The 84076-nt window shown below is 63.2% G+C and carries 80 protein-coding genes and 1 pseudogene (1 of these 81 only partly in view); 31 read left to right on the top strand and 50 right to left on the bottom strand.

From position 1 onward, the window contains the following. Positions 1 to 267: 267 nt before the first annotated feature. Entirely contained in the window at positions 268 to 1188 is a 921-nt protein-coding gene (locus tag AC4FS3_RS10550) for a LysR family transcriptional regulator (RefSeq protein ID WP_491020536.1), read from the top strand. A 573-nt stretch (positions 1189 to 1761) separates the two neighbouring features. Beyond that, positions 1762 to 1878: pseudogene (locus tag AC4FS3_RS10545) on the top strand (TrbC/VirB2 family protein); the annotation flags it as partial. 105 nt (positions 1879 to 1983) lie between these two features. On the opposite strand, the gene AC4FS3_RS10540 reads toward AC4FS3_RS10545, so the two are convergent. After that, complete coding sequence (locus tag AC4FS3_RS10540; protein WP_283179732.1) at positions 1984 to 2844, bottom strand: GlxA family transcriptional regulator; 861 nt, start codon at positions 2842 to 2844, stop codon at positions 1984 to 1986. Positions 2845 to 3132: 288 nt separating this feature from the next. Between AC4FS3_RS10540 and AC4FS3_RS10535 the strand changes: the two genes are divergently transcribed. Genes AC4FS3_RS10535 through AC4FS3_RS10515 form a run of 5 tightly spaced genes read left to right on the top strand, consistent with a single transcriptional unit; the run spans position 3133 to position 7825 of the window. Then, positions 3133 to 3936 (top strand): transporter substrate-binding domain-containing protein, encoded by an 804-nt coding sequence (locus tag AC4FS3_RS10535; RefSeq protein WP_491020535.1) that lies wholly within the window; start codon positions 3133 to 3135, stop codon positions 3934 to 3936. Positions 3937 to 3995: 59 nt separating this feature from the next. Next, positions 3996 to 4739, top strand: coding sequence for an amino acid ABC transporter permease (locus tag AC4FS3_RS10530; protein ID WP_491020534.1), 744 nt, complete (start codon positions 3996 to 3998; stop codon positions 4737 to 4739). Between the two features lies 1 nt (position 4740). Further along, positions 4741 to 5622 (top strand): amino acid ABC transporter permease, encoded by an 882-nt coding sequence (locus tag AC4FS3_RS10525; RefSeq protein WP_283179729.1) that lies wholly within the window; start codon positions 4741 to 4743, stop codon positions 5620 to 5622. A gap of 8 nt (positions 5623 to 5630) precedes the next feature. Beyond that, positions 5631 to 6392 carry an amino acid ABC transporter ATP-binding protein gene (locus tag AC4FS3_RS10520; protein ID WP_491020533.1) on the top strand — a complete coding sequence of 254 codons (762 nt, stop codon included), beginning with the start codon at positions 5631 to 5633 and terminating at the stop codon, positions 6390 to 6392. A 47-nt stretch (positions 6393 to 6439) separates the two neighbouring features. After that, entirely contained in the window at positions 6440 to 7825 is a 1386-nt protein-coding gene (locus AC4FS3_RS10515; protein ID WP_491020532.1) for an aspartate ammonia-lyase, read from the top strand. Between the two features lie 401 nt (positions 7826 to 8226). On the opposite strand, the gene AC4FS3_RS10510 is transcribed toward AC4FS3_RS10515, so the two are convergent. From AC4FS3_RS10510 to AC4FS3_RS10480, 7 genes are all read right to left on the bottom strand, one after another. Further along, positions 8227 to 9165, bottom strand: coding sequence for a diguanylate cyclase (locus AC4FS3_RS10510; RefSeq protein WP_491020531.1), 939 nt, complete (start codon positions 9163 to 9165; stop codon positions 8227 to 8229). 16 nt (positions 9166 to 9181) lie between these two features. Continuing rightward, on the bottom strand, positions 9182 to 12046 hold the full coding sequence (locus AC4FS3_RS10505) for a response regulator (protein ID WP_491020530.1): 2865 nt from the start codon (positions 12044 to 12046) through the stop codon (positions 9182 to 9184). Further along, on the bottom strand, positions 12036 to 12425 hold the full coding sequence (locus AC4FS3_RS10500; RefSeq protein WP_491020529.1) for a hypothetical protein: 390 nt from the start codon (positions 12423 to 12425) through the stop codon (positions 12036 to 12038). Before AC4FS3_RS10500 ends, AC4FS3_RS10505 begins: the two co-directional genes overlap by 11 nt. 768 nt (positions 12426 to 13193) lie before the next feature. Next, entirely contained in the window at positions 13194 to 14231 is a 1038-nt protein-coding gene (locus AC4FS3_RS10495) for an IS110 family RNA-guided transposase (protein ID WP_491020528.1), read from the bottom strand. Positions 14232 to 14319: 88 nt separating this feature from the next. Further along, positions 14320 to 16869, bottom strand: a complete 2550-nt coding sequence (locus AC4FS3_RS10490; protein WP_491020527.1) for a DUF3131 domain-containing protein — start codon at positions 16867 to 16869, stop codon at positions 14320 to 14322. Further along, positions 16866 to 20288 carry a glycosyltransferase gene (locus AC4FS3_RS10485; RefSeq protein WP_491020526.1) on the bottom strand — a complete coding sequence of 1141 codons (3423 nt, stop codon included), beginning with the start codon at positions 20286 to 20288 and terminating at the stop codon, positions 16866 to 16868. The genes AC4FS3_RS10490 and AC4FS3_RS10485 overlap by 4 nt, the downstream gene beginning before the upstream one ends. Before the next feature lie 51 nt (positions 20289 to 20339). Continuing rightward, positions 20340 to 20969, bottom strand: coding sequence for a cadmium resistance transporter (locus AC4FS3_RS10480; RefSeq protein WP_491020525.1), 630 nt, complete (start codon positions 20967 to 20969; stop codon positions 20340 to 20342). Between the two features lie 205 nt (positions 20970 to 21174). On the opposite strand from AC4FS3_RS10480, the gene AC4FS3_RS10475 reads away from it, so the two are divergent. Further along, on the top strand, positions 21175 to 21873 hold the full coding sequence (locus AC4FS3_RS10475) for a response regulator transcription factor (RefSeq protein ID WP_491020524.1): 699 nt from the start codon (positions 21175 to 21177) through the stop codon (positions 21871 to 21873). Next, entirely contained in the window at positions 21857 to 23152 is a 1296-nt protein-coding gene (locus AC4FS3_RS10470; protein WP_491020523.1) for a sensor histidine kinase, read from the top strand. The genes AC4FS3_RS10475 and AC4FS3_RS10470 overlap by 17 nt, the downstream gene beginning before the upstream one ends. A 19-nt stretch (positions 23153 to 23171) precedes the next feature. On the opposite strand, the gene uppP is transcribed toward AC4FS3_RS10470, so the two are convergent. Next, positions 23172 to 23996, bottom strand: coding sequence for an undecaprenyl-diphosphatase UppP (gene uppP, locus AC4FS3_RS10465; RefSeq protein ID WP_491020522.1), 825 nt, complete (start codon positions 23994 to 23996; stop codon positions 23172 to 23174). Positions 23997 to 24149: 153 nt separating this feature from the next. Here uppP and AC4FS3_RS10460 point away from each other — a divergent pair, with 153 nt between their 5' ends. Then, positions 24150 to 24788, top strand: a complete 639-nt coding sequence (locus AC4FS3_RS10460; RefSeq protein WP_491020521.1) for a DedA family protein — start codon at positions 24150 to 24152, stop codon at positions 24786 to 24788. A 263-nt stretch (positions 24789 to 25051) separates the two neighbouring features. Here AC4FS3_RS10460 and AC4FS3_RS10455 read toward each other — a convergent pair whose 3' ends face one another. Continuing rightward, on the bottom strand, positions 25052 to 25858 hold the full coding sequence (locus AC4FS3_RS10455) for a metallophosphoesterase family protein (protein WP_491020520.1): 807 nt from the start codon (positions 25856 to 25858) through the stop codon (positions 25052 to 25054). After that, complete coding sequence (locus AC4FS3_RS10450) at positions 25855 to 26829, bottom strand: diacylglycerol/lipid kinase family protein (RefSeq protein WP_491020519.1); 975 nt, start codon at positions 26827 to 26829, stop codon at positions 25855 to 25857. Before AC4FS3_RS10450 ends, AC4FS3_RS10455 begins: the two co-directional genes overlap by 4 nt. Before the next feature lie 614 nt (positions 26830 to 27443). On the opposite strand from AC4FS3_RS10450, the gene AC4FS3_RS10445 reads away from it, so the two are divergent. Together AC4FS3_RS10445 and AC4FS3_RS10440 are read left to right on the top strand one after the other, a co-directional pair. After that, positions 27444 to 28343 (top strand): PRC-barrel domain-containing protein, encoded by a 900-nt coding sequence (locus tag AC4FS3_RS10445; RefSeq protein WP_491020518.1) that lies wholly within the window; start codon positions 27444 to 27446, stop codon positions 28341 to 28343. 54 nt (positions 28344 to 28397) lie between these two features. Next, positions 28398 to 28772 (top strand): PRC-barrel domain-containing protein, encoded by a 375-nt coding sequence (locus AC4FS3_RS10440; protein WP_491020517.1) that lies wholly within the window; start codon positions 28398 to 28400, stop codon positions 28770 to 28772. A gap of 259 nt (positions 28773 to 29031) precedes the next feature. Here the strand turns inward: AC4FS3_RS10440 and AC4FS3_RS10435 are convergent, their stop codons facing one another. Next, positions 29032 to 29988 carry an RNA polymerase sigma factor gene (locus AC4FS3_RS10435; RefSeq protein ID WP_491020516.1) on the bottom strand — a complete coding sequence of 319 codons (957 nt, stop codon included), beginning with the start codon at positions 29986 to 29988 and terminating at the stop codon, positions 29032 to 29034. Between the two features lie 365 nt (positions 29989 to 30353). Here AC4FS3_RS10435 and AC4FS3_RS10430 point away from each other — a divergent pair, with 365 nt between their 5' ends. The 4 genes from AC4FS3_RS10430 to AC4FS3_RS10415 all read left to right on the top strand — a co-directional run bounded on the left by AC4FS3_RS10430 (position 30354) and on the right by AC4FS3_RS10415 (position 33544). Then, the gene (locus tag AC4FS3_RS10430; RefSeq protein WP_491020515.1) at positions 30354 to 30764 is read left to right on the top strand and encodes a hypothetical protein; all 411 of its coding nucleotides are present in this window, start codon (positions 30354 to 30356) and stop codon (positions 30762 to 30764) included. A gap of 13 nt (positions 30765 to 30777) precedes the next feature. Further along, entirely contained in the window at positions 30778 to 32358 is a 1581-nt protein-coding gene (locus AC4FS3_RS10425) for a hypothetical protein (protein WP_491020514.1), read from the top strand. A gap of 246 nt (positions 32359 to 32604) precedes the next feature. Continuing rightward, on the top strand, positions 32605 to 33315 hold the full coding sequence (locus AC4FS3_RS10420; RefSeq protein ID WP_491020513.1) for a hypothetical protein: 711 nt from the start codon (positions 32605 to 32607) through the stop codon (positions 33313 to 33315). A gap of 13 nt (positions 33316 to 33328) precedes the next feature. Next, a complete protein-coding gene (locus AC4FS3_RS10415; RefSeq protein ID WP_491020512.1) occupies positions 33329 to 33544 on the top strand; it encodes a hypothetical protein in 216 nt (71 codons plus the stop codon). Positions 33545 to 34085: 541 nt separating this feature from the next. Here the strand turns inward: AC4FS3_RS10415 and AC4FS3_RS10410 are convergent. Then, positions 34086 to 35888 carry an NAD(P)/FAD-dependent oxidoreductase gene (locus AC4FS3_RS10410; protein WP_491020511.1) on the bottom strand — a complete coding sequence of 601 codons (1803 nt, stop codon included), beginning with the start codon at positions 35886 to 35888 and terminating at the stop codon, positions 34086 to 34088. A gap of 436 nt (positions 35889 to 36324) precedes the next feature. On the opposite strand from AC4FS3_RS10410, the gene AC4FS3_RS10405 reads away from it, so the two are divergent. The 6 genes from AC4FS3_RS10405 (at position 36325) to pqqE (ending at position 41472) form a co-directional block, all read left to right on the top strand. After that, positions 36325 to 38205: a sigma-54-dependent Fis family transcriptional regulator gene (locus AC4FS3_RS10405; protein ID WP_491020510.1), complete on the top strand. Its 1881-nt coding sequence runs from the start codon at positions 36325 to 36327 to the stop codon at positions 38203 to 38205. 107 nt (positions 38206 to 38312) lie between these two features. Continuing rightward, positions 38313 to 38414: a pyrroloquinoline quinone precursor peptide PqqA gene (gene pqqA / locus AC4FS3_RS10400; protein ID WP_092903718.1), complete on the top strand. Its 102-nt coding sequence runs from the start codon at positions 38313 to 38315 to the stop codon at positions 38412 to 38414. Between the two features lie 10 nt (positions 38415 to 38424). Then, entirely contained in the window at positions 38425 to 39309 is an 885-nt protein-coding gene (gene pqqB / locus AC4FS3_RS10395) for a pyrroloquinoline quinone biosynthesis protein PqqB (RefSeq protein ID WP_491020509.1), read from the top strand. Beyond that, entirely contained in the window at positions 39306 to 40070 is a 765-nt protein-coding gene (gene pqqC, locus AC4FS3_RS10390; RefSeq protein WP_283179705.1) for a pyrroloquinoline-quinone synthase PqqC, read from the top strand. The genes pqqB and pqqC overlap by 4 nt, the downstream gene beginning before the upstream one ends. Continuing rightward, on the top strand, positions 40067 to 40354 hold the full coding sequence (pqqD, locus tag AC4FS3_RS10385) for a pyrroloquinoline quinone biosynthesis peptide chaperone PqqD (RefSeq protein ID WP_283179704.1): 288 nt from the start codon (positions 40067 to 40069) through the stop codon (positions 40352 to 40354). Before pqqC ends, pqqD begins: the two co-directional genes overlap by 4 nt. 44 nt (positions 40355 to 40398) lie before the next feature. Next, positions 40399 to 41472 (top strand): pyrroloquinoline quinone biosynthesis protein PqqE, encoded by a 1074-nt coding sequence (gene pqqE / locus AC4FS3_RS10380; RefSeq protein WP_491020508.1) that lies wholly within the window; start codon positions 40399 to 40401, stop codon positions 41470 to 41472. Positions 41473 to 41501: 29 nt separating this feature from the next. Here the strand turns inward: pqqE and AC4FS3_RS10375 are convergent, their stop codons facing one another. The 14 genes from AC4FS3_RS10375 to AC4FS3_RS10310 all read right to left on the bottom strand — a co-directional run bounded on the left by AC4FS3_RS10375 (position 41502) and on the right by AC4FS3_RS10310 (position 53066). Then, positions 41502 to 41849 (bottom strand): hypothetical protein, encoded by a 348-nt coding sequence (locus AC4FS3_RS10375; protein ID WP_491020507.1) that lies wholly within the window; start codon positions 41847 to 41849, stop codon positions 41502 to 41504. Next, positions 41849 to 42451 (bottom strand): hypothetical protein, encoded by a 603-nt coding sequence (locus AC4FS3_RS10370; protein WP_491020506.1) that lies wholly within the window; start codon positions 42449 to 42451, stop codon positions 41849 to 41851. Before AC4FS3_RS10370 ends, AC4FS3_RS10375 begins: the two co-directional genes overlap by 1 nt. Further along, the gene (locus AC4FS3_RS10365; protein ID WP_491020505.1) at positions 42448 to 43134 is read right to left on the bottom strand and encodes a response regulator transcription factor; all 687 of its coding nucleotides are present in this window, start codon (positions 43132 to 43134) and stop codon (positions 42448 to 42450) included. The genes AC4FS3_RS10370 and AC4FS3_RS10365 overlap by 4 nt, the downstream gene beginning before the upstream one ends. Continuing rightward, on the bottom strand, positions 43134 to 44672 hold the full coding sequence (locus tag AC4FS3_RS10360) for a sensor histidine kinase (RefSeq protein WP_491020504.1): 1539 nt from the start codon (positions 44670 to 44672) through the stop codon (positions 43134 to 43136). The genes AC4FS3_RS10365 and AC4FS3_RS10360 overlap by 1 nt, the downstream gene beginning before the upstream one ends. A 14-nt stretch (positions 44673 to 44686) precedes the next feature. Continuing rightward, positions 44687 to 46030, bottom strand: coding sequence for an ATP-binding response regulator (locus tag AC4FS3_RS10355; protein WP_491020503.1), 1344 nt, complete (start codon positions 46028 to 46030; stop codon positions 44687 to 44689). Further along, positions 46020 to 47186, bottom strand: coding sequence for an FIST N-terminal domain-containing protein (locus AC4FS3_RS10350; RefSeq protein ID WP_491020502.1), 1167 nt, complete (start codon positions 47184 to 47186; stop codon positions 46020 to 46022). The genes AC4FS3_RS10355 and AC4FS3_RS10350 overlap by 11 nt, the downstream gene beginning before the upstream one ends. 2 nt (positions 47187 to 47188) lie before the next feature. Beyond that, the gene (locus AC4FS3_RS10345) at positions 47189 to 47881 is read right to left on the bottom strand and encodes a LuxR C-terminal-related transcriptional regulator (protein ID WP_491020501.1); all 693 of its coding nucleotides are present in this window, start codon (positions 47879 to 47881) and stop codon (positions 47189 to 47191) included. 119 nt (positions 47882 to 48000) lie between these two features. Further along, on the bottom strand, positions 48001 to 48597 hold the full coding sequence (locus AC4FS3_RS10340; RefSeq protein WP_491020500.1) for a hypothetical protein: 597 nt from the start codon (positions 48595 to 48597) through the stop codon (positions 48001 to 48003). Continuing rightward, the gene (locus AC4FS3_RS10335) at positions 48594 to 49397 is read right to left on the bottom strand and encodes an ABC transporter permease (protein WP_491020499.1); all 804 of its coding nucleotides are present in this window, start codon (positions 49395 to 49397) and stop codon (positions 48594 to 48596) included. Before AC4FS3_RS10335 ends, AC4FS3_RS10340 begins: the two co-directional genes overlap by 4 nt. Then, the gene (locus tag AC4FS3_RS10330) at positions 49394 to 50134 is read right to left on the bottom strand and encodes an ATP-binding cassette domain-containing protein (protein ID WP_491020498.1); all 741 of its coding nucleotides are present in this window, start codon (positions 50132 to 50134) and stop codon (positions 49394 to 49396) included. The genes AC4FS3_RS10335 and AC4FS3_RS10330 overlap by 4 nt, the downstream gene beginning before the upstream one ends. Next, positions 50131 to 50388, bottom strand: a complete 258-nt coding sequence (locus AC4FS3_RS10325) for a PepSY domain-containing protein (RefSeq protein WP_491020497.1) — start codon at positions 50386 to 50388, stop codon at positions 50131 to 50133. The genes AC4FS3_RS10330 and AC4FS3_RS10325 overlap by 4 nt, the downstream gene beginning before the upstream one ends. Positions 50389 to 50402: 14 nt before the next feature. Next, positions 50403 to 50846, bottom strand: coding sequence for a cupredoxin domain-containing protein (locus tag AC4FS3_RS10320; protein ID WP_491020496.1), 444 nt, complete (start codon positions 50844 to 50846; stop codon positions 50403 to 50405). 10 nt (positions 50847 to 50856) lie between these two features. After that, the gene (locus tag AC4FS3_RS10315) at positions 50857 to 51858 is read right to left on the bottom strand and encodes a PQQ-dependent catabolism-associated beta-propeller protein (RefSeq protein ID WP_491020495.1); all 1002 of its coding nucleotides are present in this window, start codon (positions 51856 to 51858) and stop codon (positions 50857 to 50859) included. Positions 51859 to 51872: 14 nt separating this feature from the next. Then, the gene (locus AC4FS3_RS10310; protein WP_491020494.1) at positions 51873 to 53066 is read right to left on the bottom strand and encodes an ABC transporter substrate-binding protein; all 1194 of its coding nucleotides are present in this window, start codon (positions 53064 to 53066) and stop codon (positions 51873 to 51875) included. Between the two features lie 183 nt (positions 53067 to 53249). Between AC4FS3_RS10310 and AC4FS3_RS10305 the strand changes: the two genes are divergently transcribed. Together AC4FS3_RS10305 and AC4FS3_RS10300 are read left to right on the top strand one after the other, a co-directional pair. Then, on the top strand, positions 53250 to 53777 hold the full coding sequence (locus AC4FS3_RS10305) for an SRPBCC family protein (protein WP_491020493.1): 528 nt from the start codon (positions 53250 to 53252) through the stop codon (positions 53775 to 53777). Then, entirely contained in the window at positions 53774 to 54718 is a 945-nt protein-coding gene (locus AC4FS3_RS10300) for a YncE family protein (protein ID WP_491020492.1), read from the top strand. The genes AC4FS3_RS10305 and AC4FS3_RS10300 overlap by 4 nt, the downstream gene beginning before the upstream one ends. Before the next feature lie 5 nt (positions 54719 to 54723). Here the strand turns inward: AC4FS3_RS10300 and AC4FS3_RS10295 are convergent, their stop codons facing one another. The 15 genes from AC4FS3_RS10295 to AC4FS3_RS10225 form a co-directional block, all read right to left on the bottom strand. Beyond that, a complete protein-coding gene (locus AC4FS3_RS10295) occupies positions 54724 to 55536 on the bottom strand; it encodes a substrate-binding domain-containing protein (protein ID WP_491020491.1) in 813 nt (270 codons plus the stop codon). 1 nt (position 55537) lies between these two features. Further along, positions 55538 to 56044 carry a c-type cytochrome, methanol metabolism-related gene (locus tag AC4FS3_RS10290; protein WP_092903689.1) on the bottom strand — a complete coding sequence of 169 codons (507 nt, stop codon included), beginning with the start codon at positions 56042 to 56044 and terminating at the stop codon, positions 55538 to 55540. A gap of 181 nt (positions 56045 to 56225) precedes the next feature. After that, positions 56226 to 58031, bottom strand: a complete 1806-nt coding sequence (locus tag AC4FS3_RS10285; protein WP_198837680.1) for a methanol/ethanol family PQQ-dependent dehydrogenase — start codon at positions 58029 to 58031, stop codon at positions 56226 to 56228. A 252-nt stretch (positions 58032 to 58283) separates the two neighbouring features. After that, entirely contained in the window at positions 58284 to 58754 is a 471-nt protein-coding gene (locus AC4FS3_RS10280) for a c-type cytochrome (protein ID WP_491020490.1), read from the bottom strand. A gap of 33 nt (positions 58755 to 58787) precedes the next feature. Continuing rightward, on the bottom strand, positions 58788 to 59621 hold the full coding sequence (fghA, locus tag AC4FS3_RS10275) for an S-formylglutathione hydrolase (RefSeq protein ID WP_491020489.1): 834 nt from the start codon (positions 59619 to 59621) through the stop codon (positions 58788 to 58790). A 93-nt stretch (positions 59622 to 59714) separates the two neighbouring features. Further along, positions 59715 to 60845 carry an S-(hydroxymethyl)glutathione dehydrogenase/class III alcohol dehydrogenase gene (locus tag AC4FS3_RS10270; RefSeq protein WP_491020488.1) on the bottom strand — a complete coding sequence of 377 codons (1131 nt, stop codon included), beginning with the start codon at positions 60843 to 60845 and terminating at the stop codon, positions 59715 to 59717. Between the two features lie 129 nt (positions 60846 to 60974). Continuing rightward, complete coding sequence (gene gfa / locus AC4FS3_RS10265) at positions 60975 to 61556, bottom strand: S-(hydroxymethyl)glutathione synthase (protein ID WP_198838564.1); 582 nt, start codon at positions 61554 to 61556, stop codon at positions 60975 to 60977. A gap of 69 nt (positions 61557 to 61625) precedes the next feature. Then, the gene (locus AC4FS3_RS10260; protein WP_491020487.1) at positions 61626 to 62765 is read right to left on the bottom strand and encodes a hypothetical protein; all 1140 of its coding nucleotides are present in this window, start codon (positions 62763 to 62765) and stop codon (positions 61626 to 61628) included. Next, complete coding sequence (locus tag AC4FS3_RS10255; RefSeq protein WP_283179686.1) at positions 62759 to 63352, bottom strand: tetratricopeptide repeat protein; 594 nt, start codon at positions 63350 to 63352, stop codon at positions 62759 to 62761. Before AC4FS3_RS10255 ends, AC4FS3_RS10260 begins: the two co-directional genes overlap by 7 nt. Next, positions 63352 to 64281: a vWA domain-containing protein gene (locus tag AC4FS3_RS10250; RefSeq protein ID WP_491020486.1), complete on the bottom strand. Its 930-nt coding sequence runs from the start codon at positions 64279 to 64281 to the stop codon at positions 63352 to 63354. The genes AC4FS3_RS10255 and AC4FS3_RS10250 overlap by 1 nt, the downstream gene beginning before the upstream one ends. Before the next feature lie 2 nt (positions 64282 to 64283). Beyond that, positions 64284 to 65219 (bottom strand): VWA domain-containing protein, encoded by a 936-nt coding sequence (locus AC4FS3_RS10245; protein WP_491020485.1) that lies wholly within the window; start codon positions 65217 to 65219, stop codon positions 64284 to 64286. Beyond that, entirely contained in the window at positions 65216 to 65575 is a 360-nt protein-coding gene (locus AC4FS3_RS10240; protein ID WP_491020484.1) for a hypothetical protein, read from the bottom strand. The genes AC4FS3_RS10245 and AC4FS3_RS10240 overlap by 4 nt, the downstream gene beginning before the upstream one ends. Next, complete coding sequence (locus AC4FS3_RS10235; protein ID WP_491020483.1) at positions 65572 to 66459, bottom strand: DUF58 domain-containing protein; 888 nt, start codon at positions 66457 to 66459, stop codon at positions 65572 to 65574. Before AC4FS3_RS10235 ends, AC4FS3_RS10240 begins: the two co-directional genes overlap by 4 nt. Continuing rightward, positions 66443 to 67423 (bottom strand): AAA family ATPase, encoded by a 981-nt coding sequence (locus AC4FS3_RS10230; protein WP_491020482.1) that lies wholly within the window; start codon positions 67421 to 67423, stop codon positions 66443 to 66445. The genes AC4FS3_RS10235 and AC4FS3_RS10230 overlap by 17 nt, the downstream gene beginning before the upstream one ends. A gap of 363 nt (positions 67424 to 67786) precedes the next feature. Continuing rightward, positions 67787 to 68482: a helix-turn-helix domain-containing protein gene (locus AC4FS3_RS10225; RefSeq protein WP_491020481.1), complete on the bottom strand. Its 696-nt coding sequence runs from the start codon at positions 68480 to 68482 to the stop codon at positions 67787 to 67789. Positions 68483 to 68602: 120 nt separating this feature from the next. Here AC4FS3_RS10225 and AC4FS3_RS10220 point away from each other — a divergent pair, with 120 nt between their 5' ends. Further along, positions 68603 to 69892 (top strand): MFS transporter, encoded by a 1290-nt coding sequence (locus tag AC4FS3_RS10220; protein ID WP_491020480.1) that lies wholly within the window; start codon positions 68603 to 68605, stop codon positions 69890 to 69892. A 131-nt stretch (positions 69893 to 70023) separates the two neighbouring features. On the opposite strand, the gene AC4FS3_RS10215 is transcribed toward AC4FS3_RS10220, so the two are convergent. After that, on the bottom strand, positions 70024 to 70416 hold the full coding sequence (locus AC4FS3_RS10215; RefSeq protein WP_283180176.1) for a nuclear transport factor 2 family protein: 393 nt from the start codon (positions 70414 to 70416) through the stop codon (positions 70024 to 70026). Between the two features lie 134 nt (positions 70417 to 70550). Between AC4FS3_RS10215 and AC4FS3_RS10210 the strand changes: the two genes are divergently transcribed. After that, positions 70551 to 70907 carry a winged helix-turn-helix transcriptional regulator gene (locus AC4FS3_RS10210; protein WP_491020479.1) on the top strand — a complete coding sequence of 119 codons (357 nt, stop codon included), beginning with the start codon at positions 70551 to 70553 and terminating at the stop codon, positions 70905 to 70907. 7 nt (positions 70908 to 70914) lie between these two features. Here the strand turns inward: AC4FS3_RS10210 and AC4FS3_RS10205 are convergent, their stop codons facing one another. Together AC4FS3_RS10205 and AC4FS3_RS10200 are read right to left on the bottom strand one after the other, a co-directional pair. After that, complete coding sequence (locus AC4FS3_RS10205) at positions 70915 to 71694, bottom strand: SDR family oxidoreductase (protein ID WP_491020478.1); 780 nt, start codon at positions 71692 to 71694, stop codon at positions 70915 to 70917. Beyond that, on the bottom strand, positions 71694 to 72014 hold the full coding sequence (locus tag AC4FS3_RS10200; RefSeq protein WP_491020477.1) for a nuclear transport factor 2 family protein: 321 nt from the start codon (positions 72012 to 72014) through the stop codon (positions 71694 to 71696). The genes AC4FS3_RS10205 and AC4FS3_RS10200 overlap by 1 nt, the downstream gene beginning before the upstream one ends. Before the next feature lie 95 nt (positions 72015 to 72109). Between AC4FS3_RS10200 and AC4FS3_RS10195 the strand changes: the two genes are divergently transcribed. After that, on the top strand, positions 72110 to 73006 hold the full coding sequence (locus AC4FS3_RS10195; protein WP_491020476.1) for a LysR substrate-binding domain-containing protein: 897 nt from the start codon (positions 72110 to 72112) through the stop codon (positions 73004 to 73006). Positions 73007 to 73160: 154 nt separating this feature from the next. Here the strand turns inward: AC4FS3_RS10195 and AC4FS3_RS10190 are convergent, their stop codons facing one another. The 5 genes from AC4FS3_RS10190 to AC4FS3_RS10170 form a co-directional block, all read right to left on the bottom strand. Beyond that, positions 73161 to 74591 (bottom strand): NAD-dependent succinate-semialdehyde dehydrogenase, encoded by a 1431-nt coding sequence (locus AC4FS3_RS10190; RefSeq protein WP_491020475.1) that lies wholly within the window; start codon positions 74589 to 74591, stop codon positions 73161 to 73163. A 1-nt stretch (position 74592) separates the two neighbouring features. Next, a complete protein-coding gene (lhgO, locus tag AC4FS3_RS10185) occupies positions 74593 to 75786 on the bottom strand; it encodes an L-2-hydroxyglutarate oxidase (RefSeq protein ID WP_491020474.1) in 1194 nt (397 codons plus the stop codon). Further along, complete coding sequence (locus AC4FS3_RS10180; protein WP_491020473.1) at positions 75776 to 77293, bottom strand: sugar ABC transporter ATP-binding protein; 1518 nt, start codon at positions 77291 to 77293, stop codon at positions 75776 to 75778. The genes lhgO and AC4FS3_RS10180 overlap by 11 nt, the downstream gene beginning before the upstream one ends. Positions 77294 to 77309: 16 nt before the next feature. Continuing rightward, entirely contained in the window at positions 77310 to 78323 is a 1014-nt protein-coding gene (locus AC4FS3_RS10175) for an ABC transporter permease (RefSeq protein ID WP_283180167.1), read from the bottom strand. 118 nt (positions 78324 to 78441) lie between these two features. Then, positions 78442 to 79509 carry a sugar ABC transporter substrate-binding protein gene (locus tag AC4FS3_RS10170; RefSeq protein WP_491020472.1) on the bottom strand — a complete coding sequence of 356 codons (1068 nt, stop codon included), beginning with the start codon at positions 79507 to 79509 and terminating at the stop codon, positions 78442 to 78444. A gap of 181 nt (positions 79510 to 79690) precedes the next feature. Between AC4FS3_RS10170 and AC4FS3_RS10165 the strand changes: the two genes are divergently transcribed. From AC4FS3_RS10165 to AC4FS3_RS10150, 4 genes are all read left to right on the top strand, one after another. Beyond that, a complete protein-coding gene (locus AC4FS3_RS10165) occupies positions 79691 to 80383 on the top strand; it encodes a GntR family transcriptional regulator (protein WP_283180165.1) in 693 nt (230 codons plus the stop codon). A 10-nt stretch (positions 80384 to 80393) separates the two neighbouring features. Beyond that, on the top strand, positions 80394 to 81998 hold the full coding sequence (locus tag AC4FS3_RS10160; protein WP_491020471.1) for a GMC family oxidoreductase: 1605 nt from the start codon (positions 80394 to 80396) through the stop codon (positions 81996 to 81998). A gap of 18 nt (positions 81999 to 82016) precedes the next feature. Beyond that, positions 82017 to 82799: an AttM family quorum-quenching N-acyl homoserine lactonase gene (gene attM, locus AC4FS3_RS10155; protein WP_491020470.1), complete on the top strand. Its 783-nt coding sequence runs from the start codon at positions 82017 to 82019 to the stop codon at positions 82797 to 82799. Positions 82800 to 82917: 118 nt separating this feature from the next. Further along, a protein-coding gene (locus tag AC4FS3_RS10150) for an FAD-binding oxidoreductase (RefSeq protein ID WP_491020469.1) crosses the window boundary here: on the top strand, positions 82918 to 84076 show its 5' portion. Its footprint extends 245 nt past the window's final position; the window shows 1159 of its 1404 coding nt (coding positions 1–1159); its start codon is at positions 82918 to 82920; its stop codon lies beyond the right edge, outside the window.

Here is an 84076-nt window from a genome sequence, read left to right as displayed (position 1 = left end):
CGATCTTCCAGGTCGCCGATTATGGCCTGGTGGGAGACCTCTTCACCATCCTCCCCGAACTCACAGAAAAACTCTGAGCATCGCTTTCGGATCGTGGTGATGTCCTGTCTGGCGCACCGCGCCGGGTTGTGAGATTCTGTCCGGAATGTCACTTAAACATGATGAATAGACTGCGCGCCAGGTTCGCAGCACCCTGTTGCAATATCCTGACCGTGCAAACCAACCAGAGCTCGCCGCAACGCGAGCGGCAGGTAAAGGGGGGAGGAGTTGAAAGACAACAGGCTGTTGGAAATGCGCGTCGTCCGCGCCATCGTCGAAGCGGGGGGCTTTAGTGCAGCCGCGAGACAGCTTGGGGTCAGTCAGGCATTTATCAGCCAGGCCGTCCACAGCCTGGAACGGCGCTTAGGTGTCAAGCTTCTGCATCGAACTACACGCGGACACCGGCTGACTGTCGAAGGGGAGTATTATGTCACTGAGGCCGCCCGTATAACTGACAGTGTTGATCAGTTTGAGAGCGATTTTTTAAGTTTGCGCGCACAGGTCTCGGGGTCTTTGCGCATTACAATTCCAGTTGCCTTTGGCTACGATCAAATTCTTCCCAAATTGCCACAATTCATGGAGCAGCACCCTGATATTGAAATAACCGTTAATCTGAACGACGAGGTGGCAAACCTTATCGAGAACGGGTTTGATGTGGCTATTCGAATGGGGGTAATGGAAAATTCAACCTTGATTCGACGAAAGCTATGTGATCTCAGGCGCTTGGTTGTTGCGGCGCCGTCTTATGTTGCGAAATATGGTCTGCCGGACACCCCGGCGGATCTCTCCGGACATAATTGCCTGATGTGGTACGGCCGTCGTGAGCATCTGAACAGATGGCCCTTCATAATTGACGGTGAGCAGCGCATCATAACGGCCACAGGAAATTTCAAGAGCACTGATGGGCTTGCTCTGTCAAACCACTGCCTGGATGGTTGCGGAATAATGCGTATGGCAGAACACCTGGCTCTTCCTTATATTCGACAGGGAAAACTTGTCCGGCTTTTGCGTTCTCATGAATTTGTTGATCAGACAGCAATTCAGGCTGTCTATCTGCCGGAGCGGCATCCGCTGCCGAGAATTAGAGCATTTGTAGATTATATGGTTGAGTCTTTCAGATTTCCGCCATGGTTGAGTTATAATTTGTGAGTATGACTCGGGAAGAACTCACATGTAGCCCCGAAGGTGAAACATGGTGTGATTACGGAGTGGCGACCGGAGATAATGGGTGGTTGCGATCTGCCGTGCCTTGCCGGGTTGAACGTGGTTCAGGGCAATATGCTGCATCGATGACCAATCAATCGGCGTCGGGCTGAGGTAACTCGGGTCCCCTGTTACGCGAGAGGCTGAAGCACTGGATCGTCCGAAGGCCTGGGGTACCCGTGAACCCGGCGGTATTGGCAACATCCATGCCGGGTCGGGCATCGGTGCCCTGCGGAGCCTCGAGAAGTTGTTTCAAGAGGCCGTCGTTACCGTGCCGCGCGCCCTGATCGCTGAGACCATTGATCTTGTTGCTGTCATTTACGGGCTTGGCGGTGACCGGCGCCGCGTAGGTCTTTATCGTGTCGAAGGGCCGGGATGGAGATTACAAGGTCATCAGTAATGACTTTTCACCCGCAACCTCCGGTTCAGAGCAGGGACATCCCGCATGCCGCCACATTGCCAGCGGCGCTAACTCGGGTTGTGTCATCCGCCTGCTGACACCCCGCCGCTTATACGGCTGGCTCCTCCATTCCCTGGGAAGCGGCGATTCAGTCGATCCTGCGATGGGTAGAAGGGGCGGTCGCCAGGAGCGTCACAGAGATTATAATAATCGTCACCGGCTTGACACTGGCCTTTGGTGATACCGGCCTCGCCTTTCCTGGGCGGCGGTTGGGAGGTTCCATTCTATCCTTAAAGCCGCTGTCTTGCCGAATGATATTCGCAGCTAAATGCGATCACGCGTCACCGGGGCGCAGTGGCCGCATTGCGCCTTTCGCTGGGATTCATCCCGAAGCGACGCAGGAAGGCGCGGCTGAAATTAGACTGACTGGAATAGCCGGTCGCATAGGCGACCTGGCCGATCGGCAGCCGGGTTTGCCGTAAAAGCTCATCCGCCTTGTCGAGCCGGATCGCGCTGTAATGATCCATAACCGAAACGCCCAGATCCCGCTGAAACTGCCGCTGAATCTGCCGGCTGCTCAACCCGGACAGGCGGGCAAGCTGCTCCAGCGGCAAGGGATCGGCGATGTGGTCCTCCATCAGGCGGGTCGCGGCAAAGACCGCCGGCAGCACCCGGGCCTCTGTCACCAGGCTGCCACGCTGCGCGGCGTCCGGCGTGCGGATGGTGGTGTAGATGAAGCGCCGACTGACCGAGGCCGCCAGGGCATGGCCGTGCTGCGACCGGATCAGCGCATGCATCATATCAAGCCCCGCCACGCCCCCCGCGCAGGTAGCACGGTCGCGATCGAGCACGAAAAGCCGCTGTTCGATCAGTAGATCGGGGGCCAGTTCGCGCAGGGAATCGGCATATTCCCAGTGGACAGCGATGCGTCTTCTGTCCAGCAATCCGGCCCGTGCCAGCAGCACGACACCGCCGGAAATCCCGCCAAGTGGTACGCCGCGCCTGGCCGCCTGGCGCAGAAACCCTGTGCAGTCGGGGATGTCGAGCGCGAACGGATTACCGCCTGCGACGATAAACAGATAATCGAGATCGGGTGGTGACGCGGCAAGGGCAATGGTTTCGAACCATGCCCCGCATGAGGCCCGGACCGGCCCGCCCTGCGCCGAGAGAAAGACGTAGTCGTAAAGTTGTCGTCCTGACATCTGATTGGCAGAGCGGAGAGGGTCCACTGAAGAAGCCATCGACATCAATGCGAAATCATTGATCAGGACGAAACCATATCTCTCGGTTGTGCCTCGTGTCACTCTTGGTTAACCTGTCCGGAAATGACAACAAAATGTCTGTTCGGGAGTATTTTCGCAGCTTTGACCCGATCAGAATAGGGTGATTCTTCAAGCCCCCGATCCCGGGCCAGGCGAGGGGACAAAAGACAGACACCGGGCGACAGACCTGAAGCGGCCAAACCGGACATTGATCCACGGGAGTGACGAATGAATAAATCGCTGAAAATCGCGCTGGCGGCTTTGCTTGCCAGCACCGGGCTCGCCTCGGCTGACACGCTGGAAAAGATCGCCGGCGCCGGCAAGATCGTCGTCGGCGTCAAGAATGACTACCGCCCCTGGGGCTATCTGGATGCTTCTGGCAATATCGTCGGGCTCGAGATCGACCTCGCCCAGGACATTGCGACCCGCCTTGGCGTCGACCTGGAGCTGGTGCCGGTCGTCGCCTCGAACCGGATGGAATTCCTGCAACAGGGCCGGATCGACCTGATCATCGCGACGCTGGGCGACAACCCGCAGCGCCGTGAGGTGGTCGGCATGATCGAGCCGAACTATTACGCGGGCGGGGCAAATATTCTGGCACCCAAGGCCAATGGCCTGAAAGAATGGACGGATCTTGAGGGCAAGGATGTTTGCGGCATTCAGGGCAGCTATTACCTGCGCGAGATCACCCAGAAATACAAAGCCAATATCGTGGCCTTCGCGGGCGTGCCCGAGGCAAGCGCTGCGCTGACCAATGGCAGCTGTGTCGGGCTGGCCTATGACAACACCTGGATCGAGAGCCAGCTGGCCTCGGAGGCGGTCTGGGCTGATTACGAGATGCCCTTCGTCACCGAACAGATGCAGCCCTGGGCCATCGCCGTGCCGCTGGAAGAGCTGAACGGCCCATATGGTCAGAAGATCAGCGAGATCGTCACCGACTGGCACAAGACCCGCTTCCTGATCGAAAGCAATGAGCGCTACGGCATCGCCCCCGCTCCGTTCTTCGAAGAGCAATACGAAAAGTTCAAGTAATCGCGCTGATCCCGCCGGCCCTGTAACGCGGGGCCGGCCCTTTTCCCGGGGAGTTGGCGGTGGAAACTGTCGAAACGTTTTTCCAGTGGCTCCGCCAGAGCTATGGGCTCAAGATCAGCATTGGCTACGACGCCTGGGACCGTGCTCAGTTCCTTGGCGGGTTGTGGATGACCGTCAAACTCTCTGTGCTGTCGATCATCTTCTCGCTGTTCGTCGGCATGATCGGCGCTTTTGCCCAGGGGTCGAAATACCTGATCCTGCGCGCGCCGGTCGGGCTGTTTGTGACCTTTTTCCGCAATACTCCGCCGCTGGTGCAGCTTTACTTCTTCTTCTTCGCGCTTGGCTCGGTCCTGAGGGTGACGGGTGAAACCGGACTCAGCACGCCGATGGTCTCTGCCTTTGCCTGGGCGGTGATTTCGCTCTCGCTCTTTGCGGGTGCACTGAATACCGAGATCTTTCGTTCTGGCATCGACGCCGTGCCGCGCTCCACCGTCGAGGCGTCAGAGGCGCTCGGCTTCACGCGGTTTCAGACCTATCTTTATGTGGTACTGCCGCTGGCGCTCAGGATCTCACTGCCATCGCTGGGCACCAATCTGGTGAACCTCGTTAAAACCACCTCGCTTGCCTATGCGATTGCTGTGCCAGAGCTCTTATACGCCGCCGCTCAGATCTGGTCGGAACAGCTGAATGTGCGCGAAATGATGACCGTTCTGCTGCTGACCTATATCCTGCTCGTCGCGGTCCTTGTCTGGATCCTTGGTCGCTGGGAAAAGGCGCTGCGCATCCCCGGATATGGAGTCTGACATGTGGCTGCGCCCCATCCCCGAACCCGACCGCCGCGTACCCGGTCATATGGATGTGCTGCTGCCGCGCCGCATCCATGCCGCGCCCGCGCTGAACTGGCGGGAGACGCTCTTTAACCCGCTGACCCTGAGCCTGGTCTTTGCCTGCCTGATCGCCAGCGTGATCGGCACCGCCTGGGCGCAGGGCACACAGCCGGGCCAGGCCTCGATCCCCTCGGTCCTGCTGAAATGGACGCCGCTTCTGGCCCAGGGCTTTGGCTATAATATCCTGATCTCTGTGCTTTCAATGGCGATCGGCACCGTTCTTGGCGTGCTTTTGGGCATCCTGCAGGTCTCGCCGGTGCTGGTAATCCGCAAGGCCGCCTGGCTGGTGACACAGTTCTTCCGCAACTCGCCCTGGCTGGTGCTTTTGTTCTACGCCATCCTGCTGATCCCGTTCCAGGTGACGCTGTTTGGCGTGACGATGCCGTTTCCCGGCTGGCTGAAGGCGGTGATCGGGCTGTCGCTGCCGGTCATGGCCTATATGTCGGAATATGTGCGCGGTGCGATCCAGTCGGTACCGTCCGGTCAGTGGGAAAGCGCGGAATCGCTTGGCTTCTCCCGCGGTCAGACGATGCGGATGGTGATCCTGCCGCAGACGGTAAAGCGCATCCTGCCGAACTGGATGAACCTTTACGCGGTGCTGACCATGGCGACGCCGCTGGTCTCGATCATCGGGGTTGATGACATCATGGGCTATACCCGTTCGGCGCTTTCGGCCGAAGGGCGGCCCGATGTGCTGATCCCGATGTATCTCTATGTGCTGTGCTGGTTTTTTATCTATTGCTACCCGATCAGCCTGCTGACCTCGCGGCTGGAACGCCGCTATTCCGTGAAACTCTGAGGGGGCTGATGGCCATGACTGACGTGAAATGGACAGAAGACCAGCCCATCGTCTCGCTGAAAGACGTACGGAAATCCTATGGCTCGGTGCCCGTGCTGAACGGGATCAGCCTCGATATCATGAAGGGCGAGGTGATCTGCATCATCGGCCCCTCCGGCTCGGGAAAATCCACGCTGATCCGCTGCATCAATGCGCTGAACGACATTCAGGGCGGCTCGATCCTGGTAGAAGGCCTCGAAGTGCATGACCCGAAGCTCGACAAGCTCGCGCTTCGCAAAAAGGTCGGGATGGTGTTCCAGCAATATAACCTCTTTCCGCATAAGACCGCGCTGCAAAATGTTATGATGGCGCCTGTCAAAGTGCTGAAAGAAAACCCTGCCGAGGTCGAGAAACGCGCCCGCGAGCTGATCCGCAAAGTCCGGCTCGAAGGCAAGGAGAACAGCTATCCGGGCGAATTGTCCGGCGGCCAGCAGCAGCGTGTCGCCATCGCCCGCAGCCTTGCAATGCGCCCCGACATCATGCTGTTTGACGAGGTGACCGCAGCGCTGGACCCGGAAACGGTGAAAGAAGTGCTGGTGACAATCAAGGATCTCGCGGCCGAGGGCATGACCTGCATCCTTGTGACCCATGAGATGGGCTTTGCCCGTGAGGTCGCGGACCATATCTATTTTACCGACAAGGGTGTCATCGTCGAACATGGCCCCCCCGCCGGGTTCTTCGCCAATCCGACCGACCCGCGCACGCGGCAGTTCCTTTCCCAGGTGCTCTGAACGTCCGCTCCCGACCTATATCCACTGATCAGACAGGATGACCGAGCATGGCTCGTATTGAAACCGATGGCCTTGGCCCGCGTGAACTTCCCGATACGGCGCTTTATGGCGTGAACACGCTGCGCGGCTCCGAGAATTCCGCGCTTGGCGGCGAGCGGATCGGCGATCACCCGCGTTTTGTGAACGGCCTTGCGGCGATCAAGAAAGCGGCGGCCGAGGCCAATCGCGAGATCGGTGCGCTGCACCCCGATCTGGCGGCGGCGATCATCGCGGCCTGTGATGAGCTGCTGGCGGGCCGCCATCATGAGCAGTTCATCATCGACATCATGGAAGGCTCGGGCGGCACCTCGATCAATATGAACGCGAATGAGGTTATCGCCAATCGCGCCTTGCAGATTCTTGGGCGCGAGGCCGGGGATTATGCCAGCCTGCACCCCAATGACCATGTGAACCATGGCCAGTCGACCAATGATGTCGTGCCTTCGGCACTGAAACTGGCGGTCTATGACGCCACTCTGCCCCTGGTTCAGGCGCTGAACCATCTCGCCGATGCCTTTTCGGAGCGCGCCACTGCTTTTGCTGATGTGCTGAAAATCGGGCGCACCTGCATGCAGGCCGCGCAGCCCATGACGCTGGGTCAGGAATTCGGCGGCTATGCCAGCGCCGTGCGCCGCCAGGCGGCAAAGATCACAGCAGCCTCCGCCGATCTTCTGACCCTGCCGCTTGGCGGCAGCGCCATCGGCACCGGGCTGGGCTCTGATCCGGGCTATCCGGCGGCGCTTTATGCGCATCTCAGCGCCAATCTGGGCCTGCCTCTGGTCCGCGCTGACAATCCGTTTGACGCGATGCAGAATTCAGACACCTTTGCCCGCGTCTCTTCCGAGATCCGCATCGCCGGCGAGACCATCGCCAAGATCGCCCATGATCTGATCCTGATCTCCTCTGACCCGCAAACCGGCATTGGTGAGATCCGCCTTCCTGCCGTGCAGCCCGGCTCCTCGATCATGCCCGGCAAGATCAACCCGGTCCTGCCAATGCTGGTGCAGCAGCTTGCCTTCGCGCTGGCCGGAAACGATCAGAGCGTGGCACTGGCCTCGATGGCCGGCCAGCTTGAGATCAACCATTTCGAGCCCGTAATCGCCTCACGCCTCTTTGAAAGTTGCCGCCTTCTGACCAATGGCAGCCGGCTTTTCGCTGATAAATGCATCAGCGGCATCGAGGCACGTCCCGAACGCGCGCTGGAACTGCTGCTGAACTCACCCGCACTGGCCACGGTAATGGTCGGGGAACTGGGCTATACCCAGGTTTCCGCAATTGTGAAACAGGCGGATAAGGAAGGTGTCCCCTTCGTTGATGTCATGATCGCCAAAGGCCTGATGAGCCGGGAGGGGGTTATGGACAGACTCCGTGCCGCAGTCGTTCCGGTTCGTTGATCGCCGTGACAAGCAAATGCGGTGCCTGAGGCCGATCGCGCCCGTCACACGGGTGACTTGGGTCAGGAGGCGTTGATCGGGTGCACTGGCTGTGTTGCAGAAATCAGCTGACAGCCGAGCTTCGGCTGTCCCGGACCGGACATTTCGCACCGACTTTTGCGGGGTATGCTGCGGGCGGTCCGGCCATTCAGGACGGCGATAGTGACCTGTATTTCAGAGACCTCCGCAGTGCTTCGTTGCGGGCGCCTCGCGCCTGTGACGCTGCAGCAGTGATCCAGGCCCCTCAAATGGGGATGCTGGATCAGAAGGTGATCTCGACAACAATGCCCATACGGTTCGACATGTTGCCAAACCGCTGCAATGATTGATCTGCGGGGTCTTTCCCTGGTTAAGCCTGTCGCTCAGGTCTTGCCGGAAATTGTGATTGCGGCCACCCGGTCCCGGCCCTGCGATTTCGCGATATAGAGCTGACGGTCGGCGGCCTCGATCCATTCCTTCATCGAAAGCCCGGTATCGGTGCGCGCTGAGGCGATGCCGATGCTCAGCGTCACCCAGGGGCTGACCATGGATTTCTCGTGGGGGATCTGCAGCTGATGCACCTGGGCGCGGATATTGCCGGCAATGACAAGCGCCTCTTCGGGGGCAGTATCGGGAAGCACGCAGGCAAATTCCTCGCCGCCATAGCGCGCCGAAAAGCCTGCCGCGGCCTTGACCGCCCGGTTCAGCGCCGAGGCGATCATGTGAATGCACTGATCGCCGCTCTGATGGCCATAGGCATCGTTGAACAGCTTGAAGAAATCAATGTCGATCATGATCACCGACAGCCAGCTTTCCGAGGTCGCCCGGCGTTGCAGCGCGTCCTGCATCAGCTGATCCAGCTTGCGCCGGTTGTGCAACCCGGTCAGCGCATCGGTCACCGCGATCTCGGCCAGATGGTCGCGCAGGGTCTTCAGCTCGATATGGTTTTTCACCCGGTTGCGCAGCACCACCGGATGGATGGGCTTTGTGACATAATCGATGGCCCCCAGCGAAAGGCCTCGCACCTCATCCTCGGTATCACCCAGCCCGGTGGTGAAGATCACCGGAATATCCGAGAGCAGCGGGTCGCGTTTGAGGATGGAGCAGACTTCGAACCCCTGCATCCCCGGCATCACCACATCCAGCAGTACGAGGTCGGGCAGGGTCAGTTGCATCACCTCCAGCGCCTGCTCGCCCGAGGTGGCAAAACAGATCTCATAATCATCCCCGAGCGCCGCATTCATGATCTCGATATTTGAGATATCGTCATCGACGATCAGAACAACGGCTTTACGGGGCTCGCGCTCCTGTGGCGTGGTCACGGCTTTCTTCCCATTCTCAGCTTTGTTCTCCGGCGGAGGCTTTTTCCGATCCGGGTCCGGCATCTTTTCCGGAAATTTCCAGTTCTCGCAGCGCAGTGGCGTAATCCAGCCTGTCCAGCGCGAGGCGCAGCGGATGCGCCGCGATGGCTTCGGCGGGAAGGCCAAGCGCCTCGGCCCAGGCCGCAAAACCGGCGCGTGCGCTCAGGCTGCGTTTGATCAGCTGCTCGTGGAGAGCGGCGCGGCGCTCCTCAATCTCCGTTGCACTGGCCGGAGCCACCGGTGCTGACCTGTCTCCCGCTGCGACGGTAGTGCCGCTCAGCCCGCGCGCGGCGGCGACTGCCGGTTCCAGCCCAATATAGGGGGCAGCCTCATGCTCCCCCGGGGTGCCCTCTTTCAGCGCGCGCTCCATCTCGGCGGCGGCCTGTTGCAGATCCGGCAATTCCAGCGAACCGGCAAGCCCTTTCAGCGTATGGGCGGTGCGGCGGGCATCATCATATTTACCCTCGGCCAGCAGACGGCCCAGCTCATCGGGCACCCTGGCCTGGCTGTCGGCAAAGCTCAGGATCAGCCGGCGCAGGAGCGGGCGTTTGCCATTCACCCGTTCCAGCGCGCGGGCAATGCCGAAAGGCGGCAGATGGTCGGGCAGGTCATCCCCCGCCGGGGCGACTTTCGCGATATTGACCGGGGCAGGGACCAGGGTTACCGGTTTCAGCCAGCGGTTCAGCGCCGCCAGCAGCACCGGCGGCTCGACCGGTTTGGCGACATGGTCATTCATCCCGGCCGCCATGCAGCGGTCTTTCTCATCGGCATAGGCATGGGCCGTCATCGCGACGATCGGCAATTCTGCGGCGCTGCGATCCTTGCGGATGCGGATTGTCGCCTCAATTCCGTCCATGATCGGCATTTGCAGATCCATCAGGACCATCGCATAGCTGTCGCCCTGGCGCGCGACCTGTTCCACCGCCTGCAAACCGTTCTCAACGGCATCGACCCGCAACCCGGCATCGGTCAGGAGTTCAATCGCGATTTCGCGGTTGATCTCATTATCCTCGACCAGGAGCACGCGCTGGCCGCGCAAGGCGGGTTCGACCTGGGGTACGCCATCGATACGGGGCTTTGCCTTTTCGGCATGGTCTTGCGCGGATCCCGCCAGCCGGTTGCGGAACAGATCCTCGAGCGTCGTGATCACGGCGCGGGGTTGCAGGGGCTTTGTCAGATAGCCGGCATGGCCATAGCCATCGATTTCGCTGGTGAACTGGTCCGAGCCATAGGCGGTGACCACCACCATTTTCGGTTTGGCCCGGATATAGGCATCCTGGCTGATCGCCCGCACCGCCTCCAGCCCGTCCATGCCGGGCATCTTCCAGTCGATCAACACCAGCTCATAGGGTTTTCCGGCTCCGTCTGCCGCCTGCAGGCGGCTGATTGCCTCGCTGGCCGAGACCGCGACATCGGCCCTCATTCCCCATTGGTGGAACAGTTCTTCGATCAGCTGGCGCGAGGCGGGGTTGTCATCGACGCCGAGGATACGCAGATCGCGCAGGCCGGGATCGGGGACCACGTCCTGCGGCGCACTTCCCGAGACGCGGTTGAAACGCACCGTAAAGCTGAAGGTTGTCCCCTCCCATTGGCGGCTGCGCACGGTGATGTCGCCGCCCATCAGCCCGACGATCTGCCGGCTGATCGCAAGCCCAAGCCCGGTGCCGCCGAAGCGGCGCGTCATGGTATTGTCGGCCTGGGTGAAGGAGGTGAAAAGGTTCTTCTGCTGTTCGGGCGACATGCCGATACCGGTATCGATGATCTCGACCAGCATCGTCACCTGGTCATTGTCACCATCCCCGACCCGTTCCCCGGCGCGGGTGCGCACGGTGACCGAGCCCTGTTCGGTGAATTTCACCGCATTGCTGACAAGGTTCAGGATCACCTGGCCAAAGCGCATCCCATCGCCCATCACCTCGCGCGGGATGCCGGGGTCTTTCTGCACCTCCAGGTGCACGCCTTTGCTCTCGGCGCCGACCAGCACCATCTGCAGCTGCTGTTCGATCACCGCATGGGGATTGAACGGCGCCGCCTCCAGCGTAAGCTTGCCCGCCTCGTTCTTCGAGAAGTCGAGAATGTCATTGATCAGCCGCAGGAGCGTGGTGCCGGCATCACTGATCTTTTGCACATAATCCAGCTGGCGTGCATTCATCTCGGTGCGCTGCATCAGATGGCAGAACCCCAGCACCGCATTCAGTGGCGTGCGGATCTCATGGCTCATATTTGCGACGAACATAGATTTGGCCTGATTGGCCTTTTCCGCCTCGGTCGTGCGCTGTTTCAGTTCGGCATTGGCGGTCAGGATTTCCTGGTTCATGTCGCGGATCCGCTCGAATGCGGCGCTGATCATCCGCGCCAGCCAGACCAGGACAACAGTCTGGAAGGCTACGATCGCCGCATGCAGCAGCACCCTTGGCAGATCGGCATTGGCAGGGAAGACTGCATAGGGCAGCAAATAGACCAGCACCAGGTGATGCAGGGCGACCGCGACCGCCGCCATCAGGATCGGGCGCGCATCGAACCAGGCGATGGTCAGCGCCAGCATGGCAAAGAAATACATATGCATATCCATCTGCCAGGCATGACCGCGCAGCAGAAAGACCAGCAGGGCGGGCTCCGCCATCAGCGCCACAGATGAGATATAACGGGTGCTGAGCGCGATGCCGTTGCGGGCATAGCTGAGGTGATAGACCCCGGCGATCGCCACACCGGAAAGCCCGGCCCAGAGCCAGCTATGCCCATTGAGTGCCGCCACCACCGCCAGGAGGGGCGCATGGAGCCAAAGCAGGCCGATCAGAAAGCGGCCAAATTTTTCACGCAGCAATGTCAGCTCATACTGCATCAGAGGAATCCTGCCTGTTGGTCTGATCTTGAATGGTTTTTTGGAATGCAGGCCCTGCACCGCCCCGGACTGCCTGCACGCTGGTCTGGTCCGGGGTGCCGCAGCCAAGGGCGCGCGGCGCGGGAAAGACCAGCCATGCCCCGGCCGCGCGAAGGTCATCGGCAAAGCCCGGCCGGTCGGAAGCCGCAACGATCACATTGCTGAACCCCCCGCCGGCCAGCAGTGCTCCGTCAGCGCGGGTGACCAGATGAACGGCTGCCTGCCAGGGCGGGCTGACGACCACGAATTGTCCCTCGACTCCATCCGCAAGCAGGCTCGCGAATGCGAGCCCACCGAGCCCCGCAAACAACATCAGCCCGGCAGGGATCAGCGCGGTCAAACCTCCGCTTGCGGACCCGTCATCGGGGTGAAGTTGCAGCTTTCCGTGCTCCCCTGTATCCGGGGCGCCATTCGGTGACACGGCACACCGGTCTGAAAGCACACCGCCGGGCCGGAAGTCTCTGATCTTAAGCCATGCCCTCATGATCCGGCAAAATCCTGTTAAGCGTGTTAATGGCTATTTCTACTCAACTATTAAATGTTAAAGGTTGGGAAAGGCAATCCACCCGGACAGGGACCACGCGGCAGCGACCGCAGCGCCGAACTGTCTGCTCGGCAGGGGTCTTCGGCGTCTCGGGCTTTCAACTCCGGATGGGGTGAAGATGAGCCCCAAACCCTTTGCTACGCGATCATGCTAACCTGTTCCATGAGTGCCGATCGTGGTCACATGCGCCTGGAATTCATTCTACGCAAGATCGGGCCGCACCGTGATAGTCTCCCACATGACCGTCCTCCTCTGTGGAACCTCGCAGACCCACCTTGGCACACAGATGCCGTCGGGGCGCGGTCACATCATATGTGGGTAGCCCCGGTTTTAGCGGGCTGTCGCCTCGGCTGGCATCATACGGTCGAATGCGTCCATGTGTCAGGCCTTTTGTCGGAACGCTATGCTCCTTGGCCGGTATGGGATCCGCGGGTTGTGGTCAAAACATCAAAACGAGCTCGGAGCTCTCCATGTGACACTGGTTTCCCCAACCCCGATCTGTCCGATCGATTTCATACAAGCTTCAGCTTCTCCCGCATTTTCGAGACGGTGCTGCTGACCTCGTCAGTTCGCCATCAGCGGTCCCCCTCGAAACTCTTCGTTCTTCGTGATCATGGCCCACAGCATTCTGGCCATTTTGTTTGCCAGCGCGATGGCGGCCAGCATCCGTGGCTTGCGGGCCAGGATCCGACCCAACCAGGAGCTTTCCGCAGGGGGCCGGATCCTGGTACCAGAGATTACGGCCATCGCGCCAATGAGCAGCAAACGCCGGATATCGCGTTGACCCGATTTGCTCGTGCGTCCAAGCCTCTGCTTCCCGCCGCTGGAATGCTGTCGCGGCACGAGACCCAGCCAGGCCGAGAAGTCTCGTCCTTGGCGGAAGCTCTGCAGTGGCGGCGCGAACGCCGCCAGCGCCATCGCGGTATTGGGGCCAACACCTGGCATCCTCTGCAGTCGGGCCGAGAACCGCGACCGTCTGCTGGCCGTCGCGACTTGTGCATCAAGCTCGGCGATGCGCTGCGACAGGCTGTCGATCTGATCAAAGCAAAGCTGCGCCATGTGGCCGACCACCGCAGGAAGATCATCTGCGCCCTCGGCGCCCGGCTCCAGAACGGCCCGCAGCTTATCCACGTTCTCCCGCCCCTTTCCGGCGACAAGCCCGAATTCGGCGAGATGTCCACGCAAGGCATTGATCACCTGCGTTCGTTGTCCGACCAGAAGATCCCGCAGCCTGAAGATCATGCCGAGGCCCTGCTGCTCCGGTGTCTTCACCTCGACAAAACGCATGGTCGGCCGACTGCCCGCCTCTGCGATCGCCTCGGCATCCGCCATGTCGTTTTTCTGGCTCTTCACATATGGCTTGACGAATTTCGGGGCTATCAGGCGCACCTCATGCCCGATGGCCGCCAGCGTCCGCGCCCAGTGATGGGCCGTGGCGCAGGCCTCCATCGCAACGACGCACCCGGGCTGCGACTGCATGAACATGAGAAACTGCTTGCGCGACAGTTTCTTGCGAAACACAACCTCACCCTCTGCTGTCGCTCCGTGCAGTTGAAAGACCTGTTTCGCCAAGTCAACGCCGATGATCGAGACTTCCTTCATAGGGGTTACTCCTGATCCTTTCTGGATCACTGTGGCACATAAGTGCCGTCGGAGGGGCTACCCAACCCATCATCAGAGCGATCATGACCTAATATTGGTCAGCGAGTATTCGGCAGATCGCTGTCAGGATGACTGCATTTGTGTTCAGATCGGTGTAGCCGGCCGTCGATTGTCCGTCTGCTACGAAAATTGCAGAATCGAAGCCGCCCTCGCGCCTGGCCTTCTGCCGCACCAGCGCAGTCAGCTTTGCGCTGTCTGTGTCGGGCCGCACCGCATGCAGCAGATAGGCGGCCTTTGAGCTGGTCGCGCGCAGCCTGGCCAGAAAGCCGCTGTCATAGACAGTCGTATCCGCAAAGCCCGCAGTGACCATCCAGGGGTCGGGACCCGCGCGCAGGCGGAAGCCCTGATAGGTGAACCAGGGCACCTGGTTCACGGGCGATTCCGACGGTGCAACCGGATGGCCATACTCCGCCGCTGCGTCGCGCAAAAGCGCGCTCAGGCAATCGGCAAGCGTCAGCGCACAATGATCTGGCCCGATTTCGAGCAGATGCAGGAAAGCGGGTTCGATCCCGAGCGGGCCGAACTGCTCGACCAGACGCAGCAATGCAATCTGCTGGTCCGCATTGTCCTGCAGACGCAGGCTGTCGAAGGGCGAGGCCACGTCATAAGCCCATCGACGGAAACCGACCGCGACATAATCGGAATAATTTGAGCGATACTCATCGACGAAAGCACCATCGCGCCACGAATGCAGGTAGCGTTGCCTGAGGATGGTGGAAAAATCCCAGGAGGCGACCAGTGCCGCGACATCCGCCGGCGCCAGCCGGTACCGGCGCAACCGGTCCAGTGCCAGTAAAAGCCGCCCTGTATCGAAGGCGTTGAACCGCGACGAGCCTTTGCCGGTCGATGAACTGATCGTCTCGGGCGGAAGCCTGAGCGGCCCGTTTGCAGCCCGCGACAGTGTCTTCAGCAGGCGGTTACAACGTGCAGAAAACTCCTCCTCTGCGATCAGTCCCAGATCTGCCGCCGCCATCAGCGCATTGATGTGGCTGCCGGCCTCCCACATCGTCAGCCGGTCCTGGACCGCACCTGCACCGCCTCCGGTCTGTACCGTTGCCGGGCAGAGGCCGGTGGTCCGGTTGGTGAGACCGCTGAAATAGGACCAGGCCGCGCGGGCATCCTCCATCAGATCGTGAGCCTCACCCTCGCGCAAACGATCTGGCCACCCTGCTTCTGTGCCCGCGCGCAGGCGGAGACTGCGGGCGCGCAAAACCGTCGGCAGAAACGGATCCCGCGGCAGCAGATCGGCTGCCAGCGCGGGCAGGGTGGTCAGATGGTTCCCCGGCAGCACCCGCAATTTGCCGATCATGCGCAGGAGCGCCGCGCGGGCAAAATCACTGCGAACCGCCGCCGGGCTGACAGTGATCACACCTTCGCAGGCCAGCGGGACATCTGTGGCAAGCACTTCTGCGCTCTCGGCTTCGGTCTGCACAGACAGAAGAACAGGCAGCATCTGCATGGCCCGGGCGTTCAGCCCGAAGCTGTCGGCCTTTGCCGAAGCCAGTCCGATCGGGATGCCCTCGCCGGCGCCTGCCTTCAGCCGCCAGCCTGTCGCCTCGTCAGCGCCGTTCTGATCGAGTCGGGAAAGGCGGGATGGGGAAGGGTGGCGAATGCCTGGAGATGTTAACTCCATCCAGCACAGGGCGGTCGGTCTTTCTGCCCTGTCGGACAGGGGCAGATCGGGGCCCCTGCTATACGGGATCTCTGCCCCGGTCAGCATCCGGGCAAAGACCTCCAGCGCAGCGGCATCCCCTTCCAACCGGGGATCGGGCTCGAACAGATGCAGCGCCAGCCGGCGACGAAAGCCTGCATGGTTGCGCAGCGCCACTTCGTTGGCCAACAGGCTGACGCGCCGGGCTGATGTCGTCTCCTCGCGCAGCTGATGCGAAAAGGCGCTCAGCCCTGCGACGATATCCGCAGGGGTCGCGGCGCCGGTCTCGGGGGCGCTGAACACCAGATGGCGATACTGTCCGAGATGGCGGCGCGCGAAGACGGCGCCCGCATCCGGGAAGCCAAGCGGCTCACCACCGGTGACAACCAGCACAGCACCCGGGCCCCCGGTCACGCGCACGGGTGCTGCCGCCGTCGGCAGGACCAGCAGCGTGCGAAACCCCGCGCCGGAAAGCGCCGCGGCGTCACCTTCCGCGAATGGCCCGGAGCAGGCCAGCACCGTGCAAAACGGCGGCGCCTCTGGCATGAGCCGATGCAGCGCCTGCCGGGCCAGAAAGCCCTGGCGCGCGATATCATAAGGCGGCAGACCCCCAAGGCGCCCGCAGCGCGCCGCCAGCCCAATCAGGCCAGGGAAGCGTCTGGCATAGTTGCTGACAAGTGCGAAGATTTCGGCATTGCCCTGCGGATCCACGCTATCCTCACCGGCCGCAGGGATCAGATTGGCCGGGATCATGGCGGCGGTCAGCAGATCAAGCACTGCCGAAAGCCGCGCCGGATCGGTTCTGTGGCCGATCCCACGGATCGAGACCAGCAGCCGTCGTGGACCGGCAGAGGCGGTTGTCCGGGCCGCCGCCGGCAATGGCAGCGCGCAAGCAGCCAGAAGCCCGAGCATTCTGCGGCGTTTCATGGGGCCTGCACCCCTGCCTGGCCCTCAAGTCCGCGCCGGCGCAATTTGTTCCACTGGCTGAGCCTGCCGGTCAGCGCGGCCCAGAGCGCGCGATAGACTGTGATACAGAGCAGCGGGCGATAGAGCAGGTTCATCAGGGGCACCAGAAGGGCCAGCCGGAGCGGGCTGCGCCTGTCACAGCGCAGCGCGATGGCCGCCGCGAGGAAATCCATCAGCTGAACCATCAGAAAAAGCAGCAGCGCCAGACCCATCCCGGCCGGGATCCGCAGCTGATTGCCAGCCGACCAGTCTGCAAAGACGCTGACGGCAAAGGCCATGAGGGTGAGGTCGGCGATCGGCGCCAGAACCGGCACCACGAAGCCGAACAGCAGCATATCCAGCATCGAAAACGATCTGCGCGGGCCAAGGTCTGCCACGGCGCGGCGGTGTCTCCAGATGGCCTGAAGATTGCCCAGCGTCCAGCGCAGGCGCTGTTTCATCAGGGATGCGATATCGGCGGGGGCCTCGGTCGCGGCACGGGCCTCTTCGGCATAGGCGACACGATAGCCGCCCCGCCGTAAAAGGATGGTCAGATCGGTATCCTCTGCAAGTGTCTCTCCGGAAAAGCCCCCGGCATTGCGCACGATGTCGGTACGCCAGGCCCCAAGTGCGCCCGGCACCACCATGATGGCATCGAGATGTTCCTGTGCCCGGCGGCTGATCTGCTGCGAGACGATGTATTCGATGTTCTGGAACCGTGTCAGCAGACCGCGACGATTGCCCACAGTAACGGTCCCGGCCACCGCCCCGACGCGGGGGTCGGAAAAGGGCTTCACCAATGCCCTGATCGCCCTGGGATCAATTTGGGTATCGGCATCAAGGCAAATGGTGACCGGCGTTTCAGAAAGCGCAAAGCCACGGTTCAGCGCGCTCCATTTGCCCTGGTTCGGCTGGGTGATCAGCGTGACATCCGGCCTGTGGTCAAAGGCGGCCTGCAGCACCGCTGCGGTCCGGTCCGATGACCCATCATCCACCACGATGCAGTGGAGCCGGGGATAATCGCTTGCCAGCACCGAACGCAGCGTCGCGACAATCACCGCCTCTTCATTATAGGCGGGGACGATGACGGTAACCGGCGGAGGGGGCGCAAAATCGCTGGGGTAGCTGGCGACGCGGCGCCACGCCAGCAGGAAATAGAGCAGATTGCGCAGGAAACTGACGAACAGGCAGAGCCAGAGCGCGAGGATGGCGAATTGCATCAGCCCGCCAATCAGCCGGATTGACGCCGTCTTGACCGGGGTGGTGGCCCAGGGCGCTTCGGGCATCATCGCAGCCGTATCCAGCCCCAGCAATGCCGGGACCGGCACGATCTGATAGCCTCTTTCACGCAGCGCCGGGATCAGCAGATCGACGGCGGCGGCGGTATGCATCCCCTGACTGCGCCCGTCATGCAGCACAATCACATTGCCACCGGTGGTTTCCAGGTCGCTCAGCACCTCGGCCACGATCTCTTCGGCGCCAAGACCGGCCCAGTCGGGTGGCACAATATCGCTGCCGACCACAATATGGCCTTCCTCGCCGATCATCCCGAACACCAGGGCTTCTGAGAGATCCAGTGGCCCCGGACCGCGCACATAGGGCGGGCGGTAAAGCAACGGCGTGGTCCCGGTCAGCCCCTCGATCACCATCCGGTTCGAGCGGATCTCGGTGCGGGCGCGCAAAGATCCAATGGCGTCCATATGGGGATGGCCAAAGGTGTGCGAACCGATGATATGCCCCTCGGCGATCGCCCGCGTCAGCAGGCCAGGCGCCACCATGGCGGACCGCCCGACCACGAAAAAGGTCGCCGGCGCGTTATGGCGCCGCAGCACATCAAGGATCTTGGTGGTGGCGACCGGGTCCGGCCCGTCATCAAAGGTCAGCGCGATCTGTGGCCCGGATGATGTGCCGAAGCGCTCCATCGTCACCGGCTCTGGCACCACCAGATAGTCCTGGCCGACGATCATACCGCTGCTTTCTTCCAGATCTGCCTTGCGCAATCCTGTACGCGGCGGCTGCCCGAAGCTGTAGAAAGAGCCGGTCCCGTTATAGAGGACGCGATCCGGAAATGTCGGGCGCAGATAGTCATCTCCGACCGCCGCCGCCGGCCAGCGCGCGAGCGCGTCCCAGAAGGCCGGTTCCTCGTCGCCTGGGCTGGCCAGACCAATGCCGGCAATGCCCAGATCATCCAGCGTCTTGACCGCATTATAGGCCGAGGCCGCATCCAGCATCCAGATCTGATGCCGGGCTCCTGAAGCATCGGCAAATTCGGCGTAGCTGTTCAGCGCGGTCGGGGAAAAGCGGATCTCAGCCCCGGCCCCGGCAATGCGGTGCATCGCCCCGGCGAGGCTTAACCGCTCTGGCCCGGCCCTCCCGGACACCCAGTCCTCGGCATGACCACCAAGCGCGATCACCAGCTTTTTCTGCCCGACAAGGCTGCGCATTTCCCGGGCCTCGCTGCGGAACCAGTCCTGTGGCGCGAGCGGCGCCGGAACAGACCCCATCCAGGGCTCATGGAAAAGGGTGACAACAACGGTATCGAACAGGGTGGTGACGGTCTTTTCGGCCCATTGCCGCGAGCCTGCATCCGTGATGAGGCAGCGGGTCATCCCGGCGGCGCGGGCGGCGTCAGAAAACTCGTGCAGAAATGGCAGCGCAGCTTTCAGCTCTGCGCCGCTGACCCCCCGCAGCCGCAGACAAAGCCCATCGGCGCCGATCCCGGCGGCGCTGGTGAGCATCGCCTGAACCAAACCAGGGCGGGCCTCGGCCTTTGTAATCCGATCCAGAAATGCCTGCGGCTCCAGCGTGCCGCCCGCGCTGAAAACCGGCAGGAATGTCAGCTCTTTTCCCCGGGCCGCCCGTATAGAGGCGACCGTTTCCGTCAATTCTGTATCGAGGCTGGCTGCCTCCACCCGCAGCGCATCGGCATCAATCTCAAACAACTCCGGCAGGATGGCATCGATCAGCCCGCAATGCCTTTCAAGCGGCAGAAAGGCATTGTCGGCATACATCGGCAGGATCGCATAGATCCGCCTGGCACTGTGCTGCGTCTCTGTGGCTGAGGCCATTGCGGCGCCAAAAATCGGCTGCGCCGGACGGCATCGTCCGCGCTGGCCGGTTTGCGGGTCTGGATCAGCGGTCGCATCTGCCAGCGCCCGGACGGTCGGCAGTTCAGGGTGTGGGCCCCCCCGCGCCGCCCCGGCGAGACGGGGAGCGGTCTCGCCTTGCGCGCGCATCTGCTCCGGGCTGCGCTCGGATCCGGGCTGCAGGGCGAGGACAAACAGCGTCGCCAGCCAGAGCAACAGTCCCAGAAGGCCGAAGCGGAAGACCCGGCTCCAGCTGCGATGACGCAATCCGCTGCGGTCCTGGAATACAGGTTCGCCCGGCTCGGGAGGCGGCATCAGCTTTCCGGCGGGGGGTGGCAAAAAGACGTCATGGGTCTGGCTCATGAATTAAGACACGCCACGCTCTCCCCGCCGGGGAAATTCGGCCGATACCCCGTCCCAGAGAACACACAGACCAATCAGGATCAGGACATAGGGCAGCAGCAGTTCGCCATATCTGCGGATCGGCCGGCCGATCGCCGGATGACGGACCAACCAGAAGGCCAGCGCGGACCAAAGCGCGGTCATAAGCAGAAAATTCAGGATGATGAGGCCTGTCGCAGCCCCTGACTGAAGCGCAAATACCGGCGCATAGGCGCTGATATTGTCACCGCCATTGGCCAGCATGACCAGCAAAACCGCGCCAATATTGCCGATCACTGCCCCGCGCGGGCGCGCAATGCTACCACTGGCATCCGGGTCGGCCAGGCGACGCTGGCACAGTTTGTAAACCCCGATCCCGATCGGCAGCAGCCCCAGCAGCCCCACATGGCCGTCGGTCAGCGCCAGCACACCACCTGCAACCAGCAGACTTGCAAGGATCAGCAACGCCATACCGGCAAACTGAGCGGCGAGGACCTCCGCCACCCGCAGGCGGCGGTCGGCGAAGAACCCTGTAAGAAGAATCAAATTGTCGATATTAGTGGCCGCGAACAGCGGTATGGCGAACACAACAGCCGCCAGAAATTCAGAACTCATACCAGTCTCATCTGTGTCGGATCCGTCTCGGGCCGGCCTGCCGCAGGCCCGGAACCTTATCCGCCTTCGCTGACGGGAACCTGATAGGCTTGCCTGAAGCCGCCGGGTTCGGCACAGGATCTGAGACTGTCAGCGCCTGATCAGCTTTGGCGGTCAGGATCGGGGCAGAGGCAAAGCCGGGGCAGGCTGCGCAGAGGGAGGCGGAATGCGGGTTTTGCTGGTCGAGGATAACCGGGATCTGGCCGCGATGGTTGCTGACCATCTGACGCGGGCCGGCTTCGTGGTCGATCACACACCGGGCGGTGTGGAAGCGCAGCATATGCTGGCGATCTCCACCTATCAGGCGATGGTGCTCGACCTCGGGCTTGCCGATGGTGATGGTCTCAGCCTGCTGACGGCATTGCGGCGCGGGGGGCAGAATGCCGGCATTCCGGTCATCATCCTGACCGCCCGCGACGGGGTGGAGAGTAAGGTCACCGGGTTGAATGCCGGTGCGGATGATTACGTGGTAAAACCCTTCAGCCTGACCGAACTGGAGGCCCGTCTGCGGGCCGTGCTGCGCCGTCCGGGTGCGCGGCAACCGATCCTGCTGCAGTTCGGCGATCTGCTCTTTGAGCCCGCGGCGATGTCGGTGCGCGTCTCAGGCGTAACGCTCGATCTGGCCCGCAAGGAATATGCGCTGCTCGAAGAGATGATCCGCGCGGCCCCCGGTGTGGTGATTAAGGACAGCATTGAGGACAGGCTTTACTCGCTGGACGAGCCTGTGACCCCGAATGCCGTTGAGGCCATCGTGTCCCGTCTGCGCAAAAAACTGTCGGCGACGCCGACTTCGGTGCGGATCGAGACCCTGCGCGGTCTTGGCTACCGGCTGGCGCTCGGGGGGACGAATGCGCCGGATCAATAGTCTTCGCAGCCGTCTGATCCTGGTGATGGCGGCGGTATTCACCCTTGGCGTGGTGAATGTGGCGATATATCTTCTGGATCTGGACAATGATGTCCGCGACCATGTGTTCCGCGAACAGATCGAGATCCTGCTGGCAGGACTTCCGCAGCCGCCGGCACCTGATGACATTGCCCGTCTGCCGCATCACTTCTCAGCATCCGACTGGCGCTATGCGCTCTATACGGCAGATGGCAGGCTGATCGCCCATAGCCCGGCGGCGCAGCCTGCTCTCACGTTCATTCCCCCTTTGAGCCGCCCTGATCAGATCCCCTCCACGATGGCAGTGCGGGCGGTCGGCGCCGATAAGGTGCTGATACTGGGTCGCAATGACTGGGCAGAATGCGAAGAGCTCTGCCAGATTTTCCGTGACCGCATGACCGGCTCTGTGGTGGTGATTGCGATTCTGGCGCTGATCAGCCTGATCTCGATCCGGATGCTGTCGGACTGGGCGCTTGGTTCGGTACACCGGGCTGCCGCGCTGGCCGCGACCATCAGCAAATCCACCCCTGACCGCCGCATCCCGCTGGAAGAGCTGCCCGTAGAGATCCTGCCGCTCGCCCGTTCCGCCAATATCGCTCTCGACCGGCTGGCCGAGGCCTATGCGATGGAGAAACGCTTTACGGCAGATGCGGCGCATGAGCTGCGCACGCCGCTTGCGGTGCTGGATCTGCGGCTGCAAAATGCGGAAATGGGCGTAAAACCCGACTGGCAGGCCATTCGCCACGATATGGACGAGATGCGCCATCTGCTGCAGCAATTGCTCGATCTGGCGCGGCTTGATCACGAAAACCTTGGCGGAGCCGCAGAGGCCCCGGTGGCGGTGGCGCGTATCCTGCGCGATGCCGCCGCCGCTATGCTGCCCGCCTGTGAGGACGCCGGGCGCGCGCTGACGCTGGAGCTCAGCGAGGGGCTGATGCTTGCGCGGGGCTGCGGGCAGCTGCGCCAGGCGGTGCGCAATCTGCTCGACAATGCGCTGAAACATGGCCAGGGCCGGCTGACGCTGTCGCTGCAGGCCCTGCCGGACAATCGCGCGGTCATCCGCGTCTCGGATGAAGGGCCCGCCCCACCGGCAGCCGAAGCCGAGCTGTTGTTTGACCGCTTTCGCAAGGGACGGCAAAGCGAGGGCGGCACTGGCCTTGGCCTCGCCATCGTGCGTCAGGCGACGGCCAATCTCGGCGGCACCGCGACCATAGCGCATAACGAGACTTTCTGTGTCGAGCTGGTGCTGCCGCTGTCCTGACCCCGCACGTCCCGGCGGATCAGACCGGCGCCAGCCCTCCGGTCAGGAGCAAAGCCAGCAAGACAAGGCCAAGCCCGATCCGGTAGCAGACAAAGGGCAGGAAGGAGGCGGTCGAGATCAGACGCATGAAGGCCACGATAACCATATAGCCGCTCAGAAACGCCACGGCGGTGCCCACCGCGGTCGGGGCGAGCCCGGCCTGATCCGGCACTCCCATCGATTTGAACAATTGATAAAAGCCGGAGCCGAACACCGCAGGGATCGCCAGCAGGAAGGCATAGCGCGCAGCATCCTCGCGGCGGAAGCCCAGCAAGAGCCCGGCGCTGATCGTCGCACCCGAGCGCGAGACACCGGGGATCAGCGCCAGTGCCTGGGCAAAACCTAGCAAAATACCGGCCCGCCAGCCAAGCTGGTGCAAGGCCTTCTTGCGGCTGCCGAACCTGTCCGCCAGCCCCAGCACGATCCCAAAGGCGATCAGCATGGCAGCGGTGACATAAAGGTTGCGCAAGGCGGTTTCGATCAGATCTGCAAAAGCCAGCCCAAGCCCGACAATCGGCAGCGTGCCGATCGCGATCAGCCAACCCAGCCGGGCCGCATCAGCATCAAAGGCCCTGCCACCAATCTGCCGAGCCATCGCACGACAGATCGCGAGGATCTCACGGCGGAAATACAGCAAAACCGCCAGTTCGGTGCCGATCTGCACGATGGCGGTGAAAGCGGCCCCCGGATCATGCGCCGCCGGCATCACCGCGCCCGCGATGCGCAGATGCGCGCTTGAGGAGACCGGCAGAAACTCGGTCAGGCCCTGCAACAGCCCCAGAACGGCTGCTTCCCAGATTTCCATCGGCTGCACTCTTCGTTATTCCGAGGTCCTGATAAGGGATGCGGCTGACCGGAACCTGATAGCATCCCGGGTTGGCCCGCATCAGGTTCAGGTCAGGTCGCCATGGTAGCGGGACCGGTGCGACTTACCGCCCTCTTTCTGATCCTGGATGCCATGGAAATTATCAACGACATCGTCATGCCCATGGCGCGCTCGCCATGGATCTATCTGATCGTCTTTCTTTGCGTGATGGGGGACGGTTTCATTCCGCCGGTGCCGGCCGAAACCGTGGTGGTGCCGCTGGCGGCGCTCGCCGCCGCTGAAGGCCAGCCGCTGCTCTGGCCACTGATGCTGGCGGCGGCGCTTGGTTCTGTGCTGGGGGATCATGTGGCTTACGGGGTTGGCAGAATGGTGGACCGGCAGCGTCTCACCTCGGGCTATTTGCGCCGGCTGGAGCCGCTGATCCTGAAGGTCGAAGCAGGTCTGGAAAAGCGTCTTGGCCTTACCCTGGTCTCGATGCGCTATTTGCCGGGCCTGCGCATCACGACCAATCTGGCGGCAGGAATGGTCGATACCAGCTATGGGCGCTTTCTGCCCTGGTGCACGGTTGCAGGCATCTGCTGGGCGCTTTTCATGACGCTTGCAGGCTATCTCGCCGGGCACTGGTTTGGCGAAAACACCTGGATCGCGATTATCGTCGCACTGTTTTTTGCGATGACGGTCAGTTTGGTTCTGGAATGGGCGGTGCAGCTGCTTCCCGTTCGGCGGTGCTGCAAACGACTTGTCCGGGCTGTATCGCGGGCATCGCTCTGACAGCCCTGAAGATGCGGTGCAGCGCCCGGTCCGTTTTGTCGGGCAGCGCAATATGATCGTCATATGCGTCTGCGAGCCCTGACACTCTGTCATCCTGGTTCTCACCATTCTTTGCAATAACATGTGGACGCTTTGGGGAAAGTGTCAGCGCGAGGTTGAGGATGTCGGGGCAGCGCCTGAAAAGCTGCCGTCAGATGAGCGCGAGATTCTGCTTCCCTGCTCATTCAGCCATGGCTGCACTGAACAGGCAAAACTGAGCCCGCTCACCTCTCCCGAAGCCAGCCTTCATCGCTCAGCCGGAAGCTCACCGCTTTGGCGGGGCAAAAGCGTTTTTCAGCCTCGCCAAGCAGCCAGGGCGTGACGCTGACGCCGCCCGGATGGGATTCCAGCAACGCGAAGCCGTGGTTTTTCTCGCCCGGGCGGGCGCAAAGCGCAGTGCCGGACTGGATCTGCAACAGTGGGCGGGTGTTCATTTCGGTTACGCCCAGACCGGGCTGCCAGTGATGCAGATGCCCGCTCAGGCTGATATCCAGACCCGCTTTCACCAGACGCGCTATGCCCTGCGCGGCATTGCGCGTCTCGCCGCGATCAAATCCTGGTGGTTCTTCGAGCGGATGGTGGCAGACCAGCACCCTGAAAGCCGCGGATGGCACCGATGCAAGCCCGGCGCAGATCCGCCGGATATCATTCTCGCGCAGGATACCGGGGCGGATACGCATCGGATCGGCAGTATTGGCAGCAAAGAGGTGGAAATCGCCAATGTGCAACCAGTCGCTGCGCAGATCGGCGGGCACCCCTTCGCGCCAGCGCCGGAATGGAGCGGTCAGCCGCAACCCAAAATTCCACAGAGGTATGTCATGGTTGCCCGGCACCGCGATGGCCGGTAGCCCAAGCTGCCGGAGGAATGCAACGGCCGCTTTGAACTGCTCTGGCCGGGCCCGATGGGTCAGATCACCCGAGACCGCGATCACATCGGGATCGGCCAGCGCAATCGCCCGCGCCAGTGCGGGCGTCAGGTCCTGCCTCTCTGCCCCGAAATGCAGGTCAGTCAGGTGCAGAAGTTTCGTCATTGGCTCTCGTTCTTCTGACTGTCGGGCGCCGCAGCCGCAGGAGGCGGGACGATCACACGCAGATGGTCCTTGCGAACCTTCAGGTGCCAGGGGCCCGCCATATGGGTTTTCTCGCCGTCGAATGCGACCAGCCGCCGCGCACGCCCACCGGAGATCACGATATCATCGGCAATGATCAGTTCAAAATCCACGCCTTCCCGCGCACGCCCAAAGGCCAGCCGCAGCGCCGCCGTCATCATGTCACGCCTGCGGTGGCCCTGCGCGATAAACAACGCGAAATGCCCGTCGCGCACTGCGTCCGCTCCCTGCAGCCCAAGGCTGTCCAGCTGATAGGGGCTGCGTGCCGCAAAGGCGAGCGGCGTGGTGATGTCGCGCGTCTCGCCCGAGGCACTGACCCTGAGTTGCATCGGATGACGCAGATCGAGCAGCGAGGCCAGGACCGACCAATAGGCCATAAGACGGCTGCGGCCCCAGCGATGATAGATCGACTCGCGGCGTTCCAGAATGTCGGGATAGACGCCGAAACTGGCATTGTTGAGAAAGATGCGCCCGTTCACCTCGCCAAGATCGATCCAGGCAACATGCCCCGCCACCAGTGCCTCAAGCGCATCGGACAGGTCATTGCCCAGACCCAGTCCGCGCGAGAAATAGTTGAAGGTTCCGCCCGGCAGCACCGCCATCACTGTATCAGACCCGGCAAGCGCACCGGCAACGGCGGATTGTGTCCCGTCTCCGCCCAGAGTTGCGATAAGCCCGGCACCGTCTTTCACGGCCTGCCGCGCGACAGAGGCGATTTCTGATCCCTTGCGCAGGGGATAGTGGCGGAAACTGCCGACATGCGGCTCCAGCTGCGCGCGGATCTCTTCGACCTGCGCGGCTGTATCATCGCGGCCCGATGCAGCATTGGCCAGCAGCGCGACCGAGGTCGATGCCAGATCCAGCCTGCCATCGCCGCTAAGGTTCTTGCCCATATTGTAAAGCTCCGCGAGCGCGATTGATTGGCAGCAGCGCAGTGCACGAAGATGCATTTCACTGGCACCGGCAGGCGAATGCCCGCCGCGCCGTTTACGTTCCCTTCCGCACCGTATTCTCCGAGCTCGCCCGCGGGCTCGGCGGGTATTCGCCCAAATCGCCAGGGCTTCACGGCGAATGACCGCAGTCAGGTGCCGCGCGTGACATCGGGTCCAGGGCCTTGGGGAACCGCGATCCCTGCCGGAAGTTGGTTTACCGTTCGAAATACAAAGGCGGCCCTTCTTGTAAGGCCGCAATCGCACCTGACGCCTGGGCAGAATACGTCTCAGCATGTAAGTCCGGACCTGAGGTCCCTCGGTCACATAAGCCAGGCCCCGCCTGCCGTGACCGGTTACCCGCAGCGCGGGAAACGGAGCCTTCATGGCGCCGCGCTTTGGTATTCAATTAATTGATATTGAACGATTTATTATAAATTATCTTTCAATTTTACCGGAACATTTCTTCGCCACGCCCGTTCGTTTGTCATGCCCGACATGGGCGGGCCGGAAGGTTCGGAGAGGCCATTCGCTTTATCCGGAACGCCCTGGCTGAAACTGAAAAGACAGGAGACTACATGAAGACTCTCATGCTCACCTCTGCCATTCTTCTGGCGACCAGTGGCATCGTGGCAGCCCAGACTCAGACGACCGAAGCTCCGGCCGAAGCAGCTGTTGCCGACGCGATGGCCCACGGCGCTATGGTTCCGGGCTTCCGCGCGTCGGAATTTACCGGGATGAACCTTTATACCCTCAGCCCGGATGCTGTAACCGAGCTGCGCGCCGCCCGACCCGCAGATCCCGCCTGGGACGAGCGGTCCGCGCGCTGGACCAGTGGCGAGACCTTTATCGCCGGTCGTGACCAGTGGGAAGATATCGGCAAGATCAACGATATTATCCTCAGCCAGGATGGCGAGATCCAGGGCGTACTGCTTGATATCGGTGGCTTCCTCGGGATGGGCAGCCGCACTGTAATGGTGGGCACCAATGATCTTTACTTCGTGGCTGATACCGCGACACCGGACGATCTTGGTGACTTCTTCGTCGTCGCCAGCATGTCGCGTGATCAGCTTGAGGCGCTTCCTGAATGGAGCGATGACAGTCTGACGGCCGGATATTCCTGGGATGACCATGCCGCCCTGAGCCCCGTTGCCGGGGAGGCGGCCGATGCCACCACTGCAGCGCCCGTTGCCGGCCAGAGCGCGGCAGTTGCTCCGACCTCGGAGGAGCTGACGGGTGCCACCGTGCAGGATATGGCAGGCGAAAATATCGGGTCGGTCAGTGATCTGGCCCTGAATGGGGACACACTTTCCGGGGCGGTGATTGATGTCGGCGGCTTTCTCGGGATTGGCGCAAAATCCGTCCTCGTGCCGCTTGATACTCTCACCGTCATCCGGGATGCCGACAACTCAGTCGTGCGGATCGAAACATCCCTGACCCGTGAACAGCTCGAAGCGCTGCCCGAGCATAGGACGTAAGCCGGGCGCCCGAACCAGACCACCTTTCCTAATCTTTCCAAAAGGAGAAGACAGATGACCACTGCAGTTCCCGGATATGAAGCCACCACCGCCCACCTGATTTCGGGCAAAGATGACGTCAAAGGCACCAGGGTCTACAGCCCGGCGGGCGATGATCTTGGCCATATCGACGATATCATGATCGACCCCGCCTCGGGCAAAGTCGTCTATGGCGTGTTGCAGTTCGGCGGGTTCCTCGGGATCGGTTCGGACTATCATCCCATCCCCTTCGGCAAGCTGCGCTATGACAGCGCGCGGGGCGTCTATGTCACCGATCTGACCAAAGCGCAGCTTGAGGGCGCACCGGCCTATACGGATGACTGGCGTTCCAACCGCGACTGGCAGAAACGCTCCTATGATCATTACGGGGTCAATCCCTACTGGCTGTAACCCGGCCGGCCAGGCTTTTCCCGTTGCTTTCCGGCCCCGAAAGGGGCCGGTTTTTTCGTCAAGATCAGACCGGAAGCGGCCTTGGCCCTGCCCCAAATGGCTTTGCTTGTCAAAAATGGGTGGCTGCACGCGCCGTGGCGACATTCACCGCAATGGCCACCGAACTGACTGGTTGCGGATCACCGGGACATCGCTGCATCGACACCTGGTCGCAGTAACCGGTCATGAAACCAGACAGGGTCTGGCGCCGCGCGAAAGATTACACCGCCGCCTGCGCCTCTCTAACAGCCATTTCATCCCCGCTCCAGGGGACGGAACGGCCCCCGATCTCCGCATGCGAGACCGTAAAGCTGCTCCACGCAGAGCGGGTCATGCGACCGGCGATCCCGTCGGGCGGCGACAGTCCGCGTATGTCGGACGCGGTCTGGTTGTACCAGATCCGCCCGTCTCCCGACGCCCGCATCACCAAAAGCGCTTCTTCCTGTGACAGGCAAAGCGGAGTGGCCGTCCAGACGCCACCGCGGCAGAAAGCCGCGCCGTGGCATCGCGGCAGCCGGACAAGCCGGGCGCGGGTATCACTGCGCATGCGCATCGGCTCGCGCTGTTCGGTCGCGGCGACCTGCAGCGCGAAATAATGCGCGAACACCTCTGCTGGATACGCGGCACGAGGACGGCCCCTCGTACCATCGGTGCCGATCCGGAAAACCCCGTGCCGGGGGCAAGGGTTCCGGTCGCACAGAATGCCGGTTGACCCGAGGCCCCAGTAACTGAGGCCCTCGGGCGCGGGCGGCAATGCCTCGGCCTGGCTCAACTTTTCCGCGTAAACCAGCATTACCGCATCGCGCTGCTTTTGGGTAAGTTGGCGCAAGAGCCGCCAGATGTCGGCAATATGCAGCGCCATTTCCTGATCCGGGGCTTGCAGATCATCGCCGAGATGCTGGACCGCCCCGGCCAGCTGGCCGCGTCTTTGTCTGGCGCGCTGGAATTCGCGCACCGCATTCAGGGTAACGCGGTAAAACCAGCTCGAAAAGGCCGCGCGCCCGTCGAAGCTCCGGATTCTCCCCGACAGCCGCGTACAGACCGTCTGGGAAATGTCTTCGGCATCGCTGCGATTGCCAGGCCAGCGGAACGCCACCCGGAAGATAAAGCGGTAATTCTTGTGGATCAAAGCCTCAAAAGCCTTGGCCTCGCCGGCCCTGACCCTGTCAGGTAACACGCGGTCAGTCCCGCATGGCGCACATGTATGTGGCGTGGATGCCCCCACACGACCCCATGAAAAACACTGAAAAACCGAGCGAGCATCAGGCAACGGAACAGGGTGGCTAGGCGAGGCCGGCAGGACCGCTGGCCGCGGCTTTCCGCCGATCAGGGCGATCCGCGCCAGATGAGCTGCTTTCACGATCCCCTGTGGCCTTTAAAACAGGAGATCAGCGCAGACGCGGTTGCCTGTTGCGGGAAGGGAGGCTCTGCAAGCGCCGGGCCGCAGATCGGCGGGCACGGGGCGACAAAGCCTGTCAGCTCAGGTCTATGGCAAAAGTCGCGGCGTCCTGTTGTCGAAATCCTGTAAAGGAAGGACATGTTATGAAAGCCGCACTGCTCGCCGCAGCCGTGATCGACGCCGCCTCCGCCGTCCCCCCGGCCAAGGCCGATGCCGCAGCCGATTACACCGGCGTTGCTGCCGGGTTCCTGACGCTCCCGCATCAGTCGCCCGATCTGGGCGCTCTGACTGGTGAATGCCTGGAACCGTCGCTGCTGCTGCCCGATGCCCCTGCAAATCCGGCGCCGGCGAGAGCGATGCAGGATCAGTTCTGCCGCAAAGACAGCCCGCCCGGTCGGGCGATCGTGGCCGGTGCCGACAGGCAATGCCCGATGCGCCAGCAGCTCGCGCAGACGATGTTGCAGCCTGTAGACATCCTGCAGCCCCCGCCCGGAACACTGGTGATGCTACAAGGCGGCGTTGCGAGGCTGTTTCTGCGTTGCCTGGCAGGCTGAGGAGGGGGATGTGATGCGTGCTCCGCTTTTGATCCTTGCCACCGCCCTGACAATGGCCACCGCCGCTGCGGCGGATGAGCTGTCTGATCTGAACGATGCCTTCGGGGCACTGGTCACGCCGCTCTATCATGCACGCGCCGAATATGAGAGCTGCCGCGCCACGTTTCCTGACCGGGCGAGCATGTTTCAGGACAGTTTCAACGCCTGGTATCACCGCCATGACATGGCCGAGGCTATGCGCGCGATTGCGGCTCTCAGCGAGGCTGCCCCCGGCATCGCCGTGCAACTCGAAAAGGCAGATCAAGCCATCAGCGAGGCTGCCATGGCGGAGCTGGCGGCGGATCCGGCACGCTGCGACCAGCTGGCCGGGCGGCTGGCGGATAACCATGAACCCGGGCGCGCGCTGCAACAGCTGAAACGCAGCCTGCGTCATTTCGATATCAAGGTGCCGCCGCCGCCGGCCAGCCCGCATCCGCTGATGGCCGAGGCGGAGATCCTGCCGCTTGGTCTGCTCTCGGCCCGGCTGGAGGCGGTGATGGCGACGATTGGCAGTGCGGGAGGCGCCGCCCTCAGCCGCGATCTGCGCATGGCGCGGGCCGCCGAGGGCGAGGCCTGGCTCGGCGCGCATCCGGTGCTGATGGTCTCGGGCCGGGTGATCGGTGATGACGAGATCCGTGAATGGAAGGGCGATCTGCAATCGCGGTTCGCGCTGCGCTGTCGCAGTTTTGACAACGAGACGTCCGAGGCGCTGTTTTTGGAACTGGACGGGCAGGATGCGGTGGTGTCCGGCAAGCTGCGGTCGGTGACTGGCAGCGCCGATGGCGGGGTGATCATGCTTGAGCGCTGTCGTGCCGGTGCGCCTTCCGGGATGCGCGCCCCACGGGCGAGCGGTGATGACAGCATCGGTCTCATGCCGCGCCCGCCGGCGGCGGAAGAGGTCTATGCCGGACCGGGCGCTGGCATCGCCAGTGGCGATATAGCACATGTCCTTTATGAGGCCGATTTTGATTTCCGCCTCGACGGGTTCGGCAACAGCTATACCGACCGCCGCGAAGCCATCTGGCTCTTGCTGCCCGATGGCAGCGCCTATCGTCACGACTGGTCCTTTCCCTTTGCCGACCTGAATGTCGCCGTATCGAAGGCCCGCGAAAGTGCGCTCTGGTTCCACTGGGAGGCGGCGGGGGAGGGGTTCACACTGACTGCGGCTGACGGCTCGACCCGCGATCTGACAGACGCGCAGGAGCTGGTGTCGCCGGGGTCCGATTTCCGCCCCGACGCACGCTACTATTACCGTCAGATCGGCATGGGCGGCACACGCACCGACCGCAGCTATGCCTTCTCCTCTGATGGCACGGTGATCCACCGCCGCAGCGGCTTTGTCGCCGGCAATGTCGGCACCGGCTATCTGATCACCAGCGGATCATCGGATACCCCCGTGACCTCGACCTATCGTTTTGAGGATTTCGCACTGATCCTCGGGACGCCCGGGGGTGAGATCCGCCAGTTTGTGGCGCGGCCGGCTTCTGCCGATGCTGATTTGCCCGACACATTGCTGATCGGCGGCGAGGCCTGGTGGCTGGAGGAAGAAGAATGATCCGCAGTTTTGCTCTTTGACCGCGTGACCGGGCTGCAGCCCGTCGCAATCCGCGAGGCGGGTGCCGGCGCAGCTGACAGCGGGGGCGCTGATCCTGAACCGGACCGGCTTTTCATCGCATTCCGCGCGCGGACACCTTAGGGACAGGTTCAGCGGGATCTGTCTCTGAAGGGGCAATCGCCCGGGCGCCGCCGCGCTCTCCTCCATATCGAAACCACCGCAGAGGCCACGGGCCAGAGGTTATCCATGCAACGTTTTCTGAAACCCCTTATCGCCCTTATCCTGGGGCTTCTGCCGTTCTTTCTGTTCATCGGCAGCACCAGCACGGTGGTGGTGAATGGCGAGACGGTGTCTGACAGCCGCTTTAACCTTGGTGGCATCGTGCTTGCACTGATCGGGATTGGACTGGCGGTTGCCGTCATCACGGAAAAGGGCGCGGGACAGATGGCGCGCAAGCTGCTGGCAGCTCTGGCCGTGCTGGTCTGTGTGCTGCAGCTGGCCAGTTCGGCCGACCTTCTGCGCATCGATCCGCTGGACTGGGTGATGCCGGACCGCGATCTGCCACCCACCGAATACAACGGCCTTGCCGAGGCGGACCGGATCTACCTCGTTCCTGAAACAGAGGCGAATTACCGCAGCACACTCGCCCACAGAAAGGCAGAGATCATCAGCTCAGCCCGGCTGCACAATGCCTATGCCACAAAATGCCATGGCGGCCGCAGCCGTGTCGATCTGGCGCGCGCCGAAGCGATGCCCGATGTTTTTGACGCCGAGCTGCAAAGCGCGATTGCGGACGGCGTGGCGCGGCGCAGTGTCGGGGAGCCGCAAGACTGCTCCCGGAGGCAATCGATCGGGATCATGGTGGCGCTTGCCGATGAGACCAATCGCAGCATGGATATGGTCGACCGCCTTACGGAAGAGTTCCGCAGCTTCGTCGCCAAAAGCCCCACACCTTAAAGCGATTGGGGAAATGAGCCGGCGCGGTCTTCGTGGTGGCAATCCAAATATCCGGCCCGATCGGATGGCGAGGCCACCACTGTTCAACGCGCAGTTGGCACGGCGCGACAAATCGGTCGACCTCGTGCTGGCGCGGGGGGCGGATATCGAATTTGCCGACCGGACCAAACTGCGCCCGCTGCTGCTCGCGGCGCGGATCAACCATTTTTGCGCGTTGTTAAGGTTCTGAAGGCGGACGGGCGACCCGCTGGCGCAGGATGATCCGGGCGCGGATTTCCCGTCCGCCTAATTCCGCACCGACCCGAACCTGTTGAACCGGGCGGCCAGCAATGACCGGGCCTGGGTGATCCGCCAGCCGCGAAATATCCAGCGACTGATTTTAGATGAATGCGCCGTCCATCTGGAACATGGCCGCAGCCGGCACCGTGGCACCCGAGGCTTGAAGCAGTTTGCTCAGCCCCTCGGCGCGGCATCCCGTCCTGAAAGCCGATCCGCTGGGCCTCACGCGCAGCGGTATCCTCACCGATCGGCAGATCATCAACCGAGGCGGGCACCGCATAAGGGATCTCACATTCTGCGCGCCGGTTTTCCTGTTGCAAGGCAATTGCCGCCGCCTGCACCTGATCGCGCCAGTCCTGATATTCCACCGGGGTGGCGAGAGGCAGACAGGACGCCGCAACTGCCGGAAACCTTTGCCCTGGCTGGCGGATCAGAAGGGCCGGAGGATCAACGGGCCGCCTCGCCTGTGGCAAAGCGGCCCGTGCCTGGCTTCAGCGCAGATGATGCGGCGCTTCCAGCCCCCAGACCGGCGTCTCAAGCCCGGCCTGACGCGCTTTCAGTTGCAGCGCGAGATAGCGCGAATAGTGGCGCGACTGATGCAGGTTGCCGCCGTGGAACCAGAGCCCTTCCTGCATGGTGGGCTTCCACATATTGCGTTGCTCACCCTCCCATGGCCCAGGATCTTTGGTGGTCTCGGATCCCAGCCCCCAGCATTTGCCAACCTTATCCGCCACCTCCTGGCTGATGAGATCTGCCGCCCAGCCATTCATCGAGCCATAGCCGGTGGCATAGACCACCAGATCGGCGGGCAATTCGGTGCCGTCGTCCAGCACCACGGCAGTTTCAGACAAATGGCTGATCCCTTTGCCGGATTGCAGCCTGATCGAGCCATCGATGATCAGATCGCAGGCGCCCACGTCGATGTAATAGCCCGACCCCCGGCGCAGGTATTTCATGAAGAGCCCGCTTTCATCATCGCCGAAATCAAGCATGAACCCGGCTTTTTCCAGCGCCGCATAGAAGGCGGCATCACGGACCTTGATCTCGTCATATTGCGGCACATGGAAATCGGCCATGATCTTATAGGGCACTGAGGCGAAGATCATATCCGCCTTGTCATGGGTGATGCCGTTGGCCACCGCCGCCTCGGAATAAAGCCCGCCCAGACAGACCTCCATCAGGCTTTCCGATTTGACGATATGGGTGGAAGAGCGCTGCACCATCGTCACATCGGCGCCGCCCTCCCACAGTGCTGCACAGATGTCATGCGCCGAATTATTGGCGCCGATCACCACAACGCGCTTGCCTTTATAGGCATCGGGGCCGGGGTGCTGGCTGGAATGCTGCTGCTCGCCCTGGAACCCATCCTGGCCCGGGATCACCGGCACATTGGCCTTGCCGGACATGCCGGTCGCCAGAACCAGCTGCTTCGGGCGCAGGGTGATATCGCGCCCGTCGCGATGGACAACCACCTCCCATTCGCCTTTCGCCTCGTCATATTTCGCCGAGGTTGCGGTGGTGGACGACCAGTAATTCAGCTCCATCACCTTCGTATACATCTCCAGCCAGTCGCCGACCTTGTCCTTGGGCGCGAAGACCGGCCAGGTGTCGGGGAAGGGGATATAGGGCAGGTGGTCATACCAGACCGGGTCATGCAGGCAGAGCGATTTGTAGCGGTTGCGCCACTGATCGCCGGGGCGCGGGTGTTTGTCGATCACGATGGTCGGGACGGAAAGCTGCCGCAGCCGCGCGCCAAGCGCGATGCCCCCCTGACCGCCGCCGATCACCAGCACATAGGGCTGATCCTCGAAGCCAAGCCGCGCCGCCTCATCAAGCTGCTTTTCCTTCCAGGTTTTGCGCGCCGGGTCATGGCCATGTTCCGCCCCCATCGGACGGCGCAGTTTCCTCGGTTCCTCATGGCCTTTCAGCTCATGCAGCGTGGTCAGAAGCGTCCAGATCTTACCCTCTTTCATGCGGATATAGCCCTGGCCTCTGCCGGCGGCGGTCTCGATCAGCAGCCAGCCCTCGGTGACGCCATCCGCCTCTGATACACGCTCTGCCGGGTCGAGGCGCAGCAGCGACGGCCTGACATGCGGCAGCTGCGCCCGGGCCATTTGCGCGATCTCAGCCCGGCCCTCGCAGGTTTTCAGGTTCCAGGTAAAGGTCGCAAGGTCGCGCCAGAAGCCGGTCTCCAGGAACAGCCCGGCCACCGCCTCGGCATCCTGCGCCACCAGCGCGCGTTCCAGATCGGCAACCAGCGCGGCAAGCGCGCCTTCTTTGATCGTATCAAGCATGGTTTCTCCTCCCATGGTGCTTTTGTGACATCCGGTTGACCGGGGCCTCCCAACCCCTGCCTGCCGGGATCGGATCAGGTCAGAACGATCCGCAGCTTCGATGCGGGAATCGCCCCGGTTTCCGTGACCGGAAGCTGCGGGGCGGCATGGAAGCGCAAGGCTTTCATTCTCGGTCTCCTCCAATGTGCCAACAGCCTGACCTGCCGCCGGTTCAGCGCGAACGCATTTCTCGCGGATCAACGATTCCAACGGCTTGCCGGGGGGCACTGTGGCGCGGTCAGCGCACAGTGTTGCATCGGGCTGCAACAGCTTCGCGGCACTGCGGCAGGATGCTGCGCCGCACAGACGGCCTGGTTAACGGCGCAGGAGATTTATGCCAGGATCACAGGGGTGCGGCCTGCAGGCGCCTGCGGTCACAGCCCTGGTGGGGAACAGAATGCAGACCGATATCGAGCATATCCGCGAGATCGAGACCGCCTCGCATCATGGCAGCGAGACCCGCGATCCAGTGGTGGTGCAAAGCTGGCTGCGATGCCTGAAAAAGCACGGGCTTGATCCTGCCATGCGGGGCGAAGCCTATATCCTGCCGGATGCCGCCCTGCGCCAGCACCGCCAGCGCTCAGAAGATCTGATCCGGATTGCGCGCTCTGGTATCGATGATCTTTATAAACTGGTCGCCGGGCAGAATTATGTGCTGCTGCTTGCGGATGCCGCCGGTGTGACCGTCGAATATCTGGGGGAGGGGACGCAGAAAGATGCGCTGCGCCGGTCCGGGCTGTATCTCGGCGCGGAATGGTCCGAGGCCCGCGCCGGCACCTGCGCGCTTGGCGCCTGTATCGAGACCGGCGAGCCGCTGATCATTCATCAGAGCGATCATTTCGATATCAGCCATACCGGACTGTCCTGCACTGCCGCGCCGATCTATGACACGGCGGGGCAGCTGGCGGCGGTTCTTGATATCTCGCTGCTTTCCTCGCCGCTGATCCGCACCAGCCAGAGTCTTGCGCTTAACCTGGTGCGCCAGACCGCGCGGCGGATCGAGATGGCGAATATCATGGCGGAAAGCCGCACTGACTGGGTTTTGCGTCTGGCCGGCAGCCCGGATTTTCTGGATGTCGATCCCGAAGCGGCGCTGCGTCTTGACGAAGGGGGCAGGGTGATCGGCATGACCAACGGCGCCGCCCGGCTGATGGCGCGCAGCCTTGGCGCGGACTGGCGGCGCGGCGCATCGCTGATTGGCCGTCCCATTGAAGAGATTTTCAATCTCGATTGCTCCGGCCTGGAACAGCTGACGCGCCAGCATGAGGCCCGCGACCGGCTGATTGAAACCCGCGACGGCTACCGCCTCTTTGCCCATGCAATCGAACCGCGTCGCGCGCCGGTCACGCGCGCCGTTCCGGCGCCCCGTCTGACGGCCGAACTCAGCGAGCTTGCAGGCACTGACCCGGTGATGCAGGAGGTGGTCGGGCAGGCGATGGTCCTTGCGCGCAGCGATATGCCGATGCTGATCGAGGGGCCCTGCGGCAGCGGCAAATCGGCACTGGCGCGCGCTATTCATGCCGGCGGCCGGCGCGGGCCGCTGATCACCGTGGCCTGTGAGACGCTCACCGGCGAAGAGGCCGCGGTGCTGTTCGGGCGCGGCGATCTGCGCGGCTATGAACCCGGTCTGATCAGCGCGGCGGATCATGGCACATTGGTGCTCGACAATCCGGAACAACTGCCCGCTGCGCTTCAGGCAAGGCTGGCGAGCCTGCTGGTCACGCGCCGCTTTCGTCCCCTTGGCGCAATGCGGGAGCGTGAGTCGAGCGCGCGCATCATCGTCACCAGCCGGGGGCTTACCGCCAATGGCGCCCCGCGTGAGGAGTTTCATCACCGGCTGGCGGCAACGCGGCTGGTGCTGCCAGGCCTTGCCGGGCGCCAGGATATCATAGCGATAGCCTGCAAGGTGTTTGCAGCCGCGCTCGGATCCGGCGTGGCCTTTGACCTTCCGGCGGCCGCGTTGCTGACGGGCCATAAATGGGAGGGCAATCTGCATGAGATGGAAGCGCTTGCCCGAACAGTCGCGGCAGCGGGCGGGCTGGCGTCGGACAAGCTGTTGATCGGGGCAGCGCATTTTCCCGCCCATATGCGCGGGCAGGGCAGCGATGCCGGTCCAGGCTCGGCTGCGATGCTCCGTCATCTCCTGGCCGAGAATGGCTGGAATATTTCTGCGGTCGCCGCTTTGCTGCAGGTTGACCGGGCGACGGTGCATCGCAGGATGGCGCGGCTTGGCCTGAAACGTCAGGCAAAGCCGGTCGCGCGGCGGACGCAGCCCTAGCCGGGGCAGGCGCAGTCTGCCCGGCTGCGCTGAGGGGAAACTAAAGTTGTATTGCCAAGTGACGTCACGGGCGTAAGCTCTTGCTATGAGGCAAAGGAGGAACTGCCATGACCTGGTCGAAACCGAAGGCTCTTGAAGTGAAATGCGGTATGGAAATCAACATGTACGGTCCGTCGGAAGACGATCGCGGCGGCCGTGACCTGATCTGATTCGCCCGGAATGCATGTAAAGATACTTGGGGCAGCCGCCGGCGGTGGCCTGCCCCAATGGAATTGCGGGTGCCGGAATTGCGCTGATGCGCGCTCGGGCGAAATCGCTGGTATGAGCCAGAGTTCAGTTGCGGTATCTGCTGATGGCCGCGACTGGGTGGTGCTGAATGCCTCGCCAGATATCCGCGAGCAGCTGCGCCTCTCGGGGCTGCATCCGCCGTCCCGGCGCGGCAGTCCGGTTCGCGCGGTCGTGCTGACCAATGGCGATATCGACCATATCGCCGGGCTGCTGACCCTGCGCGAAAGCACCCCCTTTCAGATCCATGCGACAGCCGCGACGCTTGCGATCCTTGAGCAGCCGGTCTTTCGCGTGCTCAACCCCGCTTTGGTGGGCAGGCAGGCGATCCGGCCTGATGACCCCTTTGAGCCGCTTGCCGGGCTTCGGCTGACCGCTTTTGCTGTCCCGGGCAAGGTGCCGCTGTTTTTGGAGGAGGGCGAGGTGAAGACCGATCTCCTGGGCGACCAGACCATCGGACTGCGGATCGACTGCGGCGGGCGGGTGATGTTTTACATTCCAGGCTGCGCGGCGGTGACACCGGATTTGCGCGACCGGGTCGGGGGCGCGGACCTCCTCCTGTTCGATGGCACTGTCTGGAGCGATGATGAAATGACCAGGACCGGCACCGGCGTGAAGACGGGCGGGCGGATGGGTCATATCGCGATGGCCGGGCCGGATGGCAGTCTCGCCGCCTTTGACGGGCTGAACCTCGCGCGGCGCGTCTATATCCATATCAACAATACCAATCCCGTGCTGCGGCCCGGCTCACAGGAACGCGCCCGGGTCGGGGCGGCGGGCTGGGAGATCGCCCGCGACGGACAGGAGATATTGCTGTGAGCGCTGCTGCCCCCGCCATCACCCCCGAGGATCGCAAGGCCGCGCTTGAGGCACGGCTGCGCCAGGTCGGGGTTCTGCGCTATCATGACAAACACCCGTTTCACCGGTTGCTGCATTCGGGAGGCTGCACGATTGACCAGGTCCGGGCCTGGGTCGTGAACCGCTATTACTACCAGTCGCGGATCCCGATGAAAGATGCGGCCTTTATGAGCCGGGTAGAGGAGCCGGGCCTGCGCCGGGCCTGGCGCGCGCGGATCGAAGATCACGATGGCAGCGACGGCCAGCCGGGGGGGATCAGTCGCTGGCTGCGCCTCGCCGAAGGGGTCGGGCTTGACCCCGCTTATGTGGCGTCCTGCGAGGGTGTCCTGCCGGCCACCCGTTTCGCGGTTGATGCCTATGTCAGATATGTCCGCGAGCAGCCCTTGTTGCAGGCCGTCGCCGCCAGCCTGACCGAGCTTTTCGCCCCGGCGATCCATGAAGAACGCATTGCGGGCCTGCTGCGGCACTATGCTTTCGCCAATCCGGACACGATTTCTTACTTTCAGCACCGGCTGAAGGAGGCGCCAAAGGATGTGGCATTCGGCCTCGCCTGGGTGTTGGATCAGGCGAAAACGCGTGAGCAGGAGGATATGGCCGTCGCGGCGCTGGAATTCAAAACCGATGTGCTCTGGGCCCAGCTCGACGCGCTTTACGGCGCCTATGTCGCGCCAGGGCCGATCCCGCCCGGCGCATGGCGCCCGGATCAGGGGCTGATGCGATGACCAGCGCCGCGGTCACTGCATCGGATCGCCCCTGCCTGCCGCGCGGGGTGCGGCTGCATTTTGATGCGGTGCGTGAGACACCGGTGCTGCTTGGCCCCGAGATCGCGCTGATGCTGGACCCGATTGGCAAGGCGGTGCTTGAAGAGGTGGACGGCGCCCGCGATATCGCCGCGATATCGGAAGATCTGGCCCGGCGCTATGCTGCGCCGCGCGACATGATCGAGGCCGATGTGATCGAATTCTTGCAGGGCCTCGCGGTCCGGCGGCTGGTCGATCTGTCATGAGAGACAGCGCCCCCCCCCGGCCATCCTCGCAGCAGGCTCCGCCAATGGCGATGCTGGCCGAGCTGACCCATCGCTGCCCACTCTCCTGTCCCTATTGCTCGAACCCGCTCGATATGGTGCAGCGCCAGGGCGAGCTGACAAGCACCGAATGGTCGCGGGTGTTTCAGGAAGCTGCCGCAATTGGTGTCTTGCAGCTGCATCTTTCCGGGGGCGAGCCTGCGTCGCGCCCCGATCTGGTCGACCTGGTGGCAGCGGCACGGGCGGCGGGGCTTTACACCAATCTCATCACTTCGGGCATCGGGCTGACGCCTGCAAGGCTCGAGGCGCTGGACCGGGCCGGCCTTGATCATATCCAGCTTTCGCTGCAGGGCACCACGCCCGAGGTGGCGGATTTCGTTGGCGGTTATAAGGGCGGCTTTGCCCGCAAGATGCAGACCGCCGCCGAAATAGCCCGGCTGGGATTTCCGCTGACCATCAATGCAGTGATGCACCGGCATAATCTGAGTGATCTGCCTGCCACCATCGCGCTGGCAGCCGAGCTGGGCGCCCGCCGGATCGAAGTGGCTTGCGTGCAGTTCCAGGGCTGGGCGCTGAAAAACCGCGCCGGTTTGCAACCGACCCGCGATCAGGTCGATGAGGCCAAGCGGGTGGTGGCCGAAGCCCGCAGGACCTATGCAGGGTCCCTGGCGATTGATTTTGTGCCACCCGATTATTTTGCCGATTTTCCAAAAGCCTGCATGAATGGCTGGGGCACGACCGGGCTTAATATCGCCCCTGATGGCAAGGTTCTGCCCTGCCATGCCGCCGAAATCATCCCGGGGCTCGTGTTCCAGAATGTGCGCAGCGCGCCCCTGGCAGAGATCTGGCAAGGTCCTGCCTTTTCGGCCTTCAGAGGCACAGACTGGCTCCCCGAACCCTGTCAGAGCTGCGACCGGCGGGAGGTTGATTATGGCGGCTGCCGCTGTCAGGCCATGGCGCTGACCGGCGACCCGCGCGCGACAGACCCGGTATGCCGTCTTTCGCCCTTCCGGGCCAGAATTGATGAGATGATCGCGCTGGAAACCAGCGCGCCGCCGCCGGCTTTCATCTATCGCAAACTGGCGCCCGGCGCGGTCTGATCACCCGCCCGGCGGCTGCGCCGTCCGGCTCAGAAACAGACCATCTCGGCCTCGGCCTGGGCGCGGCGCAGATCGGCGGCCACCGCCTGCATCGTCGGGCTGCCGCGAAACAAAGCCATCCGCTCGCCGCCGCCGATCCGCATCCGCAGCACCGTCTCGGCAGAGACGAAATTGTCATAGGGCAGGATCGAGGCAATCGTATCAATCGAGCAGGAGCAGCGGCGTAGCATATCCTGGGTCTGGCCGTTCACCGTCATGCAGGTGAAGACATATTCCGCCCGCGCCTCGGTCGGATAATCATTGGCCAGCGTCTCTGCGGCTGTGGGGCCGGCAAACAGCAGCGGCAAAAAAGCAGCGGTTACAAGGCGGCGGTGCATCATTCCCCCCCGGTCAGGATCATCTCTTCACTATAGCCACCCGGCCCGGCTCCGGTATCCGCCTTAAGGCTGAGGAGGCGACCGGGCTCTGCAGGGTCAAAGGAAACCTGCAGCCGCAATCCGGCAAAGGGGCCCAGACGGTCCCGGTTCGGATCTGCCGCGAAAGGCTCCAGCGTCACGGTGATGCGAGCATCAGCTTCGGGCGCGGCCTCTGCGGCGATCAGCGCGGCGCGGATGCGGTTGCGGATATAGAAAGGGTTGCCCCCGGTCGCCTGGCTCATATCGCGGACGATATTTTCCAGGAAATACAACAAAAGCGGATTGGCGCTGGCGGCGGGAAACCGGGCAATCTCGCTGCGCGTGCCGCCGGCTTCCTGGTCGAGCAGCAGAAATTTCGTACCCTTATCTTCCATCACCAGAAGGCGCAGCGCCGATAGTGTCGGGGCCGCATCGCCTGGCCCATTACGGCTGAGACTGTATTGCAGCACGTCGTCGGCCCCGGCATCAGCAAAGACGCCCTCCGCCATGATCAGATCCGAGAGCGGCCCCGCCGAAGCCGCCCCACTGAGGCACAGCGCCAGAACCAGAGCGAGGCGTTTCATGGCTCATCCCCCTGGGCCGTCAGCATGAAGCCGCGGCTGCGCAGGGTTTTCAGGCTGAGCCCATAGGGGGTGAAATTACCCAGTTTGCGCCGCAGATAGCCCAGATAGACATCGACCACATTCTCGGTCGAGCCGCCATGCTGCGCCCAGAGCGCGTCAAACAGCTCGCCCCGTGTCAACAGAACCCCGGGCCGTTGCAGCAGATAGGCCAGCAATTCGCCCTCGCGTTCGGTCATCATCTGCGGCCGCGCCGCGCCGGTCACCATGCGCGATGTGGCGTCATAGGTCAGATCGGCCAGCGTCACCGGCGCAATGCGCGGCGCCGAACGGCGCAGCTGCACCTCGAGCCGTGCCAGCAGTTCCGAGAGCTGAAAGGGTTTCACAACATAGTCCTGGGCGCCAGCCTCGAGGCCCTCGGTGCGATCCTCGATCCGGTTCAGGGCAGACAGGATGATCGCGGGCATGCGCTTACCCCGCGCCCGCATCCCCGCCAGCAATTCGGCACCGCTGTCGCCGCCCAGCATCATATCGATAATCGCGGCATCGCAACCGCGTGTTTCCACGAAATCCGCGGCTGCCCCGGCCGTCTCGGCCCATTCGACCTGATGGCCGGCCGCTTCCAGCCCGCGCGACAGCAGCGAGGCGATGTCAGGGTCGTCCTCAACCACCAGAATATGCGCCATTACCTCTCCTCCCAAAGCGGCAGCCCGATCTGCAATCCAAGCCCCCGGCGATCTTGCGGCCCCTCCGCAGAACCGGCTTCGGACCGATCTTCGGGCAACAGGCCCATGCTTCCACCCGAAGCTTCCACGACCCAGGCTGCAAGGGCAAGTCCGACACCAAAGCCCGGGGCATTTCCGCTGCGGACAAAGCGGCGAAACACCTGATCGCGCAAGCCGGGGGCGAGGCCTGGCCCGGTATCGGTGATCACGATCCGGGCAATCCCATCCCCTGCGCTGGCGGTCACCGCCACCTCAGCGCCGCGCCCGGCATATTTCGAGGCATTCTCGAAGAGGCCGGCAAAGACCTGGCGCACCCAGTCGGAATCGGCGCAGAGATGGATTTCTGCCACCTCAGTTCTGACGCTCACTCCGGCGCGGCGCAGCAAAGGTGCGGTATCCGCCAGCGCTGCACTGATCGCCTGATCCAGCGCGACCCTGTCGCGGCAAAGCTCCAGCTGACCGGAGTCAGACCGCGCGATGCGCAAGATATCCTCGATCCGGCGGTTAAGACGCTGGCCGCGCGCCATAATCGTCTGAAAGGCCGCGCGCACAAGCGGATCGGAATGGCGGGCGCCAAGCTCTGCCTCGCCCATGATAACGGTCAGCGGCGTGCGCAGCTCGTGGCCGACATCTGCGAACAGACGGCGGCGGTCGGTATCGGTCTGCGCCAGCCGCTCATTCGCAGCGGAGAGATCGGCGGTGCGCCCGGCGATGATGCCCTCAAGGCGCTGGCTGTCGCGCTCCAGCCCGGCGCGCCTGCGGTCAAGCCTGCGCGCCATCTGCCGCAACCGCGCCAGCATCAGCCCAAGTTCATCATGCCCGCCGGCGCCGCGCGGGAACTGGCCGCTTGCGAGGCTTTCCGCCGAGGCGGTGACACGCTCGAGCCGGCCAAAAAGCGGGCGCAGCACCAGAAGATAAAGCGCCGCCAGCACAAGGGGCGCCGCAAGCCCCGCCGCAAGGGCAAAGATCCGCAGGCTGTTTTGCAGCCGGTCCATCGCCAGCAGGGCGTTCTCGCGGCGACGGGTTTCCTGGGTGATCTGGCCGCCCACCGCCTCGGGGGCCTGCGCCATATAGAAGGCAATCGCCGCATCCCCCTGGGGCGTGCCCGGACCGGATTGCGCCAGCGTCTTTTCCAGCTGGCCAAAAAAGCCGCGCAGCCGCGCCGGGGTCATGCTTTGCCGCGCGCGCTGTGCCTGTTGTTCCGATGTTGCGGCGCCGGCGACATCCTCGGCGACCAGCCGGTCCAGCTGATCTATTGTCGCCAGAACCGTGGCGGGATCGGGCGGTGTCTCCGGCCGCGTGAGCCAGCTGATCATCCAGTCATTCACCCGCGCCGAAAACACACCATAGGCCTCGATCCGGCTTTGCGCCGCCATCGCCTCATGCGCATAGGACTGGGTGCGCGACAGGCCGTAAACCGCGAGCCCCGCCGACAGCATCGTCAGCCCGGCCAGCAGGGTTGCGGCTGTCCACAGCCGGGGCCTCAGACCGGGACGCAACCAGCGCCGGGCCCTCATGTCAGCCCGAGGGAGTGCCGAATGGCGCGGTTCAGATCTTCGGCGGCGACAGGTTTTTCCAGTATTTCCAGCGCCGGCTCGCCGATCTTCCTGCGGATCATATCGGCGGGTTCGGCGCTTACAATCAGCGCAGGCGGTGCCAGACCCAGCTCTTGCGAGAGGCGCCGGATCGCCGCCACCCCGGTATCTTCGCCATCGAGCCGGTAATCCGAGAGGATGAGGTCGGGCGCGGCAAGCATCGCCACCTGCACCGCCTCTTCGCTTCCCGCGACAGGCCAGGCAATCATGCCCCAGCTTTCCAGCAGGTATTGCATCGCATGACGCATGGTCTGGTCGTTCTCGATCAGCAACACCCGGCGCCCTGTCAGAACGGGGCGCGGCAGATCGGGCGCCTCTTCGGGCATCACTGGCAAAGACGGGGTCTGGACCAGCGGAAGCCTGACGCGAAAGCGCGAGCCGAGCCCCGGATGTGAGATCAGCTCGAGCCGGTGGCCAAGCTGATCACAGGCGCGCTGCACGATGGATAGGCCCAGACCGGTGCCGGGCTGCGTTTCCAGCGAGAGCCGTTCAAATTCATTGAAAATACGGGTCTGATCGGCGGGTGCGATGCCCGGCCCCTGGTCCAGCACCTCAAGCCAGACCGCAGGCCCCACCTCGCTGTCCCGCTCATGGCGCAGCCCGACCAGCACCTTGCGCCCGGTGGTATATTTCAGCGCATTCGTGATCAGGTTCTGCGCGATCTGGCGCAGATAGACCCCATCGCTCAGCACAGTGGCCTTTGACCCGACAAAACGCAGGTCGATCCGGCGCGCGCTGGCCACAGGCTGGGTGTCGATGATCAGGCGGCGAAACAACCGCCCCATCGCCACCGGCGCAAGATTGGTCTGAAAGCTGCGACTGTCGAGCTTGGCGATCTGCAACAGGGCACGGATCAGCTCTTCGGCGGAATCGATGGTGGCCGTCAGATGCGAGACAAGGTCGCGTTGCAGCGCATCGCCCGAGACTTCGCGCAGATGCGCGAGAAACAGCTTGGCGGCGCTGAGGGGTTGCAAAAGGTCATGGCTGGCCGCCCGCAGAAAGCGCGATTTCGCGCGATTGGCCTGGTCGGCGACCTCGCGCGCGGTGGCCAGTTCAGTATTGATCAGCGCAAGTTCAGCCAGCGCGGTTTCAAGATCCAGGTTGCGCGCCACCACTTCGCGCTCCAGCACCTCGGCCGCGCGCGACAGCGCATAGGCGGGGCCGCGCTTCTGGCTGATGCTTTCAAGCCGGCGGATCAGCACCTCATTGATCCGCGTCAGCTTGGCGATCTTCTGGCCGGGGCTGTCCGTCTCACGCAACATCAATGCTGCCCATACCCCTGCTGGCGCTGTCATCGAGAATCGCGAGGCCGACAAAGGTCTGGTTCACATGAATGCCGCCATGCTGCTCGCCATAGGTGTTAAAGCCCGCCACGCGAAAATCACGACAGAGCTTGCCGACAGTCTCCTGCTCACCGGCCCGTTCAACCGCAATGCGCCTCAGGATGCAGTCAAACCCCAGCACCAGTTCGGCGGGGCCGATCTGTTCCATCTGCCGCCGCAACCCTTCGGTCAGGCTTTCCGAGCGCCCCAGCGTCAGAATCGCCCCCGGCTCGATCGAGCACATCAGCGCCAGATCGCCATTCGGGGTTACGCCGCTGATCGCGCGGACATAATGGCGCCCACCGGCACATTCCAGGAGCGGGTTCTCGGCAAAAGCGCTTGGTCCCAGTTCATCCACCCGCACATCGATCAGTCTTGCATATTCCTCGGCCGCGGGTTCGGCGTTGATCTCATGGATCAGCCGGGTTTCCGGATCGGCAGAGGTGACAACCATACGGTTGCCGACCGGCACGAAATGATCAAAAATTACCTCTTTCACGTCGAAATCGGTGTTTATCACGCAAAACAGCGCGCTTTCGGCGTATTCCACACCATCCATTGCCAGCCTTGTCTGTTCGAACCGCAACCCGTCCCCGGCCGAGCCTCCCAGCACCATCAGATCCGGCAGCGACGCATCCACCGTCGTGGTGACCAGTTCTTCACAGCCGCTGGAGCCGTCGATCAGCAAAAGCCCGAAGCGCGATTTCCCGGCATGTCCGCGTGATTTCTCCATCAGCCCGCGCAGCGAAACCATCCAGTCCAGCGTCACATGCTGGCGCAGCCCGCGCAGACAGACCGCTTCGGCGCGGAAACTGCTGGCGGGGAAGGCTATCGCGACAACGCTGTCTTCCTGATAGCCATCAAAGCAGAAGCCGCCGGCCGAAGAACAGCCGAGAACCTTGCAGCCGGTGCCGAAAGCGTCATGCAGCGCGCCGGTCAGCGGGGTGACCAGGTCCTGATCATCGGCAAAAACCAGGATCAGCGCGGGGTCCAGATCGGCGAAGGCGCAGATCAGCGACCCGGACACCGTGACAAAGCCGCCGCGCGCCGAGGCGGCAATGGGCCGGGCAGGGCGACCTGACTGCGAGATTTCCATTCTCAGCGCCCAAACAGCCGGACCCTGTTGGCCAGCAACGCCACCTGGGTGCGGTTGCTGGCATGGATCTTGGACATGATCGCCGCGATATGGGTCTTTACCGTCGCCTCCGCGATTGAAAGCTCATAGCTGATGATTTTGTTCGGGCGCCCCTGGCAGATCAGCCGCAGAATATTCATCTGCTGCTGGGTGAGGGTGCTGAAATTATGGGTCAGCGCGGCAAGATCGCCATTGTCCTCTTCTTCGGCAAATCCCTCGGGCAGCACGGTTTCGCCCTCCCACATCCGGCGGAACGCCTCGACCATCTCAGAGCGCGGCAGGCATTTTGAGATATAGCCACAGGCGCCGGCGGCGATCACCGACGACACCATCTCGGGCTGCACTTCGGCGGAAATGACCGTGAGCGGGCGCTTTCCCAGCTGCGATTTCAGGCTGATTACCGCCTCGATGCCCTTCACATCCGGCAGGTTCAGATCCAGCAGAACGGCATCTGGAATCCCCTCGGCGCGCAGAGTTGCCTCGGCCAGCGCAAGGGTCGCGACACAACGCACCCTGTTCAGACGGAAGGCCGCCTGCAATGTCATCGAAAGCGCCTCGCCCATCAGAGGATGGTCTTCGACGATAAGCACGTCCCGGACGGACTTATATGCCGATGGCGCGGGGACATCCCCCGCTTTGACGGTCTGATGTTCCATTCTGCCCTCCCCTTTGACGCCCGCACCTCCCTGCAGACGACATAAGAATCTTAGAACATTCTTATTATGAATCGAGACCTAACTGCATTGAGGTCGCAAATCTGTGCAACAAGGACGCATTACTGCAGTTTTCCGCTGATCAGACGGCCAATCGCAAAGGCGCGTTGTTCCAGAATGACCGGAGTTTCGCAGACATAGGTCAGGGCCTGCTGGCGGTCCTGGAAAATCCGGGTCGACCAGTCGATATCCTGCTCGGCTTTGTCGATTGCGTCAAAGTCAGGCGAATCGGCTGCCGAGAGCTGCTCGAACTCATGCCGCCGGGCCTTGATCTGTTCATCCAGCCCGGCCTGTTTATGGGCGTAGCGGGTGATCCCGGCCATCACCCGGTCGCGGGTGCGCTGGATATGATTGAACGTCGCGAGATAAAGCGCGGTCAGCCGGGCCGGATCGCTGCCCCCGGCGACGAATGTCTCAATCAGCGCTGCCGCCTCTTCGGGCGAGGTGCGGCGCAACGCCAGCACCGAGGCGACGCGCTGGATCTCGGGTTCAGCGGCGAGGGCGGTGATCGCGTCGTCCGGCTGAGGCCCCGCCCAGACCTGGCCAAGCGAAAGCTGCGGCTGGCGGCGCTGGATACAGGGCCAGTCGGGATCGGCCTCGCCCGCAGCCAGTGCGGAACCCGGCAGCAGCGCGATCAGCACGAGAACGCGAAGGATCATGACGCCCCTCCTTTCCGGCCGCGCCAGAGGCCCTTTGCCGGATCATACATGAAAATGGTGGCGCCGAAAAAAACCACCAGACAGCCAAGGGTGGCCGCCAGCGCCAGCGGCTCTATCTGGCCATAGAGCGCAAAGCGGATCAACTCGACCGAATGGGTGAAGGGATTCCAGGCGCAGATGTGATAGAGGAGCACGCTTGATTCCCGCATCCGCCACAGCGGGTAAAGCGCGGAAGAGGCGAAGAACATCGGGAAGATCACGAAATTCATCACGCCCGCAAAGTTCTCAAGCTGGCGGATCGCCGATGAAATCAGCAGACCCAGCGAGCCCAGCATCAGCCCGGCAAGGATCAGCGCAGGCAGCACCGTCACATAGCCGATCCAGGGCGGGCGCACCCCCCAGAACCAGGCGATCAGCAAAAAGGCATAGGCCTGCAAAACCGCGACCAGCACGGCTGAAAAGAGCTTGGCGCCCAGCAGGAACCAGCGCGGATAGGGGCTGACCAGGAGGCTGCGCATCGCCCCGGTCTCGCGGTCATAGACCATCGAAAGCGAGCTTTGCATGCCGGAAAACAACAGGATCATGCCGCAAAGCCCGGGGATCACATAGACCTCATACAGCACATAGGTGCGGTAAGGCGGCGTGATCGAAAGACCCAGAACCGAGCGGAAGCCGGCGGCAAAGATGAACAGCCAGACCAATGGCCTGACCAGTGCTGCGAGGAACCGCTCGCGCTGACGGGTGAAGCGCAGGAATTCGCGTCTGGCGATGCCGGCAAAGGCGATGGACCAGCCTTTCATGCTGCGCGCCCCGCACCGGTCAGGTCCAGAAATCTATCGGCAAGCGTCATGCCTGCGGCGATCTCTGAAGCACGCCCATCCGCCAGAACCTCACCTTTGTGCAGGATCACGACATGATCCTCCGGCGCGATTTCCTCAAAAATATGGGTGGCCCAAAGCGTCGATACGCCTTCTTCCGCAATCAGACGGCGTACAAGTGCGACGAGCTCTGCCCGCGCCCGCAGATCAAGGCCTGCGGTCGCCTCATCGAGCAAAAGCAGTTCCGGCCGGTGCAAAAGCGCGCGCGCGACTTCGGCCCGGCGCAGCTGCCCCCCCGACAGCGTCGAGACCCGGTCCGTCTCTTTGCCCGAAAGCCCGACCAGGCCGGTCACCTCTGCAATGCGGCTGCGCGCGGCGGCGCCGCCCATGCCATGCAGCGCCGCGTGATAGGCAAGGTTCTGCCTCAGCGTCAGATCACCATCAAGCGCCCGGCTCTGAAACACCACGCCAAGCCGCGCCAGCGCCTTTGACGGCTGGCGGCGGGCGTCATAGCCCGCCACCCCGATCAGCCCCGAAGAACTGTCATAAAGCCTGGTGATCAGCGAAAAGAGCGTGGTCTTGCCCGCCCCGTTCACCCCGAGCAGCGCGCAGAATTCGCCCTTCCCGACCTGGAATGACACATCGCGCAGGGCCTCTGTCGCGCCAAAGCGATGGCTGACCCCTGCGACCCTCAGCGCGCTGCCCTGGTCTGCGTTCATTCCTTGCGGCGCTCTTTCTCGGTGAAATCGGCATTCAGTTTCACATCATACTGGCCATCGGCGCAGATCACATCGTCAAGGTCAAACGAGCCATCTTCCTCGACCTCGATATTGTCGGGATCGACCTCGCAGCTGACCGCGGCAAGTGCCTCATCGATTTTGGCGATCTGTTCAGGGGTGGCCTTGTCCTGGTCATCAGCGAGAGCGGGCATGGCAAAGCCGGCAATCATGGCGGCAAGCAGCAGTTTCTTCATGGGTCGTTCTCCTTTCAGCGGATGTTGAAAATGGCCTTCTGGCTTTCTCCCGAGGATCCGGGGATAGACAGCGAAAAGCTGCCGGGGGTGATGGCGATAAAGCTGATCTCGGCGGTGCCGCCCGCGTCGAATTCCAGCGAATGCACGCCCATCGGACGAATTTCGATTTTGTTGATCACGATCTCATTGATCCAGATCGCGCGAAAGAAGTCGCCGCCAGACAAAGCCAGCTCGGCAGAGCCATCGGCCACGATGTTCATCTTGTAATAGGTGCCCGATTTCAGATCGACCGGCCCGTCCGGCTGCACCGGCTTGCCGGAACCGAGCATCAGATCCGGCAGCGTCACGCGGTTGGCCTTGCCCATCAGCCCGGCAAATCCGTAATCGAACTGCTGGGCAAGGCTGGCGCTGCCGGTCAGGGCCAGCGCGAGGGCGGCGGCAATGGCAATCGCTTTCATACTATCCTCCTCATTCCGTTTTAACCGCAACCACACCCCAGGGCTGTTCGCCCACCGGCACCGAAACCGTTACCTCATCGGTTGCGGTATCAATCACCGAGATGTCGTTGGAATTGCCGTTGGTGGTGTAGAGAAATTTACCATCGGGCGAGAAAGCCAGCTGCCAGACCCGTTGCCCGACCAGCAGGTAATTCGTCACTTCGAGGCTGGCGACATCCACCACCGCCACCCGGTTTGCCGGCCCAAGGGCGACATAGGCCTTGGCGCCGTCCGCGGTGACGCGCAGGCCCACCGGCTGCAATGCCTCGGGCAGGATACCGGCAACATCGAATGTGATGGTTTTGGTGATCTCATTCGTCGCAGTATCGATCACTGAAACGGTGCCGCCGATCTCGGCGGTGACAAACAGGATCTTGCCGTCCGGGGTATATTCGGCAAAGCGCGGGCGGCTGTCGACCAGTACATTGGCGACGATCTCATAACTCGTCGTGTCGATCATATGCGCCATATTCGTGGTTTCAGAGGTATTGACCACGATCTTGCCATCCGGCGAGACCCCCATCCCTTCGGGTTCCACCCCCACGGGCACTTCGGCCAGCACCTGTCGGGTCACCACATCGACCACGGTGACGATATTGTCGTCCTCATTCGCGATGAACAGCGGATTGCCCGAGGGATGCAGCACGAAAAGCTCGGGGTCGGGACCGGAGGGCAGCGAGGGCAGTTCCTCATAGGTGGCGCTGTCATAGACCCGCACCAGATTGTCATCCGAGGCGCAGACATAGATATGTCTGCCATCGGGCGAGGCGGTGATGCCGCGCGGGCGCTGCATGCCGGTGATGGTGTGGATCACCTCAAGTGTTGCCGAATCCAGAACCGTGACCGTGTTGCCCTTTTCATTTGAGACGAAGATTTTGTCGGCCAGGGCCGGCCCGGCAAGCAAGGCAGCCGAACAGGCAAGCGCGAGCCTGATCACGGGCTGCGTCACGGACCGGGTCACAGATCTTCTCATCTTCGTCCTCCTCCTCATCGGTTGCATTCGGTTTCCGCGCGATCGACGCCCAGCGTGTCGAGCTGGCTGACCTGATGCAGGAATTCCTCCTGCGGGCTGACCGAGGCGACCACATTGCCCGCCACCAGCAAGACCGGCTGGCGCAATTGCCCATCCCAGTCGCGGAAGGTCAGCTTTTGCCCCTTGAACGCCGCCAGATCGAATTTGTCCGACAGGATGAAGGCGCGCATCACGTCGAAATCGCCGCCTTTGGTGCGGGTCGCGGCCTCGCCGATCACCCGGAGCGCCATCCAGACCTGATAATCCTCGTCGCGCGCGGGGCGGCCGGCCAGTTTCTCGAAGCGGCTCTGAAACTGGGTGGCGCCCCAGGCCTCATGCGCCGGGCTCCAGCTTTCGGGCATCAGACCGGCCGAGCCTGCGACGGGACTGGCATCCCAGGTGTGATAGGGCAGCCAGGCGGCAAAGACGCCTGCGTGATCGGCGGCGACCAGGATATCATGCGGGGGGGCCGACTGGGTGAAAACCGGCATCTGGCGCTGCACCTGTACATGGCCGGAATCCGATCTGCGCGCGCCGCCGGTATCCTCATAGACACGGGTTTCGACAATGGTCGCGCCGAATTTCTCGGCCGCCCTGCGATAGGCCGCGCCAAGCGCCTGGTCTTCCTTGTGGCTGCCCTCGATCAGGAACCAGCTGTTCCAGCGTTTCCAGACCAGATATTGCGCCAGAGCATCTGTCAGCATCGCATCCGAGGGCGCAACATGCAGCAGATTTGCGCGGCAGTCTTTGCCCCGCAGCGCGTCATCGGTGGAGCCGGCATTGATCACCAGCGCCTGATCGCCCGCCATATCAGCGAGCCGCACCGTCGTGGCCGCATCCGCCAGCGTTACAATATAGGGGATGCCGGCATCGAGCAGCTTTTGCATCTCGGCCTCGACCGTCTCTGGCGTGGCAAGAACCGTTTCCGTGCTGAAGCTCTGGCCAAGGAACCCGCCGGTGGTGGCATTATCCGCAGTGCCGAGGCCGGCCCCGGCGAAGCCCAGATCATCGGGCGGCAAATCAAGCCGTGAGATCGGCATCGGGCCTGGCGCCACCACCCGGATCACCGCCACGCGATAATCGGTTGTCTCCTCGGCCATGGCAGCCGGTGCGGCGAGGGCCGCGACAGAAAGCAAAAGGCCGGATGCGGCCCGGGACAGATTGATCATGCCGTTCTCCCTTGCCTTACCTGGGCATGGCAGCGGCAGGTGACAAAGCAGTTTGTCTCTATAATAAAATAATAAGGTAATGATTTTAGGGCAGATAATACTTTTGGATGATTTGCCCGTAACTTATTTCAGGTCGCATCCTGCGGCAAAAGCGCGGCGCGCCGCCTGTAGGAGTATGCGGAAATGAAGAAACTGATGATTGCGATTTCGGCCTGCCTTGCCCTGCTGGCGGGCATGGCACAGGCCCATGGCCCGTCGCGGCTGAAATCCGAGCAATCGTTGCTGCTGAATGCCAGCCCGGAGGAGGTCTGGGCGGTGATCGGCTCTTTCAGCGACATGACCTGGCTGCCCTCTGTCACCTCGATCACGGCGACAGGTGCCGAAAAAGGCGCGACCCGGGTGCGGGTGCTGGACAGTGGTGTTTCGATCAATGAAGAGCTGCTGAAGATCGACCCGGCGAAATTCGCGATCTCGACCCGGCTGACCGAGGATAATCTCGACTATATCAAGGCCACCAATTACGCGCTGCATATCACCATCAAAGACGAGGGCGGCAAGGCAAGGGTCGAGCTGAAATCGGCCTTTTACCGCGCATTCCCGCAAAACGACCCGCCGGCGGATCTGAATGACGATGCGTCGACAGCCGCGGTGGAGGCGCTCGGCCAGCAGATGATCGAGGCGCTGGTGGCGCGGTTCGGCGCGGCAGGATGAGCCTGCGTCAGGCCTGCGGGGCGCCCCTGTTCGGGGCGGCCTTATGCCTGGCCTGCCTTTATGCGGTGCCTGAGGCCCGTGCCGATCTGGCCGCAATCACCTCGCAAAACGCGGATGCTCTGACGCTTTTTGACACTGAAAGCCTTGAGATTGTGGCCAGTCTTCCCTTGCCGGGTAAACCCGCTGCCGTGGCAACGGATGCGGGCCGCGATCTGATCCTTGCGGTCGCGACCGATCCGACGGCGCTGCATGTCTTTGATCTGAGCGGCACCGCCCGCGCGGTCTGGCCGCTGCCCGACGGGGCTTTCGGCGTCGCGATACGACCCGAAAGCGGCACGGCCCTGGTCAGCGTCATCACCGGATTTGTGGCAGAGATCGACCCGGAAAGCGGGCGCGAGCTCAGCCGCTGGCAAACCGGGGCGATGCCCTCGGGCCTCGCGGCAGAGCCAGGGCTGATCGTGGTGGCCAATCGCGACGCGGACAGCGTGACCCTGATCAGAGCTGATGGCGCGCGCGAGGTCGCAACAGGTCATCACCCCTTTGGTGTGACGCTTTATGAGGGCCGGGCATTCGTGACCGATGTCCTCTCTGATCAGGTCAGCGTCATCGACCTTGCAGGCGCCAGGGTCATTGCCCGCATCCCGACCGGCCAGCGACCCTATGCGGTGGCCTTTGCCGCCGGGAAAGGCTTTGTCAGCAATCAATATGAGGCGAGCCTGACCGTCTTTGACGCCGGTTCGTTTGAGGTGCTGACCAGCATTGCAACCGATGACTATCCCGAGGGCGTCGCCGCCACGGCCGACGAAAGCCGCATCCTTGTGGCGAACTGGTTCTCGGACAGTCTGCAGGTGATCGACAGCCAGAGCCTCGAGGTGATCGCGCGGCTGGAGATGCCCGCCGGGCCGCGCGCCTTTGGCCGGTTCATCGCGGCGAAACCCTGACAGGGTTACGGCGCCTTCAGCGCCTTGCCGTAATCGTCAACCAGCGGCACCCCGGCCTCGCGCAGGATGGCGTCGATCTGGGCCTGGTTGCGGCGGATCAGGCTGTTCAGCTCATGCTTCCAGGTCAGCTCGCCGGCGCGCACGCCCATGGTGATGCGGAAAAACAGGCGCGGCGCAGCCTCTTCCTGCAAAAGCGGGATCACCTTCAGCTTCGGATTGCCTTTGGCCAGCGGGCCGCCGATCGGTCCCCACATTAGGGCGCCATCCGTCACGCCATCCTCGACATCGCGCAGCATATCGCCGGCGGGGTTCTCGACGCGGCGGTCGGTCATCAGATCATAGGGTTTCGCCAGTTTCATCATGCCAAGCCGCGCGACATGCGTTGTCGGCGGCGCCCCGGCAACCACCCCCAGACGCTTGCCCTGCAATGCCGGATCGGTCAGCCGCGCGACCGAGGCGAGGTCGCTATCAGCGCGCACCACCAGAACATGGGTCGATGTGTAATAATGATTGGTGTTCAGCACCATCTCATCACCCTGCGCAAAGCCGATCACCACATCGCATTTCCCGATGCTGAGCGTCTGGCGCAGAAAGCCGGTCACCTGGGGAAACCAGGTGTATTGCAGCGGGACATCCAGTTCTTTGGCAAAGAGCTCTGCGATGCGGTTTTCAAAGCCGCTGCCATCCTTTGATGACAGCGGCACATTCGCCGGATCGGCGCAGACACGAAAGGCGTCGCGGTCCACCAGATCGGCCACCTGCGCCATGGCGGGCGCCGTCAGCCAGAGACAAAGCGTCGCCGCGAGAGCCGCGCGCATCTCAGCCCCCCATGCAGGCCTTTTCGGCCTCGGCATAGGCATCGGACTTGGCCTCTTTCTTGGCGGGGCGGCCACGCGGCACAACATCGGTGCCCCTCGCGCGCAGATAGGTATAGATATCATCAAGATAGCACATCACATTCGGATTGGTTCCGAAAGCGGGCATCACCTGGTTATCGGCGGCGCCGACATTCTTGCGTCCGCTGGCGACCACCCCGATGAAGTCATAATAATCCATCCGCAGGGCAGAGGCCTTCAGCGCCGGAGCATAGGTGGAGCCTTCGCCTTCCGGGCCGTGACAGACATGGCATTCCGCCTGATACCGGCGATAGCCCGAGAAGGTCGGCCAGTCGACGGTTCCATCCGCCTCGATCTTATAGGTGGGGGTGTCGTCAGAGTTGAACCAGCGGATACCGTCATTGGTGACCGCTTCGACATTCGGCTCCTCGGCGACGGCTGCGGTGGCAAAAAATGTCGCGAATGCCAGAAGCGGCATGCCAGCTTTCATCGGTTTGTCCTCCCAAGACGTTAAGAAAAGCCTAGACCGCGCGGGCCGCAGAGCAATTCAGACTTTAGTCTGACCGGCCGCTGCTCCCTGGCATTTTCGCCTCTGGGTCCGGCCCGAGTCTTGCCAAAATGAATGCGCCGCCCGGATGGGGCGGCGCAGGCTGTTTTCAGAGAGAGCCGGATCAGTTCGGCAGGGCGAAGACGGTCAGCTGGCCGCCGAGCGCAGTGTAATCCGAGAGCGCCGCATAGCCGCCAACGGCGCCAAGGCCTTCGGTTGCATTGGTCAGGCCTGCTGCGAGACCGATGCCGGCCCAGCCACCAACACCTGAGAGAACGCCCACATATTGTTTGTCGCCGCTCTTATAGGTAAAGATGTTCCCGATGATGCCCGAGGGGGTTTTGAACTTGTAAAGTTCTTTTCCGGTCTCGGAGTCGACGGCTTTCAGATAGCCTTCGAGCGTGCCGTAAAAGACCACATCACCCGAGGTGGCAAGTGCACCGGACCAGACCGAGAACTGCTCGGGCAGCGACCATTTGATCTCGCCCTTCACCGCGTCCCAGGCGATGAAATTGCCCATGCCGCCATGGCTTTCCGGCGCCGGGAACATCGAGAGCGTTGCGCCGACATAGGGTTGGCCGGCGGCATAGCTGACGCGGAACGGCTCATAATCCATGCAGACGTGGTTCGTGGGCACATAGAACAGCCCGGTTTTCGGCGAATAGGCCGCAGGCTGCTGGTCTTTCGTGCCAAGCGCGGCCGGGCAGATGCCGGTCGAGTTGACATCTTCGCCATTCTGCGCGGTCGAGTATTCAGCCACGACCAGAGGCCGGCCATAGGTTTCCGAATCCTTGTTCATATCGACTTCGGTCGCCCAGTTCACCGCCGGGTCATATTTCTCAGCCACCAGCAACTCGCCGGATTCGCGGTCCATCGTATAGGCAAATCCGTTGCGGTCGAAATTGACCAGCAGCTTGCGCATGGTGCCGTCGATTTCCTTGTCGACGAGGATATTCTCGTTCACCCCGTCATAGTCCCATTCGTCATGCGGGGTTTTCTGGTAGAACCACTTAGCCATGCCGGTATCGACATCGCGGGCCATGATCGTCATCGACCATTTGTTGTCACCCGGACGCTGGCTGGGGTTCCAGGTCGAAGGGTTGCCGGTTCCATAATAGATCAGGTTCAGCTCGGGGTCATAGGTGGTCCAGCCCCAGGTAGTGCCGCCCCCGATCTGCCACTGGTCACCTTCCCAGGAATTCAGCGAGCTGTCTTTGCCGATCGGCTTGCCAAGGACCATGGTTTTTTCGGGATCGACGAGCATCTCGGCATCCGGGCCGGTCGAATAGGCGCGCCAGGCCATTTTGCCATCGGCGATGTTATAGGCCGTCATATGGCCACGCACGCCATATTCACCGCCCGATATCCCGATCAGCACCTTGTCCTTGACAATCAGCGGCGTTGCGGTCGAGGTCTCGCCCTTGGCCGGATCGCCATTGACCACCGACCATTTCACTTCGCCGGTCTTTTCGTCCAGCGCGACCAGCGTGGTATCGGCCTGGCTGAGGAAGATCATGCCATCGCCATAGGCCAGACCGCGGTTGACGGTGTCACAGCACATCACGCCGATCACGTCAGAATTCTGCTGCGGGTGATAGCGCCACAGGATTTTGCCGTCATTCTTCAGGTCAAGCGCATAGACGTTGTTCGGGAAGGGCGTATGCACATACATCACATCGCCGATCACCAGCGGCGCCCCTTCATGGCCGCGCAGCACCCCGGTCGAGAACGTCCAGGCCACCTGCAGGTCGCCGACATTGTCCTTGGTGATATCGCCAAGTTCGGAATAACGCGTTCCGGCATAGTTCAGCAGCTGGGTGACCAGCTGGCCAGAATTCTTGATGCCTTCCGTCACCGAGTCATTTGCAAATGCCGGTGCTGCCACTGTTGTCAGCAAACCTGCTGCAAGTCCTAATAGCTTCGCTCTCATGGTCATCCTCCCGGAACGCGGTTTCGCTGGCACTCCCCGCTTCTCCCGATCTCCTCCGGGGATATGGCGGTGGCTTCTTATATCTTTCTTATGAAGCGACCTGAGATCCGTTCTGTCAACGAGGCCGCCACTCCCCTGCGACCAAAGTATGAGCCGATATCGGCCTCTGCTGCGGTGCCGGAAATGAATGGGCCACACCCGTTCATGGATGTGGCCCTTCCTGGTCAAAACCTGTTGCCGAATCCGCGGTGGTTATTCCGCCGGAGCCGTCTCAGTAGCCGCTTCCGGAGCGGCCCCGGGTGCCGCCTCGCCGGCCGCCCCGGCGGCGACGCCGTCAGGATGCAGGCTGATCAGATAGGCGACCACATCGGCCCGCTCTTCAGGCTTTTTCAGCCCGGCAAAGGTCATCTTGGTTCCCGGCGCCATTTTCTTCGGGTTTTCAAGAAAGAGATCCAGCTCTTCCGGGGTCCAGATATGGCCCTCTTCTCCCATTGTGCGCATGACCGTTGAATAGGCAAATCCTTCCAGCGTGCCGGTCTTGCGGCCAACAACGTCATGCAGATTGGGCCCGGCCTTCGAGGCACCATCTGCGGCCACCGTATGGCAGGCCATGCATTTCTTAAAAGACTTCTCGCCCTTGGCCGGATCCCCTTCGGCAAATGCCGGCAGAGACAGCCAGGGCAGCAATGCCGCCATCAGAGCGGCGCGCAGGGTGACGGACATTTGGTCTCCTCCTCAGGACGATGTCAGCAGGGGTCAGGCTTCGGCCAGCCGCTCCGCATGGAAGCGGATGTGATCCTCCATCACGCTGGATACGAAGAAATAACTGTGGTCATAACTGTCAAGCAGCCGGAAGCGGAGCGGCTGACGCCGCGCCGTGGCCGCGGCGAGCAGCGCCTCGGGTTTCAGCAGATCCAGAAACTGATCGCGCGCGCCCTGGTCGATCATGATCGGCCCGGGAAAGCCCCTCTCGGCCATCAGGATGCTGGCATCATGGCGGGCCCAGCCGGCCTCATCCGGCCCGAGATAGGCGGTGAACTGCTTTCTGCCCCAGTCACTTGCGATCGGGTTCGAGATCGGCGCCAGCGCCGAAACCGAGGCATAGGTCTCGGGATGGGTCATGGCGATGGTCAGCGCGCCATGACCGCCCATCGAATGACCGGTGATGCCCTGGCGTTCACGATCCAGCGGAAACCTGTCGAAGACCAGCGCCGGCAGTTCATGGACGATATAGTCCCACATCCGGAAATGCGCTGACCATGGCGTCTCGGTTGCATTGACGTAAAAGCCGGCGCCCTGGCCCAGATCATAGGCCTCGTCATTGGCAACGCCCGACCCGCGCGGGCTGGTATCGGGGAAGATCAGCGCGATACCGGCATCGGCGGCCCATTTCCGCGCGCCGGCCTTGGTCATGGCATTTTCATGGGTGCAGGTCAGGCCCGAGAGGAACCAGAGCACCGGCACGTTCCGGATGCGGGCTGCCGGAGGCAGGTAGACGGCAAAGGTCATCTCACAGCCGCAGACATCCGAGCCATGCGCATAAACGCCCTGCACGCCGGCAAAAGCGGCGTTCTCTGAAATGGTCTTCATGCTGCTCTGTCTCCGCCCCTTTCCTTCTATCTGCAACATTTCTGCCTTAGCCCGCCGCCCCTGAAGGGGCGGGCGGGCTAAGGCGGGTTGCCCTTAATAGACCACGACCGCCCGGATCGACTTGCCCTCATGCATCAGATCGAAACCATGGTTGATCTCTTCCAGCTTCAGCTGATGGGTGATCATCGGGTCGATCTCGATCTTGCCATCCATGTACCAGTCGACGAATTTCGGCACATCGCGGCGGCCTTTCGCGCCGCCGAATGCGGTGCCTTTCCAGACCCGTCCCGTCACCAGCTGGAACGGCCGGGTCGAGATCTCGGCCCCCGCCGGCGCCACACCGATGATCACCGACACACCCCAGCCGCGATGCGAACATTCCAGCGCGTCGCGCATCACTTTGACATTGCCGGTCGCATCGAACGAGTAATCGACACCGCCGAGATGATCCGCGCCGCGCTTCGTCAGATTGACGATCTCCTGCACCACCGAGCCTTCGATTTTTGACGGATTCACGAAATGGGTCATGCCGAATTTGCGCGCCATTTCCTCTTTATCGTCATTCAGATCGACGCCGATGATCATATCGGCCCCGGCCATTCTGAGGCCCTGGATCACGTTCAGCCCGATACCGCCAAGGCCAAACACCGCCGCGGTCGAGCCGATCTCGACGCCTGCGGTATTGATCACCGCGCCGATGCCGGTGGTCACGCCGCAGCCGATATAGCAGATCTTCTCGAAGGGCGCGTCATCGCGGACCTTGGCCAGCGCGATCTCCGGCATCACCGTGTGGTTCGCAAAGGTCGAGCAGCCCATGTAATGATAGACCGGCGTGCCATCGAGCAGCGAAAACCGCGTGGTGCCATCCGGCATCAGCCCCTGGCCCTGGGTATTGCGGATCGCGGTGCAGAGATTGGTCTTGCCCGAGAGGCAGGAATAGCATTCGCGGCATTCCGGCGTGTAAAGCGGGATCACGTGATCGCCGGGCTTCAGCGTCGTCACGCCCTCGCCGACCTCGATCACAATCCCGGCGCCCTCATGGCCGAGGATACAGGGGAAGATCCCCTCCGGATCCGCGCCCGAACGGGTGAATTCATCGGTATGGCAAAGCCCCGTCGCCTTGATTTCCACCAGAACCTCGCCCCGTTTCGGGCCTTCCAGGTTCACTTCCATGATTTCAAGCGGTTTGCCTGCAGCAAGAGCGACGGCGGCACGGGTACGCATGGGTCAGGTCCTTAACATGCTGTCTTTGTGACGCCATGCCGCCGGACAGATCCGGGGCATGGCGGGGTTTCGGGCAGACATCCCCGGTCCGGAGAGGGTATTGGACCGCGCCGGACGCGAGGGATCCGCTCAGGCGGGAAGAGCGCCGGATTTCTTCGCGGCATGGGTGGCGATCGCGTCCATCAGCGGCGGCGACAGCGCGTCATAGGGTTCCAGCCCCAGCTCGCGCAACCGGCCCCGGATGCCCTCCATCCGCGATGGATCCACACCGGATTCGATCACCGAGGAAACAAAGGCCGCGAATTGCGGCTCCGACCAGCCCGACTGGTCCGAAAGCTCGGTATGCACGAAATCGAGACCATAGAACGGGTGTTCCTTATTCTCGATCCGGCCATACATATGCGCGCCGCAGCCGGTGCAGGCGTGGCGCTGGATCGGCGCGGCCGCATTGACGATCTTCAGCTTGCCCTCATTGGCGGTGACGCTGACCGCGTCGCGCCCGACAACGGCGATCTGCGCGAAGACCGAACCATCGGGTTTCCAGCATTTGGTGCAGCCGCAGACATGGTTATGCGCGGTCTGCGCCGAGACCTTCACCTCGACCCGGTCGCTGGCACAATTGCAATGCAGGGTGCCGCCGCCGAAGCCGGCAGATCCCTTTTTCACGCCGCCATCCACCGCAGGATGGATTTTCACATTCTCATAGGTCACGATATGTTCCTCCCCGGCCACAGCGGCCTTGTTATCTGCACTATTGAACGCGGCCCGGCTGGCGACAATTCAGCCAAAGGTGTGAGGCGGCGTCGCAGAAGCCGGTGGTTGTGGCGGCCGGCCATAGATCTGCGAGTCGAGCCGGGCGAGCCTTTCCGGCGCAGCGCCTGCCTCGCCCAGCAGGCGGCGCAGGGTCAGAAGATCGCCTTTGCGCCAGGCCTGCCAGCGCCGGATCAGCGCCAGCGGCGCGTAGCGCGCCCGGAGCCGGCGCAGCGCCTGACCGCTCCGATCCGGGCGCAGCCGCCAGGCGGCAAGGCTAAAGCCAAACGCAAGGCCAAGCGCCACCATGGCCGCCAGCGCCAGCGCCTGTGCGGTCCCGATCTGCCCGCGCGGCACCTGGCCGGTGTAGAAACTGGCATATCCTATGGTGAGCGCGGGAATTTCGACCGTCTCGATCCGGCGCGACCGGGTGTTGAACCAGGGGATCTTCACCGGCTCCAGCACGCCTGGCTCGCCGGTATGGGGGCGGAATTGCCAGGACCAGATCACCTCGGTCTCGGGCCCGGTCTCGGTGCGGATCAGTTCACGCCTTGTCGGGGCGGCAAAGGTGATCAGCCAGTTTTCTGACACGACGGGCCGGGGCGGGATCTGTTCGGGCAGCGCATCAACCACCCGCAGCCGGATCACCCGGGTCACGGTCTCTCCATCGGCAAGATGCGCGGGGTCAGTGGACAGCTCTTCGGTCAGGTCAATCTCTGACGCTGCGAAATGCCAGCCTTTCAGCGCCGGGAACTCTCCCACCGAGAGCATCAGCGGCGGCGCCACGACCAGTGCATCCTCACGCTGGCTTTGCTTGTTGATGATGGTCAGCTGATGGCGCACCGGGCCGAATTGCAAAGGCCCCGCTCGCTTTGGCCAGAGCGCCAGCCTGCGCTCCATCACGATCTTCGGCAGGCCGTCGATACGCTCCTCATGCCAGTCATCGGGATGGGTCTGGATCCAGTCGAACGCCGTGCTGGGGGTGATCTCCAGCTTTTCATTGGCGATCTTGTAGTCGTAAACAGCGCGGATGATGACCGGGATCATCTCTCCCACCACCGGTTGCGGGCCGTTGCCATCGCGCAGGATGGACAGCTTCAGACCGGCCTCGGCGCCTGCCGCGAGGGGGAGCACCAGCAGCGCGAGGATCAGGGTCAGCAGCCTTACCATGGGTCCCCCTGATCCGGCGCGGTCAGCCCCATCGAGAGGCGCCGCAGATGTTCGGCCTCGAGCCGCAGGCGCAGAAATTCACCGGGATCATCCTGGATGCTTTCAAGCCAGGTGCCATCCGCGACCCGGCCACCGGCATCCAGCGGTTTCCCAAGTCGCTTGATCTCGTCAAAGGGAACGCCGGTCGGGCTGGCAATCACCTTCGCGGCGATCCGCCCGGCGGCATTGGCCTCGCCCAGATGTGGCGGCACCAGCGCATTGACGGCATTACGGTTTTCGCGCGCGATACTGTCGGCGGGATTGGCGAAAAGGACGGCATCGAAATAGGCGAGTGACAGCGGCAGATCGCCGGTCATCGCCAGCGACAGGCCCCGGTTATAGGTCGAGACCCGGCCCGCCGCGCGAAAGGCGTCATCCGCCGCCTGGTATTCGCCCGCCTGATACAGCGCGACGCCCCGGATCGCAGGATCTTCGAGCAGGGGGGCTGCGAAAGCGGGCAAACCCGCGAGGATCAGAAGCTTCGCCAGCGGCGCCTTGCCCGCCAGCACGAGGGCCAGAAGCCCGGACAGGAGAAGGGCGAGCCGCATCAGCGCCACCTCAGGAACAGCGGGAACAGGCAGGCCAGCGCCAGGACCAGCAGCCATGGCCCGAGATCGCGCATCCCGGCGCCGGCGACATCTTCGCGCGCCAGTTTCGCGCTGCGGGCGCGGGTGATCGCGGTGGAAAGACCCGAGATATCCGCAAATGCATAGCTCTGACCGCCGCCCGCCCGGGCAATGGCTGCAAGGCCCGCCGCATCCTGAGCCGGAGCGGCAGCGGCAGGGGTCATGGCCAGCCCCCAGACCCTGGCGCCATCGCTGGCGAGGCGCGCGGCCTCCTCGGTGGCGCGCGGGCCGCTGCCACCGCCATCGGTGACAAGCACCAGATCGACACCGCCCGGCAGGCTGTGTCCCGCTCCATCCGCCGTCGAAAACAGATCGCGCGCCATGGCCAGCGCGATATCGGGACGGCTGCCGGCAATCGGCGCGGTTTCGCGGTCCAGAACACCGATCAGGCTGAGAAGGGTATCGCTGTCGGTGGTGGGCGCCGAGGCAAGCCAGGCATCGGCAGCGTAAAGCATCATGCCAACAGGGCGCCCCGCCGCTGCGGTGATCAGCCCGTCCGCCGCCGCCTGCAGGTCTGACAGGCTTCGCGCGTCGGAGACCACCGAGGGCGAGAGGTCCAGCATCAGAACCAGCGGATCCAGCGCGCGCAATTCGGTTCTGCCGGCCTGGGGCACCGCAGGGCCCGACAGCGCCAGGGCAGTCGCCCCGGCGGCAATGAAGGGCAAGAGCATGACCCGGGTTCCGGCGCTGTTGCGCAGCCAGCCCAGGTGCAGGAGCACCGGGATCAGCGCCGGATCGGTGACAGCCGTCCAGGCCCCGCGCCGGTTGCGCCGCAGCGCGAAGACCGCCAGCGCAAGCACCGGGATCAGAGCCAGCAGCCAGGCGGGCCGCAACAGCAGAAAGCTGCTCATCCCTATCGCCTCCAGCCGGCGACGAGGGTCAGGAACAGCGCCAGCGCGGCGGGCCAGGTCCAGACCGGATGCGGCACTTCGACCGGCGGGCGCTTTGTGGGGTTGGGCTCCAGCCGGTCAAGCGCCCCGGCCATCGCCTGCAGATCGGCGGTCGTGCGCACGCGGAAGGTTTCGCCGCCGGCCTCTTGCGCAATGGCGCGCAGCATCGCCACATCCACCGCGTCGCGGGCGGCGGGCCGGGTCTCCAGATCCTCGGGCCCAAGGGCGACGGTGTGGATCCGCACCCCGACCTTTGCCGCAAGACCGGCGACAAGGCGGGCATCTGTGCGGTCCCCCGTCTCGCGCCCGTCCGAGAGCAGCACGATCACCCTGGCGTCCGAGGCCTCGGCAAGGCTGCGTTTGAGCGCAAGGCCCAGCCCTTCGGAAATCGCGGTCGAGCGCCCGGTCAGCCCGATCTCTGCCTCATCCAGCGCCCGGCTGACCGCTTTCAGATCATAGGTAAGGGGGGCTGCGACATAGGCGCGGTCGGCAAAGACCACGAGGCCAATCCGGTCGCCGCTGCGCGCCGCGATGAAAGATTTCGCCACCTGTTTCACCGCCTCAAGCCGGGTGACCGTGGCGCCGTCCAGGGCAAAATCGGGCGTCGCCATACTGCCCGACATATCCAGCGCGATCATGATATCGCGGCCAGAGGCGCTTTGATCGGGCATCAGCACAACCCGTTCCGGCCCGGCCAGCGCAAGGCAGAGGCTGGCCCAGATCAGCGCCAGCAGCAAAAACGACCGGCGATGGTCCGGTGCCTCGGCCGGGCGGGCAACAGCGGCGATGCCTTCGGGCAGTTCCATCACCTGACCACCGCCGCTTTGCACCGGCAAGAGCCGCGCCAGCAGCGGCAAGGGCAGCAACAATAGGGCGAGTGGCGTGGCGAATGTGATCACGGGGCGGCCCGCCGCCTGCGTTGCCGGATCAGCGCCTCCAGCCGGGCAGGATCGGCGCCTTTGCGGGAATAGAGGTCCTGGCGCAGATCCTCGGGGATCGGGCGTCCGGTTGCGGTTGCAATCCGGGCGAGGGCAAGGCTGCGTTCCGCCTCGGGCAGAGCCGCCACTGCTGCGAGCCTCGCGCGCATGCGTGGCACTGCCGGGCGGCGGCGCAGCAAGGGCATGGCCAGCGTCAGGATCAGCGCGGCGAGGATCAGGCCAAGGCCAAAACCGGCCAGAAAATCGCCTGCGCCAGGGGCGGCAAAGGTCTCAGGCAGGCGCGGCGGATGCAGGCTGTGAAGCAGATCGTCATTCATGGCGATGATCCGGCAGTGGAAATCCGGCGCACGGTCTGGCCCGGCACCTGACAGCGCACGGCCCGCGCTTCCCGCGCTGCGGGCAGCGGATCAAGGCGCAGATGCACGGCCTCTCCGGCCCGGGTGATACAGGGCATCGCCATGGCCGGCGGCGCGGTCTCTGCCGCGTCTTCGATCAGCAAAAGCTGCAACGGGCCGCGCGCGCGCAAGGCTGCAAGGGCGGCATCCAGCCCTTCACCCGGCAGATCCAGACCGGTGGCAAGCAGGATGCCGGCGCCGCGGGGCACCTGACGGGCCAGTTGCGCGAGGGCAGGGGCCAGCGCCAGGCTTTCTCCCGTCCCCGGACCTGCCCGCTCCAGCGCTGCGGCATGGGCATCGGCGAGGCAGGCCGCCACCCCTGCCATGCCGCGATGCCGCGGTCGGGGCAGCCGGACCTGGGGCCCGTCATCGGTCAGCACGGCTGCGCCAACCGCACCCCCCGCCAGAATGGCCTTCCATCCTGCCAGCATCAGCGTCTCTGCCGCCGCGACCGAGCGCAGCCTGCCCCGGGTTCCCCAGAGCATCGGTCGCCGGAAATCCGCAAGCAGCATCAGATTATACTCGCGATCCTCATGAAAGCTGCGCAGCTGCGGCGCACCGGTTCTTGCAGTGGCGGCGGCATCGATATGGCGCGGATCGTCGCCCTCGGCAAAGGGGCGCAATTCGCGGATTTCATGGCCATTGCCCCGGCGGCGGGTGGCGGTATTGCCAGGCCGTTCGGCGAGGCTCGCCGCATCGCGCAGCTCTTTCGCGGCCAGCGGTTCCAGCGCCATCAGCCGCCCGGCGCTGAGCCCTGCGGGATCGGCAGCAGCACTGGCGCGGGGGGGATCACCACGGACGAACATGGGCCAGCAACCGCTCGACAAGGTCCCGGGGGCCAAGGCCTTCGGACACCGCCCGCCAGCTGGGGATCAGCCGGTGCGAAAGCGTGTCTGCCGCCAGCGCATCGACATCTTCCGGCAGCGCGTTGTCGCGTCCCAGCAGCGCCGCCCGCGCCCGCGCGCCCGCCGCCAGTGCCAGCGTGCCACGCGGCGAGACGGCATGTTCGATCAGCCCCTCCAGCGGGCCTCCCGCCGTTTCCCGCGTCGCCACCACCAGCCGGACGATGAAATCCTTCAGCGCCGGTGCAAGGAATATGTCTGCGACAGCCACCCGCGCGGCGCGGATCGTTTCGCTGTCCAGTTTATCGACGGGCGGCGGCGGCGCTTCTCTGGCCTCGCTCTCGACGAGATCCAGGATGGCGCGTTCGGTGGTGGCATCGGGCAATTCGAGGTTCAGATGCAGCAGGAAGCGGTCAAGCTGCGCCTCGGGGAGCGGGAAGGTGCCCTCGTGCTCGATCGAATTCTGCGTGGCGACCACCATGAATGTATCCGGCAGGCGGCGGGTGACCCCCGCTGTCGTCACCTGGCCCTCGCCCATGGCTTCCAGCAGCGCCGATTGGGCCTTGGGGGGGGCGCGGTTGATCTCATCCACCAGCACCAGATCGTGAAACACCGGCCCCGGCTGAAAGTCGAAGCGGCCGCCATCGGGGCGGAAGATCTGGGTGCCGACAATATCCGAGGGCATCAGGTCGGGGGTGCACTGGATGCGGGCGAAGCCGCCGCTCAGCCCCTGCGCGACCCGCTTCACCGCGCGGGTTTTGGCAAGGCCGGGCGGCCCTTCGATCAGCACATGGCCGCCGGTCAGCAATGCGATCATCAGCCGCTCGACAAGGACGTGATGGCCAATCAGCCCCGCCGAAACATCACGTGCCAGCGCGGCCACCTGCCGGAGCGGCGCGGGATTACCGGGATTACCGTCAGCTGTCACCTTCCACCTCCGGGATCAGGATCCGCAAGGGTCAGACTGTCAGCCTTTGTGCTTCGGGGCCAGCGAAGCGTCACCATACTTTGGAATGACGACGGCTCTGGCATATCGGGCAGGGTGGTGGTGGCTCCGTCAGCGGCGCGATGCGGCTTCGGTCACCGCCCGCGCGACCTGGAACAGGCAGTCCTGACAGCGGGGCGATGCCATTGCGCGCTGCGGACCCCTTGCCGATCGCTCCCCCCGAAACGCGCCAGTTCCAGAGGCCGTCGGGATGGAAGCTCGGGCGCGAAACTGGTCACGCCGAGGTGCAAAAGGCCGGAAGCATCACCGTGAACGGCAGAAGCAGGGCGGGGCGGCGAGACCTCGTTACCCCGCAACAGTCGCCACCCCGAAGGCCTGCCTGAACCCGATCCTGCCTGCAGGTGTGATCTCCAGCGCCCGTGTCCCTGCGCGGCGTCGCACCCAGGCCTGATCCAGTGCATGGCTGCAGATAGCGGCGCCCAGGGCACCGGCCAGATGCGGGCGGCGCTCGCTCCAGTCCAGACAGGGACGGCAGACGGGTCGGGTGCTGCGGGCGGGGGCAAGAATGCCGAGCGCCTGCATCTGCGCCTGACCGACTTCTGTCAGGACAGCAGCGTCGCCGTCGATTTCGACCGCACCGCTGGCGCGCAGGGCATCGGCGATGCTGACCCCAAGCGCCCCCGCGAGATGGTCATAGCAGGTGCGTGCCAGCCGCAGGGCCGCGTCCCTGGGTCCGATACGGGGCAAGGGACGGGCCAACGATATATCCCCCGCGATCTGCATGACGCTTTCGATCATCCGCGCGACCTCGGCACTGGCAAGGCGGTGATAGCGGTGGCGTCCTTGTTTGTCCGCCGTGATCAGCCCGACCGCGGCGAGCCGGGCGAGATGGCCGCTGGCCGTCTGCGGCATGATTGCCGCGACCTCGGCCAGTTCGGTGGCCGTCAGGGCGCGCCCGTCCATCAGGGCCGCCAGCATGGCGGCACGAGCAGGCTCGCCCACGGCGGCGGCCACTTCGGCAATGCGGTTCGATGTGGACATGGGGGCCTCCGGTTGCGGGGCAGTCTGGCACAAATCGGCATTGAATGCTTCGGGTTTCACCGAAGCATCCCGGTCCGGGTTGCGGGCAGAACCGGCATGACATCAACGCGAGTTCCAACCATGCCGCAGCCTGCCCGAACCGCCCGTCCGTTCTTTGGCTGGCATGTCGTCGCTGCCACTTTCCTCCTGGCCATTTTCGGCTGGGGCGTGGGATTCTACGGCCCGCCGGTGTTTCTTTACGCAGTCGTCGCGCGGACCGGCTGGCCGGTGTCGATGGTCTCGGCCGCGGTGACGGTGCATTTCCTGTTCGGGGCCGGGGTGGTCGCCAATCTGCCCCGCCTGTACCGCCACTTCGGGGCACCCGTTGTAACTGTGGCCGGGGCGGTGCTGCTGGCAGCCGGCATCCTCGGCTGGGCGCTGGCCGCGCTTCCCTGGCAGCTGTTCCTCGCGGCGCTGGCGAGCGGCGCGGGCTGGGTGGCGATGGGGGCCGCTGCGGTGAATGCGCTGATCGCGCCCTGGTTCAGCCTGCGCCGTCCTGCCGCCCTGGACATGGCCTATAACGGCGCAAGCCTTGGCGGCGTCATCTTCTCACCGCTCTGGATCGCGCTGATCGCCGGCATCGGCTTTGTCCCCGCTGCGCTGACCATTGGCGGGGTCATGGTCGTCACGGTCGGGATGTTGTCGGTGCTGGTGTTCCGGCACACACCCGACAGCATGGGGCAAAACCCCGATGGGGCCGAGGCACTGCACCCGCAGACCGTTCCGGCCGCGGCCCCGGCGCGCAGATCCCTCCTGCGCGACCGCAAATTCCTGACGCTGGCCGCTGGCATGATGCTGGGCCTTTTCGCTCAGATCGGGCTGCTGGCGCATCTGTTCTCGCTGTTGGTTCCGGTGCTGGGCGAGGGCATTACGGGCCTTGCGATGGGCGGTGCCACCCTCGCCGCGATCCTTGGGCGGTCGATGGTCGGCTGGATGATGCCCGCGACCGCCGACCGCCGCCTTGTCGCCTGTGCCAGCTACGGCGTTCAGGTGGCAGGTTCACTGTTGTTCATTCTTGCCGCGGGTGATGCTGGTCTGTGGCTGTTCCTCGGCACCGCGCTGTTCGGGCTGGGGATCGGCAATGCGACATCGCTGCCGCCCCTGATCGCGCAGCAGGAGTTTTCACCGGCAGAGACCGCCCGCGTGGTGCCGCTGATCGTCGCCATCGGTCAGGCAGGCTATGCCTTTGCGCCGGCAGCGTTCGGATTGCTGCGCCCGGGCGGCATGGCAGGCACAGAGGCGTTGTTCCTCTGCGCCGCCACCATTCAGCTGGCCGCGATCAGCTGCCTGCTTGCGGGGCGCGGATCAGCGGCGCGGAGCAATGCTGAAAAGACCGTACAAAAGGTCGGGCGCGAAGACTTTGAGACGTGACCCTGGCCCATCCCTGACAGCCGCGCCGCCGTCAGGGTGCTCACCGCAGTGAGGGAACAGCCCAGGCACAACAGCTCTCGCCGGGCTCCCGTGGGATTGGCCGGGGCTGAGTGTTGCCCTCAGATCGATCGTCAGCCCCAGAACCGGTCTTCGGCGGCCTGATCTTCCGAGAACAGCCAGACTTCGCGGATCCTGCCGTCTTCGATCCGGAGGAGGTCGATGCCGTTCATCGCCATCTCGGCGCCTTCGCGGCTGGCGCGGAACTGCAAGGTGGTGGCAACCAGATCGCCATTCGCCAGCAAGGGGCCAACCTTGTCGATGACAAAGCTGCCCTGGCTGCGCTCCATGAAGGCACCGATGAGTCCAAAGACGGCATCCCGGCCGGCATAGGTGCCCGACAGGCTGCTTTGCCCCGGCTGATGCCAGACCAGATCCTCGGCCAGAAGGTCAGTCAGGGCGGGGATGTCGCCTGCCGCGACGGCGGCAAAATAGCGGCGGGTGATATCGAGGATCTCGGTGCTCATGGCAATCTCTTTCCAACGGGGTGAAGGCTTGCTCCCGGCCTGGCAGCATTGGTATCTTTGCGCAAGAAAGCACCTTTTTGTGCTCTAGCTACCCAAAGGTAACCAATGGATACGCCTACCCCCCGGCCTGGAATGTGTTTCAGGCGACATGCCCCACAAGGACAATCCTTGAATGCATTTCCGACAAATGGGCGGTGCTGGTCGTGGGCCTGTTGATGGGGGGCACCAGGCGTTTTGGCGAATTGCGCCGTGGCATCGAGGGCGTATCGCAGAAAATGCTGACCCAGACCCTGCGGGCGCTGGAGCGCGATGGCCTCGTGCGGCGCAAGGTCTTTGCCGCAGTCCCGCCGAAGGTGGAATATACACTGACCCCTCTTGGCCACTCGCTGGCGCATCTGGTGGATGCGCTGCGCATCTGGGCCGAGGCCAATGTCGATCAGGTGCTGCAAAGCCGGGACCTCTATGACCGGGAGGGGGCAGAGGCCGGCTGACGCCCCTTCACGCGGTCGGCACGGTACCGCCATCGATCACATATTCCGCCCCGGTGATGCTGGCGGCACGGTCCGATGCGAGAAACGCGATCAGGTTCGCGATCTCGGCGGGAGAGGAAGGGCGCCCCAGCGGGATGCCGCCAAGCGCGGCCATGATCAGCCGCTTGCCGCCCTCGACATCCGTGCCCGCCTCGGCCGCCAGCCGTTCGGCCAGACGGGTCGAGGCTTCGGTCTCGATCCAGCCCGGGGCTACGCGCAGCACCCGCACGCCTTTCGGCGACACTTCTTTCGACAGGCTCTTGCTGTAGACCGACAGGGCGGCCTTGGCGCTTGCATAGGCTGTGGTGGCCTCGGGCAATGGCAGCGCGCGCTGAATCGAGGTGACATGGATCACCACGCCCGCGCCTTGTGCCACCATTCCCGGCAGCAAGGCCCGGTCGAGCCGCACGGCGGGCAGCAGGTTCAGATCGAGCGCGGCCTGCCATTCCGCCTCCTCCAGCGCGGCAAAGCCGCCTGCCGGGGCGGCAGAGCCGCCGAGCATATGGATGACAATGTCGATGCCGCCCATTCGGTCCTGCACTGCCGCCGCGACCGCCTCGCAGCCTTGCAGGGTGGTCAGGTCGGCGGCGACGAACATCTCTTCCGGCAGATCGCCCCTGTGGCGGCGGGCAGTGGTCAGAACCGTCGCCCCAAGCTCCCGGAACAAGGTAACCGTGGCCGCCCCCGCGCCTTGCGTGCCGCCGGTGATCAGGGCGCGCTTGCCCTGCAGCGTCAGAAAGCCGCCCATCAGCCGATCCTCAGATCGCTGATCAGACCGCCCGTCAGCCCGAAGGTGAAGGTCAGAACCGCCGGGCTGCCCGGAAAATCGCCGGCCACGCGCGCGCGCACCCTCGCCTTGCCATCCGCTTCGCTCAGCTCAAGCGGCGCGGCGCTGTGGCGGTATTTCGCATGGGCGGCCAGCCACCAGGCGCGGATCGCCTCGGGGCCGCGGTGGATATGCCCTTCATCATGGACAATAGCATCCGGCGCGAAACTTGCCGCCAATGCATCGCCGTCCTGCGGGGCTTGCGCCGTGAAATAGGTCTGGATCGGGGGGGGAAGGGTCATCGCGTGCTCCTGTCTGGTCTGACAGCAACATAACTCTCGACGGGCCTGTGGATAATCGGGATAAACTGGCATCTTATAATGACAGGATCGGGATAATGGCGGAGATCGGGCTGAACGGGCTGGAAGCGGTTCTGGCCATTGCGCGGCGCGGATCGTTCCGCGCGGCGGCGCTGGATCTGGGCATGTCGACCACCGCATTGTCGCATGTGGTCGGGCGGCTGGAGGCCAGTCTCGGCGTGCGGCTTTTCAACCGGACCACCCGCAGCGTCTCGCTCAGCGATGCCGGGCGGGCCTTTGTGGCGCGCGTCACCCCTGCACTGGCCGAAATTCGCGCCGCTATGGACGGGGCACGGTCGCAAAGCGCGACACCTTCCGGCCTTTTGCGGATCAATGCCTCGGTGCAGGCCGGGCGGGCGGTGGCGCCGCTCGTATTGGCCTTTCTGCGCCGCTACCCTGAGATGCAGGTCGATCTGGTGACCGAGGGCCGGCTGGTCGATATCGTCGCCGAAGGCTTCGATCTGGGCCTGCGCCCCGCCGATCTGGTGCCGCGCGACATGATCGCGCTGCCGCTCGGCGCTCCGCTGCGCCATGCCGTGGTGGCCTCACCCGGCTGGCTGGCCCATCATCCCGCCCCGCAATCTCCCGCCGATCTGGCGCCACAGCACTGTATCCGCGTCCGCCTTCCCAATGGCGCGCTGCTGCGCTGGCCGTTCGAAAAGGACGGCGAGCAGGTTTTGTTCGAAGCCAGGGGCCGCCTGACGCTGGATGAAGCCGCCATCGCCCGCACCGCCGCGCTGGAGGGCGCCGGGATCGGCTATTTCTTTGAAGAAGACGTGGCCGAAGACCTTGCCGTCGGCCGCCTGATCCGCCTGCTGGAAGACTGGACGCCCGCGCGCCCTGGCTTCAGCCTCTACTATCCCGGCCGCCGCAACCCTTCGGCAGGGTTTACAGCATTCCTGAACATGGTGCGGGACCGGGCCGCAGCCCCCTGATCTGAACGTCCGAACTGCACAGGTGCGGCCCGGTCCCGCGGGTCACCAGGAACAATCAGCTCAGGACTGCGGAAATATCGCAATCCTGACAACCGGTCTCCTTCGCAGGCGGTACGAGCCGCCTGCGAAGGAGACCGGAAATGCTGAGAGCCTTTCAGTGCTTATGCGTGACCAGCATGGTGGTCATATAAGACTGGACCGCCTCGGTCCCGCCCTCGGAGCCAAAGCCACTGTCCAGCACACCGCCAAAAGGCGTTTCCGGCAGGGCAAGGGCGAAGTGATTCAGCCCGAGCATACCCGTATGCAGCGAGGCTGCGATCCGTGCGGCCACCGCATCGGAGCGGGTAAAGGCATAAGAGCCCAGCCCGACCGGCAGGCGGTTGGCCTCGGCCAGGGCATCCTCAAGCGAGCCGGTCCGCATGACCAGCGCAAGAGGGCCGAAGGGTTCGTCATTCATCGCGCGCATGTCAGCGGTCATGCCAGACAGGATGGTCGGCCTGTAGAAATTACCGGTATTGCCGATCCGCGCGCCGCCGGTTTCAAGCCTGGCGCCCTCCGCCACCGCGTCCTGAACCAGTTTATCCACCGATTGCAGCTGGCCCAGCGTCGTCAGCGGCCCCATCTGGGTTACCGCCTCTGCCCCATTGCCGATGACCAGCTTTTCCGTCTCGGCGGTGAAGCGCGTGACGAATTCGTCATGCACTGCATCATCCACCAGAAAACGGGTGGGCGAGACACAGACCTGCCCGGCATTGCGGAACTTCCAGGTCACCGCCTGCGGTACCAGCGCATCGAGATCCGCATCTGCCGCCACGATGACCGGCGCATGTCCGCCAAGCTCCATCGTGACTTTTTTCAGCTCGGCCCCGGCGGCCGCGGCGACGATGCGGCCAACCCGGGTCGAACCGGTAAGCGAGATCTTGCGGATTTCCGGCGCCCTGATCAATGTGTCGGAAATCTCGGAGGCGCGGCCCCAGATCACGCTGACAGCCTTTGCCGGAACACCGGCATCCAGCAGGCAGCGCCCGATGGCCCAGGCGGTGACCGGGGTATCTTCCGAAGGTTTCACCACGATGGAACATCCGGCTGCCAGGGCCGGCGCGATTTTCTGCATCGGGCCCCAGGCAGGGAAATTCCACGGTGCCATGACCGCAACCGGCCCGACAGGCCTGTGCAGCACCGACAGCGAGATATCCGCGGCCCGTCCGGGCACGATACGGCCATAGGTGCGTCGGCCCTCTTCGGCGGACCAGTCCAGCAGATCGGCGGAGCCGTTCCACTCTGCCAGCGCCTGGGCAAGGGGCTTGCCCTGTTCGCGCGTCATGACTGCGGCGGCCCCGGCCGCGCGTTCCCGCATCAGCTGCGCGGCGCGGCGCAGGATCTGATAGCGCTCAAATGCGGATTTCGCAGACCATTCGGTGAAACCTTCCAGCGCCAGGCGCGCCGCTTCGGCCGCTTCAGCGGCCCCGGCACGGGGCAGCCCGACGATCAGTTCATCGGTCGCGGGATTGATGACTTCCAGCAGACCAGCGCTGCCGCTGTGGCGGTTCTCGCCGCCAATAATAAGTGCTGCCTGATCAAACATGTCAGTGCTCCTTCACATATGTGTCGAGGATATATTCAGCGATCGCCAGCGACGAGGTTGCAGCGGGCGAGGGTGCATTGCAGATATGAACCATGCGGGGCGTCTCAAGCACGAGGAAGTCATGCATGATGGTTCCGTCATTCATGATGACCTGGGCGCGCACACCGGCCTTGCGCGACTTCAGATCACTGCGTTTCAGACCGGGCATATATTTGCGGCAGGCCTCCAGATAGCTGGAGGTGAAAAGCGAGTTGCGCAATTCGGCCAGCCCTGAGCGCAGATTGCCCTTCAGAAACCGCCAGAAGCCGGAATGGCTGAGGATGGCAAAGAGATCGCGCAAATTGACCGAAAACCGCGGCAGACCCTCGCGTGAAAGGCCAAGCACCGCATTCGGCCCGACGCTGAGGCGATTGTTCACCTCATGTGTCAGATGGATGCCAAGGAATGGCAGATCGGGGTCGGGTACCGGGTAGATCAGATGCTTTATCTGCGACCGCAGCCGGGGATCGACCTGATAATATTCCCCCCGGAACGGAATGATCCGGAAATCCGTTTTAAGCCCCGCCAGCCGGGCCAGCCGGTCCGCCTGTGCCCCGCCACAAACCACCAGACGGCGGGTCTCGATCTTCTCGCCACCGGCAATCAGGCTGACGCCGTCAAGGCTCTCGCGGATTGCGGTAACTCTGGCATTCAGCCGGATCGCACCACCGCGTTCGGTTATGCGCTCGGCCATGCGGCGGGTGACGATACCGAAATCGACAATCGCGCTTTCGGGAAAGAACAGCGCCTCAAGCCCGTTAATCAGCGGTTCCCGGTCACGCAGTTCTGGGCCGCTCACTTCGGAGAAAGGAATGCCATTGGCCGCCGCGCGTTCGCGCAGCCCCTGAAGGCGCGCAACCTCCAGCGGATCGGTCGCCACGATGAGCTTGCCGCATTCCTCAAACGGGATATCCGCCTGACGGCAAAAGGCCTTCACCATCACCGCACCCTTGCGGCACAGCTTTGCCTTAAGCGAGCCCGGAGCATAATAGACCCCGGCATGGATGACGCCCGAATTGTTACCGGTCTGATGGCGGGCCAGCCCGGCCTCTTTCTCAAGGATCAGGATTTTAGCGTTGGGATAGCGGTCCTGATAGGAAAGGGCTGTCGCAATACCGACAATCCCTCCCCCGACCACTACGAGATCAAGTTTCATTCATCACCTTGTCAGGAAGTCCGGCGCCAAGAGTTGCCGCCAGAAGGGAATCCCGGTCGAACGCCGCGCGCGGTGCCGCAACCGCGACCCTGCCCGAATGGACGACGAGAATGCGCTCGCTGAGGGCCAGCAGCTCGGCGAAAGACGTGGAAAGCAGGATGATCGCCGCGCCGCCCGCAGCCATTTCCAGCATGATTTCGTAAATCTGTCGGATCGCGCCCACGTCAACGCCCGAGGTGGGTTCGGAAAAGATATAGATCTTCTGCTCCCGCTTCAGCCATTTACCAATCACTGCCTTTTGCTGGTTACCCCCCGAGAAGTAACGCATTTTCGTCGCAGGCGCAGCCGGGTGAATGGCAAGCTGCCCGACAACCGCGCGACCATGGCGAAGGACCGCCGAATGCCCGACCACGCCAAGGCGCGAAAGGCGGTCCAGCACCGGCAGCGAGACATTCTCTGCCAGCGAGAGATTGGGGAACAAAGCCTGCTTGCGACGGTCTTCGGGGATCAGCGCGATCCCCGCTGCCAGCGCGTCCTGCGGCGCCCGCAACCGCACTGCCTGCCCGTCGACCCGGATCTCTCCCTGATAGTCGACAAGCCCGGAGAGGGCCTTTTCGATCTGTTCCATACCACCGCCAATCGGCCCGGTAATGCCGAGGATCTCACCTTTGTGCAGGGTGAAATCCACCGGCTCCAGCCGGGCGGTGCTCAGGCCCCGGACCTCAAGCGCAATCCCGGGGCGGGCATGACCGGGATTTGTGACGGCCAGTTCTCCGGCGGAACGGTTGACCATCAGCCGGGTGACCAGTGCCTCGTCAATCTCGTCGCGTTCCAGGGTCCGCACCACTTTGCCATCGCGCAGGATGGTGGCGCGGTCGCAAAGCAGCTTCACCTCGTTCAGCCGGTGCGAGATATAGACGATGGTCAGCCCTTCGTCCCTGAACCGGCGGATCAGGTCGAAAAGCAGCTCGCTTTCGCGCCCCGAAAGCCGGGCGGTCGGCTCATCAAGGATGATCAGACGGAATTTGCGGTGGAACAGGGTTGCCAGCGTCAGCATCTGCATCTGGGCCGCCGTCAGTGACCCGGCCCGCGCTGCCGGATCGATATCGAGCCCGATCCGGGTCAGGATATCTTTCGCCCGCCGTTCCAGCGCCCGGCGGTTTACCCAGCCGCCTTCCTCTCCCAGCAGCAGGTTTTCCGCGACGCTCATCTGCCAGGCCAGTTCTGCATCCTGGTAGACAGCGCCGAGGCCCGCCGCATTGGCGGCTTTGGGCGAGGCACCGTGAAAGGCGTGGCCATCGACCAGGATCTCGCCCGAAGAGGCGGTATAGACCCCGGTCATGATCTTGATCAGCGTCGATTTCCCGGCGCCATTCTCGCCCAGAAGGGCATGGATTTCTCCCTTGCCGAAGGCGAGATCTATGCCCTTGAGCACCTGAACCCCTGAGAAATCCTTGTGCAGATCGCGGATCTCAACCAGCGGGGTCTGATCATCTGAATTTGCCATTGTACTGCACCCCGCCTCAGATGAACTTCAGATGCAGCTCTTCACGGTTCAGGAAGGCATTCGCCCCGACCGCGATCAGCAGAACAAAGCCGTTGAAAAGCTTGCGCGCCGAGCTGTCGATGCCGAACTGGGTCATGCCATTCGAGACCATGTAGAGGAAAAAGACGCCGAGCAGGGTTCCCAGAACATGGGGCTTGCCCTTGCCAAGGATGGTCGCCCCCAGGAAGACGGCGGCAAAGGCCTCAAGCAGGTAACCCGCACCGCCAACCGGCTGCGCCGAGGACGAGGTGGCGGCAAGGAAGACACCGGCCACACCACAGAAAAAGGCGCAAAGCACAAAGCTGACCGTGACCCAGCGATAGACCGGAATGCCGGAATAGAAGGCAGCCAGCGGATTGTCTCCGACCGCGCTGATATAATGGCCGGTGCGCAGCTTGTTCGCGATGATGAAGGCGATGGCGAAGAAGAAGAACAGGAAGACCGATTTCACCGCGATCATGCCGTAGCGACCCTGTCCCAGCCAGCGGAAAAAGGTTTCCTCATAACCGACAGCAATCTGATAGCCGCCGGTCAGATACTGGTTCAGGCCTTCAAGCAGAAACATCACCCCGATGGTTCCGACGATCCCCGAGATACGAAACCACGTGACCAGCAGCCCGTTGACGAGACCAATCGCCATCGAGGCAAGCAAGGCCAGCACAATGGCCATGGGTGCTCCGGTCACCGGGATCAGCATGGCGCAGACGATGGATGCCGTGGTCACGGTGGTGCCGATCGCCAGATCAAAGCTGCCGGCGGCGACCACATAGGTCAGCCCGATCGACAACAGGGCGCAGGTGAACATCGAGAACACGATATTGTTCATGTTCGAGACGGTCAGGAAATAGGGTGACGCAATCGAAAAGCCGATTGCGACGGCAAGGATTACAAGGATCGTGCCCCAGACCCGCAGGAATCTGACGAATGGGTGGGTTTTGTCCTGACCCGCGGCCTCGGACCGTCCGGCTGCGGCTTGCGTTGCGGTTGTCATCTTAATGTCCCGTGGGCTTCAGGCGGCACGGCCCTGACCGCATTGCGGTCGGGCCGGCGCGCGAGGTTGGAGCGGAGATTGGGTGCCCCGGTCAGGGCACCCGAAGCAAAACGGCGGATCAGCCGCCGAAAGGCTTCAGAAAGGCGATCGCCGCCTCATCCATGGCGCGGATTTCGTCATGCACTTTCGCGGCTTCTTCCGGCAAAATCGTCTGCACCGGCGCGCGATGGCTGATATTCGGCACCTGTTCACCACGGCCAAGCGCGAGGGCAATCCTGCCGACCTCTTCGCCGATGATGTGATAGGGGACGTCGGTCGAGAATTCGATCTGCGAATTGCCCGTGGCCATCTCGCCCAGCAGCTGATCCGAGGTGAAGTTGTTGAACAGCTTCACTTCATTGCGGCCCATCTGCTGCACGGCCTGCATGGCACCGATGGTCAGCGGCCACCACCAGGACATGAAGGCGGCAATCGAGCCCGGCTCGGGATTGGCCTGAAGCAGGGCGAGCATATTCTCGCGGCCTTTCGAGATCTGGTCCTCGCTTGAAACGGAACCCGAAATGAAGGGCAGCATTTCCATGCGCGGCTCGAAGGTGGTCATCAGCGAAAGCATGTCCGACTGCATGTCGAACGGCGTGTAGAAGCCACGCGATTCGGCGGTCTGGGCGATCCGGCCCTGGCGGCCAAGCGCGTTCTGGATGAAATGCCCCATGGTGATCGCGGCGCCCCAGGTATCTTCCAGAACCGCAGGCGAATCCTTGACGTTCACACAGAAGCCGACGGTCTTGATGCCGCGCTTATGCGCCTCGTCAACGATGAAAGCCGTCTCGGATTCCAGCGAATAGATCCCCAGAACAAGCACATTGATGTCACGGTCAAGGAGCGCAAGCGCTGCGTCCTGTTCGGATTGCTTGGAAGGCTCGCCGCGCACGGCGACCACCTCACCGCCCCCTTCGGTCACGGTCTGCGCGATCTTCCAGCAGCCACGCCGCCAGGGCTGGTTGAACGGGCCATAATTGAGACCGATCCCGACCCGCACCGGCGCGCCCTGGGCGCGAAGGACGGAAGGCGCAAAGAGCGTCGTTGCCGCAAGGGCTGCCGCAGTCCCGCCCAGCATCTGCCTGCGCGAGAGATTCGCGGCGGACAGCGCGGCCTCAGCAAGCTTCTTTCTTGCAATGAAATCCATTGGTACCTCCCTGAAGATGAAATCGCCAGCCGGACTCCTCTCTGGCTGGTGCCGGTGTCGAACTACAGATTATCGACAATCTAGTCCATAATAATTTCGATGATTATGATGATTATTTGGTCGAGTGAATTGACAGCCCGCACGGGGGCCGCTATCGCTCTGGCTCGGAAGGAGGGGGTCAATGCCACGCAATCAAAGGGTGCTCAGCGCATCCGCGACAGCACCGGAAGCCGGCAAGGTCCGCATGGCCGAAGTCATCTACCAGGCTCTGCGCCACGACATTGCCTTTGGCAGGCTGATGCCGCGTCAGAGGCTGGTCGAAAGCGATCTTTGTGAACGTTTCGGGACCACAAACCACAATGTCCGCCAGGCTTTCGAGCTGCTGGACCGCGTGGGCCTGATCGAGCGCAAGGCCAATCGGGGTGTCGAGGTCAAGGCGATGACCGCACAGGAGCTGACCGACCTTTATGAGGTGCGTGTCATGCTGCAACGCGAGGGCGCGCGCTTTCTTGACCTTGATCGTCGGGAGGAGCTGGTGACCAGGCTTACAGCGGTCAATGCCGATTACGAAAAGGCCCTGGAAGAAGACCGGCTGGAGGCTGCCGCCGAGGCAAATGACGCTTTCCATACAATGCTGTTCGATTACTGCCGCAATGCCGAACTGGCAAAGCTGCAGCACAGTTACTGGCTGAATGCTTCGGCGATCATCTCGCGGGCTTTGACGGATAAAAGCCTCTCGCAGAAGTCGCGCGAAGACCATCGCGCCATCATCAGCGCCATCGCAGATGGCGATGTCGCGCGCCTGATCGAAGTGACGGTGGGCCATATCAGCCCGGCCGTTGATGTTTACAGACGGCTCTACGGGCTGTTCTGAGGAGGACACTATGTCTCTGGGAGGAGAAATCCCCGACTACATCGTAGTCGGGGCAGGGTCTGCTGGTGCCGTCGTTGCCGCCCGGCTGACCGAGGATCCCTCGATCCGGGTTGCCCTGGTCGAGGCCGGGGGAGAAGACCGCAATCCGTGGATCCATATTCCCCTGGGCTATGGCAAGCTGTTTCGGGCCCCGGGCGTCAACTGGATGTACACGGGTGTGCCGGAACCCGGCCTGAACAATCGCGTCATCTACCATCCCCGTGGCAAGGTGATCGGCGGCTCCAGTTCGGTCAACGGGCTGCTTTACGTTCGTGGCCAGGCGGCGGATTACGATACCTGGGCGCAAATGGGCTGCACGGGCTGGAGCTTTGCCGATGTGCTGCCGATGTTCCGTCGCGCCGAGCGCCGGATTGCGGGCGGCAATGCGCTGCGGGGCGGGGATGGGGCACAGCCGATCTCGGGCCCGACCGGCCCGCATGAGCTTTGTGACGCCTATATCGAGGCCTGTATGCAGTCGGGCCTGCCGCGCAATGAGGATTTCAATGGCGCGCATCAGGAAGGTGCCGGCTATTACGAATCCACCCATCTGAACGGCATCCGCTGGTCGACCGCGAAAAGCTATCTGCGCGAGGCGCGCAAACGCCCGAATTTACAGGTGATCCTCAGGGCCCGCGTGCTGAAGGTTCTGTTCGAAGGCAAGCGCGCGACCGGCATCCTTTACGAAAAAGACGGCCAGCACATCACGCTGCGCGCCCGCCGCGAGATCGTGCTCTCGACCGGCTCGATTGCGACCCCTCAGTTGCTGGAACTTTCGGGCGTCGGCGATGGCGAGCGGTTGCGCCAGCTTGGCGTCGGGGTGGTGCATCACGCGCCGCAGATCGGTGAAAGGCTGCAGGATCACCTGCAGGTGCGCTGCGTCTATGAGGCAAAGCGCAGCAATACGCTCAATGCCCGCTACAATAATCTCGTCCGGCGGATGGGGATCGGGCTGGAATTCCTGCTGCGCCGCCGGGGGCCGCTGACGGTTTCGGCAGGCTATGCCGGGTCGTTCTACCGCACCTCCGGGATGCTGTCAGAACCCGATATCCAAAGCCTGTTCCTGATATTCTCGCTCAGAAAAATGGGCGATGCCTTTGACCCGTTCTCGGGATTTACGGCCAGTTTCTATCAGCTGCGGCCCGAAAGCCGGGGCCATGTTCATGCCGTAAGCCCCGATATCCGCCAGCAACCGGCGATCCTTGCGAATTACCTTGCGACCGAGACGGACCGTCAGGTGAACATCGCCGGCCTGCGCCGCCTGCGCGAGATGATGCGGGCGCCGGCCATGGCGGCCCAGATCAGGCGCGAGACCGAGCCGCCGCCCGCTGCCGTCAGCGATGAGGATCTGCTGGCCTATATCCGCGCCACCGCCTCGACGGTTTATCATCCGTCCTCGACCTGCGCGATGGGGCCGAATGACGATGACCCCTGCACGCCGGAGCTGAGGCTGCGTGGGGTCGACGGGCTGCGGGTCGTCGACTGCTCGGTCATGCCTGCCATGACCTCGGGCAATCTGAACGCGGTCGCCATCATGATCGGCGAAAAGGGCGCCGATCTTATCCGGAAATCGATGTGAGACACCTGGAGGAGAAACATGTCAGACGAGATCAAACTCTACTTCTTTCAGACCGGCCGGATCCGGCAGAAAGAGGTCAATATCAAACTCGGGGCCGGTCAGGGTGAATTCTTCACGCCGATCCCCTGGTTCCTGATCACCCATCCGCGCGGCAATGTGGTGATCGATGGCGGTATCGCTGTCGAGGCGGCCATTGATCCGAAGGGGCACTGGGGCGATGTCGCGGATGTCTACTGGCCCGTGATGGACCCCGAAGATGGCTGCATCAACCGCCTGACCGAAGCAGGCTTCGACCCCGCCGATGTGAAATATGTCATCCATTCGCACCTGCATCTGGATCATACCGGCGCTATCGGGAATTTCCCGAATGCGACGCATATCGTGCAGAAACGCGAATATGAATACGCCTTCAGCGCCGACTGGTTCGCGGCTGGCGGCTATATCATGAAAGACATCACCAAACCCGGCGTGAAATGGGATCTGATCGAGGAAGACGGCCTTGATCTCTATGGCGACGGGGTCATCCAGCTGTACAAATCGCCGGGCCATTCCCCGGGCCATCAGTCAATCATGGTGCGCCTGCCCAACAGCGGCGCGGTATTGCTGGTGATCGACGCCGCTTACACATTCGATCACTGGGACAATAAATGCCTGCCGGGCTTCCTGACTTCGGCGATCGAGACCTCCGCCTCTGTCGGCAAGCTGCGCCGTCTGGCCGAACGCGAAAACGCCATGGTTGTGACGGGCCATGACCCGGACGCCTGGCCATCCTTCCGCAAGGCTCCTGACTATTACGACTGAGCCTTTCGGCCAGTTCGTCGTGCAGAGAGCGGGGCACCACTCCCGGCTTCGCTCTCTGCCACAAGCTTTTCATACCCAGAGCGGGCCGGATCGGCGGCCCCAGACAATGGCCGGGGCCATGACAACAGACGTATTTCTGCAAGAGGCCGCCCCTGTGCTGGCGTCAAAGGATCTGGTGACCGCGCCCGAGGCGATGTCGCCTTTCCTGACAGACTGGCGACATATGGCAAAAGGCGACGCAATCGCGGTCTGCTTTCCGCGCCGGACCGAAGAGGTGGCCGCTCTTGTCACATTATGCGCGCGCCACGGCATCTCGATCACGCCGCAGGGGGGCAATACCGGCCTTGCCGCCGGCGCAGTGCCCGGTGGCGCAGGCCCGGCCATTGTTCTCAGCCTTGCCCGGATGAACCGTATTGTAGCACTCGACCGGATCGGCATGACGGCCACGGTCGAGGCCGGGGTCATCATCGACACATTGCGCGCCGAACTCGCCGCCATCCGCCGTGATCTGCCCGTTAGTTTCGCAGCAACGGGTTCGGCCACGGTCGGAGGTATCCTTGCGACGAATGCGGGCGGGGCGAATGTGCTGCGGGCAGGCATGGCGGCCCGACGCCTGCTTGGGCTGGAAGTGGTGCTGGCCGATGGCAGTGTGGTCTCGCGGCTGGACGGTCTGCACAAGGACAATTCCGGCCTGAACTGGATGCAGCTCTTCACTGGCTCGGAGGGCTGTCTGGGGATCATCACCAAAGCGGTTCTGAAGACCGAACCGCTGGCGGTCTCGACCGCGACCGCGCTGCTTGCGGTCACGGACCCTGCACGCGCGCTGGAGCTTTACGGCCTTGCCACCGACCGGATGGGCGAGCGTCTTTCGGCCTTTGAGATCATCTCTGCCGAGGCCAGCCTCCGTGCCGGTGACAGGATGGGAGTGGCAAGCCCGGTCACCGTGCAAGACGGATGGCTCTTGCTGATCGAAGCCAGTTCAACCGCGCCGGATATCGCGCCGGAGTTTGAGGCGCTGATCGGTCAGGCCTTCGAGGCCGGTCTGTGCCATGACGGCACGATTGCCACCAATGAAGCGCAGCGCCGGGCGATATGGCATCTGCGCGAAAGCCTGACCGAGGCCGAAGCCGCCAGCGGGACCTCTGTAAAGCACGATGTTTCAGTGCCTGTCGCCAGGATCCCCGATTTCCTGCTGAAAAGCCGGGACGTGCTGGCGGATGTCGCCGCGCAGACCGGCGCCCGTCTGCAACCGCATATCTTCGGCCATATCGGAGATG

This window comes from Pseudogemmobacter sp. TB195, from assembly GCF_058313095.1.
Note: the sequence above shows the minus strand (reverse complement) of the source record. Positions and strands in the feature narration are given on the sequence as shown.

Excerpts from the sequence above, each read along its gene's own strand:
- AC4FS3_RS10540 (WP_283179732.1), bottom strand. The coding sequence starts at position 2,844 with ATGTCAGGACGACAACTTTACGACTACGTCTTTCTCTCGGCGCAGGGC.
- AC4FS3_RS10535 (WP_491020535.1), top strand. The coding sequence starts at position 3,133 with ATGAATAAATCGCTGAAAATCGCGCTGGCGGCTTTGCTTGCCAGCACC.
- AC4FS3_RS10525 (WP_283179729.1), top strand. The coding sequence starts at position 4,741 with ATGTGGCTGCGCCCCATCCCCGAACCCGACCGCCGCGTACCCGGTCAT.
- AC4FS3_RS10520 (WP_491020533.1), top strand. The coding sequence starts at position 5,631 with ATGGCCATGACTGACGTGAAATGGACAGAAGACCAGCCCATCGTCTCG.
- AC4FS3_RS10515 (WP_491020532.1), top strand. The coding sequence starts at position 6,440 with ATGGCTCGTATTGAAACCGATGGCCTTGGCCCGCGTGAACTTCCCGAT.
- AC4FS3_RS10505 (WP_491020530.1), bottom strand. The coding sequence starts at position 12,046 with ATGCAGTATGAGCTGACATTGCTGCGTGAAAAATTTGGCCGCTTTCTG.
- AC4FS3_RS10495 (WP_491020528.1), bottom strand. The coding sequence starts at position 14,231 with ATGAAGGAAGTCTCGATCATCGGCGTTGACTTGGCGAAACAGGTCTTT.
- AC4FS3_RS10490 (WP_491020527.1), bottom strand. The coding sequence starts at position 16,869 with ATGAAACGCCGCAGAATGCTCGGGCTTCTGGCTGCTTGCGCGCTGCCA.
- AC4FS3_RS10485 (WP_491020526.1), bottom strand. The coding sequence starts at position 20,288 with ATGCCGCCTCCCGAGCCGGGCGAACCTGTATTCCAGGACCGCAGCGGA.
- AC4FS3_RS10480 (WP_491020525.1), bottom strand. The coding sequence starts at position 20,969 with ATGAGTTCTGAATTTCTGGCGGCTGTTGTGTTCGCCATACCGCTGTTC.
- AC4FS3_RS10475 (WP_491020524.1), top strand. The coding sequence starts at position 21,175 with ATGCGGGTTTTGCTGGTCGAGGATAACCGGGATCTGGCCGCGATGGTT.
- AC4FS3_RS10470 (WP_491020523.1), top strand. The coding sequence starts at position 21,857 with ATGCGCCGGATCAATAGTCTTCGCAGCCGTCTGATCCTGGTGATGGCG.
- uppP (WP_491020522.1), bottom strand. The coding sequence starts at position 23,996 with ATGGAAATCTGGGAAGCAGCCGTTCTGGGGCTGTTGCAGGGCCTGACC.
- AC4FS3_RS10460 (WP_491020521.1), top strand. The coding sequence starts at position 24,150 with ATGGAAATTATCAACGACATCGTCATGCCCATGGCGCGCTCGCCATGG.
- AC4FS3_RS10455 (WP_491020520.1), bottom strand. The coding sequence starts at position 25,858 with ATGACGAAACTTCTGCACCTGACTGACCTGCATTTCGGGGCAGAGAGG.
- AC4FS3_RS10450 (WP_491020519.1), bottom strand. The coding sequence starts at position 26,829 with ATGGGCAAGAACCTTAGCGGCGATGGCAGGCTGGATCTGGCATCGACC.
- AC4FS3_RS10445 (WP_491020518.1), top strand. The coding sequence starts at position 27,444 with ATGAAGACTCTCATGCTCACCTCTGCCATTCTTCTGGCGACCAGTGGC.
- AC4FS3_RS10440 (WP_491020517.1), top strand. The coding sequence starts at position 28,398 with ATGACCACTGCAGTTCCCGGATATGAAGCCACCACCGCCCACCTGATT.
- AC4FS3_RS10430 (WP_491020515.1), top strand. The coding sequence starts at position 30,354 with ATGAAAGCCGCACTGCTCGCCGCAGCCGTGATCGACGCCGCCTCCGCC.
- AC4FS3_RS10425 (WP_491020514.1), top strand. The coding sequence starts at position 30,778 with ATGCGTGCTCCGCTTTTGATCCTTGCCACCGCCCTGACAATGGCCACC.
- AC4FS3_RS10420 (WP_491020513.1), top strand. The coding sequence starts at position 32,605 with ATGCAACGTTTTCTGAAACCCCTTATCGCCCTTATCCTGGGGCTTCTG.
- AC4FS3_RS10415 (WP_491020512.1), top strand. The coding sequence starts at position 33,329 with ATGAGCCGGCGCGGTCTTCGTGGTGGCAATCCAAATATCCGGCCCGAT.
- AC4FS3_RS10410 (WP_491020511.1), bottom strand. The coding sequence starts at position 35,888 with ATGCTTGATACGATCAAAGAAGGCGCGCTTGCCGCGCTGGTTGCCGAT.
- AC4FS3_RS10405 (WP_491020510.1), top strand. The coding sequence starts at position 36,325 with ATGCAGACCGATATCGAGCATATCCGCGAGATCGAGACCGCCTCGCAT.
- pqqA (WP_092903718.1), top strand. The coding sequence starts at position 38,313 with ATGACCTGGTCGAAACCGAAGGCTCTTGAAGTGAAATGCGGTATGGAA.
- pqqB (WP_491020509.1), top strand. The coding sequence starts at position 38,425 with ATGCATGTAAAGATACTTGGGGCAGCCGCCGGCGGTGGCCTGCCCCAA.
- pqqD (WP_283179704.1), top strand. The coding sequence starts at position 40,067 with ATGACCAGCGCCGCGGTCACTGCATCGGATCGCCCCTGCCTGCCGCGC.
- pqqE (WP_491020508.1), top strand. The coding sequence starts at position 40,399 with ATGGCGATGCTGGCCGAGCTGACCCATCGCTGCCCACTCTCCTGTCCC.
- AC4FS3_RS10375 (WP_491020507.1), bottom strand. The coding sequence starts at position 41,849 with ATGCACCGCCGCCTTGTAACCGCTGCTTTTTTGCCGCTGCTGTTTGCC.
- AC4FS3_RS10370 (WP_491020506.1), bottom strand. The coding sequence starts at position 42,451 with ATGAAACGCCTCGCTCTGGTTCTGGCGCTGTGCCTCAGTGGGGCGGCT.
- AC4FS3_RS10365 (WP_491020505.1), bottom strand. The coding sequence starts at position 43,134 with ATGGCGCATATTCTGGTGGTTGAGGACGACCCTGACATCGCCTCGCTG.
- AC4FS3_RS10355 (WP_491020503.1), bottom strand. The coding sequence starts at position 46,030 with ATGTTGCGTGAGACGGACAGCCCCGGCCAGAAGATCGCCAAGCTGACG.
- AC4FS3_RS10350 (WP_491020502.1), bottom strand. The coding sequence starts at position 47,186 with ATGGAAATCTCGCAGTCAGGTCGCCCTGCCCGGCCCATTGCCGCCTCG.
- AC4FS3_RS10345 (WP_491020501.1), bottom strand. The coding sequence starts at position 47,881 with ATGGAACATCAGACCGTCAAAGCGGGGGATGTCCCCGCGCCATCGGCA.
- AC4FS3_RS10340 (WP_491020500.1), bottom strand. The coding sequence starts at position 48,597 with ATGATCCTTCGCGTTCTCGTGCTGATCGCGCTGCTGCCGGGTTCCGCA.
- AC4FS3_RS10335 (WP_491020499.1), bottom strand. The coding sequence starts at position 49,397 with ATGAAAGGCTGGTCCATCGCCTTTGCCGGCATCGCCAGACGCGAATTC.
- AC4FS3_RS10330 (WP_491020498.1), bottom strand. The coding sequence starts at position 50,134 with ATGAACGCAGACCAGGGCAGCGCGCTGAGGGTCGCAGGGGTCAGCCAT.
- AC4FS3_RS10325 (WP_491020497.1), bottom strand. The coding sequence starts at position 50,388 with ATGAAGAAACTGCTGCTTGCCGCCATGATTGCCGGCTTTGCCATGCCC.
- AC4FS3_RS10320 (WP_491020496.1), bottom strand. The coding sequence starts at position 50,846 with ATGAAAGCGATTGCCATTGCCGCCGCCCTCGCGCTGGCCCTGACCGGC.
- AC4FS3_RS10315 (WP_491020495.1), bottom strand. The coding sequence starts at position 51,858 with ATGAGAAGATCTGTGACCCGGTCCGTGACGCAGCCCGTGATCAGGCTC.
- AC4FS3_RS10310 (WP_491020494.1), bottom strand. The coding sequence starts at position 53,066 with ATGATCAATCTGTCCCGGGCCGCATCCGGCCTTTTGCTTTCTGTCGCG.
- AC4FS3_RS10305 (WP_491020493.1), top strand. The coding sequence starts at position 53,250 with ATGAAGAAACTGATGATTGCGATTTCGGCCTGCCTTGCCCTGCTGGCG.
- AC4FS3_RS10300 (WP_491020492.1), top strand. The coding sequence starts at position 53,774 with ATGAGCCTGCGTCAGGCCTGCGGGGCGCCCCTGTTCGGGGCGGCCTTA.
- AC4FS3_RS10295 (WP_491020491.1), bottom strand. The coding sequence starts at position 55,536 with ATGCGCGCGGCTCTCGCGGCGACGCTTTGTCTCTGGCTGACGGCGCCC.
- AC4FS3_RS10290 (WP_092903689.1), bottom strand. The coding sequence starts at position 56,044 with ATGAAAGCTGGCATGCCGCTTCTGGCATTCGCGACATTTTTTGCCACC.
- AC4FS3_RS10285 (WP_198837680.1), bottom strand. The coding sequence starts at position 58,031 with ATGAGAGCGAAGCTATTAGGACTTGCAGCAGGTTTGCTGACAACAGTG.
- AC4FS3_RS10280 (WP_491020490.1), bottom strand. The coding sequence starts at position 58,754 with ATGTCCGTCACCCTGCGCGCCGCTCTGATGGCGGCATTGCTGCCCTGG.
- fghA (WP_491020489.1), bottom strand. The coding sequence starts at position 59,621 with ATGAAGACCATTTCAGAGAACGCCGCTTTTGCCGGCGTGCAGGGCGTT.
- AC4FS3_RS10270 (WP_491020488.1), bottom strand. The coding sequence starts at position 60,845 with ATGCGTACCCGTGCCGCCGTCGCTCTTGCTGCAGGCAAACCGCTTGAA.
- AC4FS3_RS10260 (WP_491020487.1), bottom strand. The coding sequence starts at position 62,765 with ATGGTAAGGCTGCTGACCCTGATCCTCGCGCTGCTGGTGCTCCCCCTC.
- AC4FS3_RS10255 (WP_283179686.1), bottom strand. The coding sequence starts at position 63,352 with ATGCGGCTCGCCCTTCTCCTGTCCGGGCTTCTGGCCCTCGTGCTGGCG.
- AC4FS3_RS10250 (WP_491020486.1), bottom strand. The coding sequence starts at position 64,281 with ATGAGCAGCTTTCTGCTGTTGCGGCCCGCCTGGCTGCTGGCTCTGATC.
- AC4FS3_RS10240 (WP_491020484.1), bottom strand. The coding sequence starts at position 65,575 with ATGAATGACGATCTGCTTCACAGCCTGCATCCGCCGCGCCTGCCTGAG.
- AC4FS3_RS10235 (WP_491020483.1), bottom strand. The coding sequence starts at position 66,459 with ATGTTCGTCCGTGGTGATCCCCCCCGCGCCAGTGCTGCTGCCGATCCC.
- AC4FS3_RS10225 (WP_491020481.1), bottom strand. The coding sequence starts at position 68,482 with ATGTCCACATCGAACCGCATTGCCGAAGTGGCCGCCGCCGTGGGCGAG.
- AC4FS3_RS10220 (WP_491020480.1), top strand. The coding sequence starts at position 68,603 with ATGCCGCAGCCTGCCCGAACCGCCCGTCCGTTCTTTGGCTGGCATGTC.
- AC4FS3_RS10215 (WP_283180176.1), bottom strand. The coding sequence starts at position 70,416 with ATGAGCACCGAGATCCTCGATATCACCCGCCGCTATTTTGCCGCCGTC.
- AC4FS3_RS10205 (WP_491020478.1), bottom strand. The coding sequence starts at position 71,694 with ATGGGCGGCTTTCTGACGCTGCAGGGCAAGCGCGCCCTGATCACCGGC.
- AC4FS3_RS10200 (WP_491020477.1), bottom strand. The coding sequence starts at position 72,014 with ATGACCCTTCCCCCCCCGATCCAGACCTATTTCACGGCGCAAGCCCCG.
- AC4FS3_RS10195 (WP_491020476.1), top strand. The coding sequence starts at position 72,110 with ATGGCGGAGATCGGGCTGAACGGGCTGGAAGCGGTTCTGGCCATTGCG.
- AC4FS3_RS10190 (WP_491020475.1), bottom strand. The coding sequence starts at position 74,591 with ATGTTTGATCAGGCAGCACTTATTATTGGCGGCGAGAACCGCCACAGC.
- lhgO (WP_491020474.1), bottom strand. The coding sequence starts at position 75,786 with ATGAAACTTGATCTCGTAGTGGTCGGGGGAGGGATTGTCGGTATTGCG.
- AC4FS3_RS10180 (WP_491020473.1), bottom strand. The coding sequence starts at position 77,293 with ATGGCAAATTCAGATGATCAGACCCCGCTGGTTGAGATCCGCGATCTG.
- AC4FS3_RS10175 (WP_283180167.1), bottom strand. The coding sequence starts at position 78,323 with ATGACAACCGCAACGCAAGCCGCAGCCGGACGGTCCGAGGCCGCGGGT.
- AC4FS3_RS10170 (WP_491020472.1), bottom strand. The coding sequence starts at position 79,509 with ATGGATTTCATTGCAAGAAAGAAGCTTGCTGAGGCCGCGCTGTCCGCC.
- AC4FS3_RS10165 (WP_283180165.1), top strand. The coding sequence starts at position 79,691 with ATGCCACGCAATCAAAGGGTGCTCAGCGCATCCGCGACAGCACCGGAA.
- AC4FS3_RS10160 (WP_491020471.1), top strand. The coding sequence starts at position 80,394 with ATGTCTCTGGGAGGAGAAATCCCCGACTACATCGTAGTCGGGGCAGGG.
- attM (WP_491020470.1), top strand. The coding sequence starts at position 82,017 with ATGTCAGACGAGATCAAACTCTACTTCTTTCAGACCGGCCGGATCCGG.